Genomic DNA, 114,381 nt, shown 5'->3' on the forward strand with positions numbered 1-114,381 from the left:
TGGCGCAGGGTGACGACGCCGCCCTCGGCGCTGCCCGCCTCGATCACGCCGGTCCCTCCGTCCATGTCCACGTCGTGGAAGGCGATCCACGCCCCTTCCGCCTCGGAGCGTACGGCGTCGCCGGACACCTTGGCCGCGTCCACGAAGGCGATCGCGTCGTAGGCGTCGTGGTCAGTGGCGACCAGCGGCCAGCCGCGCGGCGGGATCGTCTCGCCCTCGACCGAGAAGGCCGCGCTGACCCGCAGGTCGGTGGCGCTGCGCCCGGCCATGAGCTGGTGCGGCGCCGTCTCGACGACGAACCTGGACCGGGTGACGTCCCAGAAGGCGAGGTCGGCGACGGGGATTTCCAGGGAGACGGTACGGCTCTCGCCGGGCGCCAGCCGTACCTTCTCGAAGCCGCGGAGCCGCCGCAGGGGCTGCTTGACGCGGGATCGGCGCTGGTGGCTGTAGAACTGCACGACCTCGACGCCTGGCCTGGTGCCGGTGTTGGTCACCGTGACCTGCGCGCGCACCGTCTCACCGACCTCGACCACGAGCCGGGAGTAGGAAAAGTCGGTGTAGGACAGGCCGTGGCCGAAGGGGTAGGCGGGGATGCCCCGGTAGTACAGGTAGGTGGCGTCGGTGGCGATGATGTCGTAGTCGAGCAGCTCGGGCAGCTCCCCCGCCGACCGGTACCACGTCTGGGTCAGCCGCCCCTCGGGGTCCGCGTCGCCGAACAGCACCTCGGCCAGCGCGTGGCCGTACTCCTGGCCGCCGTGCGCGGACCACACCACCGCGGGCACGGGCGAGGTCCAGGCGACCGGGTAGCCGCTGCTGATCACCATCACCGTGCGCGGGTTGGCCCGCCGTACCGCCTCGACGACGGCCTCCTGTGCCGGCGGGAGGGACAGGTCCGTGCGGTCCTCGGTCTCCCTGCCGTTGACCAGCGGGTGGTCGCCGACCACCACGACCGCGACGTCCGCCTGCGCGGCGAGCGCGGCCGCCTCCTCGGCGCCCTGGCGTTCCACGGTCAGCGAGACGGCCTCGTCGGCGTCGTCCACCAGCCTGCCCCCTGCGCCGACGTAGCGGCCGGTGAAGACGTGGCGCAGCACGATCGAGCCGCGCGGCCGCTCCTGCAGCCGGAACGTCTGCCGCACCTCCCACCCGTTCGGCCCAGGCTGGTCGGCCACGACGCGGTCGTCGGCGTCCACGGAGAGGTAGCGTCCGTTGGCGACGGCGCGCAGCGCGTAGGCGCCACCGCCCCAGTCGAACAGGTCGAACTCGCCGTACTCGGCGCTCAGCCTGACCCGGTCGACGCCCTCGCAGAAGACGACCTCGCACCGCGCGGCGAGGCCGTCCCTGGCGGTGACGGCGTAGGGCAGGGTGCCGCTGTACCAGTCCTCCATGAGCGCGTCGCCGAGCTGGCCGATCACCGCCACCTTCGTGACGCCCGCGAGCGGCAGCAGGCCGTCGTTGGCCAGCAGCGTGATCGAGCTGCGCGCGGCCCGCCTGGCCAGCGCCCGGTGTTCCGCGCAGTTGACGACGTCCTCGCCGATCTCCTCGGACTCGCCGAGCCGGTGCCTGATCGACAGGGTGTGGCCGACGGCCCGGTCGATGTCGTCCTCGGTGAGCAGGCCGCGTTCCAGGGCGGCGCGGAGGTGGGCGATCGTGGCCTCTGGCCGGTCGTCGTCCTGGGTGAAGCTGTCCAGGCCCGCCCTGATCGCGTGCGCGTACGCCTCGGGCAGGTCTTCGTAGTAGGCCTGCAGCCCGGCCAGGTTGGCGGGTGCGTACGCGTCGCTGACGACGAGCAGGTCGTCCGGCGCCCAGGCCCGCAGCACCTCGTTGATCAGCGGCGACAGGTGCGCGGGTCGGCCGTTGACCAGGTTGTAGGACGGCATGACCGCGACGGCCGCGCCCTGCTCCAGGGCCGGGCGGTAGGCGGGCAGCTCGTACTCGTGCAGGACGCGCGGCGGCAGGTTGCTCGAGGTGACGCAGCGGTCGGTCTCGTTGTTGTAGCCGAGGAAGTGCTTGAGCGTGGGCGCGGTCCTGAGCACGTTGGGATCGCTCCCACGAAGCCCGTGCGCGTACGCCGCCGCCATGACGCCGGTCAGCCAGGGGTCCTCGGAGTAGCCCTCCTCGTTCCGCCCCCACCTGGGGTCGCGCAGAGGGTTGACCACCGGGGCCCAGACGTTGCGCCCGGCGTCCTTGTGCCGGAAGGCGAGCACCTCGGCGCCGACCGCCTCGCCGATCCTGCGGACGAGCTCCGGGTCCCAGGTCGCGGCCAACCCCACCGCCTGCGGGAACACCGTTGCGGGACCGAGCCAGGCGACGCCGTGCAGCGCCTCCGTCCCGGTGCGGAAGGCGCGCAGGCCCAGCCGGTCGATCGGCGCCTGGTACTGGTGGAGCAGTCCGAGCTTCTCGTCCAGCGTGAGATCGGCGCTGTCGAAGCGCTTCGATTCCATATCACCGTAGGGTGCTCCCCGGTGTGAACCACGTCAAGAGCTGTGCGGCAAACTCCCCGAATCCACCGAATCCAGGACGCGCGCCGCGCCGCCCAGCGCGGCGGCGTCGAGCCCAAGCGTGGAGGCGACGATGCGGCTCCCTCCGGCGTCGGGGGCGATCGTCCTGGCCCGCACCTCGGCCTCGACGGCGGGCAGCAGCCACGGGGCCAGCGGCACGTAGTAGCCGCCGAGCACGACGACCTCCGGGTTGAGCACGTTCGTCAGGATCGACACGCCCCTGCCCAGGTCGCGGCCCATCCGTTCGAGGCGGGCGACGTCGCCCGCGCGGGCCCGCCGTACGACCTCCTCGACCTCGGCCTCGATCTCCCCCGGGGACAGGTCGTGCCCGACGAGCGCGCCGATGCCCGCGAGCGCCTCCAGGCAGCCGCGCCTGCCGCACCTGCACTCGGGGCCGTCCTGGTCGAGCTGGACGTGGCCGAGCTCGCCGCTGTAGCCGGCGCCGCCGCGGCGCAGCTGCCCGTCGAGGATGACGCCGACGCCCACGCCGATCTCGCCGGTGAGGTAGACGAGGTTGGACGCGCCGCCGTGCGGTCCGAACCGCTGCTCGGCCAGGGCCGCCAGGTTGGCGTCGTTGTCCACCGAGATCGGGAAGCCCGGCGCGCGCAGCACCTTGGCCAGGTCGCCGCTCAGGTCGCAGTCGTGCCAGCCGAGGTTGGGCGCGACCCTGATCAGCCCCTGCACGTCGACCAGTCCTGGTACGGCCAGCGTCAGCCCGAGCACCTGGCGCTCGTCCTTCGCCATGCGGTTGACCACCCGCCTGACCACCGCGCCCACGGCCGCCACGCCCTGGTCGGCGGAGAAGGCGCGCCGCCACGACAGCAACTGCTCCCCCGCCAGGCCCACGGCGACCGCGGTGATGTGGTCGACGTTGATCTCCACCCCGATGGCCGCGTACGGCGAGCCGTCCAGGACCAGCATCGTGGCGGGGCGGCCGACCCGGTTCTCCGTCAGCCCGGTCTCGCGCACGAGCCTGCGCTCGATGAGGTCGGCGACCAGGCTCGACACGGTCGCCTTGTTCAGCCCGGTGGTGGCGGCGATGTCCGCGCGCGAGCACGGCGCGTTCTCGCGGACGAAGCGGAGCACGACCGCGAGGTTGGTCGCCCGGACGTCGGCGAAGTCGGCCGGCTGGGGGTTCGTCGTAAAAGTGATCAAGATCGGTTCCGTTCCCGCTCGGCCAAGCTGGCTCCATCATGCCCTATCGGTGTGCCCTTGTGGCGGCGGTCACCCTGGACTAATTTGTTTGGCTATCAGACGAACTAATCCTACATCTAGGAAGGGAGCGCGCCATGTCAACGCCCAACCGCCGCGGCTTTCTGGCCCTCGCCGGCCTCGGACTGCTGTCGGCATGCACCACCGCACCAGTCTCACGTAAGGGCGCCGGCACGGCGGAGGCGGTCGACAAGCTGGCCCAACTCCTTCCCAAGCACATCCCCTACGCGGGCGTCACCCCCGACGTGAACACCCCGGTCTCCATCGGATTCACGAAATATCCGGACACGCTGGTCAAGGCGATCACCGAGGTTCCCGGCAAGGGCAGCTCGTTCACCGCGATGACCCCGCTGTGGGGCCCGCCGCCACCCACGCCCAACGCCTACAACGACGCGGTCAACAAGGCGCTCGGCGCGACCGTGAAGCTGAACATCGTCGACGGCAACTCCTACGGCGACAAGCTCGCCCCCATGCTCGCCGCCGGGAACGTCCCGGAGATCACCGCGGTCCCCGGCTGGATCCTCCAGACCCTGTCGGACTTCGACAGGACCATCGACAAGCTCTTCACCGACCTCGGCCCCTACCTGTCCGGCGACAAGTCGGCCGCCTATCCGATGCTGGCCAACATCTCCGAGGAGGCGTGGGCGTTCGGCGTCTTCAACGGCAAGCTCATGTCGGTCCCCCACCCGGGGATGAGCCCGGTCAAGGTCACCTACTATCGCCAGGACATCCTCGCCAAGCTCGGCGCGCAGCCGTGGAAGACCGCGGACGAACTGTTCGAGCTGGCCAGGAAGATCACCGACCCCAAGAAGAAGCGCTGGGCGTTCGGCGGCATCCAGCAGGAGATCGAGCGCGCCTTCCGCGCCCCGCGAGACTGGCGGCTGGACGGCGGCAAGCTCGTGCACCGGTACGAGACCAAGGAGTACGCGGACGCGGTCGCGTTCCAGCGCAAGATCTACGAGGCCGAGCTCGTCCACCCGACGATCGTCTCCCAGGGCATCACCGCGCCCGCGGGCAAGGAACTCTTCGAGGCCGGGCAGGCCGTGATCGCCGAGGACGGCTTCGGCGCCTGGCACGAGGCCGTCCAGCGGCAGGCCACGATCAACCCCGAGTTCGCGATGGCGCCCATCTACTGGACGGCGGACGGGGGCGCGCCGTTCGGCTGGTACCAGGAGCCCGCCTGGATGTACCTGTTCCTGCGCAAGGACCTGCCGAAGGAGAAGGTCGAGGAGATCCTGCGGATACTCAACTGGTTCGGTTCGCCGATCGGCACCGAGGAGTACCACCTGTGGCGGTACGGCGTGGAGGGCACCCACTACACGCAGAAGGCGGGCGAGTTCCCCGTCTACACCAAGAAGGGTCAGCAGGAGGCGCAGCCGCCCACGTTCTTCTTCCTGTCCAGCCAGCTGGAGCCGGACAGCGAGTATTACCCCGGCTACCTGAAGGAGTCCGGCGAGTACAAGCTGAACTGGTACAACAGCCGCGAGAAGTACCCCTTCGAGGGCATCCGCAAGCAGGACCCGTCCAAGCTGGCCGCCGCGCAGCAGCCCACAGAGGACAAGGTCAAGGACATCGTCAAGGGCCGCCGCCCCCTCACCGACCTGGCGCAGGTCGTCGAGGAGTGGAAGACCGCGGGCGGTGAGGAGGCGCGGGCCTTCTTCATGAAGGTCCTCAAGGACAACGGGCGTGTCTAGGCTCCGGCGCGACTGGCAACTCCTGGTGATGGTGCTGCCGGCGATCGGGCTGCTCGCGGTCTTCCACTACGTGCCGACGTTGTGGAACGTGATCGCGTTCCTGGACTACAGCCCGATCGACGGCATCATCGACAGCCCCTACGTGGGGCTGGGCAACTTCACCTACCTGATGGGCGAGCCCGCCTTCTGGCATGCCGTACGGAACACCCTGACGATCACGCTGTTCCAGCTCGTCTTCTACTTCCCCGTGCCGATCGCGCTGGCGGTCCTGCTCAACGGCGTGCTCAGGCCCAAGCTGCGCGCGGCGATCCAGAACATCGTCTACCTGCCGCACTTCTTCTCCTGGGTGCTGGTCGTCACCGTGTTCCAGCAGATGATCGGCGGCGCGGGACTCACCGCGCAGACCATGCGCGACTGGGGCATGAACCCGATCGACCTGATGACCAACCCGGACACCTTCCTCGGCCTGGTCACCGCCCAGGCGATCTGGAAGGACGCGGGCTGGGGAATGATCATCTTCCTGGCGGCGCTCAGCACGATCAACCCCAACCTCTACGAGGCGGCAGCCGTGGACGGCGCCTCCCGGCGGCAGCGGCTGTGGCACATCACGCTGCCCGGCCTGCGCCCGGTCATCGTGCTGCTGCTCATCCTGCGGCTGGGCGACGCGCTCAACGTGGGGTTCGAGCAGTTCATCCTGCAGCGGGACGCGGTGGGGATGGGCGCCGCCGAGGTGCTGGACACCTACGTCTACTGGATGGGGCTGCGGACCGGCGACTGGAGCATCGGCGCCTCCGCCGGGCTGTTCAAGGGCGTCGTCGGGCTCGTCCTGATCCTCGTGGCCAACAAGATCGCGCACAGAATCGGCGAGCAGGGGATCTACCAACGATCATGAGTACTGTCATCCGTCCGGCCTGGGACGAGGAACCGTCCGTCGCCGGCAAGATCGGCAAGGCGCTTGCCCTGCTCCTCACGACGCTGGTCGTGGTGTTTCCCATCTACATCGTGGTGCTGACCAGCATCTCCTCGCCCAAGGCCATCAACGACGCCGGTGGGCTGGTCATCGTGCCCGACGGGTTCAGCTTCCAGGCGTACGCGGAGGTGCTCGGCGGGGGCGTCGTGGTGCGGGCGCTGATGGTCAGCATCGGGATCACCGTGGTCGGGACGGCGTTGAGCCTGGCCGTCACGGCGCTGGCCGCGTACGGGCTGTCCAGGCCGGGGTCGCTGTTCCATCGGCCGCTGTTGTTCCTGGTGCTGGTCACGTTCCTGTTCGGGCCGGGGATCATTCCTTCGTACATGATGGTCAACAGCCTGGGGTTGATGAACTCCTACGCGTCGCTGATCCTGCCCACGGCGATCTCGGCGTTCAACCTGGTGGTGTTGCGTGCGTTCTTCATGGCGATCCCCATTGAGGTGATCGAGAGCGCGCGGATCGAGGGGGCCAGCGACTTCCACATCCTGCGGAAGATCGTGTTGCCGCTGTCGAAGGCGGCTCTGGCGGTGATCGGGCTGTTCTACGCGGTCGCCTACTGGAACGCGTTCTTCAACGCGTTGCTGTATCTGGATGACAGTGGGAAGTGGCCGTTGCAGATGGTGTTGCGGACGTACATCTTGCAGGGGCAGCCGATGCAGACGGCCAGTGGGGTGATGGACGCCAGCGGGCTGGGGCTCGCTGCGGTGCCTGTCACGTCGGTGCGGATGGCGGTGTTGGTGCTGGCGATGGTGCCGGTGGTGCTGATCTATCCGTTCATCCAGCGGCACTTCATCAAGGGTGTGATCATCGGCGCGGTGAAGGGCTGATCTTCGTACGGCTGCCGCCCCCTTTGTGAGGGCGGCAGTCTCTTTTATCGGGATTTTTCAGGTGAGGGTTGTCAGGCGGGTGTGCAGGTGACAGCGGTCGGTGCGGTGTTGGCGCTGGACCAGGCTCCGGTGAAGCCGAAGCTGGTGGTGGCGTTGGGTTGCAGGCCGCCGTTGTAGGCGACGTTGGTGACCGTCACGTTGGCGCCCGTCTGGGTGTGGGCGCCGTTCCAGAGCTGGGTGATGGTCTGGCCGCTGGGGAAGGCCCACTTCACGGTCCACGCGGTGGACGCGATCGAGCCGGTGTTCTTCACGGTCACCTCGGCCTGGAAACCGCCCTGCCACTGGCCGCCCGGCGTGTAGGTGGCTGAGCAGGCCTTACCCGTGGGGGTGGGCGTGGGCGTGGGCGTTGGCGTTGGCGTGGGCGTTGGCGTGGGCGTTGGGGTTGGGGTTGGGGTTGGGGTTGGGCCGGTGCGGTCGCCGTAGATGATGCCGCGGCCGTTCGTGCCCAGATACACGCGGCCGTAGACACGCGGGTCGCCGGTCAGCGCCTCGCCCATGTTGGCGTACTGGTGCCTGTCGTCGTTGATCCGCACCCACGACGCCCCCGCGTCGTCGGAGCGGAACAACCCGTGCACCCCGTCCACCTGCCCCACCAGGAAGATCGCCATGTACGACCCGCCCGGCGCCGCCTTGCCGAAGCCCACGTTCTCGGCAGCCGTCACGTTGGTGAGCCTGGTGAACGAGGCGCCCGAGTCCGTCGAGCGCCACACGCCGTAGACGCCGTCCGACGCGTACTTGCCGGTAGAAGGAGCACCACCCACGAGCCAGACGTGCCCCTCCTTACCGGGCACGGTCTTGAACCTGACCGTCGTCGCACCGGCCCCCTCGACGCCCCACCCGGCTCCCCCGGTCGGCAGGCCGGTCGCCGGAGCCTGGGTGAAGGACGCGCCGCCGTCCAGGCTCACGTAGAACTTGCCCCCGGCGTACCCGTAGAACTTGGCCGGATTGACCCGGTCGGACCGTACCTGGGCCTTGGCCGGGATGCCGCTGGAGGCCGTCCACGAGCTGCCCGAGTCGGTCGAGCGGCTCACCGCACCGCCGGTCGGCGACCACACCGTGACGCCGCCGTCCGCCGAGATGGCCACGTTGCCGCCCTGGGTGACCCCGGCGGGCTCGCTGCTCGCCTGCCACCAGCTGCCGCCGCCGTTGGACGAGAAGCCGATCCGGTGCACCCCCGCCGTGTCGTTGTCGCCGACCCGCACCACCTTCGACGGGCTGAGCTCGGCGAAGTCCATGCTGCGCGTGGTGACGAGGTTGGGCTGGGTGTACATCATCGGCGGCACGGCGCCGAGGTCGGTGTGCACGAATCCGCCGATGTCCCCGACGGCCGACAGCAGCGGCGGCCCGGACGGCGGGCTGATCAGGTCGAGGACCGCGGTCTCCTCCAGCCCCTCGATGAACGGTTTGATGGTGATCTTACCTCCGGCGGTGTCCCACTGCTTGAGGTTGGTCGTGCCGTAGATCGTGGCGCCCGTGCCGTACAGCAGGCGGTTGGAGTCGAAGGGGTCGATCTCCATCGCCTCGGTCATCCAGCCGAGCTTCGGGTCGACCTCGGGGGTCGTGGAGGTCTTGCCCATGGTCAGCCACGGGTGAGAGGAGATGTCCTGGGTGTAGCGGAAGGTGCGGTTCGGGTACCCGTTCCAGTCCCAGATCCGCGTCCAGGTGGCGCCGCTGTCGAGGCTGCGGAACAGGATGATGTCCGGCCACCACGAGACCTGGCTGGCCACCATGATCGTGCTCGGGTTCTGGCGGTCGACGGTGAAGCCGCTGAAGCCGTAATACGGGTCCGGGTCGGGGGTGATGTTGGTCCAGGCGCCCGTGGCGGTCGTGTAGCGCCAGACCTCGCCGTCCTCGCCGACGTACGGCCCGCCCGTGTTGCCCGTGGCGAGGTAGAGGTAGCCGTTGACGTGGTCGAGCACGCCCTTGTGCGGCACGAAGCCGGTCGGCTGGCCCGGCACGCGGCTCCAGGTGGCGCCGCCGTCGGTCGAGCGGTAGAGGTTGTTGTCCTTGTCCGCCACACCCGCGTAGATCGTCTGGGTGGCGCTGCCCGCGCTGCCGGTGCGCGAGTCGAAGGTGATTCAGGGGATGCCCTGGGTCATCGTGTTGTAGTTGTACGTGGTGTCGTTCGGGTCCTGGGCGAAGTTTCCGGCGTTGGGGAAGCTCGTCACCTTCGCCCAGGTGGCGCCGTAGTCGGTGCTCTTCCACAGGCCGTTGGCGTTGGCCGTGCCGTAGAAGAGGATGTTGTTCCTGTTGGGGTCGATGACCAGGCGCTCGCCCATGCCGCGGCCCGGCATGTTGCCGCTGCCCTTGAACGGCAGCTCGGTGACGGCCCAGGTGGCGCCACGGTCGGTGGAGCGCAGGATCGCGCCGTTGTTGGGGTCCCAGTCGTTCGTGTACATCCCGGTCGCGACGTACACCCGGTTCGGGTCGACGGGGTCGGTGGCGACGCTGACGCCGCCGACGTGGCTCCACTTGTCCCAGCCGATCCCGTCGAGCAGTGGGACCCACTTCGACCTGTCCCAGCGGTAGACCCCGCCGATGTCGGTCCTGGCGTAGATCAGGTCCTTTTCCTTCTGGTTGAAGACCAGGCCTGGGACGAACCCGCCGCCGCCTATCTTCACCCCCTTGAAGGTGTACGGATCAACCGTCACTGCCGATACCGGCGCCATCATCGCGAGCACGACGAGGGCTGCCGCGCACAGGCATAAGAGGGTTCTGCGCATACGGGAATCCTTTCTGAACAGGTCATCCAGAGATTCACACAGGCGCAAAACCCGGTCAATAGTTTGGCGTCACAACGAACTTATTAGCAATGGCACGACCAGCAGGCCGAGCAGCGCCAGCGCGACGGGAAGCGTGAAAGTTGCAGACAGCCCGGCCACCAGCAGCGGGCTCACGACGAACCCGGTGTAGGACACCGTGGAGACGGCGGAGACGAGCGTGCCCCGATCGTCGCCGACCGCCGCCTTGCTGAGCATCGCGGGCACCAGCGGCCCGAGCGCCAGCCCGGTCAGCGCGAACCCGACCAGGCTGAGCCAGGCGTACGGTGCCAGCCCGGCCAGCACGATCCCGCCTCCCCCGCCCAGCGCGGCCACCAGCGAGAGCAGCCGCATGGGCACCGGCGGCAGCGCCTGCACGACGAGCCGCCCAGCCGTCAGAGCCAGCATGTACGCAGCAGGGGCCGCGCTGGCCAGCAGGACCGGCGCCGAGCGGAAGTCCTCCAGCAGGAGCACCGACCACTGCTCGACGGAGTTCTCGATGACCAGCGCGCACGCCGCCAGCGCGCCGAGCACGAGCGCCCGCCGCCAGGCGCTCCTGGCGTGCGGCTCCACCTCGCCGACCCCGCGCCCGACCGGCAGGCCGAGCGCGAAGGCCGCGGCCGCCAGCACGATCACCGCGATCGCCAGCAGCACCTGGACGGGCGCGAGGCCGAGCTGGCGGGCCAGCCCGGTGGCCGGGGCGGCGACGATGACGGCGATCGGGAAGGCGGCGTGCACCGGCTGGAACAGCCTGCGCCCGGTCTCCCGCTCCGCCCTGCCGGTGGCCACGTTCAGCGCGATGTCGAGCGCGCCGCTGGTCGCACCGAGCACGAGCAGCGCCAGCCCCAGCTGGACCGGCGAGCCGACCAGCCCGATCCCGGCGGTGGTCAGGGCGAACAGCGCGGTGCAGAACGCGAGCGCGAGCCGTTCCCTCCCCCTGATGAGCCGCCCGGTCAACGCCATCGCCGGGATCGCGCCGATCGGCACGGCCGCCAGCGCGAACCCCAGGTCGGCGGGCGAGGCGTGGATCTGCTCGCGGATCGCGGGCAGCAGCGCCGACCACGACCCCCAGAAGACGCCCCAGGCGGCGCACACGGCGACGAGCCGCGCGCCCAGAAGTCCTGTTCGCCCGGCCGTCGCCGTCACATGCCCTCCAAGATCACCTGGCGAGTGCGAAATCCTTGATCCTCAGGTCTCCCCTGAACACCAGGTAGAGATCGCCCGTCCCGCCACCGACGGTAGCCGAGGCGGTGCCCCACTGGTAGGCGCCGCCGGTCGCGGCGACCTGCGCCATGCCGAGCAGCGTCCCGGTCGGGGAGCCCAGCCGCAGCTCGATGGAGCCGCCGCTCGCCGAGGCGACCCCGGCGGTGAAGGCCCTGCCCAGCCGGGCGTTACCGAAGGAGATCCAGTCCCCGGTAGACGCGCCGACCGCCGTGTCCGAGGCCTTGGTCTCGTCGACCAGCTCCACGCCGGAGTAGTCGTCGAAGTCGGCCGCGCGGGTCACCCTGGTCAGGTCCCTCGGCGGGATCGTCTCGCCGTTGACGTGCATGGTGGTGCGCTGGCGGATGGCGGCCGACGAGGAGCCGACCAGGACGTCGTGGGTCGCGGTCTCGGTGACGAAGCGGTTCCTGGTGACGTCCCAGAGAGCCAGGTCGGCCTTCTTCAGGGTGAAGACGACCTTCTTGCTCTGGCCGGGGCCGAGCGTCACGCGCTCGAAGGCGCGCAGCTGCTTGACCGGCTGCCGTACCCGTGAGGCGTGCTGGTGGGTGTAGAGCTGGACCACCTCGTCGCCCGTCCTGGAGCCGGTGTTGGTCACCTTGACGCTGACCCGGTCACCGGCGACCTTCAGCCCCTCGTAGGCGAAGCTCGTGTAGCTCAGCCCGTGGCCGAACGGGTAGAGCGGCTTGCCCTGGTAGTACAGGTAGGTGACGCCGTTCTTGATGATGTCGTAGTCGAGGATGCCCGGCAGCTCCCCCTCCGACCTGTACCAGGTCTGGGTCAGCCTGCCGCCCGGGTTGCTCGCGCCGAACAGCACGGACGCCAGCGCGTTGCCCAGCTCGGGCCCGCCGTGCGACGTCCAGAGCACGGCGGGCACCGTCTGGTCGCTCCAGGTGAGCGGGTAGCCGGACTCGAGCACCAGCGTGGTGTCCCTGTTGGCGGCGTGCACGGCGCTGATCAGCTCGTCCTGCTTGGCGGAGATCTTCAGACTCTCCCTGTCGTCGGTCTCCCTGCCGTTGACGAACGGCATGTTGCCCGCCACCACGACGACCTCGTCGGCGTCCTTGGCCGCGGCGACCGCCTCGTCCGCGCCCTTCGACAGGGTCTCCATGGTGAAGTGCTCCGCCTGCGCCACGTCGTTCGAGAACGACAGCGCGCCGGTCCCGGTGACGGTCAGGTAGAAGGGCCCCCAGCCGGGGTTGTGCGAGAGCAGGATCGAGCCGTCCGCCTGCGGCACGGGAGTGAAGCCCTGCTGCACGAACCAGCCGTTGGGCTGGTCCTGGTCGTTCCTCACCGAGCCGTCGAAGGCCCACGACATGTACTTGCCGTTCGCCTGGGCCCTGAAGAACAGCGGGCCGCCGCCCCAGTCGTACAGGCTCGCGGTCTGCGCGGGCCCCGCCTGGGCGGCGTCGGCCACGACAGGTCCGCCCTGCGGGTCGGCGGAGAAGGTCACGTACTTGCCGGTGGAGGTCTTCAGCGCGACCTTGTCCACCGCCTCGTAGGCGGTCACCTCGGCGCCGGGCAGGGCGGCCTTGATCCCGTCCACAGGGGTGACCTGGTACGGCAGGCGCCCGCCGTACCAGTCGCCGTAGAGGAAGTCGGACAGCGGCCCGATCACGGCCACCTTCTTGACGCTCCTGGCCAGCGGCAACGCCCTGGCCTCGTTCTTCAGCAGCACCATGGCCCTGGTCGCCGCCTCGCGGTTCAGCGCCTTGTGCGCCGGGCTGTTGACGACGTCCTTGGTGATCTTCGCGTACGGCCCGCCGTCAGGATCGAACTCGCCCAGCCTGAAGCGGATGGTCAGCACGTGGCTCACCGCGCTGTCCACGTCGGCCTCGGTGATCAGCCCGCGCTCCAGGGCGCCGTTGACGGCCGCGAGCGTCGTGGCCGGGTTGGTGCCCTGGTCGGTGAAGCTGTCGTTGCCCGCCTTGAGCATGGCGGCAGCGCCCTCCGCCGGGGTGGCGAAGTAGGCCTGCGAGCCGGTGAGGTTGCCTGGGGCGTAGGCGTCCGAGACGTTCATCACCGGCCCCTTCGCCCACGAGCGGACCGTGGCGTTCAGGTCGGTGACCGTGGAGGGGCGCCCGTTTACCAGGTTGTAGGACGTCATGACGCCGTGCGCGGTCCCCGCGGCGAGCGCGGTCCTGAACGCGGGGATCTGGTACTCGTTCATGACCCGGGGACGCAGGCTGGAGTTGGAGACGTCCCTGGACGTCTCGTTGTTGTAGCCGATGAAGTGCTTGAGCAGCGGCGCCGTCTTCAGATACGTCCGGTCGCCGCCGCTCAGGCCCGAGGTGTAGGCGGTCGACATGGCGCCGGTCAGCAGCGGGTCCTCGGAGTAACCCTCCTCGTTGCGCCCGGCGCGTGGGTCGCGCAGCAGGTCGACGACCGGCGCCCACAGGTTCAGCCCCCACAGGCGCGGGTTCTCCGCGTTGTAGCCGCGCGCCTCGTCGCCGGTGGCGGCGCCCACCCGCTTGAGCAGCTCCGGGTCCCAGGTGCTCGCCAGGCCGATGGCCTGCGGGAAAACCGTGCCCTCTGCGAGCACCGAGTTGCCGTTGTCGTCGACGTCGTTGGACCAGCCCACCCCGTGCAGGGCCTCGGTGCCGTTCTTGACCAGGCCGATGCCCAGGCGCGGGATCGCGGGCTGGTACTGGTGCAGGAGGGAGACCTTCTCGGCCAGGGTGAGCCTGCCGAGCAGGTCGTCGACCCGCTGGGCGATGGGCAGCCCAGTGTCGTGGAAGGGAGGCTCCTGGGTTGCCGCGACGCATAAGGGGAGCAGGAGGAGGAGAGCCGCGAGGGAACGCTTCATTTGATGGCTCCTACGGTGATTCCGCGGGTGAGCGTGCGCTGGAAGATCAGGAAGAAGGCCACGGCGGGAACGATGCCGAGCAGCGCCGAGGCGCTGGACGTGGTGGCGTCCATGAACTTCTCGCCCTGCAGCACGCCGAGGGCGACGGGCACCGTCTGGTTGTCGTTCGAGATCAGAAAGATCAGCGGGAGGAAGAACTCGTTCCAGGTCCAGATGAAGAAGAAGATCATCAACACCGAGAGAGTGGGCCTGCTGATCGGCACCACGATGCGCCACAGCGCCAGGAACCGGCCCGCGCCGTCGATCTCGGCGGCCTCCAGGATCTCCTTCGGGAACTGGCCGAGGACCGCGCTCAGCAGGTAGGTGCCGAACGCCGCCTGGATGACGGTGAAGATGATGATCATGGAGAGCCGGGTGTCGTAGAGGCCCAGCTCCTTGGACAGGTAGTACAGCGGGTAGGCCAGCGCCTCCTGCGGCAACGTGTTGGCCACCAGGAAGAGCACCAGCACCCAAAGCCTGCCGCGCACCCGGCCGATGCCGATGGCGTAGGCGTTCAGCACCGACAGGACGACAGCCAGGACAGAGACGGAACCGCTGATCAGGAAGCTGTTCCAGAGCTTGCCGCCGAAGTCGACGCGGTTCCAGAACGACACGATGCCGTCGAGGTAGAGCCCGCCGGGCAGGCTCAGCGGGCCCGCTGAGCTGTACTCGGCAGGCGACTTGATCGCGTTGATGGTGACGATGCCGAACGGGAACAGCATCACCAGGGCGAGCACGACCAGCGCGGTCAGGATCGGATACTTCATTCCGCACGCTCCTGGACGCGCAGGAAGAGGAAGGTCACCACGACGATGATCAGCGCGAGGATCGTCGCGATGGCGGAGCCGTACCCGACGTTGGCCTTCTGGAAGAAGTTCAGGTACGAGAAGTAGGACGGGACGTTGGTCGCGCCGCCGGGACCGCCCCTGGTGAGCACGTAGATCGGGCCGAAGACCTTGAGCGCCGCGATCGTGCAGGTGAGCAGGACCACGAAGATCTCCGGCCTGATCTGCGGGATCGTGATGTGCCAGAACCTGCGCCACCACCCCGCCCCGTCGATCTCCGCCGCCTCGTGCAGCGCGGGATCGGCCCGCTGCAGACCGGCCATGAAGATGACGACCGGATAGCCGAGCTGGAACCAGACCATCACCGCCATGACGGTGGCCAGGGCCAGGTCGGGGTCGCCGAGCCAGTCCGCGTCCAGGCCGAAGATCTGGTTCACCGCGCCGTAGGACGGGTGCAGCATCCAGCCCCACACCACCCCGGCGACCGCCACGGGCAGCACCTGCGGCAGGTAGAAGGCGGCGCGCAGGGCGCTGGCCGTACGGGCGCCGAACTTCTTGCCGATGTAGTCGAACAGGGCGGCGGCCAGGACCAGCCCGATGATCGTCGGGATGACGGCCATCGCCACGATCAGCGCCGTGTTGTTCCTGAACGACGCCCAGAACCGCTCGTCCTGGAACAGCCTGACGTAGTTGTCCAGGCCGACCCATCGCGGCGTGCCCACCCCCGACCACCTGGTGAAGCTCGTCCCGACGTTCATCAGGAACGGGACGACGATCACCCCGGCGAACAGCACCAGGCTGGGGAGCAGGTAGATCCAGTAGCCGCGCCTAGTTGCCAAGGTCCGCGACGCCCTCTTCGTACGGCTTGGCGATCTCGTCGAGCACCTGCGCCGGCGTCCTGCTGCCGTTGATCAGGTTCTGCACGCCGCTGACGAGCACGTCGTAGTAGCCGGGGGCGGGCCAGTCGGGGTAGAAGGCCAGCCCGTCCTGCGCGGTCACCTTGTTGAAGGTGTCGATGAGCTCCTTGCTCTTCGCGTCGGTGATCGCCGCCGGGTCGGCCGCGACGGGGACGCCGCCGGAGTTGCCGAGCAGGTTCTGGATCTCCTTGCTCATCGTGATGTCGATGAAGTCGTAGGCCAGGTCCTTGTTCTTGGCCTTCTCGGGGACGACCCAGAGGTTGCCGCCCGAGCCGGGTGCGAGCTGGTTGCCCGGCCACAGGAACGAGCCCCACTCGAAGTCCTTGATGTCGCTCTGCAGCCTGCCGTACCACCAGCTGCCCGAGATCATGATCGGGAACTTGCCGCCCATGAACGCGACGCCCATGTCCTCGGCCTTGAGCGCGGCCGACTTCTTGTCGATGTAGCCCTTCTTCACCCAGTCGGCCATGGTCTCGGCCGCGTACGTGAACTCGGGTCCGTGGAAGTCGACCTTGCCCTTGTAGAGCTCGAAGGAGTCGACCCAGGCCCGGTTGGCCTTGGCGAGCGCCAGCAGGTAGAAGATCTGCTGGGCTGGGTACTCGGCCGCCGCGTTGGAGATGGGCGTGACCCCGGCCTTGGCGAAGGTGTCGAGGGCTGCGGTGAACTCCTCGAACGTGGTCGGCACCTCGACGCCGTGCTTCTTGAAGAGGTCCTTGTTGTAGTAGACCATCACGTACTCGCCGTAGTTGGTCACGCCGTACCACTTGCCGGCGCCCATGATGCCCCGGTCGTCGTACTTCGAGGTGGTCTGCAGGCCACCGGGCAGCAGCTTGTCCCAGCCGCGCTTGGCCGCCTCCTCCGTCATGTCGGTCAGCAGCCCCTGCTTGGCGAGCAGCCCGGCGGTGGCGTTGCCCTTGTTGAACTCGGTGAGGTCGGGCGCCTCGTCGGAGTTGAGCGCCATGCTCGCGGTCTTCTGGAGCTGCTCGAAGCCCTTCTCCTCGAACTTCACCGTGACGCCCGGATGGGTGGCCTCGAACTTCTTGACGGCCGCTGCCCACGCCTTGCCCATCGCGCCGTCGGCGCTCTCGTAGTGCCAGAGCTTGAGCACGCGCGGCTCGTTGCTCGCGGCCGGCTTCTGCTCCTGGCCGGCTCCGCCGCACGCGGTCAGTGCCAGCGACACGGCGACGAGCGCCGCCATGTTTCTCCACCTGAACATGCTTCTCTCCAAGAACGAATCAGGCCTGCGTGATGACGGCCTGGGTGGGAGCGCCTGCCACGGGGGCGAACTCGACCGTGGCGACCCGCTTCGGTCCCGTGACGGTGACGCGCAGGGCGTCGCCGTCCCGGGTGGCGACGACGAGGGTCTCGCCGTCCTCGTCGTGAATGGCAGTACGGCCGTCGCCGCCCCCGAAGGCGACCACCGTGATCTCGGCCGGCACGTCCGTGGTGTCACCGGGTTCCGTGACGGGGATGAGCGCGCCGTGCCGGACGAAGAGGGGGATCCGCTCCAGCGGGGTCTCGACCGTCACGTAACGGCCGCCGGACAGCACCTCGCCCGTCCAGTAATCGACCCACTCGCCGTGCGGCAGGTAGACCTTGCGCACACCGTCGGGCGAGGTCATCGGCGCGACCAGCAGGTCACGGCCGAGGAGGTACTCCAGGTCCGCCTGCCAGGCGACCGGGTCGTCCGGATGGTCCACGCAGAGGGCCCGCATCATCGGCGCTCCGGTGCGCGCCGCCTCGACCGCGGCCGAGTAGAGGTACGGCATGAGCCGGTACCTGAGCCTGATGGCCTCCTTGACCTGCTCCTCCACCGCGGGGAACGCCCACGGCTCCCTGCTGGTGGTGCCGTGGAAGCGCACCAGCGGGGACAGCGCGCCGAACTGCGCCCAGCGCACGTAGAGGTCGTCGGTCGGCGTGCCGGTGAAGCCGCCCGCGTCATGGCTCCAGAACGGGACGCCGGACAGGCCGTGCGCCAGCCCGCCGCGCAGCGTGCTGCCCATCGCGGCGTAGCTGGTGTAGGTGTCGCCGCCCCACTGGGCGCTGTGGCGCTGGCCGCCCAGGAACGACGAACGCGCCCAGACCATGCCGTGACCGGCCACCTCGCGGGTGACCTCGGAGACGACGTCGTTGAAGAGCAGCGTGTAGACGTTGTGCAGGTCGGTGCCCGACATCCCGTTGAAGGCGACCGCGTCGTACGGCACGCCCTCGGCGAAGTCGGTCTTGAAGACCTGCACACCCTGCTGGAGGAGCGGGCGCAGCAGCCCCTGGAACCAGGTGACCGCCTCGGGGTTGGTGAAGTCGACGATGGCGCACGCGGGATAGGAGCCGTGCCAGCAGTCGGCCACGTAGGGCTCGCCCTGCGCGGTCTTGAGGAAATATCCGGCCTCGGCCGCCTCGGGGAAGGCCGGGCTGAGGTGGGAGATGTAGGGGTTCATCCACAGGCAGACCTTGAACCCCATGCCGTCGAGCTCGGCGAGCATGGCGTCGGGGTCGGGGAAGTTGGCCGGGTCCCAGCGCAGGTCCGACCAGTGCCCGTCGGTCTGCCAGTAGGTGTCCAGGTGCAACACGTCGCAGGGGATGCCGCGCCCGCGGATGGTCCTGGCCCGGTCGAGCACCCGCTCCTGGGTGTCCACGAAGAACCCGGAGGAGATCCAGGTGCCGAACGCCCACTTGGGCGGCAGCAGCGGACGGCAGGTCAGCCGGTCGAAGCGGTCGAGCACCTCGGGCGGCGTCGGCCCGGCGATCACGTAGTAGTCGATCAGGTCGTCGGGCACCACGATCTGCACCGTGCTGTGCGTCGACTGGCACATGTCGAACTCGGTCGGCGCCCCGCTGTCGACGAGGATCCCGTAGCCCCTGCTCGACAGGTAGAACGGCACGTTCTTGTAGGCGCGCTGCGACTCGGCGCCGAACGCGTCGTAGTTCCACATGACCGGGCGCTGGCCGCGCTTGTCCAGCGGGGTGAACGACTCGCCGAACCCGCTGAACGCCTCGTCGGCCGGGGCGGCGAAGGACTCGTGGTAGCCGACGACCGCGCCGTCCTTGGTCGAGCGGCCGAACGGGAGCGTGCGCATCCTGCCGCTGATGTCGACGTGCCCGCGGTCCTGCTCGACCAGGGTACGGCCGGCGGCGTCGGTGAAGCGCAGGTGCCAGGGCGACAGGGTGATCTCGGCGCGCAACGATCCCGCGTCCACCACGATGCCCTCGCGCGCCTCGATCCGCGCTCCCGCGTACGTCCCCGGGGTCACCATGGTCGTCGCGCGGGCCGAGCGCGTCGTCGCGTCCTCGTCCTGGCTCAGCCGTACGCGGATCACGCCCTCCCCCGCGACGCCCACCTGGACGACGAGCGACTCCTCTGCCGAGGTCACGCCCTTGAGTGTCACCCCGGCCTGGTCCGTGGCCACCAGCTCGGCCGCGGTCAGCGCCGACAGTCCCGCCTCGCCGTGCGCCCGCACGGGGAGCTCGGGAGGGTCGGCGACGAAGTACTCATGGGCGACCAAGGGGGGTCGGTAGGGCATTGATGCTCCTTAGCTCAGCTCATGAATTAGTTTGCCGTCTATACCAACAAATCGTCAACCGGCATTAGTTTGGACTCCAGCCAAATAGGGGGGTGTTTCCACGGCGGACGCTACGGCGTGAGCGCGCCCGCGTATCGCGGGAAGGCGCGAGAGATCAACACGAGGCCACGCCGCGATGTCGTTCCAGCGGCGGGCGTCACGGAGTGGGCGCTCGCCGCCCCGCATCGCGGGATCGCCGACGAGCGCGCGTCTATGCCATCAATGACTCTTCGGCCGAGCGACCTCCAGAAGAGGCGGTCGACCTTCTTACCCGGGGCTTAGCCGTACTCAGATGCCTGTCGCCGACCCTGGCTGCATCAGACGCCTGGCCGCCTCGGTGATCGAGCCGGACAGCGACGGGTAGACGGCGAACGTGTGCGCCAGCTGGTCGACGGTGAGCCGCTGCTGCACGGCCACGGACACCGCCAGGATCAGCTCGGAGGCCCGCGGCGCCACGATGACGCCCCCCAGCACGATGCCGGTGTGCGGACGGCAGAACAGCTTGACGAAGCCGTCGTTGAACCCCGACATCTTGGCCCGAGCGTTGGTCGACAGCGGCAGCTTGACGACGTTCGCCTCGATCTCGCCTGCCTCGATCTGCTTCTGCGCCACCCCCACCGCCGCGATCTCGGGGTCGGTGAAGATGTTGGACGCCACCGTGGCCAGCCGCAGCGGTTGTACGGCTTCGCCCAGCGCGTGCCACACCGCGATCCGCCCCTGCATGGCCGCCACGGACGCCAGCATCAGCACACCCGTGCAGTCACCGGCCGCGTAGACCCCGGGCGCCGAGGTGCGCGAAACCTTGTCGACCTGGATGAACCCACCCTTGTCGAGCGTGACCCCCGCCTCCTGCAACCCCAGCCCGGACGTGTTCGGCACCATCCCGACCGTCATCAGCGCGTGCGACCCCTCGGCGGTGCGCCCGTCTTCAAGGGTGACGACGACGCCGTGCTCGGTGCGCTTGACGGAGGAGGCGCGGGAGCGGCCCATGACGTTCATGCCGCGCCGCCGGTAGACCTCTTCGAGCACCTCGGCGCCGTCCGCGTCCTCGTTGGGCATCATGCGGTCACGGCTGGACACCAGCGTGACCTCCGACCCCAGCGACCGGTACGCTCCGGCGAACTCGGCCCCGGTCACGCCTGAGCCGACCACGATCAGGTGCTCGGGCAGCTCGTCGAGGTCGTAGAGCTGCCGCCAGGTGAGGATGCGCTCGCCGTCCGGCTCGGCTCCGGGGAGGATGCGCGGGGTGGCGCCGGTGGCGAGGAGCACGACGTCGGCCCTGATCGTACGGTCACCCGCACGGACCACCCGCGGATCGACCAGCCGTCCCTCCGCCTTGATGATCTCGACGCCCTCTGCGGCGACGCGGGCGCCGATGTCGGTCGACTGCGCCTGGGCCAGCTCCTTGACGCGCTTGTTCACCAGCGGCATGTCCACTTCCGCCGCACCGACGTCACCGTCGGCGCCGCCGGAGTAGTGGACGCCCAGGGAGGGGGCGTCGAGAAGGGCCTGCTTGCGTACGGAGGTGGCGATGAGCGTCTTGGACGGCACGCAGTCGGTCAGCACGCACGCCCCGCCGGGACCGTCGCGCTCGACCATGGTGACCTGCGCCCCCAGCTGCGCCGCCACCAACGCCGCCTCGTAGCCGCCAGGTCCGCCACCGATGATCACGATCCTCGTCACAGGTACCATTCTCCCGCATCCCCACCCAAGCGCCGCCAGCGCCTCCTCGGCAGCCCGCCTGCCCACCCCAACCCCCGACGAACACGACACCCCGGCGAGAGGGACGAGAGACACCCCCACACGGAGCCTCCCGCGCAGAGCCCACGGAGTGGCCACCCGCACGGCCCCAACGGCGGGGTGCGATGTGCCGGAGATGCCGAGCGCCGTGCAAAGAGTGCGGGGATGGTGTGGCCGGGAGGCGGGGTGCCCTGCGAAGGGTCCGAGGGCGGTGTGGGAGGCGCCATGGGCGGGGTGCCGTGAAGGGCCCGGCACCCCACCCCACCCCAAAGCCCTCATACGCCTGCGGTCCGGTGGCTACTCATGGGTGCGCCGAGTACGGGTACCCTAGGTCGCTGTGCCTGTTTACGCCGCCTACGGCAGCAACATGGACCCGAAGCAGATGGCCATGCGCGCCCCCCACTCCCCCATGCGGGGTGTGGGCTGGCTGCAGGGCTGGCGCCTGACGTTCGGCGGGGAGGACATCGGCTGGGAGGGCGCGCTCGCCTCCATCGTCGAGGACCCCGACGAGCACGTCTTCGTCATCCTCTACGACGTCCCCGAGTGGGACGAGGACTCCCTCGACCAGTGGGAGGGCGCAGCGAGAGGCCTCTACCACAAGGTCAGGCTCAGGGTGCACACCCTGGAGGGCGACGTCGTGGCCTGGTTCTACGTGCTCGACGGCTACGAGGGCGGCCTGCCGTCCGCACGCTACCTGGGCATCCTCGCCGACGCCGCCGAGCACGCGGGCGCACCGGACGACTACGTCCGTGCGCTCCGCGGCCGCCCCTGCAAGTCGGTCGGCACCTGAGGGGTCACTGCAGCGGCTGGTCCTTGGTCTCCTTGAGCGCGAAGACGTAGACGAGCGTGGAGATCAGCGCCAGCCCCGACATGTACCAGGGGAACAACCCGGGGTTGCCCGCGTTGATGAACGCGGTGCCGATCAGCGGCGCCGTACCGCCGAAGAGGGCGACGGTCAGCGAGTACGGCGCGCCCGCCCCGGCCGCGCGGACCCGGGTGGGGAAGAGCTCGGAGTTGACCGCGGCCGAGATCGAGGTGAACCCGGCCAGGAAGACCATGCCGATGAGCTGGATGGTCACGAAGCTCCCCGCCGAGTTCGACATCAGCCCGAGCAGCGGCACCGGCAGCAGCGTGAAGCCCAGGCCGAAGGCGATCAGCAGCGGCTTGCGTCCGATCCTGTCGGAGAGCATGCCCATGAGGGGCTGCAGGATGGCGAAGAAGAACAGCGAGATCGTGCCGAGGCTGATCGCGTCTTCCTTGTTGAACTTGACCGCGATGTTGGCGTAGGTCGGGAGGAACGTGGTCCAGGTGTAGTAGGCCACGGTTCCCGCGATCGTGATGCCGACGATCAGCGCCGCCTGCTTGGGGTAGTGCTTGAGGAAGTCGAACAACCCCGGCCGCTGGACCTTGCCCTGCTTGACGTCTTCCGCGACGGCCGAGGTCTCGTCGGCGCCCTTGCGTATCCACAGGCCCACCAGGCTGATCACCGCGCCGATGACGAACGGGATGCGCCAGCCGTAGGAGTCCATGTCGGCCTTGGCCAGGGTGGAGCCGAGAATCGCCGCGATACCGAGGGCGAGGAGCTGGCCGATGGTGGTGCTGACGTACTGGAAGCTCGAGAACAGGCCACGGCGCCCTGGAGGGGCGGACTCCACGAGGAAGGTCGTCGCGGAGGCGAACTCGCCGCCCACGGAAAGGCCCTGGATCAGCCTGGCCAGCACGAGGATGATCGGCGACAGCACGCCCACCGCCTCATAGGTCGGCGTGATCGCCAGGATCAGCGAGCCGACTCCCATGAGGACGATCGTGAAGGTCATCGCCGCCTTGCGGCCGAACCGGTCGGCGAAGGAGCCGACGAGGAGTCCGCCAAGGGGGCGCATCAGGAAGCCGACGGCGAAGATGCCGTAGACGCTCAGCAAGGGGACCAGGCTGTTGGGCGCGTCCTTGGGGAAGACCTGCCCGGAGAAGTACAGCGCGAGCGCCGAGTAGGCGTACCAGTCGTACCACTCGGCGACGTTGCCGATCGAGGCGGCCAGCAACTGACGCACTCGGCTTCTGGGGATGCCGAGTGGCGACTGGGCAAGGGGAGGGGTGGCCACAGGGGCTCCTTTGCTTCAGGTGCGGAGATGGCTTACTGTGCATGCGGACGACCGATACAGTCAAATATCTCGGAATATATTTACAAACCCGACATCGAAGGCGCTTCTGGTGGATGTTCTCGACCGGCGGCTCGTCGCCGCCCTGCAGGTCAGCCCTCGCGCGTCCTGGGGCGAGATCGCCCGCGTGGTGGGCGAGAACGAGCGCACCGTCGCCAGACGCCTGCAGAGGCTGATCGCCGAGGGCGAGCTCAGGGTCACCGCGATCTACGACGACCTGCGCTCCGGCCACGGCCGCCCGGTGCACCTGCACGTGCAGGTACGGCCCGGCACGTCCTGCAAGGTCGCCGAAGCCCTCGCGGAAAGGCCGGACACCAGGTCCGTCTACGCCGTGACCGGCGTGGCCGACGTCGGCTGCGAGCTGGTCTCCCCCACCCGCGACGCCCTGCACGACATCGTCTCCTCGCAGCTCGGCGGCATCGACGGCGTGCTGAGGACGCAGACCCACGTCGTCCTGCACACCTTCACGACGGTGGCCGAGTGGCACGCGCCGTACCTCACCGACGACGAGGTCGCCCAGCTGAGACCCCCGGCCCCGACGGAACCCCTTCCCGACCAGGACGCGCTCTCACCCCTCGACCAGGAGATCGCCGAGCTCCTCGCCGAGGACGGCAGGATCGCCTTCACCGCGATCGCCGAGCGCCTCGACATCTCGGTGCCGACCGCCCGCCGCCGGGTGGCCTCGCTGCTGGAGCGCCGCGTGCTGCTGCTCCGCGCCGAGGTGGAGCCCGCACTGCTCGGGCTGGAGGTGGAGGCCAAGCTCTGGTTGTCCGTACGCCCACAGGGGCTCGACCACGTCGGCCAGACGCTCGCCGCCCACCCCAACGTCCGCTACTGCGCCGCCACGAGCGGCACGCACACCCTGATCATCCAGGTGGCCGTCGCGCACGAGGCCGACCTGTACCGCTTCCTGACCGAGGTCGTCGGACCGCTCGACGACGTCACCGACCTCAACGTCACGCTCATCACCCGTGCCTACAAGCGTGGTCACCTGCGCAAGTCGGGCCTGCTCACGATGGAGAGAACGCCATGACCCCCGCCGAGAACGAAGTCGCCGAGCTCACCGCCGAGCTGATCAGGGTCGACAGCACCAACTACGGGGACGGCAGCGGTCCTGGCGAGCGGGAGGCGGCCGAGGTCGTCATGGCCAGGCTCGCCGAGGTGGGCCTGGAGGCCCACTACAGCGAGTCAGCCCCCAAGAGGGGAAATGTCGTGACCCGCATCGAGGGCACAGAAAAAGACCTTCCCGCACTACTGGTGCACGGCCATCTCGACGTCGTGCCCGCCAGCAAGGCCGACTGGCAGGTCGACCCGTTCTCCGGCGAGATCCGCGACGGCTACATCTGGGGTCGCGGCGCGGTCGACATGAAGGACATGGACGCCATGATGCTGGCCGTCCTGCGCCAGATGGTCCGCGAGGGCAAGCGCCCCAAGCGCGACATCGTCTTCGCCTGGGTCGCCGACGAGGAGGCGGGCGGCGTGTACGGCGCCAAGCACCTCACGGCCAAGCACCCCGAGCTGTTCGAGGGCGTGACCGAGGCGATCAGCGAGGTCGGCGGCTACTCCCTGGAGGTCGACCCGTCGCTGCGCCTCTATCTCATCGAGACCGCCCAGAAGGGCCTGTCCTGGCTCAAGCTCACAGCGGACGGTACGGCGGGCCACGGCTCGATGCTCAACGCCGACAACGCGGTCACCGAGGTCGCCAGGGCCGTGGCCACGCTCGGCGCGTACGACTGGCCGGTCACCTACACGCCGACCGTGCACAGGTTCCTCACCGAGATCGCCGACGCCTTCGGCATCCCGTTCGACGAGGCCAACCCGCAGCTCGTCCTCGACAAGCTCGGGCCGCTGGTCCGCTTCGTCGGCGCGACGCTGCAGCACACCACCAACCCGACGATGCTCGACGCCGGTTACAAGGCCAACGTGATCCCCGGGCAGGCCAGCGCGGTCGTCGACGGCCGGTTCCTGCCCGGCCTGGAGGAGGAGTTCCTCAAGACGGTCGACTCGCTCATCGGGCCCAACGTCAAGCGGGAGTACGTGCAGCGCGACATCGCGCTGGAGACCACCTTCGACGGCCCCCTCGTGGAGTCGATGATCGCGGCGCTCAAGGCCGAGGACCCGACCGCGCGGGCCGTGCCGTACTGCATGTCGGGCGGGACGGACAACAAGACGTTCTTCGCCGACCTCGACGTGCGCGGGTTCGGCTTCGTGCCGCTGCGGCTGCCCAAGGACATGGACTTCTCGGCGATGTTCCACGGCGTCGACGAGCGGGTGCCTGTCGACGCGCTGCAGTTCGGTGTGAGGGTCCTGGAGCGGCTGCTCCTAAACTACTGAGGTGAGCACCAATCCATACAACCTGGCCCAGGACGCCGCCGCCGCGCTGAAGAGCGCGACGGGACTCGACACCTTCGACGCAGCCCTCGTGATGGGCTCCGGGTGGGTTCCCGCGGCGGACGTGATCGGCCAGACGGTGGCCGAGGTCCCGGTGGGCGACCTGCCCGGCTTCGCGCCGCCGGTCGTCGCCGGGCACGGCGGCAAGGTACGCGTCGTGCGCACCGAGTCGGGCAAGCACGCGCTGATCTTCCTCGGCCGCACCCACCTGTACGAGGGCCGCGGCCCCGAGGTGGTCGTGCACGGCGTCCGCACGGCCGCCGCCGCCGGTGTCCGCACGATCGTCCTGACGAACGCAGCGGGCGGCCTGCGCCCCGAGACGCAGAACGTCGGCGACCCCGTGCTGATCTCCGACCACATCAACATGTCGGGCGCCAACCCGATCACCGGGACGACCTTCATCGACCTCACCGAGGTCTACTCCAAGCGCCTGCGCGCGCTGGTGCACGAGATCGACCCGTCGATCGCCGAGGGCGTCTACGTCGCCTTCCGCGGCCCGACCTACGAGACGCCGGCCGAGATCCGCATGCTGCGCACGCTCGGCGGCGACATGATCGGCATGTCCACGGTCCTTGAGGCGATCGCCGCCCGCGAGGCGGGCCTGGAGGTGCTGGGCGTCTCGCTCGTCACCAACCCGGGCGCCGGGCTGGTCGGCGAGCCGCTCAACCACGAAGAGGTCCTGGAGGTCGGCAGGAGCACTGCCGCCCGCATGGGCGTCCTGCTCGCGAAGGTGGTCGACAGGCTGTGAAGGATCTCGCGCTGGCGTGGCTGGCCCAGGACCCGGACCCCGAGACCCGGGCCGAGCTGGAGGCGATGCTCGACTCCCCGGAAGAGCTCGAGGAGCGCTTCGGCGCCAAGCTCGAGTTCGGTACGGCAGGCCTGCGCGGCGAACTCGGCGCCGGGCCCAACCGGATGAACCGCGTCACCGTGATGCGCGCGGCGGCCGGCCTGGCGAAGGTGCTCGGTCCGGGCAGGCACGTGGTCATCGGCTACGACGCCCGCCACAAGTCCGACGTCTTCGCCCGCGACACGGCGGCCGTGCTGACCGGCGCGGGCATCCACGCCTCTCTCCTGCCCAGGCCGCTCCCGACGCCCGTCCTGGCCTTCGCCGTACGTCACCTGGGGGCGGACGCGGGCGTGACGGTCACGGCCAGCCACAACCCGCCGCGCGACAACGGCTACAAGGTCTACTGGAGCGACGGCTCGCAGATCGTGCCGCCGGTCGACAGCGAGATCTCCGCCGCGATCGACGCGGTCGGCCCGGTGAACGAGCTGCCGCTGGACGGCCCCGGCACGCTGACCGAGCTCGACGACGCGATCGTCGAGGACTACATCACCGCGCTCACCACGCTCCCCCTGGGCGACGCCCGCGAGCTGCGGGTGGCCTACACGCCGATGCACGGGGTGGGCGGGGCGACGCTGACCGGCGCGTTCCTGGCCGCCGGGTTCGACAGCCCGGTGGCGGTCGAGGAGCAGCGCGACCCGGACCCGGATTTCCCGACGGTGGCCTTCCCGAACCCGGAGGAACCGGGCGCGATGGACCTCGCGCTGGCGCTGGCCGCGAAGATCGACGCCGACCTGGTGCTGGCCAACGACCCGGACGCCGACCGGTGCGCCGTCGGCGCGCGGGACAGGAACGGCGCCTTCCGCATGCTGACCGGCGACGAGCTCGGCGCGCTGCTGGGCGAGCACGTGATCAGGCACACGACGGGCGACCGCCTGGTGGCGACCACGATCGTGTCGTCCACGCTGCTCGGCAAGATCGCGGCGGCGCACGGCGTGCGCTACGAGGAGACCCTCACCGGCTTCAAGTGGATCATGCGGGCCGGTGACGGCATGGTCTTCGGCTACGAGGAGGCCATCGGCTACAGCGTCGGCTCCGACCGCGGCCTGCCCGTCCACGACAAGGACGGCATCGGCGCCGCCCTCACCGTGGCGGGCATCGCGGCCGCCGCCAAGCGCGACGGCCGCACGCTGCTCGACCTCCTCGACGACCAGGCCACGACGTACGGCCTGCACGCCACCTCGCAGCTCGCCTTCAGGGTCGCCGACCTGTCGCTGATCGCGGACGCGATGGCCCGCCTGCGCGCGACGCCCCCGTCCACGCTGGGCGGCCGGTCCGTGCGAAGGACGGACGACCTGGCCAAGGGCGACGGCGGCCTGCCGCCCACCGACGGCCTGCGGTTCCTGCTGGAGGGCGACGCGCGGGTCGTGGTCCGCCCCTCGGGCACCGAGCCGAAGCTCAAGTGCTACCTCGAAGTGGTCTCCGACGACCGCGACCGGGCGGCCGCCGACCTGGACGCCATCAAGGCCGACCTCAGGACCGTCCTCAGTCTCTGACCAGGAACTGCAGCTCGACGTCCCACTCGTTGAGGTCGGGCTGCTCCATCGGGTTGGTCAGGTAGTGCTCGGTGCGCCCGGCCCAGTGCTCGCCGTCGGCCTCCTGGGTCATGTCCCACTTCAGGTCATGGCTCAGGAGCTCGGCGGTGACGGCCATCAGCCCGTCCGGGTGGCCGTGGTGGCGCACGGTGGCGTAGCGGCCGGCCGGGAGCGCGTCGGTGAAGTAGTCGCCCTCGGGCTCCACCGCCTGGGTGATGGGCACGCCCGCCTGGACCACCAGCCGGTCGTTGTCCATGTCGACGACGTCGTAGCGGAAGAACGGCGCTCCAGCGGGGAAGGCGCCGCGCTCGATCAGCCAGCCGATCATCTCGCCGATCCGGTCACCGACCAGTCCGAAGGTGGTCATGGTGATCTCGCGCCTGATCCCCAGGTAGGGGCGCTCGGGATGTTCCACGATCTCGGTCATGCCGTCTCCCTCACTTCCATCTGCAACTCCGTCACCCACTCCTCGACGTTCTCCGACGAGTGCAGGTACACCTCCCTGGCCAGGGAGAGCGCCTCGTACCCGTTCTCCTCTACCCAGTGGGCGAGCGACTGGAAGGTCTCGCCCACCCCGTCCATGGAACCGTGGTGGATGACCGTCGCCGCCCGCTCGATCGCGGGCAGGAAGTGGGTCTCCACCCCGTCGCCCGCCACCTCGATGGCGGCGTGCACCATGACGCCGCCGTCGTCCTCGGGCAGGTAGTAGGCGATCGCCGGTCCAGAGATCGCCGCACCCGCCGCCTCCAACCTGTCACACAGCTCGCGGTAGAGGGGCTGGATCACCGGGGTGATGTGGTGCGGCTCGTAGCTGGCCGCCCGCGCGCTGAGCTCGGCGACCCTGACCGGTGCGACCTTCTTGACGACGACTTCGTGTGACATCAGACGACCTTCTCTTTCGATCATCCGGAGCCTCGCCTCGACCCCGCGCAGCCGCGCCAGGTCGGCGCTGATCTGCGCCTCCAGCTGGGCGCGGCGCAGCCGTACCATGCCGTGCAGCTCCTCGGCGCTCACCTTCTCGTCGAGGATCGCGCCGACCTGCTCCAGCGTGAAGCCGAGGTCCTTGATCGCGACGATGCGGTTGAGCCGGGCGAGCTGCGCGGCCTGGTAGGAGCGGTATCCGGTCGCCGGATCCACCTGGGCGGGCCTGAGCAGGCCGATCGCGTCGTAGTGGCGCAACATGCGCACTGACACGAGGCCGAGCCTGGCGAAGTCTCCGATGCTGAACATGACTCCTCCAGGTCTAGGGGCTCACACGGTGTCAGGGTCAACGGCGAGGACCGCGACCGTCCTGCGCAGCACGTCCGGGTCGACGGCCATCAGCGCGTGGTCCGGACCGTCGTGCAGCATCACGTTACGCACATTCTGCCCGGCGAGGAACGCGCTCTCGACGGGCGTGACCGTGCTGTCGTGGTCCGAGGCGAAGACCGTGTACTCCACGCCAGGCTCGGTCTCGTGCCCGGCGTTGAGCGTCTCCAGGAACGCCGATCCGGCCATCTGGTCGGCGCAGGCCGGGCAGATCCCGCGCACGATGGCCGTCGCGCCGGGGACGAGCTTGGCCAGCGGCACCAGCCCGCTGAGCGTGGTGCCGTGGTTGCTCGGCGCCCAGGCGACGAACCGCCTGACCTTCTGCGCGCCGCCGAGGAAGCGCAGGTACCAGCGCGGCATCATGCCGCCCTGCGAGTGCCCGACCAGGTCCACCCGGTCTGCGCCCGTCGCTTCGAGCACGCCGTCCACGAAGGTGGCCAGTTGCTCGGCCGACCTGTCGATCGGGCCCACGGCGGCGACCAGCGGCAGCCGCCTGAGCCTGCCGTACGTCGGCGCGAAGACGCAGTAGCCCTCCTCCTTGAGCAGCGGGGCCAGCTTGATCCAGTTGAGGTCGGGGGTGGCGAACGTGCCGTGCACCAGCACGACGGGGCGCGGATGAGCGGGTGAGGGGCGGCACGACCAGTCGTTGGCGCCGCGCACCGGCACGTCGGCCAGCGCCCGTGCGGCGCCGAGGTCGTCAGAGGCCTGGGCGGGTACGGCGAAGCCGCAGGTCAGAGCGAGCGCGAGGGCGATGGGTCTCCACATACCGCTGGCATATCGACCGAGCGGCGAGCATCGCCGCAAAGCCACGCGAAGGTACGCTTTCTTGAACCTAAGATCGGGGAGCGCGGATGAGACTCGTGCCGGGCGCGTTGGCGTGTCTGCTCGCCCTCACCGCTTGCGGCCAGGTGGACGCCCGCAGCACGCCGACGAGGACCGCGACGACCCCCTCCGCCACGCCCGTGACACCTTCGGCGACGCCCGTGACGACGCCCGCGACGCCTGTTAAGGGCTCCGACGACGTCAACGGCGACGGCTTCGCCGACCTGGCCATGTTCGACGGCTCGCCCGACGACCCCCGCTTCGTGGTCGTGTACGGCTCGGCCCACGGCCTCGCCCCCGCCACCGCGACCGTCGTGACACCGTGGAACATCATCTACTGGTTCCCCGAGGCGGTCCCCACCCTCGACCTCGACGCGGACGGCTACGCCGACATCCCGTTGTCGGGCGGCACACCGGCCCGGCCGTACATCAGCTGGGGCGGCAAGCGGGGTGCGGGCAAGCCGGTGCCGATGTGGGTGCCCGACGGCACAGACCCGGAGCGGGCGAACGTCACACCGGGCGACTTCAACGCCGACGGCGTCGGCGACGTGGCGATGAGCGCGACCGCCCCCAACTCGGACAAGGGTCGCCTGGCCGTCCTCTACGGCCCCTTCACGCGCGACGGCAGGCCCGCCCGCCACACCGTCCAGCCCTCCCCGACGGGCGCGGAATTCTGGCGGATGACGGCCGACGCCAAGGGACACGACCTGCTGGTCCACCGGGCGGACGACGGCGAGCAGGAGGCCCCCTACCTGCTCAAGGGCGGCAAGGACGGCCTCGCCACCCAGGGCACGCTGCTCAACGAGGGACTGGCCGTCGCGTTCGGCGACTTCGACGGCGACGGCTCCAGGGAGCCGGTGGTCGCCGACGACGGCAGCCGCAACGACGAGCCGGGCTACGAGACCGAGGAGCCCGAGGTCGACGGCGTGCTGACCGTCTACGGGCAGGACCGGCAAACCGTGCGCACCGGCATGCGCGGCCGGCTCGCCGCCGGTGACCTCGACGGCGACGGCCGCGACGACCTGGCGTTCGGCGGCTACGCCTGGTGGGACTACAAGGCGCGGCCGCCGCGCGTGCTCTGGGGCGGCCGGAACGGCCTGCGCCAGGGCGAGGACCTGACCGCGCTCGGCCCGTCGAGCCCGCTCGCCGCCGGTGACTACAACGGCGACGGCCGCGACGAGCTGGTGCTGTCCACCGCGAAGCAGGGCGTCTTCCAGGTCTCCGACGGCAGGAAGCTGCTGAACTCCTTCGAGCTGCCCTCCTAGACGAGGAAGGCGGCCACGACCAGGGCGATCGCGAGCGCGCAGGCGACGAGCGCGTCGATCGCCCAGGTGCCGCGCACCGGCGGCGGCGCCTGGTCACGGCGCCTGGCCGCCTCGGACCGCTCGACGATCTGCTCGCCCACCCAGTCGGCGTGCGTCTTGCCCGCCAGCGCCTCGGCGGCTGCCTGCTCTGCCTTGGTCCGCACCGCCTCCGTACGCAGCAGCCCGCCGCGCTGCCCCTTGGGCACCCCGCGCCGGGTCGCCTTGGCCCGCTCCCTGGCCGACGCCGTCGGCGTCCACAGCCGCAGGACCTTGCCGTCGGCGTAGTCGACCGCGATGGAGTGCGAGACCCGCACCCCGTCCACCGACGCCCACGGCATCGACCAGGTGCGGAACGGGTTGCGCACGCGCAGCCCCTCCTCGCCCAGCACCGTGCCGGGCCGCAGCGCGGTGACGTAGACGATGGCGGTCAGCGCGCCGAGCACCGCCCCGGCCACCAGCGACGACTTGCCGGTGTAGCGGAGCGTCAGGTCGACCGCGTTGATCGCGACGAACGCCACCCAGATCCAGCCGAAGACGAAGGCCGTGTTGGAGCGGTAGGTGGATTTCATGCTCGCCACTTGAGCTGCGCGAAGCCGGGTTTGATCACGCCGTTGATGAGTGAGAGGCGGTCGTCGAACGGGATGAAGGCCGACTTCATCGCGTTGACGGTGAACCACTGCAGGTCGTCCCAGTCGTAGTCGAACGCCTCGACCAGCTTGTGGAACTCCTGCGACACGGTCGTGCCGCTCATCAGCCGGTTGTCGGTGTTGACCGTGACGCGGAAGTTGAGGCGGCGCAGCAGCCCGATCGGGTGCTCGGCGATCGACGCGGCTGCGCCGGTCTGCAGGTTGGAGGTGGGGCACATCTCCAGCGGGATGCGCTTGTCGCGCACGTAGGCGGCCAGGCGGCCGAGCTTGACGCCGTCGGCGGAGATGTCGTCGATGATCCGTACGCCGTGGCCCAGGCGGTCGGCGCCGCACCACTGGATGGCCTGCCAGATCGACGGCAGGCCGAACGCCTCACCGGCGTGGATGGTGAAGTGCGCGTTCTCCCGCTGCAGGTACTCGAACGCGTCGAGGTGCCTGGTGGGAGGGTAGCCGGCCTCGGCACCGGCGATGTCGAACCCGACCACGCCGACGTCCCGGTAGCGTACGGCCAGCTCGGCGATCTCCATCGAGCGCGCCTTGTGCCGCATCGCGGTCAGGAGGGTGCCGACCCTGATGCCCGGCACCTCCTTGAACCCTTCGAGCACGGCCTCGACGACCTGGTCGAGGCTGAGCCCGGCGGTGGTGTGCTGCTCGGGGGCGTAACGCACCTCGGCGTAGACGACGCCGTCAGCGGCGAGGTCCTCGGCGCACTCCCTGGCGACGCGGACGAGCGACTCGCGGGTCTGCATGACGCCGACGGTGTGGTCGAACGTCTCCAGGTAGCGCTCCAGCGACCCGGAGTCCGCGGCCTCTTCGAACCATTGGCGCAGGTTGTCCGGGTCGGTCGTGGGGAGCGCGCCGTAGCCTGTCTCCCGGGCCAGCTCGACGATCGTCTCGGCCCTCAGACCGCCGTCGAGGTGGTCGTGAAGCAGCACCTTCGGCGCCCGGCGGATCTCTTCAAGGGTCGGTCGCTGGCTCATCAGGCCATCATACGGAACGAGGACGGTATGGACAGGATCGTCACCAGCGCCGACGTGGAGCCGCGGGCCACTCCACCAGCGCCAGCCGTCGACCGGCTAGTCGTCGCGGTGGGCTGAGTCCGGCGAGAAGGCGGGCAGGCAGACCGCGACGTACTCGGCGCCCTCGGGCCCGCAGCTGTAGCGGATCTTCTCCCCGGCCTCCGTCACGATCGACTGCCCGGCGTTCACCTCGGTGGTGCCCTCGGCGGTCTCCACGAACACCGTCCCACGCAGGACGACGGTGTACTCGGTGAACTCGGGCGTCTGGGCCGGCTCGTCCCATCCGGGTGGCGCGACCATGTGCGCGATGGACAGCGCCTCGTCGCCGCTGTTCACGCGGCCGATGTGCTCGTCGATGACCTTGCCGCCGGGCACCGGGATCCGGGTCGCCGCTTCGATCTTTCTCACCCGGTCAGTGTGCCACGTCGATGACCAGCCGCTCAGGCCCGGTCTGCGCCTTCACCTCGAACCCGGCCCTGTGGTCGAGCACGATGCCCACCCCGACGTGCCCCTCGAAGTCACCCGTCTTGACCACGCTCTGCACGTTGCCCAGGTTGGCCTGGAAGACCGGCCCGCCGGTCCAGGTGGGGTCACCCTTGTCGGTGTGCGCGTTCGCGGGCATCAGCGTGACCTGGAGGTAGGCGCCGCCCTTGACGTCGATCGGCTCGCCCGTGCCGTCCTGCACCAGCTCGTCCACCCATTCCACGCGATAGCCGGGCTGGTCCCCCTTGAGGTCGATCACGACCCGGTCGTACCCGTCGTGCGCGGCGAACCGCACGGCGGCCACCAGCGCGGGCTCGCCGCCCTTGGGCTGCACGTCCACCTCGGCCGTGGACGTGGGCCCTGAAGGCGACGGTGTGGCCTGCGCGGCAGGCGTGGCCGTGGTCGTTCTCTCGGTGCCGCAACCAGCCAGTACGGCGAAGCAGACCAGGACAGCGGCGATGCGTGAGGGGCGCATGCCCAGTAGATGCCCAGCTCACAGCCGTGCAAGCGGCATCGGCCGTGTTGGGTATGGCCGAGCTCCGACCATCACCTTTACTCTGATCAGCTCACGAGGAGCGAATTGTGGGCAGATCAGATAGTTTCCCGGCTTTTGTCGCCGAGCACGCCGACCACCTGGCGCGCACGGGCTACCTGCTGACGGGAGATCAGGAAGCCGCGCGGGCGCTGGCCGTACGGGCGGTGACCTCGATCGGCAGGCGGTGGCCCGCGCTGCGCCACCATCAGCCGGCCGGGCTGGCGCTGCGCGAGGTCTACCGCGCCTACCTGGAGTCGCGGGCCCCGGTGGCCGAGGGGTTCGCGCTGGCCGGGCTGTCGCCGGTGGGCAGGGCGGCGCTGGTGGCGCAGTACCACGACCTCATGCCGCCGCACGTGGCCGCCGAGGTCTGCGGCCTGTTCCACACCCTGCGCCAGGAGACCGCGCTGGCCCTGGCCCAGGTCGAGGCGGCGGGCAGCCCGTCGCTGGCGCGGCTGGCGGCAGAACCGCCCCCGGTCGAGCTGGGCGAGGAGGTGTACGCCCCGGTGAGGCGGCGCAGGCGGATCCGCGTCGCGCTCGCGGCAGCCGGTGCGACCGTCCTGGCCACGGCCGTCGTGGGCGCCGTCACCTTCGGCGCCGTCCTCGTCGCCGACCAGTCCAGCGAGCTCAAGGCCGTGTTCCCCATCGACGAGACAGAGGAGGACGTGCCCGAGGCGCTCCCCGCGGCGCTCACGGACCCCGTCGCCTACGCGTACACCGGTTACTGCGTGGCGGACGGCGGCGAGTGCGCCCAGTGGCGCCTGGTCACCACCTCGGGCGAGGAGTGGCGGGTCGCCGACGCCAGGCACGACACGCTCGGCATCATGCACGTCAGCCAAGACGGCACCCGCATCGCCTACCTGTCCACCAAGGACGTGTACGAGGTCCGCGACCTGCCGACCGGCGTCACCAAGAAGATCGGCGTCAGGATCGACGGCACCGACCCGCACTTCGTCTCCTCCCCCAACGGCCGCTTCTTCGGCGTGACGTTCGGCGACGCGGACGGCGAGGGCGGCGTCCTCGACTTCGCCAGGAGCGTCAGCACCTTCGAGCTGGACGCGAAGGTCGTGGCGATCAGGAACGACGGCCGCCAGGTCACCAGCGAGCGCAGGAACGTCGACGACGTGCCGGGCCACGCGGCGATCACGAGCTTCAGCCTGGCGGACGGCCCCGCCTACCGGATCGACCCCGCCCTGGTCGAGTACGGCGCTGCCCTGGCGCCCGACGGCCACACGCTGGCGCTCATCACCGACGACCACCGGCTGGTCAGGATGGACGCGAGGAACGGCAGGATCGCCAGGACGCGCCCGGTCCTGGACGCCGACACCGACGAGGTCGACTCGATCGAGCGCTGGCTCGGCGCGAACGAGCTGCTGGTCCGGATGTGGGACGACGAGAACGCGGTCCTGGCCGTGGTGAACGTCACGACCGGCCAGTCCCGCCCCTACCCGCTGGACGGCGACGACGAGATCTACTCCTCGGCCACGCTCGGCAAACTGGACTGAGCAGCCGCCTGGACCGCCTACCCTAAACTCCTCATAAGGAGTAAAAAGTGGGCAAAACAGACGGTCTGCTGCCGTTCATCGCCGATCACGCGGACCACCTGGCGCGGACCGCCTACCTGCTGACCGGCGACCCCGCCGCAGCGCGCGCACTGACCGTGCGTGCGCTGGTCACCATCGGGCGGCGGTGGCCGGGGTGGTACCGGCCGCAGGACGCGGCGGTGCGCGAGATCTACCGCGGCTACCTGGCCGCGCGGCCCACGGTCCCGCAGGACTTCCCGCTGGCGCGCCAGTCGCCCACCGGCCGGGCCGCCTTCGTCGCCCTGGCGTACGGCAGGCTGCCCGAGCACGTGGCGGCCGAGGTCACCGGGCTCTTCCAGACGCTCCGCCAGGAGTGGGAGCAGGCTGCTGCGCAGGCAGAGGGTGTCGACCTGGCCGCGCTGGCCGCGGTCCCGCCGCAGGTCGACGTGGCGGACGAGGTGATGGGGGCGCTCCGCCGGCACCGGCGCCGCCGTACGGGCCTGATCGCGGGGGTCTCGACGGTCGCGGGCCTGGCCCTGGTGGGGCTGGTGGCCATGGAGGTGGTCACGGTGGCGGGCAACCTGTCCAGGCTCCCTGCGGTGACCGCGGAGTCCCCCGCGTCGAGGTCCCTGCCGGACAAGCTCACCGAGCCGATCGCCTACGCCTACAGGGGCTACTGCGAGAACGACGACAGCGACGAGTGCACGATGTGGCGCGCGGTGACCGTGTCGGGCAAGGAGTGGCTGGTGACGGATGCCGCGCACGGCCAGGACAGCGACTTCCACGTCACCCAGGACGGCACCCGCATCGCCTACCTCCTCGACAACAGCGCCGCTGTCGCCAGGGACCTGACCTCCGGCGAACGCAAGACCATCACGACCTATACCGATGGTTCCGTCTCATCCTTCTTCTCCTCTCCCAACGGCCGGTTCATCGCGGTGCGCGGGACGGGCACCGGGGACGCCCTCGACTTCTCCACCGGCGTGAGCGACCTCCTCGACGACACCCAGCTCATCGCGGTCAACGACGACGGCAGCCGTCTCCAGGTCGTGTTCTCCGACACCGCCGCGAGGCTGGTCTCCGAGGACCGGGAGTACCACGAGCTGACCAGCGCGCGCGTCGACTCCGGACTGTTCGACAACCACGCCGCCCTGGCCGCTGACGGACACACCCTCGCCGTCGTCTCCAAGAAGGGGTCGCTCGTCACCCTGGACACCAGGACCGGCAAGAACACCCGCAAGGCCATCCAGCTCAGCAGCACGACCACGCAGAGAGCCGACGTCGAGCGCTGGCTCAGCGCCGACGAGGTGCTCGTCCGCCTGATGGTCGACGACAGCGAGCAGTTCGTGGCCGCCGACGTCCGCACCGGCCAGGTACGCGACTACGGCAGGCAGGAAGACCTGGAGTTCGCCGTCCTCGGCAAGCTGGAATGACGAAAGAGCGGGAACCCCGTCCGGGGTTCCCGCTCTCTTCAGCGTTGCGAGCAGGTCAGACGGTCTCGAGGACCTTCTCCTCCGTCTCGACCGCCGGAGCCTTGCGGAACGACAGGCCGGTCAGCGAGATGACCACCCCGGCCACCGCCAGGATCAGCGGCACCATGATCGCCGAGCGCAGCGACTCGATCGTCATCCCGTTCGTGGACCCCGCGGCCAGGACCGCGGCGACCACGGCCAGCACGACCGCGCCGCCCACCTGGCCGGAGGTGTTGAGCATGCCCGAGGCCAGGCCCTGCTCGTCGTCGTCCACGCCGTTGGTGGCCTGGATGTTGAGCGAGGGGAACATCAGCGCGAAGGCGACACCCAGCAGGATCATGCCGGGCAGGACCAGCCCGCCGAGGCTGGGCGTGTCACTGATGCCCATGAAGATCCCGTAGCCACCCGCCAGCGCGGCGGAACCGATCGCGATCAGCTTGGCCGTACCGAACTTGTCCGCGAAGTCGCCCATCTTGGTCGAGGTGACCGCGACGAGGAGCCCGGCGGGCAGGAAGGCGAACGCGGTCTCCAGCGCCGACCAGTGGAGCAGGTTCTGGAAGTACTGCATGGCGACGAACTGGAACCCGACGTAGGAGCCCATGAGGACGATCAGTCCCAGGTTGGCCCGGACGATCGGGGCGGAGCGCAGGATGCCGAGGCGGACGAGCGGGTGCTTGAGCCGGTTCTCGACGAAGACGAAGAGGGCGAGCAGGACGGCGACCGCGATCAGCGAACCGATCGTGCGGAACGAGGTCCAACCGACCTCGGGCGCCTGGACCACGGTGAACACGAGGAGCAACATCGAGGCGGTGATCAGCACGGCGCCGATCAGGTCGTGACCGCCTTCCGCCCGCTCCTCCTTGACCTTCGGCAGCACCTTCAGCGCCGCGACAAGGGCGATGACGGCCACCGGGACCGGCATGAGGAACGTCCAACGCCAGCCGAGCTCGGTCAGGAAGCCGGAGAGCACGAGTCCAAGAGAGAATCCGCTGGCTCCAGAGGCGGTGAAGATGCTCAGCGCCTTGTTGCGAGCGGGACCTTCGGGGAAGGTCGTGGTGATGATCGACAAAGCCGCGGGAGCGGTGAACGCGGCGCTCACGCCCTTGACGAACCGGGCGGCGATCAACAGGGTGCCGTCGTCGACGATGCCGCCCAGCAGGGAGGCAACCGCGAAGACGCCTAGTGCGACCAAGAAGACCTTGCGTCGCCCAAGAAGGTCGGCGGTCCTGCCCCCGAGCAGAAGAAGACCGCCATAGCCGAGCACGTAGCCGCTGACAACCCATTGGAGAGAGGAAGTAGTGAGGTGGAGATCGGCCTGGATGGACGGCAGGGCCACGCCCACCATCGACACATCCAGGGCGTCAAGGAAGACCACAGCGCTGAGCACGGCGAGCGCGCCCCAACGAGTTGAGGAGGAGGACATGGATCAGAAGATTACATGCATTCGCATCTAATGCAAACGCATTTAATGACGTTGCATAAGATTTAGCGAGATGGTAACCTCCGCGACATGGACGACGACTCCCTAGTCGAGACGTGGCATCAGGTGCTTGCCATGCATGCCAGGACGATGTGCGCCCTTGAGCGCGAGCTCGGCGAGAAGCACGATCTGGGGCCGAGCGAGTTCGAGGTGCTCGACCGCATCGTCCACCACGACACCAACCTGCGCGTTCAGTCGTTGTGCGACGAGGTCCACCTGAGCCAGAGCGCCCTCTCGCGCGTGGTCGCGCGCCTGGAGAAGGCCGGTCTGGTCACGCGCGGCGTCTGCTCGTCGGACCGCCGCGGCGTGTTCGTGTGCATCACCGACGAGGGGAGAGCCCGCCACGCGGCCGCCCTCCCCACGCAGCGCGCGGTCCTCGCCTCGGTCCTCGCCCCCGCGACCACCTCCAGCTGAGGAAACCCCCTTGGGTGCCGCCCTCCGCGAGGGTGCGGCTCCCTTCGGGGGTTTTACCCTTTTTGGGGGTACGGCGGAGCGGAGGAAGTCGCGACGGGTCAGGTGATGCGGTCGATCACCAGCGGCAGCAGCTCCTCGCTGCCCGCCTCGCCCACCGCGTAGCCACCCTCCAACGCCTGCAGCGCGCGGTCGAAGCGGGAGGTCTCGTCCGCGTGCAACGTCATCAGCGGCTGCCCCTCACGCACGACGTCCCCGGGCTTCACGTGCAGCGTGATGCCCGCGCCGAAGGACACAGGGTCCTCCTTGCGCGCCCGACCGGCGCCCAGGCGCCAGGCGGCCAGACCCACGGCGTAGGCGTCCAGCTTGGTGATGACGCCCGTGGACGGCACCTCCAGCGTCATCGACTCGGCGGCGACCGGCAGCAGCCCGTCCGGGTCGCCCCCCTGCGCGGAGATCATGCGCCGCCACGCGTCCATCGCGGACCCGTCCTTGAGCGCGTCCGCCGGATCGCGAACGCCCGACACCCCGGCCAGCTCCAGCATCTCGCGCGCCAGCCGTACGGTCAGCTCCACCACGTCCTCAGGCCCGCCGCCCGCCAGCACCTCGACGGACTCAGCGACCTCAAGGGCGTTGCCCACCGCGCGCCCGAGCGGCCGGTCCATGGCCGTCAGCAGCGCGACCGTGCGCACCCCCGCGTCCGTCCCCAGCGCGACCATGGTCTCGGCAAGCTCGCGGGCGTTGTCCACGTTCTTCATGAACGCCCCGGAGCCGACCTTCACGTCCAGCACGAGCGCGCCCGTGCCCTCGGCGATCTTCTTCGACATGATCGACGACGCGATCAGCGGGATCGACTCGACCGTCCCCGTGACGTCGCGCAGGGCGTACAGCTTCTTGTCGGCCGGAGCCAGGCCGGTGCCCGCCGCGCACACCACCGCGCCGGACGCCCTGATGACACCGAGCATCTCGTCGTTCGACAGCGAAGCGCGCCAGCCGGGGATCGACTCCAGCTTGTCCAGCGTGCCTCCGGTGTGGCCGAGCCCGCGCCCGGACAGCTGCGGCACGTAGGCGCCGCACGCCGCGACCAGCGGCGCGAGCGGCAGTGTGATCTTGTCGCCGACGCCGCCCGTCGAGTGCTTGTCGGCGGTCGGCCGGTCGAGCATCGACCAGTCCATGCGCTCGCCCGAGCGGATCATGGCCTGGGTCCAGTCGGCGATCTCGCGCCGGTTCATGCCGTTCAGCAGGATCGCCATGGCCAGCGACGACATCTGCTCGTCTGCGACCTCGCCGCGCGTGTAGGCGTCGATGACCCAGTCGATGTGCTGCGTCGACAGCTCGCCGCCGTCGCGCTTGGTGACGATGACCTCGATGACGTCCATGCTCAAGCCCCCCGGCTCAGATCGTCGGGACCGAACGCGTACGGCAGGATCTCCGCCATCCGCTTGGGCCCGTCGACGGTTTCGACCAGCAGTTCCTCGCCGCCGAACTCGAACAGCAGCTGGCGGCAGCGCCCGCACGGCATGAGCAGCTCGCCGTGCCCGTCCACGCAGGTGAACGCGACGAGCCTGCCGCCGCCCGACGCCTGCAGCGCGGACACCAGCCCGCACTCGGCGCACAGTGACAGCCCGTAGGAGGCGTTCTCCACGTTGCAGCCGGTCACGACCCTGCCGCCCTCGACCACGGCGGCGGCGCCGACCGGGAACTTGGAGTACGGCGCGTAGGCATGCTGCATGGCCTCGACGGCCTCGTTGCGCAGGCCGTCCCAGTCGATGTCCATCAGTGGTTCTCCCCGCGGCGGTAGCGCACGCCGTCCGCCGCGGGCATCCGCAGGCGCTGGGAAGCCACCAGGAGCACGAGCAGGGTCAGGACGTGCGGTGTGATGAAGACGAACTCGTTCGGCAGCTTGTCCACGGTCATGAACAGCCAGACCAGGACGATCATTCCGCCGAAGGCGGCGGCGAGCACGGTGTACTCCCTGGCGCCCGCGACGGCCGCCTCGACCGGCTGGCTCCTGGCCGACAGCAGCCCGCGCACCTTCACGCCCACGTAGATGAGCAGCAGGATCGCGCCGAACAGGAAGAACGAGGTGACGGCCTGCGAGCTGCGCAGTTGCAGCGCGTCCGCGTACCCGAACAGCGAGGCACCGACGGCCAGCCCGCCGGGTCGCCAGTTACCGAAGATCATGGCGGCCAGACCGATGAAGCCGCGCCCGCCCGTCTGCCCCTCGACGTACTTGGTGGTGATGAACACAAGGAACACGCCGCCGAGACCGGCCATGGCGCCGGAGATGACGACGGCGACGTACTTGGTGAAGTAGACGTTCACGCCCAGCGACTCGGCCGCCCACGGGTTCTCGCCCGCCGACCTGATCCGCAGGCCGAAGGCCGTACGCCAGAGGATGTAGAAGGTCAGCGGCAGCAGCAGCACGGCCACGATCACCAGGGGGTTCACGTTGCGGGTCAGCCCGCCGAGGATCCCGGCCACGTCCGAGATCAGGAACCAGTGGGTCTTCTCCAGGCTGCCCAGCCAGTCCGTCTGCGCGGAGAAGAACGGAAGGCTCCACGTGCTCGGCTGACCTGACATCGGCGGCGAGGTGGTGATGCCCGCGCCCATCTTCGAGGCCGCAGTGCCCTCCTTGTAGAGCACCTCGGACAGGAAGCGGGTGACGCCGGGGCCGAGCAGGTTGATGGCCACACCGCTGATGATGTGGTCGACACCGAAGGTGATGGTGGCGACGGCGTGCAGCAGGCCGCCGATGGCGCCCGCGAGCAGCCCCGCGACCAGCGCGGCGAACCAGCCCCACTGGTAGCCCGCCCACCCGGCGAACCAGGTGCCCATGACCATCATGCCTTCGAGGCCGATGTTCACCACACCGGCCCGTTCCGACCACAACCCGCCCAGACCGGCCAACCCGATCGGTACGGCCAGCAGCAGTGCGGCCGAGAACGTGCCAGAGGAGGTGATGTCGTCGTACCCGCTGATCACCCGCACCAGCGACATCACCAGGATGAGTACGGCGGCGCCGATCAGGCCCAGGTGGTATTTCCTGACCCGGCGCGCCTCGTTCAGCGTCGCGGTGCTCATGCCGCCACCTCCACGGGGGTGTTCCTGCCGAGCTGGCGGGCGGCCCGCCGTTCTTCCTGTCTGAGCGCCATGCGGCTGGTGACCTCGTTCGCGACGACCACCAGGAGCACGATCGTGCCCTGCATGATGGTGATGACCGACGGCGGCACGTCGGCGAACTGCAGCGGCCCCTGCGCCTTGTCCAGGAAGCCGAACAGCAGCGCGGCGATCGCGATGCCGACCGGCTTGTTCCTGCCGAGCAGCGCGACCGCGATGCCGAGGAAGCCAAGGCCCGGCGTGAAGTTGGAGCCGTAGGCGTGCTTGTCGCCGAGGATCTCCGGCAGGCCGATCAGCCCGGCGATCGCCCCGGAGAGCACCATCGCCGCGATGATCATCTTCTTGGAGTTGACGCCCGAGGCGACGGCAGCGGTGGCGTTGAGCCCGCTGGCCTTGACGTTGAAGCCGAAGCGGGTGCGCTCCAGCAGCACCCACAGGCCGACCCCGAGCAGGATCGCCACGAGCAGGAAGCCCCACAGGCCGCCACCGCGCGGTGCGGGCAGGCCGAACCACTCGAAGACGAAGTTGAGGTTCGGCATCCAGCCGGACTCGGGGATCTGCGGCGTGGAGATGGTCAGCTGCCCCTTGGCGCGCTCGCCCTGGAACGGACCGCGCACGAGGAAGGCGGCCAGGTTGATCGCGATGTAGTTCAGCATGATCGTCGCGATGACCTCGTTGACGCCTCGGCCCACCTTCATCACCGCGGGGATCAGCGCGTAGAACCCGCCGACCGCGGCGGCCACGACGATGATCACGGTGATCTGCAGGAAGCCGGGCAGCGAGAACGTCGACCCCACGTAGGCGGCGACGACGGCGGCGAGGCGGTACTGCCCCTCGACGCCGATGTTGAAGAGGTTCATCCGGAAGCCGACCGCCACGGCCAGACCGGCGATGAACAGCGGCACGGCCCGGTTGAGCACCGTGGTGATGCCCTGGGCGAGCTGGCGGGGGGTGTCGCCGAAGTCGAAGAACGCGCCGAAGGCGGCGATCGGATCAGCGCCCGCCACGATGATCGCGACGCTGCAGATCGCGATGGCGAGCACGATCGCGACCACCGCGCCCGCGACGGTCAGCAGCGCGCGGTACAGCCCGAAGGACATCAGTTCTCGCCTCCGATAGCGCCGGTCATGTAGCCACCGAGCCGTTCCGGCGTGACGTCGCCAGGATCGAGCCTGGCGACCAGTCTGCCCTTGTAGATCACGTTGAGAGTGTCCGACAGGCCGATGAGCTCGTCCAGGTCGGCGGAGATCAGGAGTACGGCCAGCCCGGCCGCGCGCGCGTTGCGCAGGTGGTCCCAGATGGCGGCCTGGGCGCCGACGTCGACGCCTCTGGTCGGGTGCGCGGCGATGAGGAACACCGGGTCGCCGCTCATCTCGCGGCCGACGATCAGCTTCTGCTGGTTGCCGCCGGACAGCGCGAGGGCGAGCGTGTCGACGCTCGGGGTGCGCACGTCGTACTCCTCGACGATGCGCTGGGTGTCGGCCTTGGAGGCCTTCCTGTTGATCCAGATGCCGCTGCGCGCGGGCTTCCTCGTCTGGTGGCCGAGGACGCGGTTCTCCCAGAGGGAGGCTTCCAGGAGCAGACCCTGGCGGTGGCGGTCCTCGGGGATGTAGCCGATGCCGGACTCGCGGCGCTTGAGCGTGGACCACGTGCTGATGTCCGTACCGCCGAGGGTGATCTCGCCGTGCGCCAGGCGCATGCCCATGATGGCTTCGATGATCTCGGACTGGCCGTTGCCCTCGACGCCCGCGATGCCGACGATCTCGCCGGCGTGGATGTCGAAGGAGACGTCGTCGAGCAGCAGCCGCTTGCCTTCTGCCCTGAGCGCTTCGACCGAGACGCCCTTGCGGAAGCCGTCCGCCTCCATCGTGAGGTCCTTGACGGACAGGGTGACGCGGTCGGTGACGGTCGACTCGCGGGTCTCCGGGGTCGGCAGCTCGCTGCCGACCATCAGCTCGGCCAGTTGCCGGGCGGTGACCTCGCGCGGGTCGACGCTGGCCACGGTGGTGCCGCGCCTGATCACCGTGATGGCGTCGGCGATGCTGAGCACCTCGTCCAGCTTGTGCGAGATGAAGATGACCGTCAGCCCGTCGGCCTTGAGCTCGCGCAGGTTGTCGAAGAGCTCGTCGACCTCCTGCGGCACGAGCACGGCCGTCGGCTCGTCCAGGATGAGCACGCGGGCGCCGCGGTAGAGCACCTTGAGGATCTCCACCCGCTGCCGGTCGCCGACGCCGAGGTCCTCCACGAGGCGGTCGGGGTCGACGCGCAGCCCGTGGCTGTCGCCGATCTCCTTGATGCGCGCGCGGGCCCTGGCGGTGTCGAGGCTGCCGGCCTTGGTGGGCTCGGCGCCCAGGACGACGTTCTCCAGCACGGTGAAGTTGTCGGCCAGCATGAAGTGCTGGTGGACCATGCCGATGCCGACGGCGATCGCGTCGCTCGGCGTGCGGAAGCTGACGTCCGCGCCGTTGACCCTGATCTGGCCCTCGTCCGGCTTCTGCATGCCGTACAGGATCTTCATCAGGGTGGACTTGCCCGCCCCGTTCTCACCGACGATCGCGTGCACCGTGCCGGGCTGGACGGTGATGCGGATGTCGTGGTTGGCGACGACACCTGGAAAGCGTTTGGTGATGCCCTCCAGCTCGACGGCGGGTTTGGCCGTGGCGAGGGTGTCCGAGCTCATGCGGTCTCCTGGGAGCCGGGCTAATACGTCAAGGCCCGGGGAATGGAATCTGATCCACTCCCCGGGACCTCAGAACCTGTTCTTACCCAGGTTACGGCTTGGTCGGAACCGTGATCTTGCCGTCCACGATGTCCTTCTTCGCCGCGTCGATCTTGTCGGCGATGTCGTCGATCGCACCGCCGGTCGTCGCCAGGCCCACACCATCGACCTTGAGGTCGTAGATGGTGTTGCTGCCGCCCTTGGCACCGCCCTGGAAGGCCTTGATGAACTCGAACACGCCGACGTCGACGCGCTTGAGCATGGAGGTCATGATGACCGGCTGCAGCGCGGCGTCAACGGTCTGACGCTGGTCGGAGTCGACACCGATGGCCAGCTTCTTGGCAGCAGCAGCCGCCTGGAAGACGCCCTGGCCCGAGTCGCCCGAGGCGTGGTAGACGATGTCGGCGCCGTCCTGGTACATCTTCTCGGCCGCGACCTTGCCCTTGTCGGGGGCCTTGAAGCCGGAGAAGTCACCGTCGGGCGTGAGGTACTTGATGTCGATCTTGGCGTCCTTCTTGACCGACTTGACGCCCGCGACGTAACCCGCCTCGAACTTCTTGATCAGGTCGTTCTCGACGCCGCCGACGAAGCCGACGTGGCCCGTCTTCGACTTGGTGGCCGCAGCGACGCCCGCCAGGTAGGAGCCCTGCTCCTCGGCGAACAGCAGGCCGGTCACGTTCGGCGCGTTGGAGGCCGAGTCGACGACCGCGAACTGAATGTCCGGGTAGGTCTCGGCGGCCTTCTTGACGTCCTCGCCGTAGGCGAAGCCCACCGCGATGATCGGGTTGTAGTCGGCCTCGGCGAGCTGCTTGAGCAGGTCACCGCGGTTGGAGCCGTCAGCAGCGGGGCTGAGCTCCTTGATGTCGGCGCCGAGCTCGGTCTTGGCCTTCTCCAGACCGGCGTAGGCCGAGTCGTTGAAGGACTTGTCGCCACGGCCGCCGACGTCGAACGCCAGACCGATCTTGAGCTTGGACTCCGCGGGCGCCGAGCTGCTCGCGTCGCTCGACGGCGCCGCGCTCGTCGTGCTGCCCGTGCTGCCGCTGCCACCACAGGCAGCTACGGCCATGAGCATGGCACCAGCCACAGTGCCCACGGCAATCTTGCCGAATCGCTTGCTAAGCAAGGCGACTCCTTCCATTTCCCCGCCGTCAACTTCATCGCAGGCGCGAAGAAACGCACGGCAACCCTGCACGGAAGATAGTTGCTTGACCAGGGCAGACCAAACCGGCACACAGGTCCGCAACCGCTCCGTTATCGACATCAGTCGCGTCTGTGACCTGGAACCCCGGTGACTCCGGGGACGCAAGGCGGAAGGCCTTGGCCAACTTTTACTGAAATTTGCACTTTGTCAAGACCTTGCGGTCAAGCCGATCATGGCGGAGATTGCGCATCAGAGGTATCACATACCACTGGAGCCCCTTCATGCTCAGACTCCTGGTCGCGGCGGTCATCGTCGTGACGACAGCAACCCCCGCCTTAGCCTCAGTACCCACTCTGGCGATCGCCAACAACGCCACCCAGCCCGTCTACTCCCGAGCCGACGCTGTCAAGCAGACGGTGTTCGTCGAAGTGGAGGGCACGGACAGCGACAACGACGGCAAACCCGACCGCGTCGCCGTCGACATCCTGCGCCCGAAGGAGACCGACCAGGGACTCAAGGTCGCCACGATCATGGAGTCCAGCCCCTACTACGCGGGCGGCGACGACTCCGTCCCCAACCACGTCGTCGACGTGGACGAGAACGGCAACCCGCTGCCCACGCTGCGCTCGGCGACCACCAAGACGTGGGACCAGCCCTTCGACGGCTACTACGACAACTACTTCCTGCCGCTCGGCTACGCGATCGCGCTCGTGGAGAACCTCGGCAGCGGCCGCGCCACCGGCTGCCCCACCACCGGCGACAGCAACGAGACCGCGGGCCCGAAGGCCGCCATCGACTGGCTGAACGGCCGGGCGAAGGGCTTCGACGCCGACGGCAACCCGGTGGACGCCACCTGGTCGACGGGCAACGTCGGCATGATCGGCACCTCCTACAACGGCACCCTGGCCAACGCCGTCGCCACCACAGGCGTCGAGGGGCTCAAGACGATCGTGCCGATCGCGGGCATCTCCAACTGGTACGACTACTACCGCGCCAACGGCGGCGTCCTCGCGCCGGGCGGTTACCAGGGCGAGGACGCGGACGTGCTGGCCAAGTACGTGCTGACCAGGGAGAACGGCAAAGCCGTCTGCGGCGCGCTGATGGACCAGATCACCGCGGCCCAGGACCGGATCACCGGCGACTACAACGCCTTCTGGGACGCGCGCAACTACCTCAACGACGTCTCCAAGGTGAAGGCCAGCGTCTTCGTCGCGCACGGGCTCAACGACTGGAACGTCAAGACCAAGCAGTCCGTCCAATGGTGGAACGCGCTGGCCGCCAGGAACATCCCGCGCAAGATCTGGCTGCACCAGGGCACCCACCGCGACCCGTTCAGCCTGCGCACCGCCGAGTGGCTGCGCCAGCTGCACGGCTGGTTCGACTACTGGCTCTACGGCATCGACAGCGGGATCATGCGCGAGCCGCAGGCCGACGTCGAGTACGCCCCTGGCCAGTGGGGCACGCACGCCTCGTGGCCGCTGCCCGGCGCGTTGCCGGTGCGGTTGTGGATGGGCGCGGGGTCCAAGCTCTCCCTGCTCCCCCGTCCGCTGTCGCCGCGCGAGTCGTTCGTCGACCAGAAGTCACGTACGGCGGAGCAGCTCGTGGCCACGGCTCCGGGCGCGGACGCGAACCGGCTGGCGTACCTGAGCACGGCGCTCGACACCGACGTCCGCATCTCGGGCACCCCCAAGATCACGCTGCGGGCTTCCATGCGTGACGGCGCCTCGCCGTATCTGACGGCCCTGCTGGTCGACTACGGCACCGACGTCCGGCCGACCGGCGCGCTGGTCAACACCGGCGAGACGCTCTGCTACGGCCAGGGCGTGCCGGGCGACACCGGCTGCACGAACCTGCGCAGGCACGCGGTGGCGGAGACCCCCTTCAAGATCGTCACCCGGGGCTGGCTGGACGTGCGCAACCGGCACCGCGAGGACGCCTCCCAGCCGGTGACGCCGGGCAAGGCGTACCAGTTCAGCTGGGACTTCCAGCCGCAGGACCACATCTTCAAGAAGGGTCACAAGATCGGCGTCGTGGTCATCTCGACCGACTACGCCTACACGCTCCGCTACCCGGAGGGCACCAAGGTCGAGGTCACGCCGGGCGTCTCCTCGGTGAGCCTGCCCGTCGTCTTCGGCCGTCTCTGACCGCCGGGCCGTACCGCCGATCTGGCGGTACGGCCCCGCTCCCGGCAAGGTGAGGGGATGAAGGCCGCCTCGATCGTGTCCGGACTGGTGCTCGCAGCGGTGACCGTCTGGGTGCTCGGTCCTGGCGCCGGCTGGATCCTGGAGCACGTCGACGGCGTGTCCGTCGGCGGAAGGACGGGACTGACCGGCAAGGACCTGGCCGACGCGCTGGACGCGATCCGCGGCAGGGCGCTGGCCGTCGCGACCGGCGTGGCGGCCCTGACCGCCGTCTTCTACACGGCGCGCAACGCCGACACCGCCCGCCGTACCTTCCAGCTCGGCGAACGCGGCCACGACACCGACAGGTACGGCAAGGCGGCCGAGCAGCTCGGTCACGCGGCCGCCCCGGTCCGGCTGGCCGGGCTCTACGCCTTGGAGCAGCTCGCCCAGAACTCCCCCGCCCTGCGCCAGACCGTGGTGGACGTCATCTGCGCCTACCTCCGCATGCCGTACGACCTGGACAGTTCCCAGGCGCAGGAGGAGAAGCAGGTCAGGCTGACCGCCCAGCGCGTTCTCACCGGTCACCTGCGCTGCCTGCTCCCCGGCCGCCGCCACTGGTGGCAGCGCCGGGAGCGGCCGCCCGCCCGGTTCTGGACGGACATCAGGATCGACCTGACCGGCGCCGTCCTCTTCGATCTCGACCTGAGCATGTGCAGGACCAGCCAGGCGCTGTTCACCGGCGCCGCCTTCCACGGCAGAGCCGACTTCAGGGGCGCCATCTTCTTCGGCCGCGCCAGTTTCAGGGGCGCGACCTTCCACGGCGCGGCCGACTACGAGCTGGCGGAGTTCCACGCGGGGTCGGACTTCGTCGAGGTGGCCTTCCACAAGCGCGCGGCCTTCGTCGAGGTGACCTTCCACGACCGCGCCAGGTTCGAGTCCGCGACCTTCGACGACGGCGTGGTGTTCAGCGATGCGGTCTTCGAGCTGCGCGCGCTCTTCACCGGGGCGACCGTTCGCGGTGGCGCGAACTTCCGCGGGGCGACCCTGCCGGCGGGCGCCGAGTTCCGCGACTCGGTCTTCTTCGGTGACGCCTCGTTCTCCCAGGCGTCCCTCCTGGCCGCCGACTTCGCCGACGTCGTCTTCCACCGCGACGCGCAGTTCGACGAAGCGGCCGTGGCGCTCGCCAACTTCAGCGGGACCGTCTTCCGCGAAGGCGACCCGTTCTCCGAGGGGGCCGCCACCGAGGCCCGCCGGGGATGGCAGGGCGGGCGCGCCCCCACAGGGCGGTCGAGGCGATGGCGGCCGTGATGGTCAGAGCGAGTCGGCCAGCGTCGGGAGCTCGTCCGGGATGTCGGCGCGGGCGCCCTCCCACAGGGCGGTCAGGGCGGTGGCGGCCATGAAGCGCACCCCGTGCCCGATCGCGCGCTCGTCCACGTCGAACGTGCCCTGGTGGATGTCGTACTCCACGCCGCCGTCCGGCGACCGGGTGCCGAGCCTGGCGAAGGCGCCGGGGATCGACTCCAGGTACCAAGCGAAGTCCTCGCCGCCCAGCGACTGCTGCGTGGGGACCACGGACCCCTCGCCCAGCGCACGCGCGGCGGCCTCGGCCAGCATCTGCACGCTGACCTCGTCGTTGACCACCGGCGGAACCCCGCGGGTGTAGTCCATGGTCGCCTCGACCCCGTAGGCGCTGGCCACCGACTCCAGCAGCGCCTTGATCAGGTCGGGCGCCGCGTGCCAGGCGTTCTCGTCCAGGCACCGCACGGTCCCCTCGGCGATGCCGTCGTCGGGGATCGCGTTGGCCGCGGACCCCGCCTCGACCCGGCCCCAGACCAGCGACAGCGACGAGCGCGGGTCGACCCGGCGGGAGAGCGCGGCGGGCAGCTCGGTGAGGATCTTGGCCAGCGCGAAGACGAGGTCGGCTGTCAGGTGCGGCCTGGCGGTGTGCCCGCCTGGGCCGCTGACCCTGATGGCCAGCTTGTCGCAGGCCGAGGTGATCGGTCCTGGCTTGAGCCCGACCTGGCCGACGTCGACGCGCGGGTCGCAGTGGAGGCCGAAGATGCGGTCGACGCCGCTGATGCCGCCCTGCGCCATGACTTCGAGGGCGCCGCCCGGCAGCTCCTCGGCCGGCTGGAACAGCAGGCGCACCCGGCCGGGCAGCAGCCCCGCCTCGGCCTGCCTGGCCAGGAAGATCGAGGTGCCGAGCAGGATCGTGGTGTGCACGTCGTGCCCGCAGGCGTGGCAGGCCCCGGCCACGGTCGAGCGGTAGGACACGTCCTTCTCGTCCTGCAGCGGCAGCGCGTCGATGTCGGCGCGGAGCGCGACGGTCGGGCCGTCACCGCTGCCGACCTCGCAGATGATGCCGGTGCCGCGGGGCATGATGGCCGGCGTCAGCCCGGCCGCTGTGAGCCGCTCGGCGATGCGCCGCGTCGTGCGGTATTCGGCGAAGGCCAGCTCTGGGTGACGGTGCAGGTCGCGGCGGAAGGCCACCAGGTCCTGTTCCGTCTCGGTCAGGAACGCGTCGAGTTCCCCCCGCAGCTCACGTCCCCGCATGAGTCACCGTCCCGTCAAATGCGCCACAGCGCCGAGTTTTCGTCCTTTGTCGTACAAGCGAGTGTCGTCCGGTCAGGCCAACTACCCAGCGAGGTGAATACCGCACCCAGAGGCCGTGTGTGCCCGATGGCGGTGTCTCGACTTTAGCTCTCTCGCGGCACTTCCCGCGGACAACTACACCAAAAGATGGGTGACTGCATGCCCGTAACCGCAGGTCGTCACGGTGCGTGAGCCCTCAGGTGGCCCAGAAATAGTCACAATGGATCATAGATATGTCACCCAAAGTCGCCACACCCAAACTTCCGAATCCTGTCACCTCTCGTGCTGGCGATCACACTCCCTGGATGCATGTAAATGTGAAGAATGCGTGTTTCACTCGCTATATGATCACTAATATCCCGTTCGGGGAGAAGCATGCGCGATTGAGCATCTTCGAGCCGAGTGAGGGGACCCTGGTGGTCGTGCCCTCACTCTCGCTTCCCCAGGACGAGCTGCGCCGCATCACGGGGGCCAGGTGCTACGAGGAGCGTCTGCTCTTCCTCCTGCTGAGCCTCAGGCAGCCGGGGATCAAGGTGGTCTACCTCTCCTCGGCGCCCATCGACCCCGCGATCGTCGACTACTACTTCGGATTCCTGCCCGACCCGGATGACGCGGCCAAGCGGTTACGTCTGATCAGCGTCGACGATCCGTGCGCCCAGCCGCTCACCAGAACCGTGCTCTCCCGCCCCGACATCGTCGAGGAACTGCGCGGAGCCGTCGACGGCGACGCCTGGCTGGTCCCGTTCGTCCTGAGCGAGCTGGAGGAGGAGCTGGCCGCGTTACTCAACGTGCCCCTCTACGGTCCGGCCACGTCGCTGGCCTACTACGGCTCCAAGAGCGGCTCGCGCGAGGTCGGCCTGGAGGCCGGGGTGCCCATGGCGCGCGGCTTCGGCGACCTGCGCACGATGGCCGAGATCGAGGACGCCGCAGCCTCCCTGCCCGGCGAGCGGGTCATGGTCAAGCTCAACGACGGCTACTCCGGGCTCGGCAACGCCATCCTGGACAAGGACGACTGGGCGGGCACCAGCTTCTCCGCCTCCGGCGAGACCTGGACCACGTTCGCGGAGAAGATCCAGGACAGGGGCGCGGTGGTCGAGGAGTACATCGAGCACCGGCCGCTCTACTACCCCAGCGCCCTGGCCAGGATCACCCCCGGCGGGCACTTCGACGTGGTCGCCACGCACGACCAGGTGCTCGGCGGGCCCAACAACGACGTCTACCAGGGCTGCACGTTCCCCGCGCGGCCGGAGTACCGGGCCGAGGTGGGCGAGTCGGCGCGCAGGATCGCCGGCGTCCTGGCGGACCGTGGCGTGGTCGGGCTGTTCGGCATGGACTTCTTCGCGCTCAAGACCGACGCGGGCTACCGGGCGCTGCTGTGCGAGATCAACCTGCGGATCGGCGGCACCACGCACCCGTTCGGCGCCTCGCTGCTGACCACGGGCGCCACCTACGACCCGGACACGGGGCTGCTCATGGTGGGCGACCAGCCCAAGTACTACACCGCGACCGACAACTGCGCCGCTCCGTGCCTGCGCGGGCGCACTCCGGGCGAGGTGGTCAAGATGGTCGAGGCCGAGGGCCTGGGGTTCGATCCGGCCCGCCGTACGGGCAACGTCCTGCACCTGCTCGGGGCCATCCCCGAGCACGGCAAGCTGGGCTTCACCTCGATCGGTAACTCCAGGGAGGAGGCCGACGAGCTGCACAGGCTCACCCGCGCTGCCCTCTGCGGAAGCCACGCCACCCGATAACCCCCAAAACCCCCGCAAGCACGAGATTCACGGCAATCAGGATGCCGTGCACCACGTAGAACGCGGTCGGGTGGCCGTCGGCCAGGTTAAAACCAAGATTGATCCACTCGAAGATCATGAAAGCGGCCAGCGCGATCAGGAAACCGGCGATCTTTCGCGACATGTACACCTAACCAAGTATCGAGGGTGGATCTTCGGGGCAAGTCACGCCACATGCGCAAAGACACGAAGCTACGCTGAGATCGCTATGCGGAAGACACTCTTGGTGCCTGCGGCACTCCTGGCGACGGTCACGTTCACGGTGCCCGCGCACGCCCAGACCCCTGTCGGGGGCGAGCTGCTGGGCAGCAAGGGCCTGATCAAACCGGCCGGCGTCAAGGCGCCGCCGAAGACCAAGGCGCACTCGTTCGTGATCGCCGACGCCACCACGGGCGAGGTGCTGGCCGCCAAGGACCCGCACGGCCGCTACCTTCCGGCCAGTACGCAGAAGATGCTCACGGCGCTCACCCTCATCCCCAAGCTCGACGCCAACCGCAAGGTCAAGCCGAGCCGCAACGCCGTCAACCAGGAGGGCACGGCCGTAGGCCTGTCCACCAAGCCCATCTACAAGGTGGACGACCTGTTCAGGGCGCTGATGATGTCGTCGGGCAACGACGCGGCGATGGCGCTCGCCGAGGCGAACGGCGGCGTGGCCAGGACCATGGCCGACATGAACGCCGAGGCCAAGCGGCTGCAGGCCAACGACACCGTGGCCAAGACGCCGAGCGGGCTGGACAAGCCTGGGCAGAGCAGCTCCGCCTACGACCTGGCGCTGATCGCCAGGGCCGGGCTGGCCAATCCGGCCTTCGCCCGCTATGTCAGCACGAAGTCCTCGAAGTTCCCGGCGCCGAAGAGCTACTACGAGATCGCCAACCACAACAAGCTGCTGTGGCGCTACAAGGGCATGATCGGCGTCAAGAACGGCTACACCTCCAAGGCCCTGGGCAGCTTCGTCGGCGCGGCCACCCGCGACGGGCACACCATCATCGTCGCGATCATGAAGCACGAGGGCTATTTCTGGGACGAGGTGGAGTCGCTGCTCGACTGGGGCTTCTCCGCCACCGGCAAGGTCACGCCGGTCGGCGCCCTCGTCGACCCGCTGCCCACCGTCGCCGAGCAGGTCGCGGCCACCCCGGCGCCCAGCAGCGTCCCGGCCGCGCGGACGGCGCTGCTGGACAGCGCGGTCAAGGCGCAGACGGGCACCTCGCGCATGGTCGGCTCTGCCGTCGTGGGCATCGGGCTGGTCGGCGGGCTGAGCTGGCTGCTGTACGGCATCCGCCGCAGGCGCAGCTCACGCCTCTGAGAACACCCCAAAAGAGGCCCCAGTCCACCTCACGAGCCTCACCCGCCGCCCAAAGGACCCCAACCCTCCCAGACCTCAAGACCCCTATGGGTCTGAGCGGTCTACGGGGGTCGGTGGGCTTTAAGGCTCGGAGGAGCCGTTCGAGGGGAACGGGGTCGGGAAGGGCGGCGGGGAGAAGCCCGCGGTGGCCGTCCAGGCGGCGACGTAGAGCACCAGCCTGGCCGAGAAGTTGATCCACAGCAGCAGCCCGACCATCACCGCGAACGTGCCGTAGACCGGGTTGGACATCGTGTGCCCGAGCAGCAGCGAGGCGAGCTGCTTGAGCAGGCCGAACCCGACAGCGCCGATCAGCGCGCCGCGCGCGATGACCCTGAAGGGCTGGGTGGGCCTCGCCACCCACCCCAGCACGATGACGAACATCAGCCAGTCGGCCAGCAGGCTGCCGAGCGTCCCGACGAGCCACACGGAGCCGCTGGCCACCAGGTCGCCCTGGTCGAAGCCGAGGAAGGCGGCGACCGTGTCGGCGGCCTGCGTGGCGAACCCGCTGACCAGCGACGAGACGATCATCGTGAGGCCGACCATGACCAGCGACACCAGGTCGCGCGCCTTGCCGACGAAGAAGTTGAGCGGGTGCGTCGTGGTCATGTACATCTCGCGCAGCGCCCCGCGCAACGCGTCGATCGCCCCGAGCCCCGCGTAGAGCAGGCCGACGACGCCGATGATCCCGACGCTCGTGTAGACCGTGGACAGGCCGCTGAGATCCAGCTTGTCGGCGATGCCGGGCAACTGCTCCTGGATCGCCTGGTTCAGCGCGTCCTTGAGCTTCACGTTGGAGGCCAGGACGAACCCGAACACCGCGAACGCCACGGCGAGCAGCGGGAAGAGCGACAGGAACGCGAAGTAGGTGACCGAGCCGGCCAGCCGGTCGCCGAACTGCTGCTGGTACCTGCGCACGGTCCTGAGCAGGTGGTCGAACCACGGCCAGCGCACCCGGTAGTGGTTGACCAGGCGAAGCCCGCGGGCCTTGATCGCGGCGACCCGTTCGAGCAGGCTTGCCATGCGCTCTCTCCTACCCGCTCAGCGATCGGCCAGCCAGCGCTCGGGGAACTCCAGGGCGTCGGGCGGATCGTCCAAGGCGACTGCCCTCGTCACGGTCCTCGTACCGGCCGCGAGGCCCGCGATGCTCCTGCGGTCCGTACGCACCAGGACGACGACCAAGTGTGCCACCGCGAGCAGGGCGATCAGAAGCACCGCCTCGAACGCGAACAGCACCACGAAGGGCAACCAGAACACCGCGAACCTGATCAGTACGGCCAGCCGTCCCCTGCCGCCGACCAGCGCCAGATGCAGTGACGCCCGCCCCGGCCCCGAGCGGTCGCGCCGCAGCAGCGGGATCCCGAGCAGGACGACGAACCCGATCACGTAGAGCACGAGGTCGCTGACGAGCTCGCTGGTGACCCCGGCCAGCTCCAGCCCGACCCAGGCGACCCCCGCCAGGAGCCACCAGAGCGCGAGGTCGAGCAGGTTGCCCAGGCCCCGCCGTACCAGGCCTGGAGGCGCGGTGTCGGCGCGCGGCCTGGGCCAGGCCGCGGGCAGCACCTTCAGCAGCGGTACGGCCAGCACCCACCCCACCGCCGTCCCCACGGTGTTGGTGAGCAGGTCGTCCACGTCGAACAGCCGGTACGGGCAGGGGTAGAGCCCCCAGTCGCCGGTGAGCTGGGTGAACTCGACGGTGAGCGACAGCGCGAACCCGGCCAGGACGGTGAAGACGAGGCCCTTCCTGTACCGGTATTTCAGGAAGAACCCCAGCGGCACGAAGAGGAGGAAGTTGAAGAACACCTGGAGGAAGGCCTGCTGCCCGACCGTCGCGATGTCGTCGATCGAGGCGAACAGGTCGAGCTGCGGATGCGCCAGGCTCGCCCGAGAGGCGCAGAAGACCGCCTCGTCGGTGATCGTGGGCAGCGGGAACAGGGTGAACGCCACGATCGCGCACACGTAGAGGACCATCGCCGCCGCCACGATCCCCGACCAGACGCCGACCCTGCCGAAGATCCGGTACTGCCGCTCGACGAACGGCAGCGCCCCCAGCACGATGAAGAACGGCGCCATGATGAAGGCGATGGCGATGTTCGTCGTGTATTCCCCCACGTAGCTGGGCTTCCCGGGAGTTCGCCACGATTCGCCCTACAGTTCGGCTACATACCGTCCAGAAGCAGCCAGCGCCGTGAACACCGCGCCCAGGTCGTGGTGCAGGAGCCTGCCGTCCCGCTTCACCACCCGGCCCGCGACCAGCACCGTGTCGACGTCGCGGGTCTCGGCGTTGTGCACGACGAGCCCGACGTTGTCGTGCGCCCCGGCCATCCCCGCCCGGTCCGTACGCAGCAGCACGAGGTCGGCCTGCTTCCCCACCTCGATCGACCCGGTCACGCCGTCCAGCCCCATCGCCTCGGCGCCCTCGATGGTCGCCATGCGCAACGCGTCGCGGACGGTGAACCCGGGCCCGGAGCGCCCCCGCTCCAGCGCGTGCGCCCCGCGCATCATGGTGAACATGTCGCCCGCCCCGGCGATCACCGTGTCGATGGCGAGCCCGGTCGGGATGCCCGCCGCCCGCGCCCGCCCGGTGATCGGGTAGCCGCTGCCGAGCGCCATCTCGCTCAGCGGGGACAGCGCGACGCTGCCGCCGCTGTCGGCGATCCGCTTGAGCGCCTCGTCGCTGTAGCCGATGCCGTGCACGTGGTTGGTCGGGATGTCGAGGAACCCGTGCTCGGTCATGAAGTCGATCACCGGGTCGGCCCCGAGGTGCCCGGTCACCCGCAGGCCGAGCTCGCGCGCGGTCTGCCACTCGCGCAGCGCGGCCGCCTCGCCCGCGATCACCGGACCGTTGGCGGCGATGGCCATGGTGATCAGGTTGCCACTCAGGCTGTCGCGCACCCGGCGGGCGTCGTCGCCCGCGTAGCCGAGCACGGTCCTGATGCCCGCCTGCCTGAACCCGTCCAGCGCCGCGTCGGTGTGCTCGGGGGTGCTGTGCAGATGCGACCAGTCGACGACGGTGGTGATCCCGGCGTCCAGAGCTTCCAGGGCGCCCGCCAGGTTGGCGACGCGCACGTCCTCGGGACGGAAACGCGGGCCGATCCCGCCGAGCACGCGCTGGATGTACTGGCCGATCGTGATGTCGGGGTCGAGCGCCCGCAGCCCGGTCTGCCAGGTGTGCCGGTGGGTGTCGACGAACCCGGGCAGCACGATCATGCCGGTCGCGTCGATCACCTCGGCGCCCTCGGGCACCGGCAGGTTCCTGCCCACGCCCGCGATCAGCTCGCCGTCCACCAGGATGTCCGCTGCTTCGTTCTTGATCAGAGTTCTCATACTCGAAAGACTAGAGAAAAGCTTTTAAGAAAGCAATACCGGCAGGCAGTACTCTCGAAGAGTGCAGCAGAAAGACGAGGTGGACGCGCTGGCAGCGGTCTGGGCGCAGCATCTGCCGCCGCAGACGGTCACGGCGCTGGAGGTCACCAAGCGGGTCAGCCGCATCGGGATGATCTTCTCCCAGGCGCTGGGAGCGGAGCTGGCCGAGCTGGGCCTGACCTACGCCGAGTTCGACGTGCTCGCGGCGCTCTACCGCATCGGGCCGATGAAGCCGAGCGAGCTGTCGAAGTCGCTCTTCCTGACCTCGGGCGGCATCAGCAACGTGCTCCAGCGCATGACCACGGCCGGATACGTGGAGCGCTCGGACAACCCGGGCGACGCGCGCAGCAGGCTGGTACGGCTCACCGAGGAGGGCGGCACGATGGCCAAGGCCGCCCTGGACGCCTCGGCGCGCTCGTGCGAGGAAGTGACGGCGGGCGTCCCGGAAGAGGCCCTACGGCAGGCGGCGGACGCCCTCAGGGACATCCTCCTGGTGATCGGCAAACGCCGCCTGCGCTGACGTCAGGGGGCCGGCAGGAAGCCGACGCGGTCGCGCACCACGGCCATGGTGTCCTGGGCGACCTTGCGCGCGCGGGCGGCGCCGACGGCCAGCATGCGGTCGAGCTCGGCCTCGTCGGCCAGCAGCTTCTCCGTACGCTCCCTGATCGGGGCGAAGGTGTCCTCGATGGCCTGCGCGACGTCCTTCTTGAACGTGCCGTAACCCTCGCCCGCGTAGCGCTCGACCAGCTCGGGGATCGGGGTGTCCGTCAGGGCCGACTGGATGCGCAGCAGGTTGGAGATGCCGGGCTTGTTCTCCTCGTCGAACAGCACCTCGCTGCCGGTGTCGGTCACCGCGCGCATGACCTTCTTGCGCAGCGGCCCCGGAGCCTCCAGCACGTCCAGGATGCCCGCGGGACTGGAGGACGACTTCGACATCTTCGACGTCGGCTCCTGCAGGTCCGTGATCTTCTCGACGGCCTTGAGGATGTACGGGTCGGGCACCGTGAAGGTGTCGCCGAAGCGGTGGTTGAACCGCTGGCTCAGGTCGCGGGTCAGCTCCAGGTGCTGCTTCTGGTCGACGCCGACCGGCACCTGGTTGGCCTGGTAGAGCAGGATATCGGCGGCCATGAGGATCGGGTAGGTGAACAGGCCGACGCTGGCCGCGCTCTCCCCGAACTTGGCTGACTTGTCCTTGAACTGGGTCATGCGAGCCGCCTCGCCCATGCCGGTCAGGCAGTTGAGCACCCAGGCGAGCTCGCTGTGCTCGCGCACGTGCGACTGGACGAAGATCGTCGACCGCTCCAGGTCGAGGCCGCAGGCGAACAGCTGCGCGGCGGCCACGCGGGACCGGCGGCGCAGGTCGGCAGGCTCGGTCGGCACGGTGATCGCGTGCAGGTCGACGACACAGTAGAAGGCGTCGTGGGTCTCCTGCATGCTGACCCACTGACGGACCGCACCCAGGTAGTTGCCCAGGTGGAAAGAGTCCGCGGTGGGCTGGATGCCGGAGAGAACACGAGGTCTGGCCATAGTGGCCAATTGTGTCAGGAATCCTGCTCGGGCGGCGACTCGATCACCGCGCGCCGCCGTACTCTGACGCGGCTGATCCGGCGGCCGTCGAGCTCGGTCACGGTCATCTCGAAACCGGGGATCTCGATGCCCTCGCCGAGCGCGGGAAGGTGGCCGAGCCCGGCCATGACGAAGCCGCCCAGCGTCTCGTAGGGGCCATCGGGCAGGCGGATCCCGGTCTCCGCCTGGAAGTCGTTGAGGTTGGTCAGGCCGTCGATCTCGATCTCGCCGGGCAGGCGGACGGTGTCGTCCTCGCTGTCGTACTCGTCCCTGATGTCGCCGATGAGCTCCTCGACCAGGTCCTCCAGCGTGACGATGCCCGCCGTGCCGCCGTACTCGTCCACCACGATGGCCAGGTGGTGACCTTCGTCGCGCATCTCCGACAGCGTGGTGAGGATGCGCTTGGAGGCGGGCACCAGCTTGACCGGGCGGATCGGCACGAGCTGGTCGATGGGCTCGATGCGGCCGGTCAGCACCGGGTCGAGCAGGTCGCGCACGTGCACGAAGCCCAGCACCTCGTCGTAGGAGTCGCGGTAGACGGGGAACCTGGAGTGCGGCATCGCGGCGGCCAGCACGGCCGCCTCGGCCAGCGGGGTGTCGGCCTCCATGAACTCGACCTCGGTGCGCGGCAGCATCACCTCGCGGAGCTGCCGTTTTCCAGCGGCGAACACCTCGGCGATCAGGTGCCGCTCGTCGGCGGTCAGGTCGGTGTGCCCGACCACCATGTCGCGCAGCTCCTCCGTGGTCATCTCCTCGCGGTCGGCGGCCGGGTTGCCGCCGAGCAGCCTGACGACCAGGTCGGTCGACTTCGACAGCGCCCAGATCACCGGGCGCGACAGCGAGGCCAGCCGGTCGAGGAACGGCGCGACGGCCAGCGCGAGCCCCTCGGCGCGCTGCAGCGCCAGGCGCTTGGGCGCGAGCTCGCCGAGCACGAGGGAGAAGTAGGAGATCGCCAGCGTCACCAGCACGAGGCCGAGCGGCTCGATCATCGCCTGCGGCACGCCCCAGCCGGACAGCACCGGCTGCAGCTCGCCCGCCAGCCGGTCGGCGCCGAAGGCCGCGGACAGCATCGTGGCGACCGTGACGCCGATCTGCACGGCGGACAGGAACCTGTTGGGATCGCGGGCCAGCGCCGCCGCCCGCGCGCCTCTGCGGCCCTTCTGCTCCAGCTTGCGCACCTGGCTCTCGCGCAGGGAGACCAGCGCCATCTCGGCTGCGGCGAAGAACCCGCCGATCATGATGAAGAGCAGGACGAGGGCGATGTTGGCTGCGACCGAGTTCATGCGGGGTGCCCGTCCGAGTATGCTAGCCGTACAAAATCGAACATTAATCAACAGGGATGAACATGAGAGTTCTGGTCACCGGAGGCGCCGGATACATCGGCAGCGTCGTCGCCGCGCAGTTGGTCGACGTGGGTCACGAGGTGACCGTACTCGACGATCTGTCGACCGGGCATGAGGACGCGGTGCCCGAGGGCGCCAGGTTCGTCCGCGGCGACATCAGGGAGCCCGGCGCCGCGCTCGACGGCGTCGAGGCGGTGCTGCACTTCGCGGCCAGGTCGCTGGTCGGCGAGTCGGTCGAGCAGCCGGGGCGCTACTGGGCGCACAACCTCGGCGGCACGCTGGCGCTGCTCGACGCCATGCGGGCGAAGGACGTGCGCAGGATCGTCTTCTCCTCCACGGCCGCGACGTACGGCGAGCCGGAGCGCTCGCCCATCGTCGAGGACGCCCCGACCCGGCCCACCAACCCCTACGGCGCCTCCAAGCTGGCCGTCGACACCGCGCTGACCGCCTTCGCCGGGATGTACGGGCTCGGCGCGGTCAGCCTGCGCTACTTCAACGTGGCCGGCGCCTACGGCCGCTTCCGCGAGCGCCACGCCGTCGAGACGCACCTGATCCCCAACGTGCTGAAGGTCGCGCTCGGCGAGCGCCCCTCGGTGAGCGTGTTCGGCACCGACTACCCGACGCCCGACGGCACCTGCGTGCGCGACTACATCCACGTCGCCGACCTGGCCCGCGCGCACCTGCTCGCGCTGGAGGCCTGCGCGCCGGGCAGCCACCAGATCTTCAACCTGGGCAACGGCACCGGCTTCTCGGTCAAGGAGGTCATCGAGGTCTGCCGCGAGGTGACCGGGCACGAGATCCCGGCGATCGTGGGCGACCGGCGTCCCGGCGACCCAGCCGTGCTGGTGGCGTCGTCGGACAAGATCCAGCGCGAGCTGGGCTGGAAGCCTGAGCACACCGCGATGCGCGGCATCGTCGGCGACGCCTGGGCAGCGCTTTCCGGGAAATGACCCCTGCCGGGGTGGGATGTGTGCTGTGATACCGAAATGTGAGGAGCTTTTCACCTAGGGTCACGAAGCTGCTCTTCGGCATCGTTCTCCTGTTGGGCAGCGGGCTCGCCGCCGGCGGGGTGGTGTTCGCCACCACCCCGACCTCAGCAAGCACCCTGCCCAGGCATTGCGTCACCGCGCGGTGACGCCCTTCAGCGCGCGATGCGCATCATCGCCCGGTTGTTCGTCGGGCGGCGGTCACCGAGACCGGCGGAGAAGACGCTCGCCTCGGCCCTGACCGGGACGCGCGGGGCGCGCAGCGCCAGGCTCAGCCGTACCTGCTCGCCGGACTCCACCGGGCGCACCCGGCAGGTCAGCCAGCGGTAGCGGCGGTAACACGGGCCGGAGATCAGCCGCGCCGAGCCGGCCCTGAGCATGACGTAGGCGTCGCGCACCGTGCGCGGGCCGCGGTTGCGCACGACGGCCGCCACGGAGAACCTGCCCGGCCTGGAACGGCCCGTCAGCCTCAGCCCCAGATCGGCCCCTTCGTCCACCTTCGTGATGGCCGCGTGGGTGTTGTCCGCCTCGTTCGCGTCCTCCACCTCGGACGTGAGGCTCGCCACCGCCCTGAGCGGGCCGCGTGCGCCGGGACGCACGACGCCGTTGATCGTCACCGCGCCCGTGCCGCCGACGAGGACGTCGACGGGCGAGGGGCAGATCACCTCACTCGGGGTACGGCCCGGCCGGCAGGTCGCCACGTCCACGCCGACGATGTCGACGTCTCTGGGGATGAGGACCTTGAGGACAGGGAGTACGGCGTCGCCTGGGCCGGCGTTGCGTACGGTCACCTTGTACTCGATGGGCTGGCCCGGTTGGGCTACGGCAGGGCTCGCCTTCACCACCACCGAGAGATCAGCCCCGCCCCAGCCGTCCGCGTGGACGGCTGCGGGTGCACTTGCTACGACAACACTGATAAAACCGGCAAACACCTTCGCCGGGAAACCCACCATGATCCTATTCAACGCTGTGACCTGGGCCGACACCCCCACGACACGCAGCGCCGTACAGCAAAAAGACGCGCCTTCTCCCCGTAGACCCCTGAGGTCCTTCGAAGGAGTGACCCTTGGATAGAGGTACCTGTCCTTTTGGACAAGCACCTCATGAGAAGGGCGCGCCCGCAGGGGACGCGCGCCTTCCGTCAGGTCCTGAGGATCTCCGAAGGGCCATGTACCGCCGCCCGACGGTCACTCTCCACGAGCGGGAAAGTGCCTACGGGTGACTAGATCAGCCCCAACTCCCGAACAGCGTCCCGCTCCTCGGCGAGCTCGCCCACCGACGCGTCGATCCGCTCCCGCGAGAAAGCGTCGATCTCCAGCCCCTGGATGATCTCCCAGGAGCCACCGCTGGTCCTGACCGGGAACGACGAGATGAGCCCCTCGGCCACGCCGTACGAGCCGTCGGAAACGACCGCCATCGAGGTCCAGTCAGTCCCGTTGACCCAGTCATAAACGTGGTCGATCGCCGCATTCGCAGCCGACGCCGCGGAAGAAGCCCCACGAGCCTCGATGATCGCCGCACCCCGCTTGGCGACCGTCGGGATGAACGTGTCGCGCAGCCAGTCGCCGTCCACCTGCTCCGCCGCGACCTTCCCGCCGACCTCGGCGTGGAACAGGTCCGGGTACTGGGTCGCCGAGTGGTTGCCCCAGATGGTCATCTTGTGGATCTCGGTGACCGGCACCTGGAGCTTCGCGGCGAGCTGCGACAGCGCCCTATTGTGGTCGAGCCGCGTCATCGCGGTGAACCGCTCGGCCGGAACGTCGGGCGCGTTCTGCTGCGCGATGAGCGCGTTGGTGTTGGCCGGGTTGCCCACGACCAGCACCTTGATGTCGGACGCCGCGTGGTCGTTGATCGCCTTGCCCTGCGGGCCGAAGATGCCGCCGTTGGCGCCGAGCAGGTCGCCGCGCTCCATGCCCGCCTTGCGCGGCATGGCGCCGACGAGCAGCGCGACGTTGGCGCCGTCGAACGCGACGTTCGGGTCGTCGGTGATCTCGATGCCGGACAGCAGCGGGAAGGCGCAGTCGTCGAGCTCCATCGCGGTGCCCTCGGCCGCCTTCACCGCCTGCGGGACTTCCAGCAGGCTCAGCTTGACCGGGACATCGGCGCCGAGCAGCTGCCCCGAGGCGATGCGGAACAGCAGCGCGTAGCCGATCTGGCCGGCGGCTCCGGTGACGGTTACCTTGACGGGCGTGGCCATGGCCTTCCCCCAACTCAACGGGATTTGATGGTGACTGGTGGGATGTTACCCGCTCGTCATCCGCAGGGTTCCATCGCGGGCACTTTCAGCTCCGGGGTGAACTCCACGTTGCCGAAGTGCTTCGTGAGAAGCTCCTTGATGTCGCCGTCCTTGTACATCTTCTTGATCGCGGCCTTGACCGCCTCGCACGTCTTGCCGTCGCCGTTCTTGATGCCCACGGCGTACCGCTCGTTGTCCAGCTTGGCGCCGAGCACCTTCAGGCGCAGGTTCTCCCTGGCGGCGAAGCCGGCCAGGATGAGGTCGTCGCCGGGCACGGCGTCGACCCCGCCGTTGATCAGGAGCTGCAGGCACTGGGCCATGTCGGTGGTGCCCAGGATGAGGTTGACCTTCACCCGCGACTGCACCTCGCCGACCGCCGGGCTGTTGGGCGCGCACAGCCGCTTGCCCTTGAGGTCGGCCAGCTCGTCGATCTGCGCGTCGTCGCGCACGAGCACGTCGCGGTGGGCCAGGTAGTAGGGCCCAGCGAACTCCAGGTCGGAGTCGTCGATCGAGAACGTCGCCACGACCAGGTCCACGTCGCCGTCGCGAAGCATCTGCGCCCGGTTCCCCAGCGTGACGGGGACGAAGGTGATGCCGTCCTCCCTGGCGCCGATCTCCCTGGCGATGCGCCTGGCGACGTCGACGTCGAAGCCCTTGAACTCGCCCTGCCTCGGCAGCGAGACGCCGGGCAGGTCGGCCTTCACCCCGATCTTGACCTTGCCCGTGGTGGCGACCCGGTCCATGAGGGCTGCGAACTCGGTGGGCGGTTTCGGCTGTGTGCGGGTCGTCGTCGGCGTGGGGCTCGGGCTGGGGCTCGCCGTACGGCTGAAGGCCAGGGGCGGCCAGCCGTTCATCGCGACGAAGACCAGCCCGCCGAGCACCAGCAGCAGGGCCGCGATCAGCGCGATCCACCGCCCGGTCCTGCGCGGCGGCTGGGGCACCGGTTTCTCCGCGGGTGGTTCCGCCGTCGTCACCTTCGCGAAGGGGGCCGTGTCGTCGCCCGCGACCAGCACGCCCTCGTTGAGCACCGAGGTCGAGGCGCCCGAGGTCTCCGGGCGGCCGAGCAACCTGAGCAGGATCTGGTCGGCCGTCGGACGGTCTTCAGGAGCCTTGGACAGGGCGGCGCCGACGACGCTTCTCAGCGGCTCCGGCAGGCCGGAGACGTCGACCTCGTGGTTGAGGATCCGGTTGAGCACGACGGCGATCGAGGTGCCCTCGAAGACGGTCACGCCCGTGGCGGCGAACGCGATCGTCGCGCCCCAGGCGAACACGTCGGTATAGGGGCCGACGTCGTCACCGGCGATCTGCTCGGGCGCCATGTAGGCGGGGGTGCCGATGGCCCTGCTGGTGATCGTGCCGGTCGAGTCGATGATCCTGGCGATGCCGAAGTCGACCACGCGCGGGCCGTCCACGGCGACCAGGACGTTGTCCGGCTTGAAGTCGCGGTGGATGATCGACGCCTGGTGGATCGCGGTCAGCGCGGTGGCCGTGCCGATGGCCAGCTTGTCGAGCGCCGTGCCCTTGAACGGGCCGTCGGTGTCGACGATCTCGCGCAGCGACCTGCCGTCGATGTACTCGCTGGCGATGTAGGGGGTGTCGCCGTCGAGGTCGGCCTCCATGACCCTGGCCGTGCAGAACGACGCGACCCGCTGGGCCGCCTTGAGCTCCCTGGCGAAGCGCGACCTGGCGATCGTGTCGCCGGTGAACTTGATGTGCAGCAGCTTGATCGCCGCCCGCTCACCCTGCTCGTTCTCCCCGAGGTAGACGATCCCCTGGCCGCCCTCCCCCACGCGTCCGACCAGGCTGAAGGAGCCCAGTTGGCTGGGATCGCCCGCCACCAACGGCGCGATCTGCGGCATTCGTCATCCCCACGTAGCACAAAGCCTGACGACGCAAACTTTACGACGCCCAGGAACTCCTCAGGGAACCGTTAACCCTTCGTGACGTCACAGTTCAGGCGTGACATCCTGCTTGATGTGGATCGCCCCTTTGACATCGTGCTGTTCGGAGCGTCCGGTTTCACCGGGTCGCTGACCGCTTCCTATCTGGCCGGCACGTCCGCGCGGTGGGCGCTCGCCGGTCGCGACAAGGCCAAGCTGGAGGCGCTGGGTCACGACGTCCCGATCCTGGTCGCCGACGCGAGCGACCCCTCGTGGCTGGCCACGCAGGCCCGCGTGGTGGTGAGCACCGTCGGCCCTTACATCAGGTACGGCGAGCCGCTCGTCAGGGCCTGCGCCTCGGCGGGGACGCACTACCTGGACCTGACCGGCGAGCCGGAGTTCGTCGACCGCATGTACGTGCGCTACGACGCCATCGCCCGCCGTACCGGCGCCAAGATCGTGCACGCGGCGGGCTTCGACTCGATCCCGTACGACCTGGGCGTCCTGTTCACGGTCCTGCAGCTGCCGGAGGGCGTCCCCCTGAAGGTGAGCGGGTTCCTCAGAGGGAACGGCCGAGCCTCGGGCGGCACCTTCCACTCGATGGTCGCCATCATGTCCCGCCTGCGCCAGGCCATGGAGGCGGGCACGCAGCGCCGCTCGGCCGAGATCCCGCCTGCGGGCCGCAAGGTGAGCTCCTGGCCCGGCGGCATCCGTTACGTAGGGGGCTGGGCGCTGCCGATGCCCACCATCGACCCGTTGATCGTCGGCCACTCCGCGAGGCTCCTGGACCGCTACGGCCCCGACTTCACCTACCGCCAGCATTTCGCCACGAAAACCCTCCCGGCAGCACTGGCCATCTCTCTGGGCACCGCATCGCTGGTCACCCTCGCCCAGATCCCCCCGACCCGCTCCTGGCTCCTGAACCGCCTGCACCCGGGCGACGGCCCTACCGCCGAGCAGCGGGCGAAGAGCTGGTTCAAGGTCACCTTCCTGGGCGAGGGAGGCGGAGAACGCGTGATCACCGAGGTGGCCGGCGGCGACCCCGGCTACGGCGAGACCGCCAAGATGCTGGGCGAGTCCGCCCTGTGCCTGGCTTATGACGACCTGCCCGCCCGCGCCGGCTGCCTCACCACAGCGGCCGCCATGGGCGAACCCTTGATCACCCGCCTCCACAACGCGGGCATCACCTTCTCGGTTCGCACCTAGAGGAGACGTAGAAGTTCTGCCATGGGTCGAAGTCGTCGCCCTGCTCTGCTGCCACGACCGTCGAGCCCCACCACCGGTGGACCTCGAAGAGCACGACCGCCCGCTCAGTGAGGGCCGCCGTGCAGTCGACCACCTGGATCCCGAGATCCAGGGTGACCCGCTGGCCCGGCCGGAGCACGGGAGAGTAGGGGCCCACCGAGCTGAGACGCATGCCCTCCGCGCGGATGCTCACGCCGGTGATCGTGATGGGCAGCCAGCTGTCGTTCCTGAACTCCTGGTCGATGGAGAGCTCATCCGAGGATCGAGTGTTCGAGCTGCCACCGCCAGACCACTGCGAGATCCGCGGCACGACGGCGCCGCTCAGACCGAGCAGGGCTGCGATGACCACGGCGAGCGCGGTGATGGCCCCTGCGACGCGCCAGCGGCGCCCGAGGCGCTCGGGCTGCCCGGAGGCCAGATCGAGCTGAGCCCAAACATCCTCATGAATGACCATTTGTCGGCATTCTGCTAGGTTTCCCGGCAACCACGGAAGGGGGCCGGTGCAGCTCATCGTTTTCGCGGTGTCAGCCATCGTCCTCGCCGCCATCGCCTGGAACTCATCTGGCGTCCCGATCCAGGTGACGACGCTCGGACGGTTCCACCAGCGGCAACTGCTCGAGATCACCCCCTTCAACGGCCGCCTCGTGATCGCGGAGCTCCGCACCGCCAGGCGGCTGACCTCGACCGGGTTCGCCTTGGGGATCGCCGCGTGCCTGTCGGAGATCGTCGACGGACGCCTGGGCGTGGAGGTCTATCCGATCCTCGCCGGGTGGCTCGCCGGAACGATGCTCGCCCGGGTGCGCCCCCGGCCGCGCTTCAGGATGCCGCTGGGCTTGCGGCTCGCGTCCCCGGCGCTCGTCGCCATCTGGCGTGTCTCCGCCGCGCTTTCCCTCGGCATCGCGCTGAGCGCCGTGCTGCGCTCGTTCTGGATCGAGGTGCCGGTCGGCCCGCGGCTGTGGGCGGTCGCCGCGCTCGGCGTGGTGCTGGCCGTACACCTGCTGGTCAGAGACCTCGCGACGCGCCCCCTCCCCCTGGGGCCCGCCGACATGGTGAGCGCGGAGGTGGCGTTGCGCGCCTGGTCGGCCCGGCGGCTGCTGGCCGCCGGGGCGGTCGTCGCCCTGTGGACCGCTGTCCGGGCGGCGTTACCCGGCCTGCCCGGCGCGAACGCGGCGGGTTTCGTACTCACGTACGGCGTGGCGATCCTCGCCTGGGCGATCTCCGTCCGGCCGTGGTCGGCGGGGTTCGCCGCCGACCGGCCGGGCTGGCGCTGGGCCACTGGCGCCTGCTCCGCGCTCCTGGCCGTCGCGCTCACCGCCGGGTGGCTGGTCTGGGGGCCGATTCCTTCACCAGAGGTACGGATCACCGCCGCCCAGCGGGTCACCACCGGCGAGCCGGTCCGCTATGCCAGCCTCACCGGGATGAGAGGGGCGTGGGAGCTGTTCTGGGAGCCTGGTGCGGGAGAGCCCTTCCCCCAGGCCGCGCTCACCGTCGGTGTCAAGGCCGCTCCCTTCGCCATCAGCGGCGACGGACACAGCATCACCTACCTCGACACCGACTCGCGCAAGCTCGTCCACCTCAGCTTCTCCGACGGCGCGCGCCGCGAGGTGACGGGCGCGCTGGAGGTCGCCGAGGTCCCCAAGCCCGCGCTCTCCCACGACGGCCGCTACCTCACCCTGACCGGGCCAGAAGGAGTCGTCCTCGTGGATACGACGACCGGTGCGAGGACGCGCCTGCCGGGCATCGCCCGGGTCATCGGCGTCACCTCGGACACCGTGGTCGCCACCACGGGCCCCAAGGCCGAGCCGGGTTCCTTCGACACCTCGCTGGTCGTCCTCGACCATCGGGGCACGGTCCGCTCGCGCGTCCCGTTCGACCCCACCCTCGACGTACGGCTCGCGCCGGACGGCCGCTCGCTGGCGGTCCTCACCCACGAAGAGGTCGCCACCATGGACGTGGCCACCGGCAAGGTGACCGGCCGCCACGACCTGACCGCGCCCGACGACACGTGGGGGGCGTCGATGCTGGCGTGGGACGGCGGGTCGCGGCTTCTGGTCGTCGGCCAGGAGAGCGTCTACCTGGTCAATCCCGCGACCGGGAAGGCGAAGCCGTACGCGAGCGTCGACGACGGGATCGTCGTCGGCGGGAGTGCCTCATGACCAGGATCGCGCTGGTGGCGGCCGGGCTGATGGCGCTGCTCTGGGCGCTGCTGCCCCTGTGGACGTCCGGCACGCCAGTCATGGTCCGCCCGCAGGCGAGGGCGGCCACCGCTGTCGCGATCGCCTCGGTCGAGGCTCCGAAGGCGGTGCCCACACCCATCCGATTCGCGTACGTGCCCGCCTGCATGGACGGATCACCGCCGTGCACCCACTGGGTCCTCGTCTCCGAGCGCGGCGATCGCTGGTGGTTGCCCGGTGCCGCCGATGACGGCTCGCTCGCCCTGAGCCACGACGGCACGCTGGCCGCCTATCCCGTCAAGGACGGGTACGTGATCAGGAATCTGACCACCGGACACTTCACGCGCGTGAAAACCAAGGGAGAGAAGAGCATCGGGCCGCTCTTCAGCGGCACGGACCTGGCGTTCTCCCTGGACGACCGGTACCTGGCCATCCCCCGCGACCATCTGGACAAGGACGACGAGGTCGTGGCCGATCCCCCGATGATCGTCAACGCGGAGACCGGCGCGGTGCGGGTGATGACCGGATCCGACGGCTCGATGTCCGGCTGGACGAGCGAGGGGCTCGTCCTGACCCGCGCGGCCAAGGACACCGGCACGCCGGGCCATGTCTCGTCCGTCATCTACACCGTGCGCTCCCCCGCGGGGAAGCTGGTGCGCCGCTTCACCATGCCGGGCAACCTCGGCCAGGGACTGGCCGTCTCCCCCTCAGGCCGCATGCTGGCCACTCCGGCGGACGGCGGCATCGCCCTGCTCGACACCAAGGGCGCCCGGGTCGGCTCAGTGCTGCCTCGGCCGCCTGCCGGGTGGAAGCTCGCGGAGGTCGCGAGATGGGAGGGCGACGGCGCGTTGGTCGTACGCCTCAGCGGGCCGCGGGGCAGGGTGTCCCACCAGGTGGTGGACCTGGCGGGGGGCCACATGCGTCCCTACGGCACCGAGGGCGCCGACGTCGCGGACCTCCCGATGGAGCCGGCCGAGTACGCCGTCGTCCTCGGCCGTGCGCCTCGTCAGTAGGGAAGGGCCTTGGTGGCGAAGGACTTCCTGAGGAAGGGGGCCTTGAACTTGGGGAAGGCGACCGTGTTCGCGTCGCCGTCCGAGGTGTAGCGCATGTCGGGGTTGTCCTTGAGCCAGTCCAGCCACGCGGTGGAGCAGAACTGGGCGCAGTCGCCCTTCTTGTCCATCGCGCGGATGCGCGGGATGCCGAGCGGGTCGAAGGTCTTGCTGTACGGGGCCGGGGCGGGGGTGTAACCGGCCAGGAAGACGCCTGTGTGGTTGTAGGCGGTATTTCCGGACTTGCCGCTTCTGGCCCACTCCTTCTTCCTGGGCTGATTTCCGTACGGCAGAGCCAGGGTCACCGGCTTGGTGAACGCCAGGGCGCCCACCAGCTTCTGCACCGCGGCGATCTCCTTGGCCACCTCGTCCTTCGAGCGCGTGGCCAGGTTGGAGTGGTCCAGGGTGTGGTTGCCGATGTCGAACCCGTTGTCCTTCAGCCACAACAACGTCTGCGCCTGCTCCTCCGGCGTGGACTTGCCGAACATGTCACGCGTCACGTAGAAGGTCGCGACCGGACGGAAGCCCTCGTGCTTGGCCGCCACCTCGCGCAGGATCGACACCGCGGTGTCCTTGCGCGGCACGCCGAGGTCGTCGAGCGACAGCTGCGACGGCGACGAGTCGTCGAACGTCAACACCACCGGGTGCTTCCCGGCCGGGATGCCGATCTTGCCGGTGACGTACTCGGCCGCGGTGATCGGCACGTAGCCGTCCTTGGCGAGCCGTTCGAGGTCGGCGCGGAACTTGTCCGGCGTCCTGTCGTCCTGCGAGCCGGGGTGCTCGACGATGCGGTGGTACATGAGGACGGGGATCTGCCCCAGCTCGTTGGCCTTCGCCTTGGCTGCGGCCGCGGAGGAGACCGCCTTGGCCTGCTTGATCTTCGCCGCACTGTCGACGTGGGCCACGGGAGCGGGCGCCTGCGACCCGCACCCGCTGACGACCACACCGACCGCGACCATCCCGAGAACCCGCAGACGCATGGCAACCCCCGAACACGCTTACGCCAGATACGGGGAGTTCCTACCCCGCTACCAGGAGTTGCCACGCACGCAAGATCGGCAAAGGATCAGAAAGGCAGGTTCAGGGCATCCGCACGCTGCCAGGCAAGCCCGACCTACGACGTACGCGACGTGGCGGCGGGCGATGGGCGGTTCGTGGTCACCCGGTACGGCCGTGAGCAGGAGTTCTTCCTTGATCCTGCGACCGGGCGCACCGCGCGGGTCCGGTGAGTGGAACGTGGGCCGTCGCGAGGGGGTTCGGTGACGGGATATCTTGATGTCGAGCAATCTCGCATACGTGGAGCGGACATCCGGTGACTGATTCGACCATCATTTACACGCACACCGACGAGGCCCCAGCCCTGGCGACGTATTCGTTCCTGCCGGTGATCGAGGCCTATGCCTCCACGGCCGGAGTCCGGGTGGAGAGCCGTGACATCTCGCTGGCCGGGCGGATCATCGCCAGCTTCCCCGAGCGCCTCACCGAGAGCCAGCGCATCAGCGACGCCCTCGCCGAGCTGGGCGAGCTCGCCAAGACCCCCGAGGCGAACATCATCAAGCTGCCGAACGTCTCGGCCAGCATCCCCCAGCTCAAGGCCGCCATCGCCGAGCTGCAGAGCCAGGGCTACGCGCTGCCCGACTACCCCGAGAACCCGCAGACCGACGAGGAGCGCGACGTCCGCGCCCGCTACGACAAGGTCAAGGGCAGCGCCGTCAACCCGGTCCTGCGCGAGGGCAACTCCGACCGCCGCGCCCCGGCGAGCGTGAAGAACTACGCCAGGACGCACCCGCACCGCATGGGCGCCTGGACCCCCGAGTCGAAGACGAACGTCGCGCACATGACGGCCGACGACTTCCGCTCCACCGAGACCTCCGCGGTGATCAAGGACAAGACGGATCTCCGCATCGAGCTGGTCTCGGGCGACAAAACCACCGTCCTTCGCGACAAACTCACCGTCCAGCAGGGCGAGATCGTCGACGCGGCCGTCATGCGGGTCGGCGCGCTGCAGGAGTTCCTGTCCGCGCAGATCGCCAGGGCCAAGGCGGAGGGCGTGCTGTTCTCCGTACACCTGAAGGCCACGATGATGAAGGTCTCCGACCCGATCATCTTCGGTCACGTGGTGCGCGCCTTCTTCCCGAAGACCTTCGCGCAGTACGGTGACCGGCTCAACCCCAACGACGGCCTCGGCGGCATCCTCAAGGACGCGAGCGACGAGGTCAAGGCGTCGTTCGAGCAGGAGCTCGCCGAGGGCCCCGCGCTGGCGATGGTCGACTCCGACCGCGGCATCACCAACCTGCACGTCCCCAGCGACGTCATCGTGGACGCGAGCATGCCCGCCATGATCCGCCAGTCCGGCCACATGTGGGGCCCGGACGGCGCGGAGGCGGACACGCTGGCGGTCATCCCCGACAGCAGCTACGCCGGCATCTACCAGGTCGTCATCGACGACTGCCGCGCGCACGGCGCCTACGACCCGGCCACCATGGGCTCGGTGCCGAACGTCGGGCTGATGGCGCAGGCGGCCGAGGAGTACGGCAGCCACGACAAGACCTTCGAGATCCCCGCCGACGGCACCGTACGCGTAGTAGACGGCGACGGGAACGTCGTCCTGGAGCACTCCGTCCAGCAGGGCGACATCTGGCGCATGTGCCAGACGAAGGACCTGCCGGTGCGCGACTGGGTCAAGCTCGCCGTCTCCCGCGCCCGCGCGACCGGCGACCCGGCCGTGTTCTGGCTCGACGCCGACCGCGCGCACGACGCCCAGCTGATCGAGAAGGTCAACGCCTACCTGCCCGAGCACGACACCGACGGGCTCGAGATCAGGATCCTGGCGCCGGTCGACGCGATCGCGTTCTCCCTCGACCGCATCCGCAGGGGCGAGAACACCATCTCGGTCACCGGCAACGTGCTGCGCGACTACCTGACCGACCTGTTCCCGATCCTGGAGCTGGGCACCAGCGCCAAGATGCTCTCGATCGTCCCGCTGCTCAACGGCGGCGGCCTGTTCGAGACCGGCGCGGGCGGCTCGGCGCCGAAGCACGTGCAGCAGCTCGTCAAGGAGAACTACCTGCGCTGGGACAGCCTGGGCGAGTTCCTGGCGCTGGCGGCGAGCTTCGAGCACCTGGCCACCACGACGGGCAACGCCCGCGCGCAGATCCTGGCCGACACGCTCGACCGCGCGACCGCGACGTTCCTGAACGAGAACCGGTCGCCGGCCCGCAAGCTGGGCAGCATCGACAACCGCGGCAGCCACTTCTACCTGGCGCTCTACTGGGCGCAGGAGCTGGCGGCGCAGAGCGAGGACGCGCAGCTCGCCGGGGCGTTCTCGGCGCTGGCCAAGACGCTGGCCGAGCAGGAGCAGACCATCGCCGGCGAGCTGCTCGCCGTACAGGGTCAGCCGGTCGACCTGGGTGGTTACTACCAGCCGGACCCGGCGAAGGCGGCGGCCGTGATGCGCCCGTCGCAGACGTTCAACCAGGCCATCGCCAGCCTGGGCTGACAAGCCGCGAAGGCGGCCGTCCTCAGCGACCGAACAGGTCGAGGATGGCCGCCTTCAGCGCGTCGTTGTCGACCAGCATCGACAGGCAGACGATGACGAACCCGAGACCGCCGATCATGATGACGTCGGCGGTCTTTCCGCGTACGGCGAGCTGCCCGCCGTACCCGGAGAAGCGGAAGACCGCGCCCAGCATGAGCACGCCTCCCAGGGCGAAACCGCCCCACTTGAGGTCGACCAGGACGATCACCAGCAGCGCGACGAGCGCACCCACCAGGATCAGCGGGTACGCCCCCCAGCGGGAGTCACTGTCGCTCGTCAATAGGCTTCCACTTCTGGTCACGCTCCCCGATGTACTCGCTGTCGGGGCGGATCAAACGGTTGTCCGCGTGCTGTTCGATGACGTGCGCCGTCCATCCGGACATGCGGCTGATCGAGAACACCGGGGTGAACAGATCGGTCGGAATGCCAAGGTAGTGGTACACGGTCGCCGCGTAGAAGTCGACGTTCGGGTACAAACCCTTGGTCTCGAAGACGACCTCTTCCATCTCCTTGGACATCCTGAAGTACGTGGGATCGTCCGCCGAGAGCTCCTCGGACAGCCTGCGCAGGTGCGTGGCGCGCGGGTCCTCGGTCTTGTAGACCCGGTGGCCGAACCCCATGATCTTCTCGCCGGCCGCCAGCTTCTCCCGTACGGCTTCCGCCACCCCGGTCGGCGACAGCGACTCCAGCGTCTTCATGACCTGCTCGTTGGCCCCGCCGTGCAGCGGGCCCTTCAGCGTGCCGATGGCCGCGACGATGGCCGAGTGCATGTCCGACAGCGTGGCAGCGCAGACGCGGGCGGCGAACGTCGAGGCGTTCATCGTGTGGTCGGCGTGCAGCACCAGGCAGGTGTCGAAGATCTCCACCGCGCGCGGCGACGGCGTGTTCCCGGTGACCTGCAGCAGGAAGTTGCCCGCGATGCTCAGCGAGGCGTCGGGCTCGGGCACGTCGATGCCCTTGCGCGCCGCGTGGTAGCGCGCGACCAGGAGCGGCTGCTGCGCGGTCAGGCGCGCTGCCTTGCCGAGGTTCGCCTCCGGCGCGATGGAGTCCTTGTCCGGGTCGTCGGCTCCGGCCAGGGAGACGAGCGAGCGCAGCGCCTCCATGGGCTTCTGCTTCTCGGCGATCTCGGCGATGTTCGCCGAGACCAGCGCGCCGAGCTCGCGTCCCCTGACGAGTTCCGCGCCGTAGTCCGCCAGCTCCTGGCGGGTGGGTAGCTTGCCGCGCTGCAGCAGGTGGGCGGTCTCTTCGAAGGTTGCTCGACCGGCCAGATCGTGAATGTCGTATCCACGATAGAAGAGGCGACCGGCCTTCCCGTCGATGTCGCTGAGCGCTGTGGACGCGGCTACGACATCGGCCAGGCCTTTTGTGGGCTTGTCCGCCATGAGTGTTTCCTCCGCTTAACGTCGCCCGAAGTCTACCCGTGAGCTGGCAAAACCGTCCGCAAAGGTCTAGGCCAATTTCACGCTGGATTCTCCTTATGGCAAAGGAGATTCCGCATCCCCTCGTTTGGGTAAGCCGGAGCTGTAGTAATAGTTACGGCAGGCTACCTGGGGAGGGAACCTACCGTGACAAAGGGCATCATCACCGACCCCGGGAGGAACTGCCGTGGAGGGGCCGTTCATACGCATAGAGGACACTGGCGAGGTAGTCCCTTTGCGCCCCGAGATCACAACGGTAGGGAGGGGCCGCGGTGTTGACATCCGGCTCACCGACCCGAGTGTTTCTCGGCTCCACGCTGAGTTCGTGCGGCGAGGACCCTACTTGTACGTCGTTGACCTGGGCCTGTCCCGCAACGGCACGCGAGTGAACGGCCGGCCGATCGCCCGGAGGGTACTCGACGACGGTGACGTCGTCTCCTTCGGTGCGGCCAGAGGCCGGATAGGTGGGATCCCACGCGAGGACTTCGCACCGGAGGTCGAGCTGCGCCGCGCGGCGGCGCCCGAGCTCACCAGGCGCGAGGTCGACGTCCTGACATCACTGTGCAGGCCGGCGCTTTCCGACGAGGCGTTCGTGGCACCCGCCACGGCGCGCGAGATCGCCGACGACCTGGTGGTGACCGAGGCGGCGGTCAAGCAGCACCTGTTGCGGCTTTACCAGAAGTTCAGGATTCCCGAGGGAACCAACCGGCGTACGCGGCTGGCCAACGAGGTCGTCGCGCTCGGTCTGGTCAGGCCGACACCTGTGGTGCCGCCACAGCGTTCCGCTACGACCCCGGCTACGGAGAACCAGCCGTCCGCCGCGGGCAGGCGGGCCTCCTGAGCCAACCTTTGGGCTGAGCCGCGTGTCTAACCCCGTAGGAATGCAACACCACGGGGGGAAATCGTGGGGAAGCTCATCACGTTAATTCTTGCTGCCCTCATCGCCGTCGTGCCGACGGCGGCGGGGGCGCAGGCTCGCACGAAGCGGCTCGTCGACTGCGCCACGGCCAGGTGCGTGGCGCTGACGTTCGACGACGGGCCGAGCAGGTACACCACCAAGCTGCTCGACCTGCTCGACGAGGCGGGCGCCAAGGGCACGTTCTTCGTGGTCGGGCAGAACACCGCCCGCTACCCCGACGTGCTCAAGCGCATGGTCGCCGAGGGCCACGAGCTGGGCAGCCACACCCAGAACCACGCCAACCTGACCAGGCTCTCCGCCGAGAAGGCGTACAAGGAGATCATGGGCCCGATGCCCGACCTGGAGGCGGCCGGCGCCTCCGTGACCCTCATGCGCCCGCCGTACGGAGCGACCAACGGGACGGTGGGCAGGGCGGCCGAGCGGGCGGGCCTGGCGCAGATCCTGTGGACCGTGGACCCGGAGGACTGGCGGGTGCGCAACTCGGCCGTCGTGGCCAGGCGCGTCCTCGCCCACACCAAGCGTGGTTCGATCGTCCTGGTCCACGACATCCACCCCACTACGGTCGCCGCCATGCCGAAGGTGATCGCCGAGCTCAAGCGGCGCGGGTACGAGCTCGTCACCGTCTCGGAGCTGCTGGGCGACCGGATCAAGCCCGGCGTCCGGCTGCCATGAGTGCCGGGTAGTCGGCCAGCTCGACGCTCTCGGCCATCTTGTTGCCGGCCTTCTGCATCGAGTTGAGCAGGAACTGCTTCCTGAAGAGCAGGTTGCGCAGCCAGATGCCGCGCTTGGTGAGCGGGGCGAGGAATCGCCCTGCTCTGCTCGTCTCGGTGCCCTTGACGTGGGCGAGCATGATCTCGTCGTAGCGGCGGAAGGCGGCCTGGTGGTCGCCGCCCGCCAGGGCGAGCTCGCCGGCGAGCACGTATCCGGCCACGAACGCCAGGCCGGAGCCGAACCCGGCCAGGGTGTTGCCGTAGCCCGCGTCACCGATGAGGGCGACCCTGCCCTTGGTGTAGCGGTCCATCGTGACCTTGCTGATCGAGTCGAGGTAGACGTCGTCGGAGCGCCTGATGGCGGCGATGATCTCCGAGGTGCGCCAGCCCATCCCGGCGTAGTGACCGGCGATGATCTCCTTCTGCTCCTCCATGTCGTAGCGGTTGTAGGTGAGGGCTTCCGCGGCGAAGACGAAGAAGGCGGGCGCCTTGTTGCCACCGGCGGCGATGAGCCTGCCCGGCTCGTTGTAGAGCTGGCCCATCGGGGCGAAGGTCTCCTTGATCTGGGCCATGCCGTAGTAGTGGCCGAGGTGCTTGACGTAGTCGGCCTCGGGGCCGAAGGCCAGGCGGCGCACGTTGGAGTGGATGCCGTCTGCGCCGACGACCAGGTCGAAGGTGCGGGGGGCGCCGCGCTCGAAGGTCGCGTGGACGCCGGACGCGGTCTCGGTGAGCGAGGTGATGGAGTCACCGAAGACGTACTCGCAGGCGTCCTTGGTGCGCTCGTACATGATCAGGGCCAGCTCGCCGCGCTGGATCTCCAGGTCGCCGCCGGTGAACGAGTTGGGATACAGGGCGATCCTGCGTCCCTTCGCGTCGACGAACTCCTGGTCCTCGCCCTTGGTACGGCGGCGCCGCACCTCATCCAGGATGCCCATCCGCTCCAGCAGGTCCAGGTGGGCCTTGCCCTTGAAGTCGATGGCCTGGCCGCCGGAGCGCAGTTCCGGCGCCTTCTCGACGACGGTGACCTGGAAGCCGTAGCGGGTGAGCCAGTAGGCGAGAGCGGGGCCGCCGATGCTGGCGCCGGAGATGAGGACTGTCGTGTTCTTCTTCATGTCCCAGAGCTTCGCGAACCCCGCTGACAGCTCATGGACAGGCGGCTGACAGTTCTGTCAGCGCCTCCTCGCGGGTCATGGACGCGCCCCTGGAGTAGGCGGCGGCGAACGCCTCGGCGCCGACGAGGTCACGGGCGGCCGCCGCGGCCCTGGCGACGTCGGGGTCGCCCGCCATGGCCGTGCCGCGGATCGCCACCGCGACGCCGAGCAGCAGCGCTGCCCGCTCGCCAGCGCCTTCCAGCAGCGCCGCCTCCGCCTGCGCCTCGGTCGCGTCGGCCAGGTCGGGGCTCAGACCCGAGGCTCGCGCGGCGGCCAGGGACGCCTTGAAACACGCACGGTCGCCGTCCAGCCGTCCCATCGCGGCGAGTACGGCGGCGCGCATGCCGTCGGCGCCGAACCCCTCGCGCGTCGCCGCGAGCGTGTCCTGGAGCAGCGCACGGCAATGGTCATCGTCGCCACGGAAGCGCGCGATCTCCGCCCGGCCGAGCAGCACGTTGGCCGACACGTCGACCGACAGGTCCGCCGCCAGCGCCAGGTCGGCCGACGCCGAGGTCAGATCTCCCTGCCTGACGCGTGCGTCGGCGCGGCGGATCAGGATGTCGGCCTGCTCCTCCCCCGCGCCCAGCTCGCCGAGCAGGCCGATCGCCTCGTCCCACATGGAGTGGGCGCGCGCCCACTCCCCGCGCCAGCTCGCGAGCTCGGCCAGCCAGTCGAGCCCCTGCGCGATGCCCCACCGCTCGCCCACCTCGCGGAACAGCCCGAGCACCTCCACCAGGTCGGCCTCTGCCTGGGCGGGCACGCCGCCGAGCCACAGCAGCAGGGTCTCGCTCAGCCTGATCAGCGCGTGGTTCCACGGGTCCGCCCCGAGCAGCGGGTCGTCCGGCCTGATGGTCCGCGTCGGGCCTGCCGACATCCCCCACACCACGGCGGTGAACGGGTAGCGCAGCGCCCGGTCGAACGCCTTGATGATCTCCCCTGCCCGGTCCCAGTCCTCCTGGTCCGCCCTGGGGATCGCGTACGCCACGCACATGATGTACTCCTCCTCCAGGCCTTCCTCGGGGCCGCCGAGCAGCCGCGACGCGATCGAGCCGACCTCGCCGCGCCTTCCTGCCAGGAAGCAGTAGGCGGCGAGCGCCGCGACCAGCCGCATCGCCGTACGCCTGTCGTGCTCTGCGCCCCAGCGCAGCGCGGCCAGGAAGTTGCCGTGGTCGGCGGAGAGCCTGGCCAGCCAGTCGAGCTGCTCGGGCCGCCGCAGGTGCGGGTCGGCGCGCTGGGCCAGGTCGAGGAAGTAGGCGGCGTGCTCCCTGTTCGGTGGCGTCGCCTTCTCGCGGCAGAACAGGCGGACGGTCTCCGACATCCTGAAGCGGTTGCCTTCGGCGACGACGAGCGACTTGTCCACCAGGCTGTCGGGCAGGTCGCCGCAGATCGCCTCGACCGCCTCCATCGACGCGCCCCCGGCGAACACCGAGAACCGCGCGGCCAGCTCCCGCTCGGCAGGCGTGAGCAGGTCCCAGCTCCACTCGACCACGGCCTGCAGCGTCTGGTGCCTGGACGCCGCCGTACGGTCGCCGCGCGACAGCAGCTTGAACCTGCCGTGCTCGGCCAGCCGCGTGGCCAGCTCGTCTATGCCGAACGTGCGCAGCCTGGCCGCTGCGAGCTCGATGGCCAACGGCAGTCCTTCCAGCGTGGCGCAGATCTCCCGTACGGCCGGCCGTACCTCGAAGGACGGTTGCACGGCCCGCGCGCGGTCGGTGAACAGCCGCACGGCCTGGTCCTCGGTCAGCGGCGCGAGATGGACCAGCACCTCGCCCGTGATCCCGAGCGGCTCGCGGCTGGTGGCCAGGACGCGCAGGCGCGGGCACTCGCCGAGCAGCGTGCGCGCCAGCGCCGCCGCGGCGTCGATCACGTGCTCGCAGTTGTCCAGGACGAGCAGCACGTCCTGGTCGGCGAGCGCGGCGACGAGGCGGTCGACCGGGTCCTCGGAGTGGAAGGACTGCAGGCCGCCGTCGCGCACCCCGAGCGCGCCGAGCACGGCCGGCGCCACCTGGTCGCCCGCCGAGAGGTCGACGAAGACGCCGTCGGGCGCCGCCTCGACGGACAGCCGCGTCTTGCCCGTGCCGCCAGGACCGACGATCGTGACCAGCCGGGCCTGCTGCGCCCTGAGCCTGGCCAGCTCCTCCTCGCGTCCGACGAAGCTGGTGAGCTGCGCGGCAGGACGCCTCCTGCGCGGCCGGTCGGCGCGGAGCAGGGCCAGGTGCAGCTCGGCCAGCTCCGGCGACGGGTCGGCGCCGAGCTCGTCGGCGAGCACGCGCCTGGTCCGTTCGTAGGCGGCCAGCGCCTCGCCCTGCCTGCCCGCCGCGTGCAGGGCGCGCATGAGCTGGCCGGTGAGCCGCTCGCGCAGCGGGTGCTCGGCGACCAGGCGCTGCAGCTCGGCCACGGACGTGCCTTCGGGCTGGTTGAGCTCGGCCTCCGCGAGGTCCTCCATGGCGGTCAGCCGCAGCTCGTCCAGCCTCGCGGCCTGCGCCTGGCCGAAGGGCAGGTCCGCCAGCGCCTCCCCGCGCCACAGGCTCAGCGCCTCGCGCAGGCTCTCCGCCGAGTGGCGGCCTTCCCTGACGAGCCGCTCGAAGCGGTGCACGTCCACGTCGTCCGGGTCGATCGCGAGCCGGTAGCCGGTGCCGTTGAACTCGATGAGGTCGGGCAGGTGGCGGCGGAGCCTGGACACCTGGGCCTGCACGGCGTTGGCTGCGCCCGCCGGCGGCTCCTCGCCGTACTGGCCGTCGATCAGCTGCTCGACGCTCACCACGTGGCCGGCGTTGAGCAGGAGCATCACCAGGAGCGCGCGGGGGCGCGGGCCGCCGACGGAGATCGGCTCCCCGTCAGCTGACCTGATCTCCAGTGGGCCCAGGACGCCGAATCGCATGGATGAACCTTATGTCCGCCTCGATCGGCTCGGGCAGGCGGAGCGGTCCCGCTCCCGGCGTGATCGTGCCCAGGATGCGGGAGCCCTTGGCTCCGGTGCAGCTCGGGACGGTGGCGGGCAGGCCGTGCGCGGTGAGCCAGCCGAGGAGGGAGAAGGCGATGGCTTCTTTGGCGTCGGAGGGGATCCCCAGCTCATCACTTCGCACGATTCTTGCCGACATGCGTTCTTCCAGCATCCGCATCAGCGTGGGATTGCGGACGCCACCCCCGGAGACGACGAGGGTCTCGAGGCCGTGCCTTCGCACCTCGGCCGCCACGGTCTCGGCGGTCAGCGCGGTCAGGGTGGCGACGAGATCCTCTTGCGGGAGGTTCGCCTGGACATATCCGGCGGTGAACAGCTCCTTGCCCGTGGTCTTGGGCGGTTCCTTGGCGTAGTAGGGCTCGTCGAGGAGGCTTTGGAGCAGGTCCGTGTCGATCTTTCCCGCCGCTCCCAGCAGCCCGTCCCTGTCGTACGGCGGCGCCGCCGCGTCGATCAGCGCGCACGCGGGGCCGGTGTCGTAGGCGATCGCCGGGTCCTTGACCGTCAGGTTCGCGATGCCGCCGAGGTTGAGCGCCCCCGAGCGGCCCTCGATCCCGTTGAGCATCAGCAGGTCGAGGTAGGAGACCAGCGGGGCGCCCTGCCCACCTGCTGCGACGTCGCGCACGCGCAGGTCGGAGACGACGGGGGTACCGGTGCGCTCGGCGATCCAGGCGGGCTGGCCGAGCTGCAGCGTGCCGTACACCCTCGGGCCCTCGACCCAGTGGAAGAGGGTCTGGCCGTGTGAGGCGATGAGGTCGGCCGGGCCCGCTTCCTCTGCCGCTCCGGCGAAGGCTTGGCCGATGAGCGTGTCGAGTCGGCATATTTCCGCCATGTCCACCTTGCCGGGTGGGAGGGCGGCGATGATGCGGGCTCTCAGGTCGTCGTCGTAGGGGCGTTCACCGGTCTGTTCGATCACGCCGGTCAGCACGCCGTCCTCCAGCGACCAGTCGACGATGGCGCTGTCGATCCCGTCGTGGGAGGTACCTGACATCAACCCGAGAACCCGCATATTTCTAGAACACCACCTTGAACGGGTTGCTCGGGTTGCTTGTCCTGTTCGCCCGGTCCACCGCGATCACGTAGTAGTAGTCACCCCGCTTGCCGTCCGGGTCGAGCCAGTTGACGATCCTGTCCCCGGGCACGACCGCGACCAGGTTGGTGGCGTCGTCGAAGCTGCTCAGCCGCTCGGCCGACCTGAAGACCGCGAACTGGAACGGTTCGTCGCGCCCGGTCGCCACCATCTTGACCTCGACGCCACCGGGACGGGTGCGCGCGACGGCCAGCACCGGCCGGTGCGGCTTGGTGCCGTTCGCCAGGCGCGGCAGGACGGGAGACAGCGCCGGCCGTACGTAGTGGTCGTTGACCGCCGTGGTGACCGAGGTGATCCGGTCCACGCGCACGTCGTTGGCGTTGTACCAGATGTCGCCGCCGACCTGCGGGTGGTTCTTGTTGAGCGTCAGGTGGTTCGACAGCTCCTTGGGGTTCTGCCACTGCGCCACCTGCGCCGGGTCGCCCGCCTTGTAGGCGGCCTGGCCGATCCACAGCTGCACGTCGGTGCCGGCCGCGACGTCCGACCACCACGGCACCAGCTTGGAGTAGTCGGCGGGGGGCTGGCCGATGTACCAGTAGAGCTGCGGCGCGATGTAGTCGAGCCAGCCCTTCTTCACCCAGCCGCGCGTGTCCGCGTGCAGGTTGTCGTACGACTGGCCGCCGTTCGTGTCGGAGCCGAGCGGGTCGGTGGCCTTGTTGCGCCAGATGCCCGACGGGCTGATGCCCCAGGCGATCTCCGGCTTGGCCTCCTTCACCCGCTGCTGCATCTCCGACACCATCAGGTCGACGTTGTGGCGCCGCCAGGTGGCCAGGTCGGGGAAGCCCGCGCCGTACTGCGCGAACGTCGCCGCGTCGTCGAACGCCGTGGTGTTGGTCGGGTAGAAGTAGTCGTCGAAGTGCAGGCCGTCGATGTCGTAGCGGGTGACCGCGTCCATCATGGCGTCCTGGCAGAACTTGCGTACCTCGGGGATGCCGGGGTTGTAGTAGAGCTTGCCGCCGAACGGCAGGATCCAGTCCGGGTGCTTGCGCCCCGGGTGGTCGGGGTGCAGCTTGGCCGGGTCCGACTGCATCGAGACGCGGTAGGGGTTGAACCAGGCGTGGAAGGCCAGCCCGCGCTTGTGGGTCTCCGCCACGGCGAAGCCGAGCGGGTCGTAGCCGGGGTCCTGTCCCTGCGTGCCGGTCAGCCACTGCGACCAGGGCTCGAACGGCGACGGCCAGAAGGCGTCGGCGGTGGGCCTGATCTGCACGAAGACCGAGTTGAGCCGGCGGCTCTGGGCGACGTCGAGCCAGGCCAGGTACTCGGCCTTCTGCTCGTCGGCGGTGAGGCCCGGCTTGGACGGCCAGTTGATGTTGACCACGGAGGCGATCCACATACCGCGCATCTGGCGGAGCGGATTGTTTGGGGTTTCCCCTGTTTGTGCGAAGGCCGGCAGCGGCACGACCGAAGCTGCGGCGGCGAGGGCGAGACCTTTCAGAACGGTCCGTCTGCTGGGCATTGGGGGGTGGCCTCTCGGGAAGTGGTTGTGTCTGGGGCGACGATGACAGAAAATTACCTTCCGATCAATATTGATGAAGGAAAATGTCATCGTGACTGCTGACCTGAACCGCCTGGCCATGACCGTGCTCCAGCCCGGCTTCGAGGGCACGTCCGCGCCGGACTGGATGCGGCGCGCGCTCGGCGAGGGACTGGGCGGCGCCGTACTCTTCGCCCGCAACGTTTCTTCGGGGGTTGCTTCCCTGGTCGCTTCGTTGCGTGCGGAGAATCCCGGTGTCGTGGTCGCCATCGACGAGGAGGGCGGCGTCGTCACCCGGCTGGAGGCGCGGACGGGCAGTTCCTTCCCGGGCAACAGGGCGCTCGGCGTGGTCGACTCCGTCGATCTGACGCATCGGGTGGCGGCGGAGATCGGGCGGTTGCTGGCCGCGGCGGACATCACGCTCGACTACGCGCCCTCGGTCGACGTCAACGCCAACCCGGCCAACCCGGTGATCGGGATCCGGTCGTTCGGGCCCACACCCTCGCTGGTCTCCCGGCATACGGTGGCGTGGATCGAGGGGTTGCAGGGCGCGGGGGTGGCCGCGTGCGCCAAGCACTTTCCCGGGCACGGGGACACGGTGACGGACTCGCATCTGGCGCTGCCGACGGTGCACGCGTCGCGGTCCTTGCTCTCGTCGCGTGACCTTCCTCCTTTTGAAGCGGCCATCAAGGCAGGCGTCCAAGCCATTATGTGCGGACATTTGCTGATGCCTGCCTTGGATCCGGCGCTGCCTGCGACGCTCAGCCGTACGATCCTGACCGGGTTGCTGCGTGAGGAGCTCGGCTTCGACGGGATGCTCGTCACGGACGCCATCGAGATGAAGGCCGTCGCAGCCTTGTACTCGCCTGGCGAGATCGCGGTCCGCGCGCTGAACGCCGGGGTCGACGCGATCTGCGTGGGTATCGCGACCGAGGAAAGCCTCTACTCCCTTCGTGACGCCATCGTCTCCGCCGTCCGCTCAGGCACCCTTGCCGAGGAACGCCTGGCCTCGGCCGCCAACCGCGTCCTGACCCTCTCCTCCTGGTACGCCCAGCAATCCCCCCTCCGCACCGCCGCCCTAACCTCCTCCCCCACCCTCACCCCTACCGCCACCCCCTCAACCGCACCCCCCTCCGCTCTTTCCGCTACTTCCTCAGCCGCTCCTCCCTCCGCTCCCTCAACCGCTTCTTCCTCCGCTCCTTCGGCGGGTTTTTCGGCCGGTTTGGAAGCCGCCCGAGCCGCCCTGACCACCACCGGGACGCCCAACCTCACCGCCCCTCCCCTGGTCGTCGAGGTCAATACCCGCCTCAACCAGGCCATCGACCCCTCCACGCCCACCGGACTGGCTGCCGCCCTCCCCGGCTCCATCCGCGCGACCATGACCGCGGAAGGCACCCTGCCGTCACTCGACACCGACCGCCCGGTAGTGCTCGTCGTGCACGACACCGCCCGCCATGAGTGGGTACGGCAGGCATTGTCCGAAGCCCTCACCCAGCGCCCAGACGCGATCGTCATCGAGACCGGCATCCCCGACACCCCGGTAGGCGCCGCGTATGCCGCGACCCACGGCATCTCCCGCGTCTCCGCCCAGGCGGCCGCCGAATGGCTGACCTCATGACCCAGCCCCCCAACCCCGTGGCGGCCATCAGAGGCGTACTCCCCTCCCTGACCCCCGCCGCCCAGGCCATCGCCAAGCTCATCCTGGAAGACCCGGGCGTGATCGTCCGCAGCACGATCACCGAGTTCAGCGCCGTGTCAGGGACCAGCGAAGCCACCATCGTCCGCACCGCGAGGGCGCTCGGTTTCACCGGTTACTCCCAGATGCGCTTCTCCCTGGCCGCAGCCGTGGCGAGGGAGAAGCCGGAACGCCTGGTCCCAGGCGATCTGGGCCCGGACGACCCGCTGACAGACGTGATCGCCAAGGTCGCCAGAGCCGAATCCGAGGCGCTGGACGACACAGCAGCCCAACTGGACCCGGCACAGCTGGGCGAGGTGGTGACAGCGATAGCCGAAGCAAGACGCGTGGACGTCTACGGCGTAGCCGCCTCAGGCCTGGTGGCTACAGACATGTCGCAGAAGCTCCTGAGAATAGGCCTGTCCAGCCACCCTTTCAGCGACGCTCACCTGGCATTGACCAGCGCCGCCCTGCTGCGGAAAGGCGACGTGGTGGTGGCCATAAGCTGCAGCGGCGAAACCCCCGACGTCCTGGTCCCCACCCGCACAGCGAAGGAAGCGGGCGCCATGGCGGTGGCCATCACCAACAACCCCAGATCCTCACTGGCGGAGCTGGCCGACCACACCCTGATCTCGGCAGGCCGAGAAACCGCCTTCCGCCCAGGCGCCCTGGCCAGCCGTATCAGCCAGCTCTTGATCGTCGACTGCCTCTTCGTAGGCCTGGCCCAACGCACCTACGAGACGGCTGACGCCGCCATCCGCGCCACCCGCGAAGCCACAGAACGCTACCGAACCCGCTAACCCACCCACCTCCAGCATTCCCCACCGCCTGCCACAGGCCTTCCACCCCCGCTTGGCTACCCACCACCCCTCAAAGGACCACCCACCTCACCCACCACCCTCCGCCCGCCAGGGGCCTTCCCCCGCTCGGCCCTCCACCCCGCTTGGCCTCGCCCACCGCCCCACCCGAAGACCGCCAAGACCCTCCGCCCAGCCCGGCCCCGCTCCACCACGTTCCACCCCGCCCGGACCCACTCCACCGCCCCGCCCAGCTCCTCTCCGCCACCTCACCCGAGGACCGCCCAACGCCCGGCACCCTCCACCCCCGCCCGGCCCCGCTCCCACCACCCCACGCAGCGCCCTCCACCAGCTCCTCTCCGCCGCCTCACCCGAGGACCCCACACCGCCACCCCACCGAGGGCGTGCGGCATGGGGTTTACGGCGTATACCTTGGAGGTGTACGTTGTATACCATGGGAACCAGTGACAGGATTGTTGAAGCGGCGCAAGGGATTCTCGTCGCCGAGGGCAGCGCAGCGGTGACCATGCGACGGGTCGCCGACGTGGTCGGCGTCACCGCCATGGCGATCTACAAGCACTTCGCCAACCGGGAAGCCCTCCTCGAAGCCGTCGCCCAACGGACTTTCGGGGAGCTCGCCGCCACCTGGGGCGCACGGGTTCCCGAGGGTGACTGGGACGATCGTGCGTTCGGGCTCATGGGCGACTTCCTGGACTTCGCGCTCGGCACTCCGCATCTCTATGCGTTCCTGATGACCGAGCGGCGGGAGCAGGCGCGGCAGTTTCCCGAGGGGTTCCAGGGCGGAGGTTCCCCGGCGTTCTCGCCCGTCGTCGAGCTGATCGCCGAGGGGATGCGGCTCGGCCTGCTGCGACAGGACGATCCGCTCGAAGTGACCCTCGTGATCACGTCGTCGACCCAGGGGCTCGTCCAGCTCTATCTCGGCGGGCGCATCGCGCTGTCGGAGACGGAGTTCCGGGCGCTGTGCACGCGGACCATCAGGAGGATCCTCCATGGCATCCAGGCGTAAACGGTTATGGATCGGCGTCGCCGCCGTCCTGGTCGTGCTGATCGGGGGCGCGGGGTACGGGGTGTGGTGGGGCAGCGGGCAGTCGGTCGAGGTGGTGCACTACGGTGCGGGCAGCGACAGCGTCCTGGCCAGCGGGAACGGCACCGTGACCTTCAAGGAGACCGCGAAGACCTCGCAGCCCGGCACGTACTGGTTCGAGTGGAGCGGTGCGCACACGATGGTCGGCGACATCGTGGCACGCACGCCAGGCCGGGTGACGCGCAAGGTGGTCGGCGGCGCCGTACCTTCTGTGGGTTCTTCCGGCTATTTCGGGGCCGTCCCGCCGGGCGACCCCAAGGTCACGTGGGACATCGACTTCTCCGAGATCATGGTGAAGACGGAGCTCGGGGAGGCGCCTGCCTGGTATGTCCCGGGCAAGGGAGACACCTGGGTCATCGCGGTGCATGGGCAGAACGGGCGGCGCAAGGCGGAGCTGTCGGTGGTGCCGGTGGTGCATCGGCTGGGGTTGCCGGTGCTCGTCGTCAGCTATCGCAACGACGAGGGGGCGCCCGCGTCACCGGACGGGCTGCTCCACCTGGGGGACTCCGAGTGGCGTGATCTCGAGGCTGCGGTACGGACCGCGCAGGGGATGGGCGCGCGACGCATCGTCATCTACGGCACTTCGATGGGCGGTGTGATCGCCGGGCAGTTCCTCGACCGGTCGCGGCTGGCGGGGACGGTGTCGGGGGTGATCATGGACGCTCCGCCGTACGACTTCGACCGCGTGGCAGCGTGGTCGGTGCAGAAGTATCACCTGCCTGGCGCTGTGGGATGGTTGAGCAACCGGGTGGCGGAGTGGCGCACGGGGATTTCCATGGATCGCCTCAACCTGCTGTCCCACCCGCCCGCCGTACGCCCCCGTATGTTGCTGATCCATACGGATGCGGATCTCCAGGCGCCCGTGCAGGCATCACGCGACCTGGCGGCTGCGGGTGGGCGGCTGGGGTGGGAGATCCGGTACGAGGAGTTCAAGGGCGGGGACCACGTGGAGGCTTGGAACGTGGACCGCGCCCGGTATGACCGTCTCGTCGGCGACTTTCTGGCACCCTTCGCAACCACCTGACGCACACACTTTCCGCGAGTGCCGACCGCACTCCCTGTGGGGATGCGGGGTCTTGGGGGGTTACGGAGGCTTTGGGGTGTACGGGCCCCCGTGGTGTATCGCGGCGCCGCGGGCGCGACCTCACCGATGGACGGCGCGAGGCCCCTCACGGAGCGGCCCATGGTGGGGCGGACGCGGACGGAGTAGCCGCATAGTGAAGCGGGCGCGTTGCGAGGCGGACGCGCGGCGAGGCGGGCCCGTTGCGAAGGGGGCCGTGGCGGGGCGGGCGCGTTGCGAAGCGGGGCGGGGCGGGTGCATAGCTGGGCGGGCCCGTGGCGGGGCGGGTGCATGGTGGGGCCGTGGCGGGCCCGTGACAAGGCGGACGCGTGGCCGGGCGGGCCCGTGGCTGGGTGGGCGCGTAGCTGGGCGGGCCCGCGGTGGGGTGGGGGCGTGGTGGGGTGGGCCCGCGGTGGGGTTGACGCGTAGCCGGACGGGCCCGGGGTGGGGTGGGTGGGCTATGGGCGTTTAGGGGGTTTGTTCGGCGGCTTCTACTACGTTGGATAGCAGGAGGGCGCGGGTCATGGGGCCTACGCCGCCGGGGTTGGGGGTGAGGAAGCCTGCTACCTCGGCCACCTCTGGGGCTACGTCGCCGGCGATTTTGCCCTCCACTCGGGAGACGCCCACGTCCAGGACTGCTGCGCCTGGTTTGATCATGTCGGGAGTGATCAGGCCGGGGACTCCGGCGGCGGCGATCACGATGTCGGCTCGGCGGACGTGGTTGGCCAGGTCCTGGGTGCCGGTGTGGCACAGGGTCACGGTGGCGTTTTCCGTGCGTCTGGTCAGGAGTAGGCCCAGGGAGCGGCCTACCGTGATGCCGCGGCCTACCACTGCTACGTCGGCGCCCTTCAGGGGGACGCCGTACTCCTCCAGGAGCAGGACTATGCCGTGGGGGGTGCACGGGAGGGGGGCTTTGACCATGTGGACCAGGCGGCCGAGGTTCACGGGGTGGAGGCCGTCGGCGTCCTTGTGCGGGTCCATGCGTTCGAGCAGGGCCATGGTGTCCAGGTGCTTGGGTAGCGGGAGCTGGACTATGTAGCCGGTGCAGTCGGGTGATGCGTTGAGGGTGTCGATGGCGGCTTCGACCTCGGCCTGGGTTGCCGTGGCTGGGAGGTCTACGCGGATGGAGGCAATGCCTACCTCGGCGCAGTCGCGGTGTTTGCCTGCTACGTAGATCTGGGAGCCCGGGTCGTCGCCTACCAGGACTGTTCCCAGGCCTGGGGTGATGCCTCGCTGCTTCAGCGCGGTGACTCTGGTGGTCAGGTCTGCTTTGATCTTCGCGGCTGTGGCCTTGCCGTCCAGCTTCACTGCGCTCATGGGTGGTAATCCTTCCACGCGCCCTTCCACCTGCGGCACCGCCGGTCCGTTGATAGGGGGTATCGGGTCATCCCACCCCTGTGGGGGAAGGCCGGAGGGTCCTGCGGGCGAGCGGGGGTTTCGGGCTGTGGGGGTCAGAGGGAATGCGAGGGCGAGGGGCAGCGCGGATGCGTGGCGCGCGAGCGAGCGGAGGTCCGCGCAGGAGCCCGGGGCCGCACAAGAGCGTGGGGGCGCGCACAAGCGCGGGGCGCGGGGGTGTCGGGGCGTGGGGGCGGGAGTGCGGGCGGGGGCGCTGGGCCGCGCGAGGTGCGGGGCCGCGCGGGATGCGGGATGCGGGAGGGCGGGGCGCGGGAGTGCAGGGTGTGCGGGAGTGGGGGCGCGGGAGGGTGAGGGCGTTCGAGAGGGTGGGCGCGGGAGGGTTGTAGGAGGGCTGGGTGGGAGTGGGGCTAAGGGTGGGATTCGGCGGAGCCGCGGGGGATCAGGCGGACGGGGATGCGGATCTCCTGCGGCGGGCGCCCCGGGTCGGTCAGGCGGTCGGCGAGGAGGTCCATCGCCGCCGTCCCGATCGCGTCCGGGTCCTGGGCCACCACGGTGATGCCGGGGCGGAGCAGTTCGGCCAGCTCCAGGTCGTCGAAACCGACCAACGCCGGCCGCCCAGGCGAGTCAGCCAACCGCCGCAACACCTCCACGGTGATGCGGTTGTTGCCGGTGATCAAGGCGGTCACCGGGTCCGAGGGGTCCAGGAGCCCGCGCAGAGCGCCCGTGATCGCGTCAGGGGTAGGGGTGCCCAGGCGGACCTCGTCCTCGTTCACCTGCACGCCGTGCGACGCCATCGTCTGCCGGAAGCTCGCCACCCGCTCCCGCGAGGTGAACACCGCCGGATCGTCCCCCAGGTAACCGATGCGCCGGTGCCCGAACCCCAGCAAATGCTCCACCGCCATGGCGATCCCGCCGGTGTTGTCCGACAGCACGCTGTCCGCCGCGATCCCCTGCGCCGGACGGTCCACCGCGCACACGGGCAACCCGTCGAGCAGGTCCGGCAGCAGGTAGTCCTGCCGCTTGGCGATCGGCGCGATGATCAGCGCGTTCGGCCGCCGAGCGCAGAACCCCAGGGCGACCTCGCGCTCCCGCGCCGGATCGTCATGGCTGGAGCCGATCATCACGACCAGCTCGTCGGACTCCGCCCTGGTCTCGACGGCCCTGCCGATCGCGGCGAAGAACGGGTCGGCGATGTCCCGCACGACCATGGCGATCGCCTGCGACCGCCCCTGCCGCAACTGCCTGGCGCCTTCGTTGCGCCGGTAGCCGAGCTCGTCGATGGCGTGCCGCACCCGGTCGGTGGTCTCCGGCGAGACGGTGGGCTCGCCGTTGACGACGCGGGAGACGGTCTTGAGCGCCACCCCGGCCGCCTCGGCCACGTCTTTCATGGTCGCACGACGATGCACCGCGCCAGCGTAGCAGGGATGACATCGTTGTCAGGCAGTGGTCAGTCACAACCAGGACCAAGTGGCCATTCGCCCTGAGGCAGACACCACGTAACCTCACCGCATGATCAGTGTAGAGCGTGGCTACAAGCACATCCGCAAGCTTCTGACCTCGGGCGAGCCGATTGTCACCCCCGAAATCAGCCTCAAGTGGTACGGCCTGCATCCGGAGGACCGCCCCATCCCCTACGAGGTGACCCGTGAGGCCCGAGCGGTCACGGCGCGGGAGATCCCGGCGGAGGCCGGTGAGCTCGGTTTCGTCATCCTGCACCGCGTCGGCGACAACTACCTCCTCCTGATCAACACCTGGCGCAACGAGAACGAGCTGTGGGAGACCGTCTACTTCAAGACCGACGGCGCCTTTGAGCTGGTCAAGATGGACGACACGCACAAGGCCACGTTCTGCGTCTGGGAGATGGGCGCCATCGTGCACGAGCAGCAGGCGTGGATCTCCTATCTGTTCTCCGACAGGGACGAGGCCGCCGCGCGCGCCTACCTGGACGACGTGCGCCCGCAGACGCTCGTCTAGCGGAATGACAACGTTGCCATTAGGGTGACGGGCGTCAGCAAAGCGCTCATCCAGGGAGCCCACGTGCCCGTTCGCCTGTTGTCAGCGGAATCGACAGACCTGTTCGTCGGGTCGGAGGCGCAGCCGTACCAAGTCCTGAAAGTCACCGTCGAGCAGGGCGAACAGGCGGTGCCGCTCGAGGTTCGCGGTGCGGGTGTCGAGCAGGCGGGGGCGGTGACCGTACCGGCTGGGACGGGTGTCGTCACCCTTGAGGTGCCGCTGAAGGTTTCCGGGAGCCGGGTGTCCTGTGTGGTCATCGCGGGCGAGGAGTCCCTGGAGACCGAGGTGGTCGCCGAGGAGCCCGGCTGGACGATGTTCATGGTGTCGCACTTCCACTACGACCCGGTCTGGTGGAACACACAGGCGGCCTACACGAGCCCGTGGGAGTTCCTGTCCGGCGACTCGACGACTCGGCCGCTGTGGGAGCGCAACGCGTTCGCCCTGGTGGAGGCGCACATCGAGCTGGCGTTGCGCGACCCTGACTACAAGTTCGTGCTGGCCGAGATCGACTACCTGAAGCCGTTCTTCGACACCCACCCGGAGCGCAGGGAGGACCTGAGGGCCCTGATGGCCGAGGGCCGGGTCGAGCTCATGGGCGGCACCTACAACGAGCCGAACACCAACCTGACCGGCGCCGAGACGACGATTCGCAACATCGTCTACGGCGTCGGCTACCAGCGCGACATCCTCGGCGGCGACCCGACGACGGCGTGGCAGCTCGACGTGTTCGGCCACGACCCGCAGTTCCCCGGCTACCTGGCGGACGCCGGGCTGACCGGCAGCGCGTGGGCGCGCGGCCCGTTCCACCAGTGGGGCCCGATCAGCAAGAACTTCAAGGAAGCCAAGAACGACGCGTCCCTGATGCAGTTCCCGAGCGAGTTCGAGTGGATCTCGCCGTCGGGCAAGGGCGTGCTGACGCACTACATGCCCGCGCACTACTCGGCGGGCTGGTGGATGGACTCCTCGCCGACCCTGGAGGCGGCCACCGAGGCGGTCTTCGACCTCTACAAGGCGCTGAAGCCGGTCGCGGCGACGAAGAACATCCTGCTTCCCGTGGGTACGGACTACACCCCGCCGAACAAGTGGGTCACCGACATCCACCGAGATTTCGCGTCAAAGTACGTCTGGCCGAGGTTCGTGTGCGGCACCCCGAAAGACTTCCTCGACGCCGTAAGAGCCGAAATATCGGACTTTAGCCCGCAGACGCGGGACATGAACCCCGTCTACACCGGCAAAGACGTCTCCTACATCGACACCAAGCAGGCCCAGCGCGCCGCCGAGGTAGCAGCGACCGACGCAGAGAAGCTGTCCGCCTTCGCCGCCCTCCTCGGCCTGGGCCGCTACCCGCACACCGCCCTGGACAAGGTCTGGCGCCAGCTCGCCTACGGCGCCCACCACGACGCGATCACCGGCTCGGAGTCCGACCAGGTCTACATCGACCTGCTCACCGGCTGGCGCGAGGCCTACGACCTGGCCGCCGAGGCCCGCGACAACGCCCTCGACGCGCTCACCTCCCGCATCGACGGCACCGGCGTGGTCGTGACCAACACGCTCTCCTTCCCGCGTGACGGTCTGGTCCGCGTACGGCTGGCGCCCGGCCAGACCGTCGAGGGCGCCGTGAACGACAACGGCACCACGGTCTTCCTGGCCCGCGACGTCCCGTCGATGGGCTGGCGCACCTTCCCCATCGTCGAAGGCGACGCGCCGACCTGGGAGAGCACCGACAGCACGAGCATCGAGAACGACCGCTGGCGGGTGAACGCCGACCCCGCGAGGGGCGGCACCCTGTCGTCGATCTTCGACCGCGCCACCGGCCGCGAGATCCTCACCGGCGCGGGCAACGAGCTGCGCGTCTACGAGGAGTACCCGGCGCACCCGGACATGGGTGAGGGCCCGTGGCACCTCATGCCGACCGGCGCCGCGACCGGCTCCAGCGACACCCAAGCGACCATAAAGTCGGAAAAATCCACGCTCGGCGAACGCCTGATCATCACCGGCCACGTCGGCGAGCTCGCCTACGAGCAGACGGTCACCCTCCTCCACGGCAGCGACCGCGTCGACTTCGCCACCCGCGTCCTCGACTACACCGGCGCCGACCGCCTGCTCAGGGTCCGCTTCCCCGCGCAGGTCGAGGGCGCCCTCCCGGTCTCCGACGTGGCAGGCGCCGTGGTCGGGCGCGGCTACGCCCTGCCCGACGCCGACTCCGCCGAGCACCCCTGGACCCTCGACAACCCGGCCAACACCTGGTTCGGCCTGTCCGCCACCGCGCGCGTCGACCTGGGCGAGGCGGGCGCGCGCGCCCTCGGCGTCGCCGAGGTGGTCGTGCCCACGCTGGACGACGCCCCAGGCGCGCGCGACCTGGTGGTCGCGCTGGTCAGGGCGGGCGTGACCGCCACGACGTCGTCCGCCCCAGGCAGCAGGTACGGCTGGCTGGACGTCGACTCCAACCTCCCCGACGTACGGATCATCCTCGGCGGCCCTGAGGAGAACCCGCTGGCCGCCGAGCTCCTCGACCGCGTCGACCACGCCTTCGCCGCCGAGCTGAAGCGCTCGGGCCGCGTCTGGGTCCCGGCGGAGAAGCCGCTCGCCGAGGTGTGGCAGCCGAGCGCCGACCTGCGCGACGTCCGCGCCCTTCCCGCGCTGATCGTGTCGGGGTCCGTCGAGGAGCTCATCGACGACCTGGCCGACGCCAGGATCGAGGCGGTGTGCCCGCTCGGCACGGAGACCCTGGAGGACAGGACCGTCGCGCTGCTCACGTACGGCCTGCCCGGGTTCGCCGTGGACCCGACCGGCGCGCTGCACCTGTCGCTGATGCGCTCGTGCACCGGCTGGCCGTCGGGCGTCTGGCTCGATCCGCCCCGCCGTACGACGCCTGACGGGTCGTCCTTCCAGCTCCAGCACTGGACGCACGAGTTCAGCTACTCCCTCGCCGCCGGTGACGGCGACTGGCGCGCGCTGGGCCTGCCCGCGGCGGGCCAGGAGTACATCACGCCCATGCTGCCCAAGGTGGTCGAGGGGACCGGCGACCTGCCGCCGGTCCACTCGCTGCTGAGCGTGGAGCCCGCGCGCGACGTGCTGCTCGGCACGGTCAAGGCGACGGGCAACCCGCTGGCACACGGGGCTTCCACCACGGACTCGGGTATCACGATCAGGCTGATCGAGTCGACCGGACTGGGGACCACGGCCACCCTGAGCTCGCCCCTGCTCGACGAGTTCCGGCAGGCCGACCTGCTGGAGCGGCCAGGCGACGCGGCCGACCTGACCCTGGCCGGGTCCGAGGTCGCCACGTTCGTCGCCCCGGTCCACCTGCCGGAAGCGCAGCGCGAGCTGGGCGCCACGGCCGAGCTCGCCCAGCCCGTCTACAGCCGCTACTGGCTGCACAACAAGGGCCCGGCCCCGCTCGGCTACCTGCCGATCTCCGTCGCGATCACTCCGGGCCTGGTCACCTCGCCCGAGGGCCAGTTCGAGGCGTCGGTCGTCGTCGCCTCGCACCTGGTCGACGCCGCGCACGAGGGCGTCGTCACCCTGTCGGCGCCCGACGGCTGGACGGTCTCCCCCGCGCGCCGCGCCTTCCGCCTCGAACCGAGCGGCCACCTGCGCTTCCCGGTCACCGTCACCCCGGCGGCCACCGAGGACGGGCTGCACTTCGTCGCCGCCACCCTCGACACGGGCGTCGAGGACGTCCTGACCGTCGCGATCGGCGAGGTCCCCTCCCTGCCGGTGCCCGGCCCCGTCCCGGAGGACGGCGTCGCCGCTCAGGGCACCAAGACCGGCGAGGGCCGTCCGACCGGCCTGGTCGTCACGGCGGTCACCGAGTCGCTCTCCCTGCGTCCCGGCGACGTCACCACCCTCGTCGTACGGCTGGCCAACACGACGGGCGGCGAGGTGCGCGGTGAAGCGCAGCTCGCCTCGCCGTGGGGGACGTGGGAGCTGCTGCCCGAGGTCATCCAGGGCTTCACGGTCGCGGCCGGGGAGAGCGTGGACGTCGCCTTCCCCGTCGAGGTGCCCGCAGACGCGGCCGCCGGGCACGCGTGGGCGCTCGCCAAGATCATGTGGTTCGGCCGGTGCCAGTACGCGCCGGTCGTCCGCCTGGAGGTCACCCGATGACGGGCCACGGCCACGGCCACGTGCTGGACGTCATCGGCTACGTCGGCGGGCAGCCGGTCCCCCGCGCGCCGCTCGACGCCAGGATCCGCGAGCTGCGCGAGGGCCCGCTCAACGCCGCACTGCCGGTCGAGGGCAGCTCGGAGGACAGGCAGCTCGCCCGCTGGCTGACCCAGGTCATCCTGACCGAGGTGCTGTGCGAGGACGAGGGCCGCGCCCGCGGCCTGGTCCCGCTGGAGGGGCCGCCGCTGGACCGGCTGGCGGCCGTCGAGCTGGGCTCCATCAACGCCTCCGCCTACAACGGCAGCCCGTGGGTGCGCGCGCTCTTCGAGGCGGTCACCGCCGCCGTGGAGATCCCCTCGGCCTGGCGTCCCGCGCCGGAGCCTGCTCCCGACACCCTGGTCCTGGTACGGCACGGCCTGTTCGAGAACGAAGCCGACGTCACGGAGGACCGGCTCGACGATCTCGGCGTCACCTCCCTGACGTCCCTGCCCTCCGCGATCGCCGAGGAGCTGGCGCGCCAGCCGTACGGCACGCTGGTCGGACCCGTGCGTGACGCGCTCGGCTGGCACCTCGCCATCGCGCAGCCCGTCACCCCGGCGTCCCAGCAGGGCGAGGACGGCCGGGTGGGCGCAGCGCGGCGGCGGGCGTTCGCCAGGTGGCTGGACGAGCGCAGGGCGGAACGCGTCGAGCTGGTGCCCGGCCTCGAACACCCCGGCGACCCGCGCCAGCCCGACAACCACCACAAACACTGATGACGCACGTCCTGGCCATCGACATCGGTGGCACCAAGCTCGCCGCGGCGCTCGTCGACGCGGCGGGCGCCGTGGTGCGCGACGGCACCGCGCCGACCCCGGCGACCGGCGTGTTCGACGCCCTGGCCGGGCTGATCGCCGACGTCCTGGACGACGGACCTGCGCCCGCCGCCGTGGGCATCGGCTGCGCCGGCCCGCTCGACCTGGAGAACGGCACCGTCAGCCCGGTGAACATCCACGACTGGCGCGGCTTCCCGCTGCGCGACCGGGTCGCGGAGCTGACCGGGCTGCCTGCCGTACTCGCGGGCGACGCCCAGTGCTTCACGCTCGGCGAGCACTGGCTCGGCGCCGGCCAGGGCAGCCCGGCGCTGCTCGGCGTGGTCGTGTCGACCGGCATCGGCGGCGGGCTGGTGATCGACGGCGCTCCCCTGCTCGGCCCCACCGGCAACGCGGGGCACGTCGGGCACATGTCGATCGACCCGTTCAACGGCGAGCCGTGCGCCTGCGGCGGCAGGGGCTGCGTCGAGCGTTACGCCAGCGGCCCGAACCTGGTCAGATGGGCGCACGAGAACGGCTGGCAGGGCGCGGACGCCGCCACCCTCGCCGCCGACGCGGCAACAGGCCACCCGGTCGCGCTCGCCGCGTTCGAGCGGGCGGCCAGGGCGCTGGGCGCGATGGTGGTGTCGACGGCAGCGGCCGTCGAGGTGACCGCCGTGGTCATCGGCGGCGGGGTCTCCAACGCCGGTCCTGTGCTGTTCGACCCGCTGGAGCGCGTGGTCGACGAGCTGGCCGGGCTCGGGTTCGTCAGGGCGGTGCGCATCCACCGCTCCACGCTCGGCGTGCGGGCCGCGCTGGCCGGTGCGGCCAGGCTCGCGTGGTCTACTGCGCTTCCCGGCGCTCGATGATCCGCCGGGTGAAGGGGATGACCTCCACGACCTTCGCGCCGAGGTAAGCACCGACGAAGGCGAGCACCAGCAGCACGAACGGGCTCGTCATGAACCCGTTCAAGGTCACCAGGGCGCGCAGGATCGTGTCGAGCAAGGCCATGAAAGGACTCCGGGGCAGTCAGGCGGCGAAGCCAACAGATTAACCGCAGTTGACGACTGCTTGACCCTGCCCCGGGTCCGCTTGCTCAGTGGAAGAAGTGGCGAGTCCCCGTGAAGTAGAGCGTGACGCCCGCCTTCTCACAGGCCGCGATCACTTCCTCGTCCCTGATCGACCCACCGGGCTCCACGATGGCCTTGATCCCGGCCTCGATGAGCACCTCGGGCCCGTCGGCGAACGGGAAGAAGGCGTCGGACGCCGCCACGGATCCGGCGGCCCGCTCCCCCGCCCTGCTCGCCGCGAGGCGGCAGGAGTCGACCCGGTTGACCTGGCCCATGCCCACCCCGACTGTGGCGCGGTCGGTGGCCAGCAGGATGGCGTTGGACTTCACGGAACGGCAGGCCCGCCAGGCGAACGCCAGGTCGGCCAGCACCTCGGGCGAAGCCGCAGGACCCGCCTTGAGCTCCCAGTCCTCGGGGGCGTCGCCGGGAGCGTCCACCCTGTCGACGGTCTGCACGAGCAGCCCGCCGTCGATGCGCCGGAACTCGCTCGCGGCAGCGGGCGCCTCCGGTGCCAGGAGGATGCGCAGGTTCTTCCACCGCTCCTTGAGGACGGCCAGCGCCTCCTCCTCGTAGCCGGGGGCGACCAGGACCTCGGTGAACCCGTCGGTCAGCTGCTGGGCCAGCGCGGCCGTCACCGTGCCGTTGACCGCCACCACGCCGCCGTAGGCGGAGACGGGGTCGCAGGCCAGCGCCTTGCGGTGCGCCTCGGCCACGTCCGCGCCGACCGCGATGCCGCACGGGTTCTGGTGCTTGATGATGGCGACGGCCGGCTCGGTGAAGTCCCAGGCCGCACGCCAGGCGGCGTCGGCGTCGAGGTAGTTGTTGTAGGACATCTCCTTGCCGTGCAGCTGCTCGGCGTTGGCCAGCCCGCCGGAACCCTCGGTGTAGAGGGCGGCCTGCTGGTGCGGGTTCTCCCCGTAGCGCAGCGTGGCCTTGAGGTCCCAGGTGGCGCCCTTGAACGAGGCGTCGCCGGAGAACCAGTTGGCCACCGCCACGTCGTACGACGCGGTGTGCGCGTAGGCCTGTCCCGCCAGCTTCCTGCGGTCCTCCAGCGTGAACCCGCCCGCGTTCACCGCGTCGAGCACGTCGCCGTAGGAGGCGGGTGAGACGACCACGGCGCAGGTGGCGTGGTTCTTCGCCGCGCCGCGGATCATCGCAGGGCCGCCGATGTCGATCTGCTCGACGACCTCGGCGTCGGCCGCGCCGGAGGCGACGGTCTCCCTGAACGGGTAGAGGTTGACCACGACGAGCTGGAACGGGTCGATCTCCAGCTCGTCGAGCTGCGCCACGTGGTGCGGCTTGGTCATGTCGGCGAGCAGGCCCGCGTGCACCCGCGGGTGCAGCGTCTTGACCCTGCCGTCCAGGCACTCGGGGAACCCGGTCAGCTGCTCGACCTTGGTGACCGGCACGCCGTACGACGCGATGGCGGCAGCCGTACCCCCGGTCGAGACGATCTCCACGCCCGCCGCGTCGAGAGCCCTGGCCAGCTCCTCGAGCCCGGACTTGTCGTACACCGCGATCAACGCACGACGGATCGCGATTCGCGTCTCAGCCACGCATCCCCTCCTGGTTAGTTTCCGATCCGGACATGGCGTCCGGTGACCGTCCAGCCCTCGCGGGCCATCCGGCCGACAGTCTCGACGAGCAGACCTCGCTCGACAGTCTTGATGCGGTCGTGCAGCCTGGCCTCGTCGTCGCCGTCATAGACGCGCACCGCCTCCTGGGCGATGATCGGGCCGGTGTCGACCCCGGCGTCGGCCAGCATGACCGTGCAGCCGGTGACCCTGACCCCGTGGGCCAGCGCGTCGCGTACGCCGTGGGCGCCGGGAAAGGCGGGCAGCAGCGCCGGGTGCGTGTTGAGCACCGTGAAGGCGTCGAGCGTGGGCGCGCCCAGGATCTTCATGAACCCGGCGGACACCACGAGATCGGGCTCGTACGCGGCGATGCGCTCAGCGATCGCGACATCCCAGTCACCTCGTGACGGGTGGTCGCCGACCTTCTCCACGAACGTCGGCACACCGGACCGCGACGCGCGGGCCAGGCCCTCGATGCCCTCGCGGTCGGCGCCGACCGCCACGACGGCCGCGCCGTACGACGGATCGGCTGTTGCGTCCAGCAGGGCCTGTAGGTTGGTTCCAGAGCCGGAAACCAGGACGACGAGCCGCCCAGCCTTGGACACGAGCGCACTCCACTTCGAAAGTTCAGGGGTGGGCTGCCAGGGTATCGGCACCCGGAGCCCGGCAACGCAGAGGGAGGTCAGGTGACGACACCTGTGCACGCGTCGGCGGGCGACGAGCAGGCCGAGGCGGCGGGCAAGAGGGCGATCTGGCTGTCCATCGCCGCCGTGGCGATGTCGTTCATGCTGCCTTTCGCCGGTGTGGTGATGGCGCTGTTCTCGCTGGTCGCGGGCGTCAAGGCCCTGCCGCTGCTGCGTGCGGCGGCCAAGCCGACCGGGCTGGCGACGGCTGGCATCACGGTCTCGGCGATCGCGCTGGTGCTGTCGGCGTTCGTCACGGCGCTGCAGCTCTATCTCATGAACGAGTACGCCGCCTACACCGAGTGCATGAAGGGCGCGGGCACCGTCTCCGCGCAGGGTGAGTGCTTCACCCAGTTCAGGGACGCGGCCAAGCTGAAGGTGCCCGGCTTCCTCCTGGAGCTGATCGGCGCCGCCTAGTCGCGGTCCCAGGCGTACGGATCGACGTAGATGACGTGGCCGCCGCGGTCGTCCGACTCGTCCACGATGTCCTTGCGCACCGGCCGTGGTGGCTCGGGGGCCTTCTCCGCCTCGACGGCCGCTGACGCGTGCTCGTCCGTCCAGTCGTCCCTGATGACCGGGATGGGCTGGGTGTCGGCCTCGGTGGCGTCCATCCAGTGGCCGGGCAGCGGGCGCACGTCCGCCTCGGCGAACCCCACCCTGCTCGCCACCTTGGCGATCGCCGCGCTCGCCTTGGCGACCGGCGTCGCGATCGCCGGGGGCGCCGCCTTGAGCACCGGGCGCCGGTTGAGCAGCCACCAGTTGGCCAGCCCGGCGGAGATGCCCGCTGCCACGCCCACTTCGAGGCTGACCGACAGCGCCACCTCCCACGGCGACGGCCCGATCGCGGCCAGCATCCCGCCTCGGATCGGCCCGCCGGACAGCGCCGCGAGCACCCCGGCGACCAGCCCGGTCGTGACACCGGTCACGAACCCCCACAAGGGCGCGGCCTCGTAGGACGGCGACGGCGCGATCCTGACGACCACCACCCCGGCGACGGCTCCCGCCGCGAACGGCAGCGCGATGACGACCATGACCCAGCCGGGTACGGCTCCGCTGTCGGGAAGCGCCCCGAGCAGCGGCAGGCTCGGCACCGCGCCGAGCTGGACGCCGGTGGGCGCGACGAGCGTCCCGGTGCCGATCGCGAACCCCGGCCCGGAGATGTATGACATGCCCCAGATGGCGGCGTTGGCCAGGTAGAGCGCCTGGACCACGAACAGCAGCAGCCCGCCCACGAACCCGGGCGACAGCACCTCGGTGAGCTCGCGGATCTGCCCGAAGTTCCACACGATCGCGGCCAGCACCAGCAGGAACCCGGCAGCCAGCAGCACGGCCGTGGCGACGGCCGTGCCGACGGTGACCGCCCTGAGCCGCTCGGGCAGGAGCTGGAGCATCGACTTCCACGGCCCGATCGTGCGCGCGGTGGCCAGCGCGCCGACGAGGAACGCCAGCAGCAGGTGGCTGATCAGCGCCTCGCCGATGTACGGCTGGGTGATCTCGTTGCGCGCGACGACCGCGATGATCCCGGCCAGCAGCGCGTACGGCGCGGCCAGCGAGATGCCCGCCTGCGCCACCAGCACGAGCTGGGCGCGGCGGCGGGCGTTGGCCTGCTCGCGCGGGCTGTTCTTGGGCAGCCTGGCGGGCATCCTGACCCTGAGGTCCGCGTCGCGCGCCATCCAGCGGCCCGCGCGGTAGAGGAGGACGGCCGGGAGCACCATGAGCCCGATCGGCAGCAGCCCGACCCGGCCGCCGGGGATCGCGAACCCGGCGTGGTGGGCGGCCAGCCAGAGCTGGGCGGCGGTGCGGAAGACCCCGGGCAGTCCGGAGCCGAGCGCGCCGCGCGGGGCGGCGATCCAGCCGATGAGGGTGAGCGTGGTGAGCACCGCCAGGCCGACGCCCAGGGTGGCCGCGGCGGCGAGCATGCCGGAGACCGGCAGGGGCCGCCGGGTCTCGTCGTCGTCGCTCGAGACCCCGGGGATTTTGCCGAGGACGTTGCGGGGGGCCGTCCGTAGCTGGTCGAGAAGCGCCGTCACAGTGTTCGATGTTCTCAAGTTTTCCGTCAAGAGCCCCACCGCCCCGCCGATCCCGATGCCTTTTCTCCCATTCGAGTCCTCTTTTGGGTACGGCGAAGCCAGCAGACACCCAACCGCCGCACGTGGCCGGGCTCCTTCCAGGGGCACAGCCGACGAGCGTGCGTGGCCGGCCGCCGTTACGCCGTCCTGCCCATCGCCGGGGCTTTGGAACGTTACGGCGGCCCGGTTGTCCGCTACCCGGCCGTGTCCCTGGAGGGAGCCCGGCCACGTGCGGCGACTGGGTGTCCCTCGGCTCCGCCGTACCCCCGAAGACGCGAAGGGGCGTGCGGGAGAAGCCCCGCACGCCCCTTATGACGCCTTTGTCAGCGCGCTGCCATGATGTCGCGCATCAAGCGCGCGGTCTCGGAGGGGGTCTTGCCGACGCGGACGCCGACCTTCTCCAAGGCCTCCTTCTTCGCCTGCGCAGTGCCCGCGGACCCGGACACGATCGCGCCCGCGTGACCCATCGTCTTGCCCTCGGGAGCCGTGAAGCCCGCGACGTACGCCACGACCGGCTTGGTGACGTGCTGCTCGATGTAAGCAGCCGCACGCTCCTCCGCGTCACCGCCGATCTCGCCGATCATGACGATCGCGTCGGTGCCCGGGTCCTCCTGGAACGCCTGGAGAGCGTCGATGTGCGTCGTCCCGATGACCGGGTCGCCGCCGATGCCCACAGCCGTGGAGAAGCCGAAGTCGCGCAGCTCGTACATGAGCTGGTACGTCAGCGTGCCCGACTTCGAGACCAGGCCGATGCGGCCGGCGGTCGTGATGTCGGCCGGGATGATGCCGGCGTTGGACGCGCCGGGCGAGGCGATGCCGGGGCAGTTGGGCCCGATGATGCGGGTCTTGTTGCCCTTGGCGATCGCGTACGCCCAGAACTCCGTGGAGTCGTGGATCGGCACGCCCTCGGTGATCACGACGCAGAGCGGGATCTCCGCGTCGATGGCCTCCTTGACGGCGTCCTTGGTGAACGCCGGCGGGACGAAGACGACCGACACGTCGGCGCCCGTCTCGCGCATGGCCTCCGCGACCGTGCCGAAGACCGGCAGGTCGAGGTGGGTGGTGCCGGCCTTGCGGGCGTTGACGCCGCCCACGACCTTGGCGCCTGAGGCGAGCATGCGCTTGGCGTGCTTGGTGCCCTCGCCGCCCGTCATGCCCTGAACGATGATCTTGCTGTTTTCGGTGAGCCAGATAGCCATGGGTTACGCACCTGCCGCGAGCTCGGCGGCGCGCTTGGCCGCGTCGTCCATCGTGTCAACCAGCTCGACGCCCTTGAGCGCAGCGTCGTGCAGGATCTGGCGCCCGAGAAGGGCGTTGTTGCCGTCGAGGCGGACGACCAGCGGGCGGGTGACCGCCTCGCCGCGGTCCTCCAGCAGCTTGAACGCCGCCACGATGCCGTTGGCCACGGCGTCGCAGGCGGTGATGCCGCCGAAGACGTTCACGAAGATCGACTTGACCGCCGGGTCGGAGAGGATGATCTCCAGACCGGCCGCCATGACCTCGGCGCTCGCGCCGCCGCCGATGTCGAGGAAGTTCGCCGGCTTGGGCTGGCCGGGGAAGGCCTCGCCCGCGTAGGCCACGACGTCGAGCGTGGACATGACCAGCCCGGCGCCGTTGCCGATGATGCCGACGTTGCCGTCGAGCTTGACGTAGTTGAGGTCCTTGGCCTTGGCCGCGGCCTCCAGCGGGTCCTCGGCCGACTTGTCCTCGAACTTCGCGTGGTCCGACTGGCGGAACGTCGCGTTGTCGTCGAGCGTGACCTTGCCGTCGAGCGCCTTGACCTGGCCGTCAGCCGACAGGATCATCGGGTTGACCTCGACCAGCGTGGCGTCCTCGTCGACGAAGGCGCACCACACCTTCTCGATGATGTCGGCTGCGCCGTCCAGCGCCACCTCCGGGAGACCGCCGGCCTGGGCGATCTCGCGGGCCTTGGCCCGGTCGACGCCGGTGAGCGCCGAGACGGGAATCTTGGCGACCTTCTCCGGCGCGGTGTGCGCCACTTCCTCGATCTCCATGCCGCCGGCCGCGGAGCAGATCGCCAGGAAGGTGCGGTTCGACCTGTCGAGCAGGAAGGAGAAGTAGTACTCCTCCGCGATCGCGCTGGCTTCCTCAATCAGCACCTTGTGGACCGTGTGGCCCTTGATGTCCATCCCGAGGATGGCGGTGGCCTTCTCCACGGCGTCGTTGGCGTCGTCAGCCACCTTGACGCCACCCGCCTTGCCACGGCCACCGGTCTTGACCTGTGCCTTGACAACGACGCGACCGGTCAGCTCTTCAGCTGCCGCGCGTACTTCCTCCACAGTGTGCGCGACAATGCCGCGCGGCACCGGGATGCCGTAGTCCGCGAAGAGCTCCTTCGCCTGATGTTCGAACAGGTCCACGAGGGTCCGTCCTTGCTCATCGGGTCGCTCACCCTCCTCACTCGCTCCGCGGAGCCTCTCCTTCTTCGAGTCTCCACTCCGCTCGCTGCGTCGGGTTCACTCCCTGCTTGTCCGACTGATGTTCGACGGCCCGGGCCACCCCGTAAGCCGGGCGTTTTCCGCCAGTGAAGCCTAGCCTTTGGCAGACCCTGACCTGGTCACCGGGGCTGAGAAACCTTGTGATGTGACGGTGATCTCACTCCGACAGAATGCCCGAATACACCAGAAGAAGGGCATCTGACACATGAGGCGATGGATCGCCGCCGCGTTGACCGCTTCCGCGGTGATCGCGGCTACCCCCGCATACGCGCAGGCCGCGGGTACGCCGAACCCGGTCAAGGCCCTGACGAAGCAGTTCGTCGCCGGCCAGGGCGTGAAGCTGCGGGAGACGACCTCTACCTGGGTGAACGGGGAAGAATACGCGGGCGCCACGAGGGAAGGCTCGATCGAGCTCGGCGCCAAGGGGGTCGTGGGCGCGGAGACCGTGCGCAACCCGGTGATGTCCGAGGCGGTCAGGAACCAGCTGGAGCTGGCCGTCAAGCAGAACCCGGAGACGGCCGACGCCGTCGACACGCTGATGGAGCGCATCTACCAGGTCAGCGTGGGCAACAAGCTGTACGTGAACGGCGGGATCTTCTCGCTGCTGCTGCCCGACGACAAGCTGTGGTTCTCCGCCAAGGCGAGCAACGCTTCCGCGGCGTACGGTGACCAGCTGATCAACATCTTCGAGCCGGCGACGCTGAAGAAGCTGCTCGCCACGGCGACCAGCAAGCGTGCCTCGGCGTACAAGGGGTCGATCACGCTCGGCGACCTGTACGCGGTGTCACCGACGCTCAGGGAGATGGTGCCGCTCAAGCCGAAGGGCAAGGAGGCGAAGGCTGCGATCGGCTGGAAGCTCTACCTGGACGAGCAGAGCCTGGCCAAGCGCCTGTCGATCTCGCTGGTCCTGCCGATCTCCAAGAAGCTCAAGATGAAGGTCGTGGCCGAGACCAGGTACTTCGACTGGGGCACCTCCGTCAAGATCACCGCTCCGCCCGCCGAGTCGGTGGCCAAGATCGAGGACCTGGCGAAGAACCCGCCGGACCTGCCGTCCGTGGTCGACAAGAACTACGTCAGCGTCCCGCCTGACGACAACGGCAAGACCGAGTAGTCACCCTGAAGGGCCCAGCTTCGCGGAAGTTGGGCCCTTTCTGCACAGAATGTCCCGATATCCGAGACTATGTCGTGATCCGCATCCGCCAAGATTCCTTCACCCCTCCCAACAGAGCGAAGGAAAATCTTGATGAAGCGACTGATCGCGGGCATCACGGTCGCGGCCGCCACCGCCCTCCTCACCGCCGCCCCCGCCCACGCAGCCGCGTCCACCGACCCGGTCAAGGCGCTGCAGAAGCAGTTCGTCTCCGGTAAGGGCGTGAAGTTCACCGAGCGCACGACGATGATCCGTTCCATGGGCCGCGAGATCGTCGTGCGGCGGTCGGGCAGCTACCAGTTCTCCAAGTCCGGCATCGCCGCCTCCGACATCACCGGCCGGTTCAACTTCAACAAGGGCGACATTCCGGAAGACGCTCCGGACATGATGAAGGCCATGGCCGACCCGGAGCGCACGATCAGGATCGGCAAGACGTCCTACATCTCCGGCGGCATGTTCGGCGCGATGATGCCCGAGGGCAAGACCTGGCTCAAGACGCGCGACGAGCTCGGCGGCGGTCTCACCGGCATGTACGGCCAGATCATCAACGTCGCCGAGGCGAAGACGCTGGCCGTCGTGCTCAGGACCGCCAAGGCGGGCAAGGGCGGATACAGCGGGTCCATCACGTACGGCGAGCTCTACAAGGTCTCGCCGTCACTGCGCGCCACGTCCTTCGGCAAGCCCACGGCCAAGGCCGCCAAGCAGGTGGTGACCTGGAAGCTCGCACTCGACGGCAGGTCGCTGGCCCAGCGCCTGGTGACCACGTTCTCCGCCAAGGCCTTCGGCGCCGAGTCCAACGAGTCGTTCAGCATCGACACCCGCTTCACCGGCTGGGGCGCCCCGATCACCATCACCGCCCCGCCTGCCGACGACGTCACCACCAAGCTCGACACCGAGAACGGCGGCGACGACCTGACCAACCTGCCCTTCCCCGGCGGTAACCCGGTCAACCAGTAAGTCGCCTATCTCCCGAGTGACGGCTGCTTGGTGTAGTCGGTCAGGCCGATCACGTTTCCCCACGGGTCGGACACCTCGACCGTCCACCCGGTGAAGACCTCGAACGGCTCGCCGCCGACGCGTTCTGCGGCGAGCCTGGCGTCGGGCACCTCCAGCCACACCCGCATCGACCCAGGCCGCGGATCGTCCTGCACGCGCACCAGCAAGCCAGGTGTCTCGTCGCCGATCGCGTACAGGGCCAGCTCCTCCGTGGCGAACCGCTCGGTCAGGCCGAGCACCCCGCCGTAGAACGACCTGGCCGCCTCGACGGACCCCACCCCTACCAGGATGTTGTCCACTCCGAGGATCTTCACGGCGCCAGCTTCGGGTGGTCGCGCCAGGCGGGCATCGTGCGCATGTACGCCCGCGTCGCCACCTCGGCCTCCGCCCTCGACTGGCCCTCGCGCCGCACCTGCCACTGCACCATGCGCTCGAAGCGCTCGTCGAAGTCCTGCAGCGTGCCGTCCGGGTTCGTGCAGTGCTGACACCAGGAGCCCTGCCCGTGCTCCATCGGCATCCCGCAGCTCTCGCAGTTCATGAGTCCTCCCTCAACAGCGCTCGCAGCCCGGCAACGAGCCCGTCGCGCTCGTCCTGCGTCATCTGCCGTACGGCTCTCGCCAGCAGATCCGCCTCGAGCACGCTGGGCGACGCCGCCGCGGCAGCCGTACGGCCCTCTTCCGTGACCCACACGAACACCCTGCGCCGGTCACGCTCGTCCCTGAACCTGGCGACCAGGCCGCGTTCCTCGACCCTGTTCACCAGCTCCGTGGTCGCGGCCCTGGAAAGCTGCAGGTGCTCGGCGAGCTCCCCCAGCGTCAGCGGTCCAGCGGCGACCAGATGGCTCAGCACGCCGTACATGCGCGCGGTCAGGCCCGGCGAGCCGGGCAACGTCCTTCTGGTGGCCTTGAACCGGCGGTAGACCGCAGGGTAGAGCCGCGCGATCTCCTCGGCCTCGTCCATCATTTCCTTCGCACACGAACTTTTCGTATACGAATTATACTCAGCCGTCGTCGCGGCACAAGCAGAACGGGTGTCCAGCGGGATCGACGAGCACGCGCACGTTCTCCTGCGGCTGGTGCGCCGCCAGGGTGGCGCCCAGGGCCACCGCCTCGGCGACCGCGTCGTCCAGATCGCCCACCTGGAAGTCGAAGTGCATCATCGGGCGCTGCTCGCCCTCGGCGGGCGGCCACGCGGGCGGGCGGTAGCCGTCCGCCCGCTGGAAGACGATGTACACGGATCCCGGCGGCGGCGCGACGACGGTCGTCCCCGGCTCCTCGTGCACGATCGGCCAGTCCAGGAGCTGCGCGTAGAAGCGGGCGAGGGCTCCGGGGTCGGGCGCCTCGATGGCGGTCCCCCACCACATGCCGTTCGTTCTGGATCTCATACCGCACCGCCGATCGTCCGGGCACACAGCTCCGAGGCGGTGTGCGTGGTGTCCACTACGAGGTCGTAGACCACGCCTTCATGCACGATGTCCGCCTGGGCGGCGGCCATGCCGAGGATCCGGTCACCGCGGGCCTTCTCCCGCTCGGCCGCCACCGCGCTGTCGCACCTGACGCCCACCCACAGCACGTCGAGCCCGTCCAGAGCCCGCTTCCACCGCTGCTGGGAGGCAGCGCCGCCGAGGAAGACGTCATCGACGATCACCGGGACGCCCGCGCGCACCGTCGCGACGATCCCCGCCATCCACGCCGCCTCCAGCCGCCGGAACACGGGGCCGACGATCACCCCGCCGTCCGGGGCGAACTCGATGCCCTCGCCGGAGTCCTGCATGGCCGGGGGCAGCGCGTCGACGAAGGCGTCGACGCCGAAGGCGAGCCACGGCTCCGGCAGGACCGCCTGCAGGCGGCGGACGATCTCCGACTTGCCCGCGCTGGATCCGCCGTTCAAAACGATCATCTGCTTGGTCACGGCGCCCACGGTAAAGGCTCCCCGTGGGCGCTGACCAGCCGTTTTCCTGCTAGCTGAGCTTCGAGTCCCTGAGCGCGGCCCACTCCAGGGAGTGCCTGATGCCGTCCTCGACCGAGTATTGCGCGCGCCAGCCGAGCAGCTCGTTCGCCCGGTCCGTCGTGGTGTAGGCACCGATGACGTCGCCGGGGCGGCGCTCCGCCTCCACCACCTCGACCGGCCGCTCGACCACCGCGTTGAACGCAGCGGCGAGCTCCCGCACCGTCGTCCCCTCGCCGGTGCCGAGGTTGATCACCGAGACCGGCAGGTCGTCGAACCGCTCCAGCGCGGCGACGTGCGCCGTGGCCAGGTCCCAGACGTGGATGTAGTCGCGGATGCCGGATCCGTCCCGCGTCGCCCAGTCGACCCCGGTGACCTGGAACGGCACGCCGTTCTCGTGCGCGCTGATCATCATGCCCAGCGCGTGGCTCGGCCGGCGCAGCGCCAGGCCGGTGCGCATCTTGGGGTCGGCGCCGATCGGGTTGAAGTAGCGCAGCGACAGGATCCTGATCGGCTGCGTCCTGGCGATGTCGGCGAACATGGCCTCGCAGTGCGCCTTCGTCCGCGCGTAGGGGCTCTGCGGGTCGAGCGGCGAGTCCTCGTCGACGGTGAGGTCGTCGCCCGCCGCGTAGATCGACGCCGACGAGCTGAAGATCATCCGGCGGCAGCCGTTCCGCAGCAGATGTCCCACGAAGTCGAGGCTCTTGGCCACGTTGGCGCGGTAGTAGCCGACCGGGTCGGCCACCGAGTCGGGGACCACGATCAGCGCCGCGCAGTGGATGACGGCCTCGATGTCAGGGTGCTCGGCGAACACCCGATCGACGAGCGCGCCGTCCGCGATGTCCCCTTCGTAGAAGTCCCTCCCCTCGGCGAACTCCCTGCGACCGGTGACCAGGTTGTCGAGGATGACGGGGGAAATCCCGGCATCCTCGCAGGCCGATGCGATCGTGCTTCCGATGTAGCCAGCTCCACCCGATATCAGTACACGCACACGGCCGACCCTACCCGTGACCCCGATGCCGATGAGTCGTTAGACCTCCATGTGCTGACCGTGATGACCACAGGACTGCTGGCTACCACGCTGCTCAACTCCCTTACGGCCGGCTGCCCCGTACCCGTGACCCCCGCCGCCCTGACGACCCAGGTGGCGAACCCGGATTCACCCCCCGACCCGGTGGCCGCCCTGAGGAAGCAGTTCGCCCCCAACCGCGGCGTGGAGATCCGCGAACGCCACAGGACCGGCTCGGCCAAGGGCACCCGCAGGGGCGTCGTCCAGTTCTCCGCGGCGGGCGTGACCGGCTACTCGACCACCAACAAGACCGAGGCGGGCCTCGTCACCGTCCTGGCCGTCGGCCGCTACACCTACCAGTCGGGCGGCCCGATCAAGAACGCGCTCCCGGAGGGCAAGGACTGGCTGCGCGTGGACAGCGACCGCAAGACCAGGACCCCCTTCTTCACCCCGGTCTACCCGCTGGAACCGGACACCCTGAAGGCCCTCCTGACCACCGCCGCCCCCATAGACGGACGGATCCCCAAACGCGGCGACGGCCGCGTCTACAAGGGCGTGATCACGTACGGCGAGCTGTACCGGACGTCGCCCTCCTTCAAGGACCGGCTGGGCAGGCAGCCGACCCTCGAAACGGCCGCCACCATGATCACCTGGAAGCTGTGGACGGACCAGGACGGCCTGCCCAGGCGGCTCGCCACCGGCTGGACGGAGGCGGACGCGATGGGCAGGGCAGACAAGTCCAGCGACCTGCGCCTCACCTCGTGGGGCATCCCGGTGACCCTCACACCGCCGCCCAGCGCGAAAACCACCACGTGAGTGTTAGACAGGTCACATGAAGGAGCTCCCTCTTCCCCAGATTTCCGACCGGCAGGCCTGGCAGACGAAGATCGACGAACTCCGGGTCAAGGAGAAGGCCCACACCAGGGCCGGGGACGCCCTGGCCGCTGAGCGCCGGCGGCTGCCGATGGTCGAGGTCGATCCGCTGACGCCGCTGGTCGGGGCCGACGGTCCTGTGCCGCTGATCGACGTCTTCGACGGCCGGTCGCAGCTGATCGCGTACTTCCAGATGTGGCACCCCGGTAAGCCTGCGGCGGAGCAGTGCGAGGGGTGCACGTTCTCCACGGCGCACATCAACGAGCTGTCGTACCTGCACGCGCGCGACGTCAGCTACGCGACGTTCTGCCAGGGCCCCTACGCGGAGAGCTCCCGCTATCGCGACTTCATGGGCTGGACGATGCCGTGGTACGCGGTTCCCGAGGAGTCCGTGGAGCGTCTGGTGGCGAACCGCCACTTCGGCATCCTCGTCACCTACGTCCGGGACGGCGAGAAGACCTACGAGACGTACTGGACGACCGGTCGGGGCAACGAGCTGATGGCTCCGTCGTACGGCCTGCTCGACCTGACCGTCTACGGGCGGCAGGAGTATTGGGAGGACTCACCCGGCGGGTGGCCGCAGCACTGGGGCTCCCAGGGAGGCCAGTTCCGCACGGACGGCCGCCCGAGCGCCCAGTGGCCCCGGCTCAGCTCCGGCCACGACGACACCCTCACCACCTGACCCTGACCCTCAGGTCATAGAGCACGGGGCGGGGCGGACCGCACAATGGGTCTACCCCTCCTCCCCGCTGCGCGCCCTGAACCACCGCCGCTCGGCGGCCGCGTGCGCCTCCTCTTCCCGCAGGGCGGGGGTCTTGGAACACCCAACGGCGCCATTCTGTTTAGGCGCTCTTTGGGGGCCAGGCCACCGACGAGGGGAGGTCGGGCTCCTTACGCGAGCCCCGACGAGCCTCAGAGCTTCTCCAAAGGCGCATACGCCAGCAGGAGGGTCTTCTCCCCCCCACTCCCGAAGTCGATCTTGACCTTGGTCTTCTCCGCCACCCCGTCCACCGACACCACCGTCCCCAGCCCGAACGCGTCGTGCGTCACCCGGTCCCCAGGCGTCAACGACGGCACCGTCCGCGCGCCCTTCCGCGACGGCGCAGGCGTCGCCTCCCGCTTGGTGGCCGCGTTCCACGCCGTCTTCTCCGGCGGAGTGCGCCAGTCCATCAACGACCCGGGCACCTCGGACACGAACCGCGAGGCCGGGTTGAACGACGGCGCCCCCCACGAGCTGCGCACGGCCGCCCGCGTGATGTACAGCCGCGTCTGCGCCCGGGTGATCCCCACGTAGGCGAGCCGCCGCTCCTCCTCCAGCTCCTTGGGCTCCCCCAGCGACCGGACGTGCGGAAACACGCCGTCCTCCATCGCCGTCAGGAACACCACCGGGAACTCCAGCCCCTTGGCCGTGTGCAGGGTCATCAGCGTGACCACGCCCTGCCCGCCGTCCGCCTCGGGGATCTGGTCGGCGTCCGCCACCAGCGACACCTGCTCCAGGAACTCCACCAGCGTGCCCTCGGGGTTGGCCTCCTCGAACTCGGAGGCCACGGAGACGAGCTCGTTGAGGTTTTCCAGGCGCGACTCGTCCTGCGGGTCCTCGGAGGCCTCCAGCTCGGCGCGGTAGCCGGTGGAGACCAGGATCTCCTCGGCCAGCGTCGACGGCGGCACGCCCTCGGCCTTGGCGATCAGCTCCTCCAGCAGCGCGACGAACTCCTTCACCGCGTTCAGCGACCTGGTCGCCATGCCGTACGCCTCGTCCGCCCTGCGCAGCGCCTCCCAGAACGTGATCCGTTCGCGGGACGACAGCGCCTCGATCATCGCCTCGGCCCGGTCGCCGATGCCGCGCTTGGGGACGTTGAGAATGCGCCGCAACGACACCACGTCGTTGGGGTTGGCCAGCACCCGCAGGTAGGCCAGCAGGTCCTTGACCTCCTTGCGCTCGTAGAAGCGCACACCCCCCACGACCTTGTACGGCAGGCCGGTGCGGATGAAGATCTCCTCGAAGACGCGGGAGGCGGCGTTGGTGCGGTAGAACACCGCCACGTCGCCCGGCCGCACGCCGTCCTCGTCGGTCAGCCGGTCGACCTCCTGCGCGACGAACATGGCCTCGTCGTGCTCGTTGTCCGCGACGTATCCGACGATCTTGGCGCCGTCACCCTGGTCGGACCAGAGGTTCTTGGGCTTGCGCCCCTCGTTGCGGGAGATGACCGCGTTCGCGGCGGTCAGGATGGTCTGGGTGGAGCGGTAGTTCTGCTCCAGCAGGATCGTGCGCGCGTCCGGGTAGTCGCGCTCGAACTCCAGGATGTTGCGGATCGTCGCGCCACGGAAGGCGTAGATCGACTGGTCGGCGTCACCGACCACGCACAGCTCCGACATGTCCGCGCCCGTACGCACCAGATCACCGTCCGCCGTGTGCACGGACGGATGCCCCACCAGCTCCCTGATCAGGATGTACTGCGCGTGGTTGGTGTCCTGGTACTCGTCGACCATCACGTGCCGGAAACGCATCCGGTAGTGCTCCGCCACGTCGGGGAAGAGCTGGAAGAGCGTCACCGTGTTCATGATGATGTCGTCGAAGTCCATGGCGCCGGACTCGGTGAGCTTCTGCTGGTAGTTCTTGTACGCCTGGGCGAGCGTCTTCTCCAGGTGCGAACCCGCCCGGTCGAGCGCGGTCTCGTAGTCGATCAGCTCGTTCTTGAAGTTGCTGACCTGCGCCGAGAACGAGCGCGGCGGGTAGCGCTTGGGGTCGAGGTCCATCTCGCGGCAGACCATGGCCATGAGGCGCTGGGAGTCGGCCTGGTCGTAGATGGAGAAGCTCGACGGGAACCCGAGCCGCTTGGCCTCGCGCCGCAGGATGCGCATGCACGCGCTGTGGAACGTCATCACCCACATGGCCTTGGAGCGCGGGCCGACGAGCTTGTCGATGCGCTCCTTCATCTCGCGCGCCGCCTTGTTGGTGAAGGTGATCGCGAGGATCTCGCCCGGGTGCACGTGGCGCTCGGCCAGCAGGTAGGCGATGCGGTGGGTGAGCACCCGCGTCTTCCCCGACCCGGCGCCCGCGACGATGAGCAGCGGGGAGCCATGGTGGATCACGGCTTCGCGCTGCTGGGGGTTGAGTCCGTCGAGCAGCGGGTGGTCAAGAGACACTGGGGTCGGCACGTCCTCTAGGTTAGGGCGCTGCACCGACAATCGAGGAATGCTCTCCACAGAAGGCCGGTTGACTTGAGCATGCTGACCGAGAGCGACATCACCAGAGTTCTGACCGTGACGGCCCACCCGGACGACGTGGACTTCGGGGCCTCCGGCACGATCGCCCAGTTCGTCGACAGGGGCGTGGAGGTCACATACCTCGTCGTCACGGACGGCGACGCGGGCGGAAACGAGCGCACGCTGGACAACACGGGCATGGCCGAACTGCGCCGCGCCGAGCAGACGGCGGCCGCGAAGTCGGTGGGCGTCACGGACGTGCGGTTCCTGGGTTATGCGGACGGGCGGGTGGTGCAGTCCCTCGACCTGCGCAAGGACATCGCGCGGGTGATCCGCCAGGTCCGCCCCGACGTGGTGATCACCCACACGCCGGAGCGCAACTACCAGTTCATCGCCCCCAGCCACCCGGACCACCGCGCCGTGGGCGGCTCCACGCTGGACGCGGTCTATCCCGACGCGCGCAACCCCTACGCGTTCCCCGAGCTGGTGAAGGACGAGGGGCTGGAGGCGTGGACGGTGCGCGAGGTGTGGCTGACGGGCGGCTCGACCCCGAACCACTTCGTCGACATCACGTCAGCGGTGGACCGCAAGCTCGCGGCGCTGCTGTCCCACGTGAGCCAGGTGAGCCACGTGGACGGCTTCGAGACCTTCGTACGCAACAGATTCGCCCAGGTCGCCCAGGCCGCAGGCCTCCCGGAGGGCAGCGCGGCCGAGGGCTTCCAGGTGGTCCCGACCGCCTAGGACCGGGGCTTGGGGGCGATCCTCGCGAAGAGGTAGCCGAGGGAGTTCGTCGCCAGGTGCAGCATGACCGGCGCGAGCAGCCCGCCCCGCCGCCGCAGCTCGCAGAAGAGAACCCCAGCGGCCGCCGTCGACACCACGCTGCCCGCCACGACCCGGGCTGTATCGACATGGGAGGGTTCCTCCCCGGCCGTCAACGCCCCCAGCGCCGGATTCGCCTTGGCCATGTCCATGGCGGGCAGGATGTGCCAGAGGCCGAACAGGGCCGAGGAAACCGCGGTGGCGGTCCCGGCACCTGAGGTACGGCGGAGCATGCCGTACAACGCGCCCCTGAAGCCGACCTCCTCCAGCAGCACCGTCCCCACCGGCACCTGGAGCAGCGCCTCCTCCAAAACCCGCGCCCGGGTCAGCGACAGCGCCCGCTCGTCGTGGAACAGCGGCCGCGTGCGCGGCACGGCGATGCCGACCGTGTAGACGGCGGCCACCCCCGCGGCCAGCGCCCCACCCGCGGCGGCCCCCCGCGCGCCGTGCTCGAAGCCCAGCTCACGCCACGAAACACCGGACTTACGTGCCATCGCGACGAGCGCCGCCGTGGCCAATGCCGAGGTGATCGGCGCCAGCCGGGGCGCGACGCGGTTGTTCAGGACGTTGGCCGCGGCCAGCACGGCGAGGGATCTGCCCAGCACCCCATGAAGACTAGCTGGCCGCCGGGCTGCGCCACCCCGCGGGGAAGCGGCTGCGCCTGCGTTCCTCCGGCGTCATCCCGCC

Annotated in this window: 99 protein-coding genes (2 of these 99 running past the window's edge); 38 read left to right on the top strand and 61 right to left on the bottom strand. The window is 69.6% G+C overall.

Features of this window, described 5'->3' with window-relative positions; translation table 11 throughout:
* Positions 1 to 2,441, bottom strand: the 5' portion of a protein-coding gene (locus ACIBG8_RS23860) for a glycoside hydrolase family 3 C-terminal domain-containing protein (protein WP_397345117.1). Its footprint begins 163 nt before the window's first position; 2,441 of the gene's 2,604 nt are visible here — the first part of the coding sequence; its start codon is at positions 2,439 to 2,441; the stop codon falls past the left edge of the window.
* A 33-nt stretch (positions 2,442 to 2,474) separates the two neighbouring features.
* Positions 2,475 to 3,653, bottom strand: a complete 1,179-nt coding sequence (locus ACIBG8_RS23865; protein WP_397345118.1) for an ROK family protein — start codon at positions 3,651 to 3,653, stop codon at positions 2,475 to 2,477.
* Positions 3,654 to 3,787: 134 nt separating this feature from the next.
* Here ACIBG8_RS23865 and ACIBG8_RS23870 point away from each other — a divergent pair, with 134 nt between their 5' ends.
* From ACIBG8_RS23870 to ACIBG8_RS23880, 3 genes are read left to right on the top strand one after another with little or no spacing between them, the layout of a single operon-like run.
* Entirely contained in the window at positions 3,788 to 5,404 is a 1,617-nt protein-coding gene (locus ACIBG8_RS23870) for an extracellular solute-binding protein (RefSeq protein ID WP_397345119.1), read from the top strand.
* Positions 5,397 to 6,296, top strand: coding sequence for an ABC transporter permease (locus ACIBG8_RS23875; RefSeq protein WP_397345120.1), 900 nt, complete (start codon positions 5,397 to 5,399; stop codon positions 6,294 to 6,296). The genes ACIBG8_RS23870 and ACIBG8_RS23875 overlap by 8 nt, the downstream gene beginning before the upstream one ends.
* Positions 6,293 to 7,201: a carbohydrate ABC transporter permease gene (locus tag ACIBG8_RS23880; protein ID WP_397345121.1), complete on the top strand. Its 909-nt coding sequence runs from the start codon at positions 6,293 to 6,295 to the stop codon at positions 7,199 to 7,201. The genes ACIBG8_RS23875 and ACIBG8_RS23880 overlap by 4 nt, the downstream gene beginning before the upstream one ends.
* A gap of 71 nt (positions 7,202 to 7,272) precedes the next feature.
* On the opposite strand, the gene ACIBG8_RS23885 is transcribed toward ACIBG8_RS23880, so the two are convergent.
* The 9 genes from ACIBG8_RS23885 to ACIBG8_RS23925 form a co-directional block, all read right to left on the bottom strand.
* Complete coding sequence (locus tag ACIBG8_RS23885; RefSeq protein ID WP_397345122.1) at positions 7,273 to 9,279, bottom strand: cellulose binding domain-containing protein; 2,007 nt, start codon at positions 9,277 to 9,279, stop codon at positions 7,273 to 7,275.
* A 60-nt stretch (positions 9,280 to 9,339) separates the two neighbouring features.
* Entirely contained in the window at positions 9,340 to 9,984 is a 645-nt protein-coding gene (locus ACIBG8_RS23890) for a WD40/YVTN/BNR-like repeat-containing protein (protein ID WP_397345123.1), read from the bottom strand.
* Positions 9,985 to 10,053: 69 nt separating this feature from the next.
* On the bottom strand, positions 10,054 to 11,166 hold the full coding sequence (locus ACIBG8_RS23895; RefSeq protein ID WP_397345124.1) for an MFS transporter: 1,113 nt from the start codon (positions 11,164 to 11,166) through the stop codon (positions 10,054 to 10,056).
* A gap of 13 nt (positions 11,167 to 11,179) precedes the next feature.
* Positions 11,180 to 14,044, bottom strand: coding sequence for a glycoside hydrolase family 3 C-terminal domain-containing protein (locus tag ACIBG8_RS23900; protein ID WP_397345125.1), 2,865 nt, complete (start codon positions 14,042 to 14,044; stop codon positions 11,180 to 11,182).
* The gene (locus tag ACIBG8_RS23905; protein WP_397345126.1) at positions 14,041 to 14,850 is read right to left on the bottom strand and encodes a carbohydrate ABC transporter permease; all 810 of its coding nucleotides are present in this window, start codon (positions 14,848 to 14,850) and stop codon (positions 14,041 to 14,043) included. The genes ACIBG8_RS23900 and ACIBG8_RS23905 overlap by 4 nt, the downstream gene beginning before the upstream one ends.
* On the bottom strand, positions 14,847 to 15,707 hold the full coding sequence (locus tag ACIBG8_RS23910) for a carbohydrate ABC transporter permease (protein ID WP_397345127.1): 861 nt from the start codon (positions 15,705 to 15,707) through the stop codon (positions 14,847 to 14,849). Before ACIBG8_RS23910 ends, ACIBG8_RS23905 begins: the two co-directional genes overlap by 4 nt.
* A complete protein-coding gene (locus ACIBG8_RS23915) occupies positions 15,697 to 17,001 on the bottom strand; it encodes an extracellular solute-binding protein (RefSeq protein WP_397345128.1) in 1,305 nt (434 codons plus the stop codon). Before ACIBG8_RS23915 ends, ACIBG8_RS23910 begins: the two co-directional genes overlap by 11 nt.
* 19 nt (positions 17,002 to 17,020) lie before the next feature.
* Positions 17,021 to 19,306, bottom strand: a complete 2,286-nt coding sequence (locus ACIBG8_RS23920; RefSeq protein WP_397345129.1) for a TIM-barrel domain-containing protein — start codon at positions 19,304 to 19,306, stop codon at positions 17,021 to 17,023.
* 327 nt (positions 19,307 to 19,633) lie between these two features.
* On the bottom strand, positions 19,634 to 21,028 hold the full coding sequence (locus ACIBG8_RS23925; RefSeq protein WP_397345130.1) for an NAD(P)H-quinone dehydrogenase: 1,395 nt from the start codon (positions 21,026 to 21,028) through the stop codon (positions 19,634 to 19,636).
* Positions 21,029 to 21,422: 394 nt separating this feature from the next.
* Between ACIBG8_RS23925 and ACIBG8_RS23930 the strand changes: the two genes are divergently transcribed.
* Positions 21,423 to 21,875, top strand: a complete 453-nt coding sequence (locus tag ACIBG8_RS23930) for a gamma-glutamylcyclotransferase (RefSeq protein WP_397345131.1) — start codon at positions 21,423 to 21,425, stop codon at positions 21,873 to 21,875.
* Positions 21,876 to 21,879: 4 nt separating this feature from the next.
* Here ACIBG8_RS23930 and ACIBG8_RS23935 read toward each other — a convergent pair whose 3' ends face one another.
* Complete coding sequence (locus tag ACIBG8_RS23935; protein ID WP_397345132.1) at positions 21,880 to 23,184, bottom strand: MFS transporter; 1,305 nt, start codon at positions 23,182 to 23,184, stop codon at positions 21,880 to 21,882.
* A gap of 109 nt (positions 23,185 to 23,293) precedes the next feature.
* Here ACIBG8_RS23935 and ACIBG8_RS23940 point away from each other — a divergent pair, with 109 nt between their 5' ends.
* From ACIBG8_RS23940 to ACIBG8_RS23955, 4 genes are read left to right on the top strand one after another with little or no spacing between them, the layout of a single operon-like run.
* On the top strand, positions 23,294 to 24,274 hold the full coding sequence (locus ACIBG8_RS23940) for an Lrp/AsnC family transcriptional regulator (RefSeq protein ID WP_397345133.1): 981 nt from the start codon (positions 23,294 to 23,296) through the stop codon (positions 24,272 to 24,274).
* Positions 24,271 to 25,575, top strand: a complete 1,305-nt coding sequence (locus ACIBG8_RS23945) for a M20/M25/M40 family metallo-hydrolase (RefSeq protein WP_397345134.1) — start codon at positions 24,271 to 24,273, stop codon at positions 25,573 to 25,575. Before ACIBG8_RS23940 ends, ACIBG8_RS23945 begins: the two co-directional genes overlap by 4 nt.
* A 1-nt stretch (position 25,576) precedes the next feature.
* On the top strand, positions 25,577 to 26,380 hold the full coding sequence (locus ACIBG8_RS23950; RefSeq protein WP_397345135.1) for a purine-nucleoside phosphorylase: 804 nt from the start codon (positions 25,577 to 25,579) through the stop codon (positions 26,378 to 26,380).
* Positions 26,377 to 27,972: a phospho-sugar mutase gene (locus ACIBG8_RS23955; protein ID WP_397345136.1), complete on the top strand. Its 1,596-nt coding sequence runs from the start codon at positions 26,377 to 26,379 to the stop codon at positions 27,970 to 27,972. The genes ACIBG8_RS23950 and ACIBG8_RS23955 overlap by 4 nt, the downstream gene beginning before the upstream one ends.
* On the opposite strand, the gene ACIBG8_RS23960 is transcribed toward ACIBG8_RS23955, so the two are convergent.
* Genes ACIBG8_RS23960 through ACIBG8_RS23970 form a run of 3 tightly spaced genes read right to left on the bottom strand, consistent with a single transcriptional unit; the run spans position 27,962 to position 30,084 of the window.
* Entirely contained in the window at positions 27,962 to 28,438 is a 477-nt protein-coding gene (locus ACIBG8_RS23960; protein ID WP_397345137.1) for a GyrI-like domain-containing protein, read from the bottom strand. The two genes, ACIBG8_RS23955 and ACIBG8_RS23960, sit on opposite strands and share 11 nt — an antisense overlap.
* The gene (locus ACIBG8_RS23965) at positions 28,435 to 29,241 is read right to left on the bottom strand and encodes a MerR family transcriptional regulator (protein WP_397345138.1); all 807 of its coding nucleotides are present in this window, start codon (positions 29,239 to 29,241) and stop codon (positions 28,435 to 28,437) included. The genes ACIBG8_RS23960 and ACIBG8_RS23965 overlap by 4 nt, the downstream gene beginning before the upstream one ends.
* Positions 29,242 to 29,262: 21 nt before the next feature.
* A complete protein-coding gene (locus tag ACIBG8_RS23970; protein WP_397345139.1) occupies positions 29,263 to 30,084 on the bottom strand; it encodes an esterase/lipase family protein in 822 nt (273 codons plus the stop codon).
* Positions 30,085 to 30,170: 86 nt separating this feature from the next.
* On the opposite strand from ACIBG8_RS23970, the gene ACIBG8_RS23975 reads away from it, so the two are divergent.
* A complete protein-coding gene (locus ACIBG8_RS23975) occupies positions 30,171 to 31,406 on the top strand; it encodes an FG-GAP repeat domain-containing protein (protein WP_397345140.1) in 1,236 nt (411 codons plus the stop codon).
* On the opposite strand, the gene ACIBG8_RS23980 is transcribed toward ACIBG8_RS23975, so the two are convergent.
* The 4 genes from ACIBG8_RS23980 to ACIBG8_RS23995 form a co-directional block, all read right to left on the bottom strand.
* Positions 31,403 to 32,014: a PH domain-containing protein gene (locus tag ACIBG8_RS23980; protein ID WP_397345141.1), complete on the bottom strand. Its 612-nt coding sequence runs from the start codon at positions 32,012 to 32,014 to the stop codon at positions 31,403 to 31,405. The two genes, ACIBG8_RS23975 and ACIBG8_RS23980, sit on opposite strands and share 4 nt — an antisense overlap.
* Entirely contained in the window at positions 32,011 to 33,072 is a 1,062-nt protein-coding gene (locus ACIBG8_RS23985; protein WP_397345142.1) for an adenosine deaminase, read from the bottom strand. Before ACIBG8_RS23985 ends, ACIBG8_RS23980 begins: the two co-directional genes overlap by 4 nt.
* 96 nt (positions 33,073 to 33,168) lie before the next feature.
* Positions 33,169 to 33,519, bottom strand: coding sequence for a cupin domain-containing protein (locus ACIBG8_RS23990; RefSeq protein WP_397345143.1), 351 nt, complete (start codon positions 33,517 to 33,519; stop codon positions 33,169 to 33,171).
* A gap of 4 nt (positions 33,520 to 33,523) precedes the next feature.
* Complete coding sequence (locus ACIBG8_RS23995; RefSeq protein ID WP_397345144.1) at positions 33,524 to 34,069, bottom strand: hypothetical protein; 546 nt, start codon at positions 34,067 to 34,069, stop codon at positions 33,524 to 33,526.
* A 107-nt stretch (positions 34,070 to 34,176) separates the two neighbouring features.
* Here ACIBG8_RS23995 and ACIBG8_RS24000 point away from each other — a divergent pair, with 107 nt between their 5' ends.
* Together ACIBG8_RS24000 and ACIBG8_RS24005 are read left to right on the top strand one after the other, a co-directional pair.
* Entirely contained in the window at positions 34,177 to 35,631 is a 1,455-nt protein-coding gene (locus ACIBG8_RS24000) for a hypothetical protein (protein WP_397345145.1), read from the top strand.
* Between the two features lie 47 nt (positions 35,632 to 35,678).
* Positions 35,679 to 37,082 (top strand): hypothetical protein, encoded by a 1,404-nt coding sequence (locus ACIBG8_RS24005; protein WP_397345146.1) that lies wholly within the window; start codon positions 35,679 to 35,681, stop codon positions 37,080 to 37,082.
* A gap of 55 nt (positions 37,083 to 37,137) precedes the next feature.
* On the opposite strand, the gene ACIBG8_RS24010 is transcribed toward ACIBG8_RS24005, so the two are convergent.
* Positions 37,138 to 38,544: an MFS transporter gene (locus ACIBG8_RS24010; protein ID WP_397345147.1), complete on the bottom strand. Its 1,407-nt coding sequence runs from the start codon at positions 38,542 to 38,544 to the stop codon at positions 37,138 to 37,140.
* An 87-nt stretch (positions 38,545 to 38,631) separates the two neighbouring features.
* Here ACIBG8_RS24010 and ACIBG8_RS24015 point away from each other — a divergent pair, with 87 nt between their 5' ends.
* Positions 38,632 to 39,015, top strand: a complete 384-nt coding sequence (locus ACIBG8_RS24015; RefSeq protein WP_397345148.1) for a MarR family winged helix-turn-helix transcriptional regulator — start codon at positions 38,632 to 38,634, stop codon at positions 39,013 to 39,015.
* A gap of 98 nt (positions 39,016 to 39,113) precedes the next feature.
* On the opposite strand, the gene ACIBG8_RS24020 is transcribed toward ACIBG8_RS24015, so the two are convergent.
* The 6 genes from ACIBG8_RS24020 to ACIBG8_RS24045 all read right to left on the bottom strand — a co-directional run bounded on the left by ACIBG8_RS24020 (position 39,114) and on the right by ACIBG8_RS24045 (position 45,974).
* The gene (locus ACIBG8_RS24020; protein ID WP_397345149.1) at positions 39,114 to 40,391 is read right to left on the bottom strand and encodes a thymidine phosphorylase; all 1,278 of its coding nucleotides are present in this window, start codon (positions 40,389 to 40,391) and stop codon (positions 39,114 to 39,116) included.
* 2 nt (positions 40,392 to 40,393) lie between these two features.
* On the bottom strand, positions 40,394 to 40,789 hold the full coding sequence (locus ACIBG8_RS24025; protein ID WP_397345150.1) for a cytidine deaminase: 396 nt from the start codon (positions 40,787 to 40,789) through the stop codon (positions 40,394 to 40,396).
* Entirely contained in the window at positions 40,789 to 42,096 is a 1,308-nt protein-coding gene (locus ACIBG8_RS24030) for an ABC transporter permease (protein WP_397345151.1), read from the bottom strand. The genes ACIBG8_RS24025 and ACIBG8_RS24030 overlap by 1 nt, the downstream gene beginning before the upstream one ends.
* Complete coding sequence (locus tag ACIBG8_RS24035) at positions 42,093 to 43,232, bottom strand: ABC transporter permease (protein WP_397345152.1); 1,140 nt, start codon at positions 43,230 to 43,232, stop codon at positions 42,093 to 42,095. Before ACIBG8_RS24035 ends, ACIBG8_RS24030 begins: the two co-directional genes overlap by 4 nt.
* The gene (locus tag ACIBG8_RS24040) at positions 43,232 to 44,812 is read right to left on the bottom strand and encodes an ABC transporter ATP-binding protein (protein WP_397345153.1); all 1,581 of its coding nucleotides are present in this window, start codon (positions 44,810 to 44,812) and stop codon (positions 43,232 to 43,234) included. Before ACIBG8_RS24040 ends, ACIBG8_RS24035 begins: the two co-directional genes overlap by 1 nt.
* Positions 44,813 to 44,903: 91 nt before the next feature.
* On the bottom strand, positions 44,904 to 45,974 hold the full coding sequence (locus ACIBG8_RS24045; protein ID WP_397345154.1) for a BMP family protein: 1,071 nt from the start codon (positions 45,972 to 45,974) through the stop codon (positions 44,904 to 44,906).
* A gap of 299 nt (positions 45,975 to 46,273) precedes the next feature.
* Here ACIBG8_RS24045 and ACIBG8_RS24050 point away from each other — a divergent pair, with 299 nt between their 5' ends.
* Both ACIBG8_RS24050 and ACIBG8_RS24055 read left to right on the top strand, forming a co-directional pair.
* Positions 46,274 to 48,136, top strand: a complete 1,863-nt coding sequence (locus ACIBG8_RS24050) for a Xaa-Pro dipeptidyl-peptidase (RefSeq protein ID WP_397345155.1) — start codon at positions 46,274 to 46,276, stop codon at positions 48,134 to 48,136.
* A 57-nt stretch (positions 48,137 to 48,193) separates the two neighbouring features.
* Positions 48,194 to 49,423, top strand: a complete 1,230-nt coding sequence (locus tag ACIBG8_RS24055; protein ID WP_397345156.1) for a pentapeptide repeat-containing protein — start codon at positions 48,194 to 48,196, stop codon at positions 49,421 to 49,423.
* 3 nt (positions 49,424 to 49,426) lie between these two features.
* Here the strand turns inward: ACIBG8_RS24055 and ACIBG8_RS24060 are convergent, their stop codons facing one another.
* Positions 49,427 to 50,668 carry a M20 family metallopeptidase gene (locus ACIBG8_RS24060; protein WP_397345157.1) on the bottom strand — a complete coding sequence of 414 codons (1,242 nt, stop codon included), beginning with the start codon at positions 50,666 to 50,668 and terminating at the stop codon, positions 49,427 to 49,429.
* 461 nt (positions 50,669 to 51,129) lie between these two features.
* Here ACIBG8_RS24060 and ACIBG8_RS24065 point away from each other — a divergent pair, with 461 nt between their 5' ends.
* Positions 51,130 to 52,455 (top strand): peptide ligase PGM1-related protein, encoded by a 1,326-nt coding sequence (locus tag ACIBG8_RS24065; RefSeq protein ID WP_397345158.1) that lies wholly within the window; start codon positions 51,130 to 51,132, stop codon positions 52,453 to 52,455.
* On the opposite strand, the gene ACIBG8_RS24070 is transcribed toward ACIBG8_RS24065, so the two are convergent.
* Entirely contained in the window at positions 52,415 to 52,618 is a 204-nt protein-coding gene (locus ACIBG8_RS24070; protein ID WP_397345159.1) for an SCO4848 family membrane protein, read from the bottom strand. The genes ACIBG8_RS24065 and ACIBG8_RS24070 overlap by 41 nt on opposite strands.
* Positions 52,619 to 52,702: 84 nt before the next feature.
* Between ACIBG8_RS24070 and ACIBG8_RS24075 the strand changes: the two genes are divergently transcribed.
* Positions 52,703 to 53,797: a D-alanyl-D-alanine carboxypeptidase family protein gene (locus tag ACIBG8_RS24075; protein WP_397345160.1), complete on the top strand. Its 1,095-nt coding sequence runs from the start codon at positions 52,703 to 52,705 to the stop codon at positions 53,795 to 53,797.
* 120 nt (positions 53,798 to 53,917) lie between these two features.
* Here the strand turns inward: ACIBG8_RS24075 and ACIBG8_RS24080 are convergent, their stop codons facing one another.
* The 3 genes from ACIBG8_RS24080 to ACIBG8_RS24090 are packed head-to-tail and all read right to left on the bottom strand — an operon-like array spanning position 53,918 to position 57,160.
* Positions 53,918 to 54,856: a YihY/virulence factor BrkB family protein gene (locus tag ACIBG8_RS24080; protein ID WP_397345161.1), complete on the bottom strand. Its 939-nt coding sequence runs from the start codon at positions 54,854 to 54,856 to the stop codon at positions 53,918 to 53,920.
* A gap of 18 nt (positions 54,857 to 54,874) precedes the next feature.
* The gene (locus tag ACIBG8_RS24085; RefSeq protein WP_397345162.1) at positions 54,875 to 55,945 is read right to left on the bottom strand and encodes a VanZ family protein; all 1,071 of its coding nucleotides are present in this window, start codon (positions 55,943 to 55,945) and stop codon (positions 54,875 to 54,877) included.
* A 36-nt stretch (positions 55,946 to 55,981) separates the two neighbouring features.
* Positions 55,982 to 57,160, bottom strand: a complete 1,179-nt coding sequence (locus tag ACIBG8_RS24090; protein WP_397345163.1) for an amidohydrolase family protein — start codon at positions 57,158 to 57,160, stop codon at positions 55,982 to 55,984.
* A 61-nt stretch (positions 57,161 to 57,221) separates the two neighbouring features.
* Here ACIBG8_RS24090 and ACIBG8_RS24095 point away from each other — a divergent pair, with 61 nt between their 5' ends.
* Positions 57,222 to 57,719: a MarR family winged helix-turn-helix transcriptional regulator gene (locus ACIBG8_RS24095; RefSeq protein ID WP_397345164.1), complete on the top strand. Its 498-nt coding sequence runs from the start codon at positions 57,222 to 57,224 to the stop codon at positions 57,717 to 57,719.
* 2 nt (positions 57,720 to 57,721) lie between these two features.
* Here ACIBG8_RS24095 and trpS read toward each other — a convergent pair whose 3' ends face one another.
* Positions 57,722 to 58,726 (bottom strand): tryptophan--tRNA ligase, encoded by a 1,005-nt coding sequence (trpS, locus tag ACIBG8_RS24100; protein WP_397345165.1) that lies wholly within the window; start codon positions 58,724 to 58,726, stop codon positions 57,722 to 57,724.
* A 14-nt stretch (positions 58,727 to 58,740) separates the two neighbouring features.
* A complete protein-coding gene (locus ACIBG8_RS24105) occupies positions 58,741 to 60,048 on the bottom strand; it encodes a hemolysin family protein (RefSeq protein ID WP_397345166.1) in 1,308 nt (435 codons plus the stop codon).
* Positions 60,049 to 60,110: 62 nt separating this feature from the next.
* Between ACIBG8_RS24105 and galE (ACIBG8_RS24110) the strand changes: the two genes are divergently transcribed.
* Positions 60,111 to 61,058 carry a UDP-glucose 4-epimerase GalE gene (gene galE, locus ACIBG8_RS24110; RefSeq protein ID WP_397345167.1) on the top strand — a complete coding sequence of 316 codons (948 nt, stop codon included), beginning with the start codon at positions 60,111 to 60,113 and terminating at the stop codon, positions 61,056 to 61,058.
* 191 nt (positions 61,059 to 61,249) lie between these two features.
* Here galE (ACIBG8_RS24110) and ACIBG8_RS24115 read toward each other — a convergent pair whose 3' ends face one another.
* From ACIBG8_RS24115 to ACIBG8_RS24125, 3 genes are all read right to left on the bottom strand, one after another.
* A complete protein-coding gene (locus ACIBG8_RS24115; RefSeq protein WP_397345168.1) occupies positions 61,250 to 61,942 on the bottom strand; it encodes a hypothetical protein in 693 nt (230 codons plus the stop codon).
* A gap of 374 nt (positions 61,943 to 62,316) precedes the next feature.
* The gene (locus ACIBG8_RS24120) at positions 62,317 to 63,291 is read right to left on the bottom strand and encodes a malate dehydrogenase (protein WP_397345169.1); all 975 of its coding nucleotides are present in this window, start codon (positions 63,289 to 63,291) and stop codon (positions 62,317 to 62,319) included.
* Between the two features lie 56 nt (positions 63,292 to 63,347).
* Positions 63,348 to 65,189 (bottom strand): serine/threonine-protein kinase, encoded by a 1,842-nt coding sequence (locus ACIBG8_RS24125; RefSeq protein WP_397345170.1) that lies wholly within the window; start codon positions 65,187 to 65,189, stop codon positions 63,348 to 63,350.
* A gap of 117 nt (positions 65,190 to 65,306) precedes the next feature.
* Between ACIBG8_RS24125 and ACIBG8_RS24130 the strand changes: the two genes are divergently transcribed.
* Entirely contained in the window at positions 65,307 to 66,416 is a 1,110-nt protein-coding gene (locus ACIBG8_RS24130) for a saccharopine dehydrogenase family protein (RefSeq protein ID WP_397345171.1), read from the top strand.
* Here ACIBG8_RS24130 and ACIBG8_RS24135 read toward each other — a convergent pair.
* Positions 66,394 to 66,909 (bottom strand): hypothetical protein, encoded by a 516-nt coding sequence (locus ACIBG8_RS24135; RefSeq protein WP_397345172.1) that lies wholly within the window; start codon positions 66,907 to 66,909, stop codon positions 66,394 to 66,396. The two genes, ACIBG8_RS24130 and ACIBG8_RS24135, sit on opposite strands and share 23 nt — an antisense overlap.
* A 67-nt stretch (positions 66,910 to 66,976) precedes the next feature.
* Here ACIBG8_RS24135 and ACIBG8_RS24140 point away from each other — a divergent pair, with 67 nt between their 5' ends.
* The gene (locus tag ACIBG8_RS24140; protein WP_397345173.1) at positions 66,977 to 68,611 is read left to right on the top strand and encodes a hypothetical protein; all 1,635 of its coding nucleotides are present in this window, start codon (positions 66,977 to 66,979) and stop codon (positions 68,609 to 68,611) included.
* A complete protein-coding gene (locus tag ACIBG8_RS24145; protein ID WP_397345174.1) occupies positions 68,608 to 69,642 on the top strand; it encodes a hypothetical protein in 1,035 nt (344 codons plus the stop codon). The genes ACIBG8_RS24140 and ACIBG8_RS24145 overlap by 4 nt, the downstream gene beginning before the upstream one ends.
* Here the strand turns inward: ACIBG8_RS24145 and ACIBG8_RS24150 are convergent.
* Positions 69,636 to 70,658, bottom strand: coding sequence for a polysaccharide deacetylase family protein (locus ACIBG8_RS24150; RefSeq protein WP_397345175.1), 1,023 nt, complete (start codon positions 70,656 to 70,658; stop codon positions 69,636 to 69,638). The two genes, ACIBG8_RS24145 and ACIBG8_RS24150, sit on opposite strands and share 7 nt — an antisense overlap.
* A 332-nt stretch (positions 70,659 to 70,990) precedes the next feature.
* Here ACIBG8_RS24150 and ACIBG8_RS24155 point away from each other — a divergent pair, with 332 nt between their 5' ends.
* Positions 70,991 to 73,177, top strand: coding sequence for an NADP-dependent isocitrate dehydrogenase (locus tag ACIBG8_RS24155; RefSeq protein ID WP_397345176.1), 2,187 nt, complete (start codon positions 70,991 to 70,993; stop codon positions 73,175 to 73,177).
* A 22-nt stretch (positions 73,178 to 73,199) separates the two neighbouring features.
* On the opposite strand, the gene ACIBG8_RS24160 is transcribed toward ACIBG8_RS24155, so the two are convergent.
* Positions 73,200 to 73,496 carry a DUF3017 domain-containing protein gene (locus tag ACIBG8_RS24160; RefSeq protein ID WP_397345177.1) on the bottom strand — a complete coding sequence of 99 codons (297 nt, stop codon included), beginning with the start codon at positions 73,494 to 73,496 and terminating at the stop codon, positions 73,200 to 73,202.
* Complete coding sequence (locus ACIBG8_RS24165; RefSeq protein WP_397345178.1) at positions 73,480 to 74,598, bottom strand: citrate/2-methylcitrate synthase; 1,119 nt, start codon at positions 74,596 to 74,598, stop codon at positions 73,480 to 73,482. Before ACIBG8_RS24165 ends, ACIBG8_RS24160 begins: the two co-directional genes overlap by 17 nt.
* A 223-nt stretch (positions 74,599 to 74,821) precedes the next feature.
* Here ACIBG8_RS24165 and ACIBG8_RS24170 point away from each other — a divergent pair, with 223 nt between their 5' ends.
* Both ACIBG8_RS24170 and ACIBG8_RS24175 read left to right on the top strand, forming a co-directional pair.
* Positions 74,822 to 75,475: an FHA domain-containing protein gene (locus tag ACIBG8_RS24170; protein ID WP_397345179.1), complete on the top strand. Its 654-nt coding sequence runs from the start codon at positions 74,822 to 74,824 to the stop codon at positions 75,473 to 75,475.
* A 63-nt stretch (positions 75,476 to 75,538) separates the two neighbouring features.
* Entirely contained in the window at positions 75,539 to 76,225 is a 687-nt protein-coding gene (locus ACIBG8_RS24175) for a polysaccharide deacetylase family protein (protein WP_397345181.1), read from the top strand.
* Here ACIBG8_RS24175 and ACIBG8_RS24180 read toward each other — a convergent pair.
* Genes ACIBG8_RS24180 through ACIBG8_RS24195 form a run of 4 tightly spaced genes read right to left on the bottom strand, consistent with a single transcriptional unit; the run spans position 76,200 to position 82,805 of the window.
* Positions 76,200 to 77,375 carry an FAD-dependent monooxygenase gene (locus ACIBG8_RS24180; RefSeq protein ID WP_397345182.1) on the bottom strand — a complete coding sequence of 392 codons (1,176 nt, stop codon included), beginning with the start codon at positions 77,373 to 77,375 and terminating at the stop codon, positions 76,200 to 76,202. The two genes, ACIBG8_RS24175 and ACIBG8_RS24180, sit on opposite strands and share 26 nt — an antisense overlap.
* Positions 77,376 to 77,406: 31 nt before the next feature.
* Positions 77,407 to 80,295: a BTAD domain-containing putative transcriptional regulator gene (locus ACIBG8_RS24185; protein WP_397345183.1), complete on the bottom strand. Its 2,889-nt coding sequence runs from the start codon at positions 80,293 to 80,295 to the stop codon at positions 77,407 to 77,409.
* Positions 80,252 to 81,382 (bottom strand): anhydro-N-acetylmuramic acid kinase, encoded by a 1,131-nt coding sequence (locus tag ACIBG8_RS24190; protein WP_397345184.1) that lies wholly within the window; start codon positions 81,380 to 81,382, stop codon positions 80,252 to 80,254. The genes ACIBG8_RS24185 and ACIBG8_RS24190 overlap by 44 nt, the downstream gene beginning before the upstream one ends.
* Positions 81,383 to 81,386: 4 nt before the next feature.
* Positions 81,387 to 82,805 carry a glycoside hydrolase family 10 protein gene (locus ACIBG8_RS24195; protein WP_397345185.1) on the bottom strand — a complete coding sequence of 473 codons (1,419 nt, stop codon included), beginning with the start codon at positions 82,803 to 82,805 and terminating at the stop codon, positions 81,387 to 81,389.
* A gap of 205 nt (positions 82,806 to 83,010) precedes the next feature.
* Between ACIBG8_RS24195 and ACIBG8_RS24200 the strand changes: the two genes are divergently transcribed.
* The 4 genes from ACIBG8_RS24200 to ACIBG8_RS24215 all read left to right on the top strand — a co-directional run bounded on the left by ACIBG8_RS24200 (position 83,011) and on the right by ACIBG8_RS24215 (position 87,538).
* The gene (locus ACIBG8_RS24200; RefSeq protein WP_397345186.1) at positions 83,011 to 84,555 is read left to right on the top strand and encodes a glycoside hydrolase family 3 protein; all 1,545 of its coding nucleotides are present in this window, start codon (positions 83,011 to 83,013) and stop codon (positions 84,553 to 84,555) included.
* Positions 84,552 to 85,412: a MurR/RpiR family transcriptional regulator gene (locus ACIBG8_RS24205; protein WP_397345187.1), complete on the top strand. Its 861-nt coding sequence runs from the start codon at positions 84,552 to 84,554 to the stop codon at positions 85,410 to 85,412. The genes ACIBG8_RS24200 and ACIBG8_RS24205 overlap by 4 nt, the downstream gene beginning before the upstream one ends.
* A 451-nt stretch (positions 85,413 to 85,863) precedes the next feature.
* The gene (locus ACIBG8_RS24210; RefSeq protein WP_397345188.1) at positions 85,864 to 86,436 is read left to right on the top strand and encodes a TetR/AcrR family transcriptional regulator; all 573 of its coding nucleotides are present in this window, start codon (positions 85,864 to 85,866) and stop codon (positions 86,434 to 86,436) included.
* The gene (locus tag ACIBG8_RS24215; RefSeq protein WP_397345189.1) at positions 86,420 to 87,538 is read left to right on the top strand and encodes a prolyl oligopeptidase family serine peptidase; all 1,119 of its coding nucleotides are present in this window, start codon (positions 86,420 to 86,422) and stop codon (positions 87,536 to 87,538) included. Before ACIBG8_RS24210 ends, ACIBG8_RS24215 begins: the two co-directional genes overlap by 17 nt.
* Before the next feature lie 504 nt (positions 87,539 to 88,042).
* On the opposite strand, the gene ACIBG8_RS24220 is transcribed toward ACIBG8_RS24215, so the two are convergent.
* Both ACIBG8_RS24220 and ACIBG8_RS24225 read right to left on the bottom strand, forming a co-directional pair.
* Positions 88,043 to 88,891 carry a bifunctional methylenetetrahydrofolate dehydrogenase/methenyltetrahydrofolate cyclohydrolase gene (locus ACIBG8_RS24220; RefSeq protein ID WP_397345190.1) on the bottom strand — a complete coding sequence of 283 codons (849 nt, stop codon included), beginning with the start codon at positions 88,889 to 88,891 and terminating at the stop codon, positions 88,043 to 88,045.
* A 446-nt stretch (positions 88,892 to 89,337) separates the two neighbouring features.
* On the bottom strand, positions 89,338 to 90,336 hold the full coding sequence (locus ACIBG8_RS24225) for a LacI family DNA-binding transcriptional regulator (RefSeq protein ID WP_397345191.1): 999 nt from the start codon (positions 90,334 to 90,336) through the stop codon (positions 89,338 to 89,340).
* Between the two features lie 103 nt (positions 90,337 to 90,439).
* Between ACIBG8_RS24225 and ACIBG8_RS24230 the strand changes: the two genes are divergently transcribed.
* The 4 genes from ACIBG8_RS24230 to ACIBG8_RS24245 all read left to right on the top strand — a co-directional run bounded on the left by ACIBG8_RS24230 (position 90,440) and on the right by ACIBG8_RS24245 (position 96,707).
* Entirely contained in the window at positions 90,440 to 90,904 is a 465-nt protein-coding gene (locus tag ACIBG8_RS24230) for a hypothetical protein (RefSeq protein ID WP_397345192.1), read from the top strand.
* A gap of 63 nt (positions 90,905 to 90,967) precedes the next feature.
* On the top strand, positions 90,968 to 95,050 hold the full coding sequence (locus ACIBG8_RS24235; protein WP_397345193.1) for a glycoside hydrolase family 38 C-terminal domain-containing protein: 4,083 nt from the start codon (positions 90,968 to 90,970) through the stop codon (positions 95,048 to 95,050).
* A complete protein-coding gene (locus tag ACIBG8_RS24240; protein WP_397345194.1) occupies positions 95,047 to 95,802 on the top strand; it encodes a hypothetical protein in 756 nt (251 codons plus the stop codon). Before ACIBG8_RS24235 ends, ACIBG8_RS24240 begins: the two co-directional genes overlap by 4 nt.
* Complete coding sequence (locus tag ACIBG8_RS24245; protein ID WP_397345195.1) at positions 95,802 to 96,707, top strand: ROK family protein; 906 nt, start codon at positions 95,802 to 95,804, stop codon at positions 96,705 to 96,707. Before ACIBG8_RS24240 ends, ACIBG8_RS24245 begins: the two co-directional genes overlap by 1 nt.
* Here the strand turns inward: ACIBG8_RS24245 and ACIBG8_RS24250 are convergent.
* The 3 genes from ACIBG8_RS24250 to purN all read right to left on the bottom strand — a co-directional run bounded on the left by ACIBG8_RS24250 (position 96,682) and on the right by purN (position 99,087).
* Entirely contained in the window at positions 96,682 to 96,849 is a 168-nt protein-coding gene (locus tag ACIBG8_RS24250; RefSeq protein ID WP_397345196.1) for a hypothetical protein, read from the bottom strand. The genes ACIBG8_RS24245 and ACIBG8_RS24250 overlap by 26 nt on opposite strands.
* Before the next feature lie 85 nt (positions 96,850 to 96,934).
* Positions 96,935 to 98,464, bottom strand: a complete 1,530-nt coding sequence (gene purH, locus ACIBG8_RS24255) for a bifunctional phosphoribosylaminoimidazolecarboxamide formyltransferase/IMP cyclohydrolase (protein ID WP_397345197.1) — start codon at positions 98,462 to 98,464, stop codon at positions 96,935 to 96,937.
* 14 nt (positions 98,465 to 98,478) lie between these two features.
* On the bottom strand, positions 98,479 to 99,087 hold the full coding sequence (gene purN / locus ACIBG8_RS24260; protein WP_397345198.1) for a phosphoribosylglycinamide formyltransferase: 609 nt from the start codon (positions 99,085 to 99,087) through the stop codon (positions 98,479 to 98,481).
* Between the two features lie 81 nt (positions 99,088 to 99,168).
* On the opposite strand from purN, the gene ACIBG8_RS24265 reads away from it, so the two are divergent.
* Positions 99,169 to 99,582, top strand: coding sequence for a hypothetical protein (locus ACIBG8_RS24265; protein WP_397345199.1), 414 nt, complete (start codon positions 99,169 to 99,171; stop codon positions 99,580 to 99,582).
* Here the strand turns inward: ACIBG8_RS24265 and ACIBG8_RS24270 are convergent.
* The 3 genes from ACIBG8_RS24270 to sucC form a co-directional block, all read right to left on the bottom strand.
* The gene (locus ACIBG8_RS24270) at positions 99,579 to 101,195 is read right to left on the bottom strand and encodes a DUF6350 family protein (RefSeq protein ID WP_397345200.1); all 1,617 of its coding nucleotides are present in this window, start codon (positions 101,193 to 101,195) and stop codon (positions 99,579 to 99,581) included. The genes ACIBG8_RS24265 and ACIBG8_RS24270 overlap by 4 nt on opposite strands.
* 362 nt (positions 101,196 to 101,557) lie before the next feature.
* Positions 101,558 to 102,433, bottom strand: a complete 876-nt coding sequence (gene sucD / locus ACIBG8_RS24275; protein ID WP_397345201.1) for a succinate--CoA ligase subunit alpha — start codon at positions 102,431 to 102,433, stop codon at positions 101,558 to 101,560.
* Between the two features lie 3 nt (positions 102,434 to 102,436).
* Positions 102,437 to 103,615 (bottom strand): ADP-forming succinate--CoA ligase subunit beta, encoded by a 1,179-nt coding sequence (gene sucC / locus ACIBG8_RS24280; RefSeq protein ID WP_397345202.1) that lies wholly within the window; start codon positions 103,613 to 103,615, stop codon positions 102,437 to 102,439.
* 283 nt (positions 103,616 to 103,898) lie between these two features.
* Here sucC and ACIBG8_RS24285 point away from each other — a divergent pair, with 283 nt between their 5' ends.
* Together ACIBG8_RS24285 and ACIBG8_RS24290 are read left to right on the top strand one after the other, a co-directional pair.
* Positions 103,899 to 104,804, top strand: a complete 906-nt coding sequence (locus tag ACIBG8_RS24285; RefSeq protein WP_397345203.1) for a hypothetical protein — start codon at positions 103,899 to 103,901, stop codon at positions 104,802 to 104,804.
* A gap of 132 nt (positions 104,805 to 104,936) precedes the next feature.
* Positions 104,937 to 105,800 carry a hypothetical protein gene (locus ACIBG8_RS24290; RefSeq protein WP_397345204.1) on the top strand — a complete coding sequence of 288 codons (864 nt, stop codon included), beginning with the start codon at positions 104,937 to 104,939 and terminating at the stop codon, positions 105,798 to 105,800.
* Between the two features lie 5 nt (positions 105,801 to 105,805).
* Here ACIBG8_RS24290 and ACIBG8_RS24295 read toward each other — a convergent pair whose 3' ends face one another.
* From ACIBG8_RS24295 to galE (ACIBG8_RS24320), 6 genes are read right to left on the bottom strand one after another with little or no spacing between them, the layout of a single operon-like run.
* Entirely contained in the window at positions 105,806 to 106,153 is a 348-nt protein-coding gene (locus tag ACIBG8_RS24295; protein ID WP_397345205.1) for a VOC family protein, read from the bottom strand.
* Positions 106,150 to 106,377 carry a zinc ribbon domain-containing protein gene (locus ACIBG8_RS24300; RefSeq protein WP_397345206.1) on the bottom strand — a complete coding sequence of 76 codons (228 nt, stop codon included), beginning with the start codon at positions 106,375 to 106,377 and terminating at the stop codon, positions 106,150 to 106,152. Before ACIBG8_RS24300 ends, ACIBG8_RS24295 begins: the two co-directional genes overlap by 4 nt.
* The gene (locus ACIBG8_RS24305) at positions 106,374 to 106,802 is read right to left on the bottom strand and encodes a MarR family winged helix-turn-helix transcriptional regulator (RefSeq protein WP_397345208.1); all 429 of its coding nucleotides are present in this window, start codon (positions 106,800 to 106,802) and stop codon (positions 106,374 to 106,376) included. Before ACIBG8_RS24305 ends, ACIBG8_RS24300 begins: the two co-directional genes overlap by 4 nt.
* Before the next feature lie 37 nt (positions 106,803 to 106,839).
* Complete coding sequence (locus ACIBG8_RS24310) at positions 106,840 to 107,223, bottom strand: VOC family protein (protein WP_397345209.1); 384 nt, start codon at positions 107,221 to 107,223, stop codon at positions 106,840 to 106,842.
* Positions 107,220 to 107,750, bottom strand: a complete 531-nt coding sequence (gene cpt, locus ACIBG8_RS24315) for a chloramphenicol phosphotransferase CPT (RefSeq protein WP_397345210.1) — start codon at positions 107,748 to 107,750, stop codon at positions 107,220 to 107,222. The genes ACIBG8_RS24310 and cpt overlap by 4 nt, the downstream gene beginning before the upstream one ends.
* A gap of 49 nt (positions 107,751 to 107,799) precedes the next feature.
* The gene (gene galE / locus ACIBG8_RS24320; RefSeq protein WP_397345211.1) at positions 107,800 to 108,777 is read right to left on the bottom strand and encodes a UDP-glucose 4-epimerase GalE; all 978 of its coding nucleotides are present in this window, start codon (positions 108,775 to 108,777) and stop codon (positions 107,800 to 107,802) included.
* Between the two features lie 63 nt (positions 108,778 to 108,840).
* On the opposite strand from galE (ACIBG8_RS24320), the gene ACIBG8_RS24325 reads away from it, so the two are divergent.
* Both ACIBG8_RS24325 and ACIBG8_RS24330 read left to right on the top strand, forming a co-directional pair.
* A complete protein-coding gene (locus tag ACIBG8_RS24325) occupies positions 108,841 to 109,611 on the top strand; it encodes a hypothetical protein (RefSeq protein WP_397345212.1) in 771 nt (256 codons plus the stop codon).
* Between the two features lie 16 nt (positions 109,612 to 109,627).
* Positions 109,628 to 110,350 (top strand): DUF899 family protein, encoded by a 723-nt coding sequence (locus ACIBG8_RS24330; protein WP_397345213.1) that lies wholly within the window; start codon positions 109,628 to 109,630, stop codon positions 110,348 to 110,350.
* Positions 110,351 to 110,580: 230 nt separating this feature from the next.
* On the opposite strand, the gene pcrA is transcribed toward ACIBG8_RS24330, so the two are convergent.
* Positions 110,581 to 112,797 (bottom strand): DNA helicase PcrA, encoded by a 2,217-nt coding sequence (pcrA, locus tag ACIBG8_RS24335; protein ID WP_397346170.1) that lies wholly within the window; start codon positions 112,795 to 112,797, stop codon positions 110,581 to 110,583.
* Positions 112,798 to 112,896: 99 nt separating this feature from the next.
* Between pcrA and ACIBG8_RS24340 the strand changes: the two genes are divergently transcribed.
* Positions 112,897 to 113,616, top strand: a complete 720-nt coding sequence (locus ACIBG8_RS24340; protein WP_397346171.1) for a PIG-L deacetylase family protein — start codon at positions 112,897 to 112,899, stop codon at positions 113,614 to 113,616.
* Here the strand turns inward: ACIBG8_RS24340 and ACIBG8_RS24345 are convergent.
* Together ACIBG8_RS24345 and ACIBG8_RS24350 are read right to left on the bottom strand one after the other, a co-directional pair.
* Complete coding sequence (locus tag ACIBG8_RS24345) at positions 113,613 to 114,299, bottom strand: lysostaphin resistance A-like protein (RefSeq protein ID WP_397345214.1); 687 nt, start codon at positions 114,297 to 114,299, stop codon at positions 113,613 to 113,615. The two genes, ACIBG8_RS24340 and ACIBG8_RS24345, sit on opposite strands and share 4 nt — an antisense overlap.
* 10 nt (positions 114,300 to 114,309) lie before the next feature.
* On the bottom strand, positions 114,310 to 114,381 hold the final stretch of the coding sequence (locus ACIBG8_RS24350) for a WhiB family transcriptional regulator (protein ID WP_397345215.1). 186 nt of this gene lie beyond the right edge of the window; only the last 72 of its 258 coding nucleotides appear in the window; the start codon falls outside the window, past its right edge; it ends in the stop codon at positions 114,310 to 114,312.

The sequence above is a fragment of the Nonomuraea sp. NPDC050556 genome (assembly GCF_044457355.1).
Taxonomy (GTDB): Bacteria; Actinomycetota; Actinomycetes; order Streptosporangiales; family Streptosporangiaceae; genus Nonomuraea.

Bases quoted from the DNA above. Each gene is read 5' to 3' on its own strand.
- ACIBG8_RS24070 (WP_397345159.1), bottom strand. From the start codon at position 52,618: ATGTCGCGAAAGATCGCCGGTTTCCTGATCGCGCTGGCCGCTTTCATG.
- ACIBG8_RS24325 (WP_397345212.1), top strand. From the start codon at position 108,841: ATGACCACAGGACTGCTGGCTACCACGCTGCTCAACTCCCTTACGGCC.
- ACIBG8_RS24240 (WP_397345194.1), top strand. From the start codon at position 95,047: ATGACGGGCCACGGCCACGGCCACGTGCTGGACGTCATCGGCTACGTC.
- ACIBG8_RS24075 (WP_397345160.1), top strand. From the start codon at position 52,703: ATGCGGAAGACACTCTTGGTGCCTGCGGCACTCCTGGCGACGGTCACG.
- ACIBG8_RS24030 (WP_397345151.1), bottom strand. From the start codon at position 42,096: ATGAGCACCGCGACGCTGAACGAGGCGCGCCGGGTCAGGAAATACCAC.
- ACIBG8_RS23960 (WP_397345137.1), bottom strand. From the start codon at position 28,438: ATGACCGAGATCGTGGAACATCCCGAGCGCCCCTACCTGGGGATCAGG.
- ACIBG8_RS23945 (WP_397345134.1), top strand. From the start codon at position 24,271: ATGACCCCCGCCGAGAACGAAGTCGCCGAGCTCACCGCCGAGCTGATC.
- ACIBG8_RS23965 (WP_397345138.1), bottom strand. From the start codon at position 29,241: ATGTTCAGCATCGGAGACTTCGCCAGGCTCGGCCTCGTGTCAGTGCGC.
- ACIBG8_RS24185 (WP_397345183.1), bottom strand. From the start codon at position 80,295: ATGCGATTCGGCGTCCTGGGCCCACTGGAGATCAGGTCAGCTGACGGG.
- ACIBG8_RS24340 (WP_397346171.1), top strand. From the start codon at position 112,897: ATGCTGACCGAGAGCGACATCACCAGAGTTCTGACCGTGACGGCCCAC.
- ACIBG8_RS24060 (WP_397345157.1), bottom strand. From the start codon at position 50,668: ATGCGGGGACGTGAGCTGCGGGGGGAACTCGACGCGTTCCTGACCGAG.
- ACIBG8_RS24195 (WP_397345185.1), bottom strand. From the start codon at position 82,805: ATGCGCGGTATGTGGATCGCCTCCGTGGTCAACATCAACTGGCCGTCC.
- ACIBG8_RS23870 (WP_397345119.1), top strand. From the start codon at position 3,788: ATGTCAACGCCCAACCGCCGCGGCTTTCTGGCCCTCGCCGGCCTCGGA.
- ACIBG8_RS24190 (WP_397345184.1), bottom strand. From the start codon at position 81,382: ATGCGGGTTCTCGGGTTGATGTCAGGTACCTCCCACGACGGGATCGAC.
- ACIBG8_RS24125 (WP_397345170.1), bottom strand. From the start codon at position 65,189: ATGCCGCAGATCGCGCCGTTGGTGGCGGGCGATCCCAGCCAACTGGGC.
- ACIBG8_RS24090 (WP_397345163.1), bottom strand. From the start codon at position 57,160: ATGAGAACTCTGATCAAGAACGAAGCAGCGGACATCCTGGTGGACGGC.
- ACIBG8_RS23920 (WP_397345129.1), bottom strand. From the start codon at position 19,306: ATGCCCTACCGACCCCCCTTGGTCGCCCATGAGTACTTCGTCGCCGAC.
- ACIBG8_RS24035 (WP_397345152.1), bottom strand. From the start codon at position 43,232: ATGTCCTTCGGGCTGTACCGCGCGCTGCTGACCGTCGCGGGCGCGGTG.
- ACIBG8_RS24220 (WP_397345190.1), bottom strand. From the start codon at position 88,891: ATGAGCGCAGTGAAGCTGGACGGCAAGGCCACAGCCGCGAAGATCAAA.
- ACIBG8_RS23905 (WP_397345126.1), bottom strand. From the start codon at position 14,850: ATGAAGTATCCGATCCTGACCGCGCTGGTCGTGCTCGCCCTGGTGATG.
- ACIBG8_RS24305 (WP_397345208.1), bottom strand. From the start codon at position 106,802: ATGATGGACGAGGCCGAGGAGATCGCGCGGCTCTACCCTGCGGTCTAC.
- ACIBG8_RS24135 (WP_397345172.1), bottom strand. From the start codon at position 66,909: ATGGTCATTCATGAGGATGTTTGGGCTCAGCTCGATCTGGCCTCCGGG.
- trpS (WP_397345165.1), bottom strand. From the start codon at position 58,726: ATGGCCAGACCTCGTGTTCTCTCCGGCATCCAGCCCACCGCGGACTCT.
- ACIBG8_RS23980 (WP_397345141.1), bottom strand. From the start codon at position 32,014: ATGAAATCCACCTACCGCTCCAACACGGCCTTCGTCTTCGGCTGGATC.
- galE (WP_397345167.1), top strand. From the start codon at position 60,111: ATGAGAGTTCTGGTCACCGGAGGCGCCGGATACATCGGCAGCGTCGTC.
- ACIBG8_RS24330 (WP_397345213.1), top strand. From the start codon at position 109,628: ATGAAGGAGCTCCCTCTTCCCCAGATTTCCGACCGGCAGGCCTGGCAG.
- ACIBG8_RS23890 (WP_397345123.1), bottom strand. From the start codon at position 9,984: ATGCGCAGAACCCTCTTATGCCTGTGCGCGGCAGCCCTCGTCGTGCTC.
- ACIBG8_RS24015 (WP_397345148.1), top strand. From the start codon at position 38,632: ATGGACGACGACTCCCTAGTCGAGACGTGGCATCAGGTGCTTGCCATG.
- ACIBG8_RS24080 (WP_397345161.1), bottom strand. From the start codon at position 54,856: ATGGCAAGCCTGCTCGAACGGGTCGCCGCGATCAAGGCCCGCGGGCTT.
- sucD (WP_397345201.1), bottom strand. From the start codon at position 102,433: ATGGCTATCTGGCTCACCGAAAACAGCAAGATCATCGTTCAGGGCATG.
- ACIBG8_RS24290 (WP_397345204.1), top strand. From the start codon at position 104,937: ATGAAGCGACTGATCGCGGGCATCACGGTCGCGGCCGCCACCGCCCTC.
- ACIBG8_RS24205 (WP_397345187.1), top strand. From the start codon at position 84,552: ATGACCCAGCCCCCCAACCCCGTGGCGGCCATCAGAGGCGTACTCCCC.
- ACIBG8_RS24215 (WP_397345189.1), top strand. From the start codon at position 86,420: ATGGCATCCAGGCGTAAACGGTTATGGATCGGCGTCGCCGCCGTCCTG.
- ACIBG8_RS24010 (WP_397345147.1), bottom strand. From the start codon at position 38,544: ATGTCCTCCTCCTCAACTCGTTGGGGCGCGCTCGCCGTGCTCAGCGCT.
- ACIBG8_RS24285 (WP_397345203.1), top strand. From the start codon at position 103,899: ATGAGGCGATGGATCGCCGCCGCGTTGACCGCTTCCGCGGTGATCGCG.
- ACIBG8_RS23915 (WP_397345128.1), bottom strand. From the start codon at position 17,001: ATGTTCAGGTGGAGAAACATGGCGGCGCTCGTCGCCGTGTCGCTGGCA.
- ACIBG8_RS23975 (WP_397345140.1), top strand. From the start codon at position 30,171: ATGAGACTCGTGCCGGGCGCGTTGGCGTGTCTGCTCGCCCTCACCGCT.
- ACIBG8_RS24105 (WP_397345166.1), bottom strand. From the start codon at position 60,048: ATGAACTCGGTCGCAGCCAACATCGCCCTCGTCCTGCTCTTCATCATG.
- ACIBG8_RS23880 (WP_397345121.1), top strand. From the start codon at position 6,293: ATGAGTACTGTCATCCGTCCGGCCTGGGACGAGGAACCGTCCGTCGCC.
- ACIBG8_RS24040 (WP_397345153.1), bottom strand. From the start codon at position 44,812: ATGAGCTCGGACACCCTCGCCACGGCCAAACCCGCCGTCGAGCTGGAG.
- ACIBG8_RS23995 (WP_397345144.1), bottom strand. From the start codon at position 34,069: ATGCGCCCCTCACGCATCGCCGCTGTCCTGGTCTGCTTCGCCGTACTG.
- ACIBG8_RS24145 (WP_397345174.1), top strand. From the start codon at position 68,608: ATGACCAGGATCGCGCTGGTGGCGGCCGGGCTGATGGCGCTGCTCTGG.
- ACIBG8_RS24150 (WP_397345175.1), bottom strand. From the start codon at position 70,658: ATGCGTCTGCGGGTTCTCGGGATGGTCGCGGTCGGTGTGGTCGTCAGC.
- ACIBG8_RS24300 (WP_397345206.1), bottom strand. From the start codon at position 106,377: ATGAACTGCGAGAGCTGCGGGATGCCGATGGAGCACGGGCAGGGCTCC.
- ACIBG8_RS24165 (WP_397345178.1), bottom strand. From the start codon at position 74,598: ATGGCGGACAAGCCCACAAAAGGCCTGGCCGATGTCGTAGCCGCGTCC.
- ACIBG8_RS23970 (WP_397345139.1), bottom strand. From the start codon at position 30,084: ATGTGGAGACCCATCGCCCTCGCGCTCGCTCTGACCTGCGGCTTCGCC.
- ACIBG8_RS24020 (WP_397345149.1), bottom strand. From the start codon at position 40,391: ATGGACGTCATCGAGGTCATCGTCACCAAGCGCGACGGCGGCGAGCTG.
- ACIBG8_RS24210 (WP_397345188.1), top strand. From the start codon at position 85,864: ATGGGAACCAGTGACAGGATTGTTGAAGCGGCGCAAGGGATTCTCGTC.
- ACIBG8_RS24120 (WP_397345169.1), bottom strand. From the start codon at position 63,291: ATGGCCACGCCCGTCAAGGTAACCGTCACCGGAGCCGCCGGCCAGATC.
- ACIBG8_RS23985 (WP_397345142.1), bottom strand. From the start codon at position 33,072: ATGAGCCAGCGACCGACCCTTGAAGAGATCCGCCGGGCGCCGAAGGTG.
- ACIBG8_RS24180 (WP_397345182.1), bottom strand. From the start codon at position 77,375: ATGAAGAAGAACACGACAGTCCTCATCTCCGGCGCCAGCATCGGCGGC.
- ACIBG8_RS24025 (WP_397345150.1), bottom strand. From the start codon at position 40,789: ATGGACATCGACTGGGACGGCCTGCGCAACGAGGCCGTCGAGGCCATG.
- ACIBG8_RS24230 (WP_397345192.1), top strand. From the start codon at position 90,440: ATGATCAGTGTAGAGCGTGGCTACAAGCACATCCGCAAGCTTCTGACC.
- ACIBG8_RS24055 (WP_397345156.1), top strand. From the start codon at position 48,194: ATGAAGGCCGCCTCGATCGTGTCCGGACTGGTGCTCGCAGCGGTGACC.
- ACIBG8_RS23900 (WP_397345125.1), bottom strand. From the start codon at position 14,044: ATGAAGCGTTCCCTCGCGGCTCTCCTCCTCCTGCTCCCCTTATGCGTC.
- ACIBG8_RS24310 (WP_397345209.1), bottom strand. From the start codon at position 107,223: ATGAGATCCAGAACGAACGGCATGTGGTGGGGGACCGCCATCGAGGCG.
- ACIBG8_RS24245 (WP_397345195.1), top strand. From the start codon at position 95,802: ATGACGCACGTCCTGGCCATCGACATCGGTGGCACCAAGCTCGCCGCG.
- ACIBG8_RS24250 (WP_397345196.1), bottom strand. From the start codon at position 96,849: ATGGCCTTGCTCGACACGATCCTGCGCGCCCTGGTGACCTTGAACGGG.
- ACIBG8_RS24050 (WP_397345155.1), top strand. From the start codon at position 46,274: ATGCTCAGACTCCTGGTCGCGGCGGTCATCGTCGTGACGACAGCAACC.